Source organism: Azospirillum sp. TSH58, from assembly GCF_003119115.1.
Taxonomy (GTDB): Bacteria; Pseudomonadota; Alphaproteobacteria; order Azospirillales; family Azospirillaceae; genus Azospirillum.
This window is the reverse complement of sequence record NZ_CP022367.1, coordinates 827,672-915,000: the sequence shown is the minus strand read 5'-3', so window position 1 is coordinate 915,000 and position 87,329 is coordinate 827,672. Positions and strand designations below refer to the sequence as shown.

Here is an 87,329-nt window from a genome sequence, read left to right as displayed (position 1 = left end):
CTTGCGGCGTTGTGCGTGCGTCTGGGCTTGCCCCTGCGCGTGGCGCAACCGCTGAGTTTAGGATCAAGCGTCTGAAGGGCATCTGGTGGATGCCTTGGCACTGAGAGGCGATGAAGGACGCAGCACGTTGCGATAAGCCATGGGGAGCCGCGAGCAGGCTTTGATCCGTGGATTTCCGAATGGGGCAACCCACCGCGCAAGCGGTATCCTCACCTGAATTCATAGGGTGGGGAGGCGAACCCGGCGAACTGAAACATCTAAGTAGCCGGAGGAAAGGACATCAACCGAGACTCCGCTAGTAGTGGCGAGCGAACGCGGACCAGGCCAGTCATTCAGTCTACATAACCGGAACCGTCTGGAAAGGCGGGCCAGAGCGGGTGATAGCCCCGTACGGGTAAACCGGACTGAATGCTCGAGTAGGGCGGGGCACGTGAAACCCTGTCCGAACATGGGGGGACCACCCTCCAAGCCTAAGTACTCCTCAGTGACCGATAGTGCACCAGTACCGTGAGGGAAAGGTGAAAAGCACCCCGACGAGGGGAGTGAAACAGTTCCTGAAACCGGATGCCTACAAGCAGTCGGAGCGGCCTTGTGCCGTGACGGCGTACCTTTTGTATAATGGGTCAGCGACTTACAGTAAGCAGCGAGCTTAAGGCGATAGCCGGAGGCGCAGCGAAAGCGAGTCTGAACAGGGCGCTTGAGTTGCTTGCTGTAGACCCGAAACCCGGTGATCTAGCCATGGGCAGGTTGAAGGTGCGGTAACACGCACTGGAGGACCGAACTCACGCCTGTTGAAAAAGTCGGAGATGACCTGTGGCTAGGGGTGAAAGGCCAATCAAACCGGGAAATAGCTGGTTCTCCGCGAAAGCTATTTAGGTAGCGCGTCGGGCGATTGCCCACGGGGGTAGAGCACTGGATGGGCTAGGGGGCCTCGCGGCTTACCAAACCTAACCAAACTCCGAATACCGTGGAGCACAGCCCGGCAGACAGACGGTGGGTGCTAAGGTCCATCGTCGAGAGGGAAACAGCCCAGACCGCCAGCTAAGGTCCCCAAATCACGGCTAAGTGGGAAAGGATGTGGGAAGGCCATGACAACCAGGAGGTTGGCTTAGAAGCAGCCATCCTTTAAAGAAAGCGTAATAGCTCACTGGTCTAGTTAAGCCGGCCTGCGCCGAAAATGTATCGGGGCTCAAGCCGTGTACCGAAGCTGCGGATGTGTCTTTGACACGTGGTAGCGGAGCGTTCCGTAAGCCTGCGAAGGGTGTCCGTGAGGCCGCCTGGAGGTATCGGAAGTGAGAATGCTGACATGAGTAGCGACAAACAGTGTGAGAAACACTGTCGCCGAAAGTCCAAGGGTTCCTGCGCAAGGTTAATCCACGCAGGGTGAGCCGGCCCCTAAGGCGAGGCCGAAAGGCGTAGTCGATGGGAACCACGTTAATATTCGTGGGCCAGCGGGTGTGTGACGAATGGGAAAGCGTGTCGGGCCTTATCGGATTGGCCCGGCTGGGGACCCGTTCCAGGAAACAGCCCCCGCATCAGACCGTACCCCAAACCGACACAGGTGGACTGGTAGAGTATACCCAGGCGCTTGAGAGAATGGTGTTGAAGGAACTCGGCAAATTGCCCTCGTAACTTCGGAAGAAGAGGGCCCCGTTCGTGCGCAAGCGCGGGCGGGGGGCACAGACCAGGGGGTGGCGACTGTTTACTAAAAACACAGGGCTCTGCGAAGCCGTACAAGGCGACGTATAGGGTCTGACGCCTGCCCGGTGCCGGAAGGTTAAGAGGAGGGGTTCACGCTCCGAATTGAAGCCCCGGTAAACGGCGGCCGTAACTATAACGGTCCTAAGGTAGCGAAATTCCTTGTCGGGTAAGTTCCGACCTGCACGAATGGCGTAACGACTTCCCCGCTGTCTCCAACACCAACTCAGCGAAATTGAACTCTCCGTGAAGATGCGGAGTACCCGCGGTCAGACGGAAAGACCCCGTGCACCTTTACTACAGCTTTGCAGTGGTGCTAGGGATCTCATGTGTAGGATAGGTGGGAGGCTAGGAAACCCGGGCGCCAGCTCGGGCGGAGCCAACCTTGAAATACCACCCTTGAGGTCTCTGGCATCTAACCGCGCTCCGTTGATCCGGAGCCGGGACCCTGCATGGCGGGTAGTTTGACTGGGGCGGTCGCCTCCCAAAGTGTAACGGAGGCGCGCGATGGTGGGCTCAGAGCGGTCGGAAATCGCTCGACGAGTGCAATGGCATAAGCCCGCCTGACTGCAAGACAGACAAGTCGAGCAGAGACGAAAGTCGGCCATAGTGATCCGGTGGTTCCATGTGGACGGGCCATCGCTCAACGGATAAAAGGTACGCCGGGGATAACAGGCTGATGACTCCCAAGAGTCCATATCGACGGAGTCGTTTGGCACCTCGATGTCGGCTCATCACATCCTGGGGCTGGAGCAGGTCCCAAGGGTTCGGCTGTTCGCCGATTAAAGTGGTACGTGAGCTGGGTTTAGAACGTCGTGAGACAGTTCGGTCCCTATCTGCCGTGGGTGTCGGAGTTTTGCGAGGATCTGTCCCTAGTACGAGAGGACCGGGATGGACATACCTCTGGTGCACCGGTTGTCACGCCAGTGGCATGGCCGGGTAGCTAAGTATGGACGGGATAACCGCTGAAAGCATCTAAGCGGGAAACCCACCTCTAAACCAGAACTCCCTTGAGAGCCGTGACAGACCATCACGTCGATAGGAGGCATGTGGACGGGCGGCAACGCCTGAAGCTGAGCCTTACTAATCGCTCGATCGGCTTGATCCTTCCCAGCAGGCGGCCCGCGCGCAGCGGCAAGCCCTGGGCGCACGAGCCAACACCGCAAGAATGCAAGAACGTCCTCGATCATTGACACCTCTGCCGTCCCTGTCCGGATGGTTCGCGTGTGCCTTGGTGACTTGGTGGTCATGGCGAGGCTCCCAACACCCGATCCCATTCCGAACTCGGCCGTGAAACGCCTCAGCGCCGATGGTACTGCGTCTTAAGACGTGGGAGAGTAGGTCGCCGCCAGGTCACCACGGCACACGCCACGCCAGCCAGGACGTGGACGCAGCAGGCTTCAAACACACTTGACAATCGTCGCACATCGTCCCTTCCCAAGGAACATCCGCGGGGTGGAGCAGCCCGGTAGCTCGTCAGGCTCATAACCTGAAGGTCGCAGGTTCAAATCCTGCCCCCGCAACCACCGACAGTTGACAGCCCGTCTCCCCGGAGGCGGGCTGTTGGCGTTTCGGACCCGCCTCGGCGCACGCCGCCAGGATCGCCGCCAAGTCGCCATAAAGCTGCGCCTCCAGCCCGGCACCAGACGGGCAGGGGGACAGCTCGACGCGGTCGACCATCGCACGGATCATCTCCATCGCCGCCATCCCCTCATCGCCGTCCCCGAGCACGGACTCGAGCTCCGCAACCTTCCGCCGGTACAGCTCCGGCAGGTTGGCCGGCAGCAGCATCTCCGGCGCCTCCGTCTTCACGGCGTCCATCTCGGTGGCGAGCGCGGCACGCTCGGCCTCCAGGGTGGACAACCGCTCCTTCAGAGAAGGGCTGTACATCCCGTCCTCCACCGCCTTCAGGATGGACGCGATCTTCCGGTCGATGCCGGCGAGGGCGCGCTCCTGGTCCCCCCGCCGGTTTCGCGCCTCGGCTTGCTCGCGCCGTTGCACCGCCGCCATCTCCTCGACAAAGGCTGCGACCACGTCGGCGCCGAGCAGGCGTTCCTTCAGTCCGGCGAGCACACGGCGCTCGATCGCCTGCCGGGTGATGGTGCGGTCGTTCGGGCAGGTGCCGGAATTCCGGTGGCCGGCGCAGCCGTAGCGGTCCTTGCCCATGATGGTGTACCCGGCGCCGCAGATGCCGCACACCAGCACGCCGGACAGAAGGAAGCGCCGGCGATGCACGCGGTTCAGCGCGTTGCCCTGGTCATCCCGACCGATCTCGGTGGCAACCGCTTCCTGTCGCGTCTTGACGCGGTTCCACAGAGCGTCATCGACAATGCGCAGCTCGGGAATCTCGACGGTCTCCCGCTTTTCCTGAGGATTGATGCGGGCCACGCGCTTGCCGGTGCCCGGGTTCTTGATGAACTCGCAGCGGCCCCAACTCAGCACACCAACATAGTTGACGTTGTTGAGGATGCCGGTGCCCCGCGCCACCTGTCCGCGGATGGTGGTGTCGAGCCAAGCGCCGCCAGTAGGCCCGGTCACACCTTCGTCGTTCAACAGGCGGGCAATGGCGCGAGGGCTCATGCCGTCGGCGTACAGCGTAAAAATGCGGCGGACAACGGCAGCTTCGGTTGTGTTGATGCGGCGGTAACCGCCGCCGGGCTTGTCGCCGTCGACGACGTCGTATCCATAGGCCTTGCCGCCGGGAATGCGTCCCTCCTTGGCAAGGCCGAGATGGCTGCGTCGGGTCTTCTGACCGGTCTCCTTGAGCTGCACCTGTGCCATCATGCCCATGATGGCGATGTGGAGGGTGGTGATCTCGCCAAGGTGCGGCGTGTACAGCTTGATATTGTGGAAGTTGAGGTGGTCATAGAGATCGGAGGTGTCCGCCAACCGCCGGCCCAGACGGTGACACCACGACATCGAAGCGGCGGCGCCCGGCATCATCCACCAGCTTCAGAAAGCCCGGGCGGTGCCGGGAGGCGCCGCTGATCGCCGCGTCCGTGTAGGTATCGACAACCTCCCAGCCCTGCTGGACGGTGTAACGCCGGCACAGCTCGATCTGGTCGGCGATCGATTCCTGGCGCTGCTTGTCGGTCGAGTAGCGGGCGTAGATGACGGCCCGACGGCGGGGGTGGTGGACGACAGTCATCGCAGGACCTTCAGGGAAAACGCGATCAGGGCGGCGAGAAGAACAAGGGCGAGGCCGGCAGCGAACGTCATGAAGCCGGCCTGGGACGGCCGCCGGCGCATCTCATGGCGCGCCAAAATGCGGGCCAATCCGAGCAGCTTCTCGAGTGGAGCGGCCCGCTGCTCCTGCTGGGGCGGCTGGACAACGGGCGCCGTCGTTGCGGCGGTGGAGTCGGTGGTGTGGGTCACGGGTGGAAAGTCCATGGTGGGAGCGGCCATGACGATATGGTCCGATGGTGGCAGGAGCGGAAACACAGCGGCAGATCGGCGTCGCCGACGCCAACCCGGACATAGGTGCGGTCAGGAGTCGGGCGGCGCGGCCGTGGCCGGCAGCCCCAGCGAGCCCTGCTTGCCGGGCTTCACCTTGCCACCGGCTTCACGATGGGCGGATGCCGCGAGCGCCGCCGCGAACGGCTCCAGAACCTCCAGCCGGCCCCGCAGGCGGGCGTTCTCGCGGCGCGCTTCGTCCAGCGCCTGCTCCACCTGACGCTTGGCGGTCAGTTCCGAACGCAACTGGTCGAGCTGCAGCGAGGAGCGCAGGTGGGCAGCCCTTTCTTCCGACAGAAGGTGGTTCACGGTCTCCACAGCGGCTTGAGCGTCCGCCACCTGCCGCTGGCGATCCTCCATCTCCGCGGACATGCGGGTCAGCGCCGCGTCCTGCTGGGCGACCTTCACCGCCAGCTGGTTGCGGTCTTCCGTGATCCGGTCGTGCTCCTGTGCCAAATCCTCGTAGCCCTGCTCCTGTTCAGCGATCTCCGCCGTCAGGGCGTGAAGTTCGCTCCGGCAAGCAGCGCTTTCGTTCTGCAGGGCTGCCAGCGCGGCGGCGTGCTGTTCCGCGGCGAGGCGCCTCTCCTCCTGCCGCAGGGCGTCGATCGACGCGATGAAGGCCGTCAAGGCGCCATCGATGGCATGCCGCATCTGCTCGGCCGCGGCGCAGGACTGGACGTCGACCGGCCCTCCCGCGAACGCATTGCCAGACGTGCTGACCGCGCCCTTCTGAATGACGAAGAGGTGAGGGGCGGTCTTCCTGATGTCATGGATGAAGCGCGATACGTCGCGCAGGGAGCCTCCGCCAATCTCGGCGCGAATGCGGCGGTAGGACGGATAGGCGTGGTCCTTCGACACGATCTTGCTGACCGCTTCCGAGACGGACTCGTGCGTGATCAGGGGATAGGTGGGCTGGGAGCAGGACATCCAGAACCTCTGCGGGGACTACGGTTTGGGCGGCCGTGCTGTCGGCCGGCTGAGTATCTGGATGAGTTGCGATGCCAGGAAAGGGCTGCGGCGACGGAATCTTGACGGTTCCGGTCCAAGCCGGCCGATGGTGAGGTGATGCCGCGGTAGCGATACCGGGTAGCGACACCTGATACCGGTGTTACCGTCGCCAACCACGTCGATCCCACCCCTCCGCCTGCGGGCCGCTCAGGTCCACCATTTCACCCAGGCGGTGCAGAAAATTGCCCGGCGCCGGATGCGGCGGGGCGGAACCCTTGTGTGGACGGCCCCTCTGGCGCAAGAGGGAAATCCGCATTGACTGGCCGAGAAGGATGCATCCATGTGTCCGGCCTGTTGTTGCAGCCGCTGGCTGCTGGCCCTGATGAATTCCGCGGATCGCGTCCAAATCAGCTCATCGCGCTCGGTGGCGCTTGGTCCCCGTGGGTTTGGCCGATCCCCGGCCCCGCCGGTTCGTCATCACGTCTCACCACCCTTGCCCATCCGCCTCGCCGAGCCATCCGACGCCGGCGAGGCGAACGCGGTCTACGCCGCGCTCGGCGCCGCGTAGGTCACTCCCCGCGTCATCACCACCCACGCGATGCGCGCGGTCTTGTTGGCCAGAGCCACGGCGGCCAGCTCTGCCGGTTTGCGCTCCAGCAGCTTCGTCGCCCAAATGCGGCTGGCGTTGTCCTGGCGCGCCAGCCGCATGACCGCCGTGGCGCCCACGACCAGCAGGCGGCGGATGTAACCGTCCCCTTGCTTGCTGATCCCCGTCTGCCGGTCCTTCCCGCCGCTGCTGTGGGCTTTCGGCGTCAGGCCGAGCCATGCGGCGAACTGCCGGCCGGATCGGAACAGCGTCCCATCCGGCACCGCCGCGGCGATCGCACTGGCGGTGATCGGCCCGATCCCGGGAATCGTCGCCAACCGGCGACTCACGTCGCTGGCGCGGTGCCACTCCAGAATGCGCGCCTCCAACCGGTCGATCTCTTCGCCGAGCAGGCGGAGCTGATCGACAAGACCGTGCAGCGCCCGGCGCGCCAACTCCGGCAGACGATCCTGCGCCTCGTGCAGCGCCTCGATGGCGGCTTTCGTCCCGCTTGGGCCTTTGGCCGCGATGATGCCGAATTCCGCGAGGTGACCGCGCAAGGCGTTGATCAGCATCGTCCGCTGCCGAACCAGCAGGTCACGGGTCTTGTGCAGCATCAAGGCAGCCTGCTGATCGACGGTCTTGACGGCCACGAAGCGCATCGTCGGTCGGGTCACCGCCTCGCAGATCGCCTCGGCATCGGCGGCATCAGCTTCACCGTATGGCCCAGCGCCGCGATTTCCCGCGCCCAGTGGTGCGCCGTTCCACACGCTTCCATCCCCACCAGGCATGCCGGCAGGCCTTGGAAGAACTTCAGCACTTCGCCCCGTCGTAACTGCCGACGGACCAGAACCTTCCCGTCTCCGTCGATGCCATGAACCTGGAAGACATTTTTCGCCAGATCCAGACCGATCGTCGTCACGCCCATCGCTGGCTCCCATGAGGTGGTGTCTTCGACATCCAACGCTTTTCACCGGCATTCGGGAAAAGGGCCGTCCACCACATCATCTCAGGTCGTCGCTGTGCAGATCGACGATCAAGTTCTCTTCATAATTACTGCCGCCAAACGCCGGACTTGTTGCGCTTGGCTTCGTTCTCAGCGTTGCGGATGCGAGCCGGCGCATCTGGCAAGGCCGTGGCCAAGCCGGACAACACCACCATCTCGGAAAGATCGTAGCCTTTCGCGACGACCTTGCAGGCGAAGTCCTGCCCCACCGGCAAGCACTCCACCGGCCCGGCCTGCTTCAGGTAGCCTTTGAAGCTGGCTTCGGCTCCGGGGTGCAGAACCGGGCGAACACCGTAGAGCTGCAGGTTCTGCCCTGCGACCGTAACATTGGCGGTGTTGATGGCCGCGGCTTCACCGGTGATCGGCGACGGAGGGGGCGGAACAACCGGAGCAACCGGAACAATCGGTGCTGGCGGCACCACTGGGGGGCTGGAGATGCTGGCGCTGCCGCCGGCACCCACAGTGGTCTTGGCCTGAGGTTGCGGGGCGTTGCTGGAAATGACCGGCGTCGGTGGAGGCTGCTGTGCCGCCACTTGCGGAGCGGCGTCCTGGATTTGCGCTCGGCGCTGCTCCTCAACCTTCCGCTTGATGGCGGCGGTCTCGATCTCCTTCCGAGCGGTTTCCAAGCGGGCCTCGGCCGCCCTGTGCTCCAGCCAAGCGTCGATGTAGGAGACAGCCGGCTCGGCAAACACCACGCCCAAGCCGATCAGGATGGCAAGGCCGCTCCCAGCATAGGCGAGGCGGCGCTTGACCGGATCGGCCATTGCGTCGCGAAGGCGCCCCATGGAAGCATGAATAACACCCATCGCATCCGATGCCGCCCGTTTGGCGACCGGTTTGTTGTACGCGATGATCGTCCTGGCGCCGGCGGACGCTCGGAGGATCTCGGCTCCCGCCTTGCCCGCCATGGCGTGTGCCGCAGCCCCAACAACCGGGGCGGCTTCCACAACCGCCGCCTTGGCGCTTACCGCGACGTTTCGGATTTCCCGTTCCGCCGACGACAAGCCGGCGGCGATGGCGTTGGATGAGAAGGCCGATGAAGCGGCCATCGGCTTGGTGGCCGCCGGGATGCCGAGGTCGGTCGCAATGGGGACCTCGAATCCCTTTGGCACGCTGTACGAGTCGATCATGCCACGCTCCCGCGGTTTTGCTTGTTACTCCGCGGGGGTCGCCTGGCTGCGTGATTGGCGTTGCCAGACCAGTTCGTCACGGATCATGAACAGGACCATGATGATCTCGGTCGCCACGCGGCTGGCGATGATGCCGACGAACACCAGGAGCAAGCCGCCGACGATGGAGGCCAGCCCGGCCCAGACCTGCCACTGCATCATAGCGACGCCCGAGCTGATAATGGTGAAAGCGGAAATAACCGAGGCGATCACCCCGATGTAGAACAGGACTTTGATGATGGACGGGGTCAGTAGGCGGTCGAATTTGAACAGACCCATGATCGAGCATCCTTGATGTGAAGTTGGCGAGTCATGTTTGGCGGCTCGGGGACGGGCGATGGTCCAGGCCAAACCCGTTCCGAGCCGATTGTTCGGCAGATGCCGCCCGGTCACCCCGTTGGGGTGCCGCGCTCACCCCCTAGCGCGAGACCACGGTCCAGCGCTGCTGGTCGTCCTGGCAGCTCTTGACCACCTCGGACGTCTGGTTGCCCTGCGGGTCAACGACCGTTTGCTTGAGGTCGCGGCACAAGCGGCCGTCGGCCTGCATGGCGGGATCGCTGACGGGCTCGGTCCACCCCCACATGCCGGACTGCCCAGCCGACTTGATCGGCTCTTGGATGGCCCAGGGGTCGTTGGCAGCCGTCGCCTTGCCGCCGGCTTTGGCGGTCGCGCTCGACTGGACGGAACGGTCCTTCTGCTTCTCGCTGGACGCCTTCGCCGGCGTGGGCTTCTTCGGAGCGGGCGCGTTGGCCAGCTTGATCGGGGCAGACTGGGTGCGGCGGAAGTCCTCCATCGACTTCTCGCCCGTGGTGCTCGTCCAGTAGATGGCATTGCCGGTGGTCGCGTTGCCGGCCTGCTGGTTCGCCAGCACCACGGCCTGCTGGTCTTGGCAGTCGAGCATCGAACCGATCTGGTTGCCGATCAGCGCCCCGACGGCGGCACCGGCAAGACCGGCGACGATTTTGCCGCCCCCCTGCCCGAAGAGAGCGGCGCCGGCAATGCCACCTACGAAAGCGCCGAGGCCGGTGCCGGTCATTCTGCATTCGGCCGAAGACATCTTTGTGGTCTGGCACCCGGACAGAACCAGCGGTACGCACACCACAGCGGCAATCACGCCAAAAGTTTTCGCCTTCATTGTATTCCCTTGATGTGTATCTGTTGCCGAGGATGAGCGCGGAAAATATTGGTCCGCGGCTTGCTTTATTGCTGAATGCTCCAGATGCCAGTTTTGTTTGTTCTGGCGCTGGCTTCACTCTTGACGATGTTGTCCGGGGCGCCCGGTTTTGCCTTGGCCAGCCCGGACAGGACCAGGGTTTCGGCCAAGTCCAGGTTTTTCCGAGGCAGCAGGCAGCTGTAGGTTTCACCCTCCGCACGCCGGCATGAGACGTCGCCGGAGTCCTTCAAAAACGCCTGGGCGGTTTCGATGGCTCGCTGGTGCGGCACGGCCGTGACGTAGGCGAGAGGCAAGGTGTGCCCGGACACATTGAGCGTGGCCGTATCCAGGAGTGCGGCGGCCCCATTGATCATGTCGGGCATGGAGGAGGCCGGCTTGACGTCCTGAGCACGAACCGATGGCGACGCCTTGGACGGGGCGGATTTGGTCGGGCAGAAATACTCCGGCCGCTCATCGGTGATGATGAACAGGGGAGCAAAGCCGCCGGTGCGCTTGATCGCATCCGCCATACCCGCTTCGTCCCCGTTTCCGGCGTACACGGCGAGCGTGAGGCCGTTGGCCTTGGCGCGCTGGATCAGGGCTGGGCTGAGATCGGTATGGGGAATGTGCAGCGCCCGCCGCTTGGCGCCGGCAGCCAGGCCAGCGGCTTCGGCGATGCCGTCCTGGCTCAGGAAGCTGCGATTGGAGACCTGCTCATACGCGCCGTCGGCTGCCTTGCGAAGGCGGCTGGTATCGACCCCGAGCCGATCGCCGATCTCCTGGCCTTTCTCGATGCCGCGCGACAGCTTGCCTCCAGGTTCCTGCGGTCCGACCACAATCCCGAGATGCTCGACCGAGCGGGCCGCGAGGCAACGGGCGGCCGACGGGAACGCGGTTGACCAATATGGTGCCTTCTCAAGCCCGCGCGTCATGGCGATCAGGTTGTCGATCTGCCGGCAGGACACCGGGGCCTTCACCTCGATGTGCAGCCGCACATGGCCGGCGTTGGCGGCCTCGATCGCCTCATCCATCAAGGAGGGAGCGCCGACCGATTTGCCACGGGCGTCAACGGCGCGCAGTTGCTTCCATTCCTCGGCGGTGAGAGCGGAGGCTGGCTTCTTCACGCCTACCACGGCGCGGCCGGTCACAGCGTCGTGGTGAACGGCCCAATACCCGTCCTTGAGTGGCTGCACATCGATTTCCGCAGCGTCGAACCCGGCCGCACCGGCGGCCTGGATGGCGGCGGCAGTATTCTCAGCATGAGGCCGAACCCCACGATGGGCGTGGAACTCGCTGACGCATGCTGAAGGGGCAACTGCCGCCGCCGCTTCCAGCTTGACGGCATCGTCTCCGACGGGAGGGACAGCCACCGTTTCCGTCACGGCCTCTTCGCCGCTCGCGGGCGCGGCCTTGGGCAGTTCCTTCGGCACGTAGCCATAGGTGAGGCCAACAAGCGCATGGCGGCGGATCGCTTCAGCGATCGGATAGGATACGGGCTCGGTCTGGACGATCCATCGCAACGCCCAAGGGACATAGAAGGCGCTGTTCGCAGCGGCTTGGCTCTCAAGATCGGTGTAGACAGGGCTGACCGATACCGGGTTCTTGTAATGGTATCCGCCGACCAACCCGAGCGTCAGAGCGGTGAGGCAAGCCGCCCATGCGATGCCGCGGCGACGGGACAGCAAGAGAGTGCCCAGGAAAATGGACTTCGAAAGGTGGCCGAGGCCTCCGATCAGCGAGAAGACCAGAGCCAAGGGGGGAACGATCAGGCGTTCGGCGGCCTGCCGGCCGAGCTCTTCATGCCGCCCACCCACGTCGAATTCGTGCATGGCCGCGGTGTAGATGCCAAAGCTGTGGTCCGTGGCGGCAGTGATCAGCGGCAGATAGATCCGCTTCATGACGTCTTGCGGCGCCACGACATAGTCAAGGGGCACACGAAGCTCCGCGACGCCCATCTTCTCGACGATGGTGCTCTGAATGGCCGGGTGGCGCATGAACGCCGCCGGGGTAAGCGTGCGAGGAAGAACGTCGCCCAGGTTCGCTTTCATCCCCTTCTCATAGGCGTCGTCGGCGCTCCGACGCACAGCGGTGGCGACCGCGGCGTTGAAGCCGGCCCGGTCCGAAGGAGCCCAGGTGTCGGACACCGGAACGCCCATGGATCGGACCTCTGAGCGCACACGGGACCATCCGCGCGCCGGAACGCTCGTCGGTGTGTATCGCTTCTCGCTCAGCTTTCGAACGTAATCCCGCCAGGCGCGCTCCTGCTCCGCCGGAATGCGATCGATGGCATCGGCGTAGTCATTGACGCCCTTGCTGTATTTCCTGAACGATTCGGAAACCTCGCCGATGACCGGCCGCCAGATTTCGTTGTTGAACTCCTCGAAGGACCCGAAGCACCCGTTTTTCCCAACCGTACAGCCCTGCGTCAGGTGCTTGCGCAACGTGGCGCGAAGAATGCCCTTCGCTTCCGTTTCCAGGTTGGGCAAGGAGGATGCCAGCACAGGGAAAACGGCAATGAAGGCCTTCCCGGCGGGATCGTTCCACGCGTCTTCAGGAAGGTCCAGATTGGCCACCCGCAGGTTTCCACCCAGCATGAAACGTGTGGCGACCACAAGGAACGAAGCGTCCCGGCGCTGCCCGCCGTCGAGACGCTCGATGGCAGACTCCACGATATGCTGCTGAATGGCAAACATCAGTGGGATCCAGACCGCGATCAAGGCCACCAGCGCCGCGGCGAACTTCCCATACGACCACGGGCGCTTAAGGAGAAACCCCCAGCAGAATAAAGCTGCCGCGATGCCCGAGAGCGCCCGTCCCCAGTGTTCGATGTGCTTGATTTCGTCGATGTCCGCCAAGCCACCCGATGCGTCGAGAAGCCGTGCGCTGAAACCCAGCTCGAACAGCAAGTACAGGAACGTGACGGTCAGTAGGAAAACCGTCATTATGCGCTTGTTGGCCATCATAACGTATGCCGGGACTGTCCGATTATTAAGGGGCAGGGGTCTTGATTTCCCATACGGTCACGTCCGCCGGCTTTGCGGTGGGTTCCAGCATGGGAGGCAGCTCAATCTGGTTGGGGCTCTGACGCGGCGCGGCGGGAGCCGATGCGGTGTGCGCCGCCGGCGATCCCGACGCAGGCTTCCGCGGTTCCTGGGACCGCGACGTCGAGGCGGTCGTCCGCCGCGAAGAGGAGGGCTTCGGCGGTTTGGAGGGCTTCTCGATGGACGCCAGGGTGACCGGCCCGGAAACCCATTTGTGGGGCTTGTAACCCCAAACCAGAGCGGCAGGACCTTGTCCCTGTTGCGCCACGAAACCTCCGTCCGACGTCTTCGAGAAGGTCAGCGGTGAACTGCAATCTCCGATACGATGGCTCTCGACGGCGTCGCCCTTGATGACATGCACGCCGTAATGCACCGCGCACTCGTTCGTCGCACCCTTCACGATGACGGTGGTCTCCCGTCCATTCTCAAGGGCGCTCACGTCGTCGATGCGAGTGACGCCATGCAGCGGAATGCCGTAGTAATTGCGACCGGGTTGCAGGTCGAACGTGCCGTCGGAGCGCAACCTGCGGATAGACCCCTCACCTTTGTTGGTCTTGAACGTGGAGAGGGTGTCGTAAGCAAATGGCTCCAGAAAGGGCAGGCCAGCCCCCGACTTGCCCTGCGTGGTCACGCACGCACCCAGCGCGAGCGGTATGGCCAGAGCCAGGGCGGGGCGAAGAAGACGCAGGATCACGCGCGCGAGCTTTCGATCAAGGGTTGTTCCAGCCCTGAGGTTGCAGATCATGGTTATGATGTCAACATTGCTATCGCTAATCCGAAGATGTTTTGATCGCAGACTGTTCAAGGAAATGTGTCAGGAGTATGCATCTCAACCAAAAATTAACCGTAACCCAGATCCACAATTTGATTTTTTCTATTATCAACTTAAATCGGCCAGCCGAACCGCTGACTCACGGTGGGGATTCCCAAAGGTGTATACCGGCGTGCAATTCAGGCCAGGATAAATATGACGGATCAACGGGATAGCGCACCGGCCGGCGTAGAGTGCGGACGCCGATCTACAATTTTCAGTTCTACAGTTGAGCCTGAGAGGCTGAAGGGTGCGAACTGTTGAACGGAGTCTCCGCTTTTGGAGGCTCCCATGAGCAGAACTTTGGATGTGTTGCCGGGTTGGCCGGCGCGGCTCGATGAGCTGTTCGGCCGCATTTCTGGTGAGTTCGCGCGTGCCGAGCCGCGTCGGCAGGCCCGCAAGTACCCGGAAGGGCTGCTCGGTGGCGCCAAGCGCAAGAACGGCTGGCAACTGGCCGAACAGATCGGCGACGCCCGGCCCTGGAGCACGCGGCGGGTGCTCAGCCACGTGCTGTGGGACCAGGATCGCATCCGCGACATATGCCGCGCCTCCGTCGTCGAGCAACTCGGCCGTGACGGTGTGCTCATCGTCGATGAAACGGGCTTCCTCAAGAAGGGCGAGCACTCCGTAGGCGTAGCCCGGCAATACTCCGGCACCGCCGGGCGTATCGACAACTGCCAGGTTGGCGTGTTCCTGGCCTACGCCACCGACCGCGGCCACGCGCTGGTCGACCGTCGGCTCGACCTGCCCGAGGGCTGGCTGGGCGACGCGCATCGGCGCGAGGGCCGCATCCCGGCCGACTACGGCTCGGACAAGAGCCTGCGCGTGCTGCTGGAGCAGCGCGGGATTTCCTACCTGCTGGCGGTGCGCGGCAACGAGGTGATCAACGTCCTGACCGCTGAGCGCGAGTTCCCCCACTTCAAGGCCTCGGCCTTGGCCGACCTCGTGCCGGAGGATGGCTGGAAGCGGCTGAGCGCCGGTGTCGGCGCCAAGGGGCAGCGCTATTCCGACTGGGCCCGGTTGCGCCTGTTCCGCTTGCAGGATCCGCCACCTCATCACCGCCTTCCAGAGGCAGTGTCCACCCGGGCTCACCCTGATCCTCGGTTGGTCGGTGTGGCGGCGAACCCATCAGGCCGTCGCCCGGGCGTATCACAGCTCATGACCGAGCAACTTCAACTGTAGGACTAGGGTCCATTCCGGTCCATAGCCCGCGACCGTGACGATGGCGCGGCGCCGTTCGTCACGGGCGCGTGGTCCACCGGGTGGATCGCCGGCCGCCGGATCAACTGTGCCCCGAGACATCATCCTGCGCAGGAATGTTGGGGTTGCGAGCGTGTTCGATCCCAACTGGAGGCAATTCTCCTTCCGCTGTTTTCATCGGGAGATCACCCTGTTGTCATGGCTGTCTTCCCGGCTGGACGACGCCTTGCGGCATTTTGCGGTGGAGGGATGGACAGCATGGCGGACCAGTCGATAAAATTCGCCTACGAGTACGGGAAATACAAATATTTCGAATTTTCCGGAAACAACAACAAGGTGGATGTCGAGTTTTCCTGGGACTCCCCGAAAACCGACCCATCGGGAAGACCGATACCGAAGAAGGTGGTCGATCTTTTCAACAAGAATGTGCGCGACGCCATTCAGGAGTTGATGAAGACCGAAGAGAAGACGGTTGCCGAAATAAAGAAGCAAATCCAGGCGTGGGATCAAAAGATCGCAAAGCACGAGATCGACGGCCGCAACCTGTTTTTGTTTTTGAACACGATCAACGACACCATGGAGCAGCGGGCCGCCGACCGCTTCGGGGGAATCGTCGGCGGCATCGCGACGGTCATGAAGCTGATCGTGAAGAAGGCCTTTGCCGGCCTGGACGCGGCCGTGCGCAAGATGCTCGAAGACATGAAGTGGAAGGTCTACGCCAAGACGGTGGGAAAGATCGTTCTCGCTCTGACGGCGACGGCCCTCGCCATCACGGCCACGGTGCTGACCGGAGGAGCGGCGCTGCCCCTGGTCGTGGCGGGCGCCAAGATCACGCTCGACGTGGTCAAGGAAGGGAAGGCGGCCTACGACAGTTTCAACGACGGCGCGGACGAGGTGGTCGCCTTGCAAAGCGCGGTGGCGAAACACCGGAGCGGCGCGCAGGAGGCGATGAAGGTGGTCGAGCGGGCTGAGAGCCGGCGCTACCTCATGGCGGAGTCGGTGAACAAGCTGGAGCGGCAGCTTCGCGCGGCGGAGGCCAAATACGAAGACGTCGAGCGCATCCTCAATCAGAAGAAGATCGATGGAATCGCCGTCACCGAGGATGCCTCCATCCTGGCTCTCGTCAAGAAGGTGAAGCAGTACAAGGATCTGATCGACCGCCTCACCCCCCTGCTGAACGCGGCCCGCGCCGACCTGAAGCGCCTGGACGCGATGATCGACGGAGCGCGACGGGCGTTCGACCCGTCCACCTACGACGCGATTCCAAACGCCGACTGGAAGACGATTCTCAAGAAATACGCGGACGAGTACGGCTCGACGGTCAAGACGCTGGGTGACCTGGGCTCCAGCATCGCCACCGTCGTCCAGAAGATGGCCTGATCCCCCGGCCTTCCGGCCCCACCCGCGGGGTCAGCCGCCGGCCTGCCAGTCGTAGCCCTTCATGTGATCGAGGAACGCCCGCATGGCCGCGCTCGGAAGGCGGCGGTTGGGATAATACAGGTACCAGTGCGGCAAGCTGGGGCTCCACTCCGGGAAAAGCTCCACCAGCCGACCGTCCTGGACGTGAGGTTTCGCGTAGTCGTCCAGGACGTGGCCGATGCCCCGGCCGGCCAGGGCGGCCTGAAGCTCGTTGTGCACCGTGCTGACCGTCAGGCGTCCGGTGGGGGTGACCTCCAACGCGTCGGTCCCATGGGCGAACCGCCATGTGACGAGGGTGCCGCCGGGGAACCTCCGCCTTATGCAGTCATGCCCGACGAGGGCATGCGGCGTCTCCGGCCGCCCGTGTCGGGCGATGTAATCGGGTGACGCGACGATCGCATATCTGAGCGACGGCCCAAGCGGGACCGCGATCATGTCCTGCGCCAGCTGCTTGCCGAACCGGACGCCGGCATCGAAACCCTGCTCAACGATGTCGATCACCGCGGCATCGCTGATGATCTCGATCTTCACCTCGGGATAGGCGTCCATGAAGTCGAAGACCAGCGGACACAGGAGATGATCGACGGCGGGCGCCGGCGCGTTGATCCGCAGCGTGCCCGACGGGCTGTCCCTCAGCTCGTCGACCTCGGCGATCGCCAGCTGGATATCGTTCAACGCCGGGGCCAGACGATCGAGGAGGCGCTGCCCGGCCTCCGTCGGCGATACGCTCCTCGTCGTCCGGTTGAGCAGCCGGATGCCAAGGGCCTCCTCCAGGGCGTTCATCGTCTGGCTCAAGGCCGATGACGAGACGCCCCGTTCGAGCGCCGCCGCGCGAAAGCCGCCACAGCGCACAATGGCGGCGAACACATCGAAGCTGTCCAAGCGAATTGGGTTCATTGCGAAGCTGGCCTAATCAAGCCGATCACATTTGCTGAGCTTATCAGCGCAATCTTGCCGTGTCATGGTCGATCTGCGGTTGATCGTCGCGTCCTGATCGCCGTCCGTCACTGGTCACTCCCGGTCCCGCGGCCGGAAGAGGGCGCCCCCTTTGGGAGGAAACACCGATGAATGCCCTCACTCTGAACCGACGCAAAATCATGCTGTCCGCGGTCGTCGGCGCATCGTCCCTGTTCCTTCCCGGTGGTGGGGGCGCGCTTGGGCAGGCGGCGCCGACGCCCGCGACCGGCAACCCCGGCCATTACCGTTTCCAGGTCGGCGAGATCGGCGCGACGGTGTTGAGCGACGGCGTGATCGGCGGTCCGCCCCGCGTCTATGCGAGCGATGCGCCCGAAGCGGAGCTTCAGGAGGTGCTGCGGCGCGCCTTCCTGCCGACGGACCACATGACGTTGAATCTGAACACCCTTCTGATCGAAACCGGCGGACGGCGCATCCTCGTCGAGGCCGGTGCGGGCGCGACGATGGGGCCGAACGGCGGACGGGTTTTTCAGAACCTCGCGGCGATCGGGCTCGGCCCCGCGGACATCGACGCCATCGTGATCTCGCACACCCATCCCGACCATGTCGGCAATCTCAGGACCGCGAACGGCGGCAAGGCGTTTCCCAGGGCCACCGTCTTCGTGCCGAGGGCGGACTGGGAATTCTTCGTCCGCAACGATCCCGATCTGTCCTACATGCCCGTTCCGCAGGATTTTCGTCTGCGCTTCGCCGCCGCCATCAAGAGCAGCCTCGACCCCGTCAAGAGCGACGTGGAGCTTTATGACGCCGGTGCCGAGATCGTGCCGGGCCTCACGACGATCGTCGCCTCCGGCCACACGCCGGGCATGGCGACCTTCCTCGTCCATTCCGGAAACGACCAGTTGCTGCTGACCGCGGACCTCGCCTACCACCCGGTCGTCAATGTCGACAATCCATGGCGTCCCGGTCCCGATCGCGACAAGGACACCGCGCTCGCCTCGCGCCGGCGCATCTTCGACCGGGCGGCCGCCGACCGCATTCCCGTGCTGGGGTTCCATTTTCCGTTTCCGGGCCTCGGCCGGATGCTCAAGACGGACGGCGGCTACGCCTGGGTCCCGGCGAACTGGCAGTTTTGAGCGGAACTGTGGGGGACCGGCCCGCCGGCACCCCCCGAATCCGGCGCCGGCGGACGGTCACGGAGCGGATGGGGGATCGTTGAACGCATCGTGCGTGCCAGAAGCCGCAAGCGGTCAAACGGCCGCGGAGCCGGAGCCAGGCAGCACCGGCTCGGCGGCGAACAGCCGATTCACGCGGCGCCGAAAACGCGGAAGGACCCGTGTCGCCTGACACCGGGCCGTCTTCACCCCGACTTCCGCGTGGATGTCGATGCCTTGGCCCGTCGGGTGCGCACCGTCTTGCTGCTCTTGGCCTCGTCGTCCTCGGAACGATCGCCGGAATCGCCGGTACGACGGTAATGCTCGTAGGACTTGTCGATGTGCTGCTTCATCAACCGTTCGGCTTCTTCCGGCTGACGGCGCTCGATCGCGTCGATGATCGCATCATGCTCGTTCGCGGCGGCATGCATGCGGCCATCCTTGTAGGTGGCGTGCTGGTGCGAGAAGCGGAGCACGTCCGGCCCCATCAGAGCGATCAGCGAGCGGAGCAGGTTGTTGTTGGTCGCCTCCGCGACCTTGAGGTGGAACAGAAGGTCCTCCTCCAAGGTGTAGGCGTTGGCCTCGGCCTGCTCGCGCATCCGCTGCTGGGCCTTGCGTATCTCGTCGATCTGGCCGCTGTGCGCACGCTCGGTCGCCAGCCGGGCGGACAAGGCCTCCAGGGCGCCGCGCACCTCGATCAGCATCTCCGGGCTGGTGTCGTCCGCGTTGAGGATGTTGTTGATGAGGCCGAGCAGGACATGTTCGCTGAGATTTTCCACCACCGTGCCGCTTTGCGGCGAGGTTCGGACGATCCCGAAGAATTCCAGGCGGCGGAGCGCCTCGCGCACCGTGCCGCGGCTGACGTCGAAGCGCTCGGCGAGCACCCGTTCCGCGGGCAGCTTCTGGCCCGCCTTGATGATCCGGCGGGCGATCAGGTCGCTGATCTGCTCGATGATGATGTCGGGCGGGCGTCGGACCTTGATTTTCTGCAGGTGGCGGGAGACGTCGAAATCAGGGTCATCCATGCCGCTCTCCGGTCACTGAACTGGTTCTCTGGTACGCTGTCGCTCCAGTTCTTTAGGCATCCGCAGCGGACAAGTCAACCGCAGGCCTGGGCGGAAAGGGATCGCCACCACCGATCGGCGGCATGGAACATGGGCAGCCTCGCGCTTGTCTCAGCGCAAGGACTGCGGGTCATCGGGTTCGTAAATATCGGGTTCGTAAAAATAGCACGGAACCACGTCGCGCAGCTTCGTGATCGTCCCGGTCACGCCGTCGAGGTGGATGGCCATCCGTGCGGCGGCGCTATCGGGCTCGCGCGCGGCGATGGCCGCGACAATGGCCTCATGCTCGGCGATCGCCGGCCCCATGCCCCCGAAGACCAGAAGGCCGAGGCGGCGGCAGCGGTCGATCTGCGCTTTGACCCTCCCGACCGCCGTCCAGAAGCCCGGATAACCGGCAGCCTCGGAGAGGAGCGCGTGAAACGCCTCGTCCGCCGCGTGGAAACCCTCGATGTCTCCGGCCGTCTCACAGGCGCGCTGACGTTCGATGGACGCGCGCAGCCGCGCGATGTGATCGGGCGTTGCCCGGCGGGCCGCGTAACGCACGACACGGGTTTCGAGGGCTTTGCGCATTTCGCCGGCCTCCGGCAGCGCCCGCAGGGGAATGCGCGCCACCCGCAGCCGTGCCTCATGGCGCTGCGGATGCGGGTGGCGCTCGACCAGCTGTTCGTCGGCCAGCCGGTCGATGGCCTGCCGGACCTTCGGGCGGCTGGCGCCATAGGTCTCGCCAAGGGACCGCTCGCCGATGGTCTCGCCCGGCCGGCGGTGGAGTGAGACGATGGCGTTCCGCAGATCCCGATAGATCGTTTGGGAGTCCGCGTGCCAAGGCCAGGATGCGTCGGCCTCGCGCCCGGCGGGGCACGCCGCCGTTTCGGCCGCCGTTTTGGCCACCGGTTCGGTTGATGCGGCGTGCCGCGACGGGGTCGGCTTCATGTCTGTCGGACCTGTTCCGATGGGGCCGGCTTTCCGCTTCTCCCGGCACACGCGGATGCGGGCCGGGATGCGTCATTGCGAGGTCAGTAGATGGCCATGAAGCCGCCATCGACGAAGATCAACTGGCCGTTGACGAAGTCGGAGGCCTGGGAGGCCAGGAACACCGCCGTGCCGACCAGATCCGTCGGGTTTCCCCAGCGCCGCGCCGGCGTGCGCTTCTTCACCCAGGAGTCGAACTCCTCGTTCTCGATCAGGGGCTTGTTCATCTCGGTCACGATGTAGCCCGGACCGATGGCGTTGATCTGGACGTTGAACTCCGCCCACTCCGCGGTCATCGACTTGGTCAGGAGGCGGATGCCGCCCTTGGCCGCGGCGTAGGGCGCCACGGTGACGCGGGCCTGTTCGCTGGTCAGGGAGCCGATGTTGATGATCTTGCCCGCCCGCCGCGCGACCATGCGGCGGCCCGCCTCGCGGCCGACGAGGAAGGCGCTGGTCAGGTTGGTGTCGATGACCTTGCGGAAATCCGCCACCGGAAAATCGACCAGCGGGCTGCGGATCTGGATGCCGGCGTTGTTCACCAGGATGTCGACGGCGATCCCCTGCGCGTCGAGGTCGGCGAAGGCCTTCGCCACCGCGTCCTCGTCCGTCACGTCGAAGGCCGATTCGTGGACGGTGTAGCCCTTGTCGCGCGCCTTCGCCGCGGCGTCGGCCAGGGCGGTGGGGTTGATGTCGCTGAGGACGATCGCGGCGCCGGCCTCGGCCAGCCCTTCGGCGATGGCGTTGCCCAGGCCCCGCGCCGATCCCGTCACGAGCGCGGTCTTGCCGGTCAGGTCAAACATGGTCGTCATAATGGCGGATCTTTCGATTGGAGGCTGCCGGCCAGAGACTGCCGGCCGGAGACTGCCGGTCAGAGGCTGCTGCGGCGGACGCTCAGGTCGGAGCGCTCGAAGACGGCGGGGAGGAGTTCCGTGCCGAGGCCCGGCCCTTCCATCGGCAGCACATGGCCGTCGACGATGCGCGGGACCTCGGTCACCAGCTCCGTGTACCAGCCCGTGTAGAAGGCCCGGACCGACTCCTGGATCAGCGTGTTCGGGTTGGACAGCGAGGAGTGCACGGCGGCGACATAGGCCACCGGCCCGGTGCAGTCGTGCGGCGCGTAGGGGCGATGGTAGGTGTCGGCGAGCGCGGCGATCTTGCGCCCTTCGGTCAGGCCGCCGGTCCACACCAGATCGGTCATCACCACGCCGATCGCCCCGGCCTCCAGCATGTCCTTGTAGGGGAAGCGCGAGCCCAGCGTCTCCGAGGCGCAGATCGGCACGCTGGTCGAGCCGGCCAGCTCGGCCAGCGCGTTGACCGAGTTCATGCGGATCGGGTCCTCGTACCAGGTCGGCTCGTAGTCCTCGAGGACGCGGGCAATCTTCTTGACGGTCGGGAGGTTCCACAGGCAGTGGAATTCGACCATGATCTGCATCCGGTCGCCGACGGCCTTGCGAATCTTCTCGAAGGGCTCGACCGCGCGCTTCATCTGCTCGGCGGTGATGAAGCGTCCGTCGTTGGCGATGGCCGCGGGGTCGAACGGCCAGATCTTCATGCCGGTGATGCCCTGCTCCAGCAGGCTCTCGGCGAGCCGTCCGGCGTCGGTCATGAAGCCGTTGAGATCCTCGTAGGGACCTTCGCTGGAACCGAGGTTCCAGGTATCGACCGGCTTGATCTTGTTGGACCGCACATAGCCGTAGCCCGCGCAGGTGTTGTAGACCGGCACCCGGTCGTGGCAGAGGCCGCCCAGCATCTGGTGCACCGGCTGGCCGCACACCTTGCCGAGAATGTCCCACAGCGCGAGGTCGATGGCCGACGCGGCGCGGTACTCGGCGCCGGTCGAGGATTGCGCCATCGGCAGATTCACCAGCTCGCGGGCGTGGGCCTCGATGCGCAGCGGGTCCTTGCCGAGCAGGCGCGCCGCCAGGACGTCGTGGATGTGCGCCTCCACCGCGCCCGCCCCATAAAAGGTCTCGCCCAGGCCGACGATTCCGGCGTCGGTGTGGACGCGGACCCAAACGACGTTGGAGAACTCGTCCGTCCTCAACGTTTCCAGCTGCGTGATTTTCATTGGTCACTCGCAAAGGTCTTGCGGATGTCCGCAAGCGGTCGGTTCCACGGAAGGACCCGCCGGAACGGGCGGGCCCGGTGGCAGGGCTTCGTCAGGAGGGGGCGATCACCCGAAGACGATCTGCACCTTCATGTTCCGGCTGCGGTCGTGCGCGGCGTCGAACGCCTCGGCGGCGGATTCGAACGGAAACTGCGCCGTGGCCAGCGGCGACAGATCGACGCCGCCCGTCGTCAGGGCGGCGACGGCCCAGGCGAACTCCTCATGGAAGCGGAAGGAGCTTTTCAGCGTCACCTCCTTGGCCAGCAGCCGGTTGAGCGGGATCGGGGTGAGGCCCGGCGCCAGCATGCCGACCTGGACGACCACGCCGCCGGCCCGCGTGCTGAGGACGCAGGTCTCCACCGCCTTGGCGCTGCCCGACGCCTCGAAGCTCACGTCGAAGCAGCCGCGGTCGGCCTGCCAGCGGCTGGGTGTCTCGCTGTCGGACAGGACGTTGACCGTCTCGTGGGCGCCGACCTTGGCGGCGATCTCCAGGGCGTTGTCGGACAGGTCCGTGATGGTGACGTGCCCGGCGCCCGCCCGGCGCGCGGCGACCGCGATCAGGCAGCCGATCGGCCCCGCGCCGGTGATCAGGACGCGCCGGCCGAGCAGGCTGCCGGCCTGCGCCACCGCGTGAAGGGCGACGGCGAAGGGCTCCGCGAAGACCAGATTGCTGTGCCGCGTGTCCTGCGGGACCGGGAAGCACTGGAAATCGCGCACCACCAGCGTTTCGCGGAAGGCCCCCTGGACATGGGGAAACCGCGAGGCGCTGCCGAAGAAGATCATGTTGGCGCACAGGTTCTCCCGGCCGCCCAGACAGTGCGGGCAGGTATGGCAGGGCTTGCCGGGATTGACGGCGACGCGGTCGCCGACCTTGGTCCGGGTGACGTCCGGGCCGACCTCGACGACCTCGCCGCTGATCTCATGCCCCAGCACCATCGGTTCCCGGACGTTGAAGTCGCCGACGCGCCCTTCGAAGAAGTAATGGAGGTCGGACCCGCAGATCCCGCCGGCGGCGATCTTGACCCGGACCTCGCCGGGACGCAGGGACGGTTCGTCCAGGGCTTCGAGGCGGAGATCCTTTTGTCCGTGCAGAACACAGCCGCGCATCTGATTTCTCCTGATGGGGGTCCGGCGCGTCATCGCGCCTGGAGCCGCGTGGGATATTGGCGAAGGAGGGGCGGATCGGAGGGAGACGGGCCCGTCCGGTCTCGAGGGCGTCCGCTGCCATGGTTCCAGTGAACCAAACAGCAAATTGGTCTATTGGTCTAATAGCTATGGCGCGCATGCCGGCTTGTCAACACGAAGAGTGGGAGGGGCAAACATCTTCCCGCGGCGTGCGCGGCATGGGAGGTCGGCGCGCGGCGCGTCGCATCCAGCGGTCTCGCCAAATTAATCAAGCGATATCAGGGGCTTGATTCGTCATTCGGCTGGTCGGCGGGGAGTCCGGTGGAACGACGTCACCGGCGCTGGCCGTCTTTCCACGGTGTCGGCATGGCGCATGGCGGGCGAAGCCGGTGGCTTGGATGGGGTCGCGCTGCGACCGTTGGCCGCACGCCAACGCAACATTTTGCATGCCCAGCGTTATGCTGTTGACAGGCGTTGGCACGCTGTCTTATCCAGTGAGTCAGAAGACCAGTGTACCAATATCCCAATGGCGCCGGTTTCGCGTCCAGCAAGGCCGCCGGGGTTCGGGAGGCCGCGCGGTGCCGCAACGGAAACCTCCGCGACGAACGGCTTTCGGAACGCGGGGCGGTCCGGGCCGGGCGGCGGAGGCGGCAGGTCAGACAATCGGTTTCACCGACGGCGTTGCTCCGTCACCAAACGATGCCGAGCGAATAATCTCAAGAGGGAGTCATGAGTGCCATGCCCAACGGGACATCACAGCCCGGCGACCGCGACGGCGTCGCGCCACCGCCACACCCACGGCGCGTCGTCATTGCCGACGCCAACTTCGTTCCGCACCGCCCACTGATGGAGGCCCGGCTTCCGGCGGGCACCGTTCTCTCCTGGCATCCGGCGTTCGACGAGGCGGCGGTCGTGGCCGATCTGCCGGGCGCCGACGTCTTCGTCGGCCCCCGCTTCACCGCCGCGATGGGTGCCGCGGCCGACTCCCTGCGCCTCGTCCATGTCGGCGGCGCCGGCTATGACGGCATCGACACCGGGGCTCTTCCCACGGGCGCCGTCTGCGCCAACACCTTCTGCCACGAATCCTCGATCGCCGAATATGTGGCGGCGACCAGCGTCGTCATGCGCCGCCAGTTCCTGCAGCAGGACCGCGCGCTGCGCACCGGGCATTGGGATTCGTCGGTCTATGAATCGCAGCGCTATCAACTGAATTCCCTGGCCGGGGCCACCGTCGGAATCATCGGCTACGGACACATCGGGTCGCGCACCTGGCAGCTCATGCGCGCGTTCGGCGCGTCGGGCGTCACGGTCACGCCTCGTCCGGTCGATGTGGAGCGGGAAGGGCTGACCTGGGCGGCCGGCATCGACGGGCTGGACCGTCTGCTCGCCGCGAGCGACGTCGTCGTGCTGTGCCTGCCGCTGCGGCCGGACACCCGCCACATGATCGACGCCGCGCGGCTGGCGGCGATGAAGCCCGACGCCCTGCTCGTGAACGTCAGCCGCGGCCCCCTGATCGATCCCGAGGCGCTCTACGAGGCGCTGAAGGAGCGGCGCATCGGCGGCGCCGTCATCGACGTCTGGTACCAGTATCCCACCGGCGGCGCTCACGCCCAGCCGTCCTCGCTGCCCTTCGCCTCGCTCGACAACGTCCTGATGACCCCGCACATCTCCGGCGTCACGCGCCAGACCTTCGAAGGCCGGGTGCAGGACATCGCGGCGAACATCGGCCGTCTTGCGGCCGGCGAACCGCTGCGCAACGTGGTGTTCCCCCGCTAGGACCCACCCATCCCCGCCAGACCGGTTCGCCGCCTCCCCCCACCAGCCGGGGGGCGGACGGCCCTCCTGTTCCCCTGCGCCGCACTGTCGGACCCGCTCCCCCGTGGCGCCCCACGACCGCGTGTCACGCGTCGCGTGACATCATCACTCCACCGTTCCGGTGGTTCGTGAAGGAAGCAGCCTATGACCGAGATATCCAGCACCATCGCCCAACCGGACACCGTCTCCCAGGACACAACCCCCGCCGACGCCACCAACGTCAGGCGGGCTGCGCTTGCCGGGCTCATCGGCACGATGCTCGAGAATTTCGACTTCGTGATCTACGGCACCGCGTCCGCCCTGATCTTCAGCAAGCTGTTCTTTCCGACGATCTCGCCGGCGGCGGGAATCATCGCCAGTTTCGGTGCCTATGCGATCGGCTTCCTGGCGCGGCCGTTGGGTGGGCTGTTCTTTTCGCATTACGGCGAGAAGTATGGGCGCAAATGGGTGCTGGTCACGACGCTGTTCCTGATGGGCGGGGCGACCTTCGCCATCGGCTGTTTGCCGACCTATGAGACGGCCGGCATCTGGGCGCCGCTGCTGCTGGTTCTCTGCCGCTTCCTGCAGGGCTTCGGCGCGGGCGCCGAGCAGTCGGGCGGCGCCACGCTGCTGACCGAGACGGCCCCCCTCGGCCAGCGCGGCCGGCTCTCGTCGCTGATCATGGTGGGTGCTGCGTTCGGCACGGCGCTGGGAGCCATCGCCTGGATCGGGGCCCAGCAACTCCCCACCGACATGCTGATGAGTTGGGGCTGGCGCGCGATCTTCTGGAGCAGCATCCTCGTCACCATCGCCGCCTTCGTCATCCGGCTGAAGCTCGCCGAGAGCCCGATCTTCATCGAGCTGAAGAAGAAGGTGGACGTCAAGAACCAGGCCCCGCTCAAGGTCGTCGCCAAGCACGGCAAGAAGAACGTGGTCAAGGTGATCCTGATGAACTGGGGCGTGTCGACGCAGTCCTACATCTACCAGGTCTTCATGATCACCTATCTGGTGAGCGTGGTGGGCGTCGACACCCATTTCATCCCGCCGGTGCAGCTGGCCGCCGCGATCGCCGCGTCCTTCGCCGCCTTCCTGACCGGCATGCTGTCCGACCATTTCGGCCGGCGCCGCATGACCCTCGTGCTGACCGGCCTGCTCACCGTCACGCCGTTCCTCGTCTTCCCCGGCCTCAACACCGGTTCGCCCGTTCTGATCACCGCGATCATCGTCTTCGGCTACATGGTCGCGGCCCAGGGCGTGACCGGCGTGCACATGAGCTTCTTCCCCGAGATCTTCGGCAGCCGCTACCGCTACGCCGGGGTGACGCTGGGCCGTGAGTTCTCGTCCATCATCGGCGGCGGCATCGCGCCGCTGCTGAGCGCCGCGCTGCTGGCCTGGTACGCCAACTCCTGGGTTCCCGTGGCGATCTACATGGCCCTCACCATGCTGGTGTCCTTCCTGGTCACCTATTCGCTGCCCGAGACCCTCAACCGCGACCTGAGCAAGCCGACGGACGCCGAATGGGGCGAGGCTCGGTCTTCCGAAAGCCGCGCCTGACCTCGGCGCGATCCATGAACCGGGGTCGCTCCTCTGAACCGGGAGCGGTCCCGAACGTCCGAACCCCGGCAGGTTCGACCAAGACGGAGAAGCAGCATCATGAATTCCCACCAAAAGCCGTTTCGCGTCGTGGGCGCCTACGCCGCCCAGCCGAACGCCGCGGCGGAGCGCCGGGCCTTTCTGGACGGTGTCCTGGATCTTCCCGGCGTCGATGGCTTGGAAATCTCCTGGGGCGCGCCCGGCTGGGACGAGGATTTCCCGATTCTGGCCGATCTGTTGGAACGCCGGGGAGGGCAGGGGCGGCATGTGTTGACCCTGATCGGCGCCGCCGCTTCCGCCGCGGCGAAGGACCCGAAGGTCGGGCTGGCGTCCACCGATGCGGCCGGGCGTGCCCGGGCCGTGGAACTGGTCGCTGCGGCCCACCGGGCGGTCGCCGACTTCGTTGAGCGCGGGCAGCGCATCCTGGCGGTCGAGGTTCACGCCTTCCCGTCCCTTCCGGCCGCGGCGGCGGGGGAGGGGGGCTGTGCGCTGGAGGCTTCGCTTCGGGAGATCGCGTCCTGGGACTGGGGCGGAGCGACGCTTATCGTCGAACATTGCGACGCCCGACCCACAGACGGACCGTGGCAGAAGGGCCTGCTTCCCCTTGATGTCGAGATCGAGGCGGTGATGGCCGCAGCCGGGGCGGCGCCGACGCCCCTGGGAATGGCCGTGAACTGGGGGCGATCCGCCATTGAGGAGCGCGACGCAACGGCTCCGGAGCGGCACGCGCGCCGCCTGCGCTCGGCCGGGCTGCTGCGCGGAGTGATGTTCTCCGGCGCGACCGGCCGCGAAGGCGCCTACGGTCCGGCCTGGAGCGACGTGCATCCGCCGCTCCGTGAACAGGTTGGAGAGTCCGTGATGGATCGAGGCCATGTCGCGGCAACGCTCGACGCCGCCGGGGCCGGTCTGCTCTATGAAGGCGTCAAGGTTGCCGTCCGGCCCCAGGAGGCCAGCACGGCGGACCGCATCGCTCTGATCCGCGGTACGCTGGACGCGCTCGACGCGGCACGGTCGACCCGATGAGGGCGACTGTCACGGCGACGGTGCGTGCAAAGACCAGATGACGGCCGGCGGCTCCGGCATGGTCAAACCGCGCGGGCCGGTCGTGTGGGGTGGTCGTGTGGGGTGGCGCCGGCGACCCCACCACGCCTCCGGATACAAGCATCGGACCGTCGCGGCGGACAGTGTGCGCAGCACAGCGCGCCGTTGAGCCGCGGGGGGCAGCGTATTCAGCCGGCCACGCGCACAGGCGGGCGGCGGCGTCAGTGCCAAGTCTGGTGGCGGAGGAGAAGGTGCGCGGCTCGGCCCATGCTCGATCCTCTGACGAGGCCAGAGAGCGCGTTGGGCAGCGGCTTTGGGCTGCAGCCATGGGCGCCACCTGCGGATGGTTGCAGGAGCGGCGGAACCGATTGGCTGTTTCTAATGGGAAGTCGTGAGAGTTGGTTGGGGGACTAGGACCCCCAACTACGTTCACCGGCGCGGCGCCGCACGAAGAGAAATCAACAGGTTGCGCGCTTCTCCACCACATATCGCATGGTCTTGTGCGACACACAAGTGTGACAGCCGTATCCTTTGGCATAGTTCGAGCCCGGCCGTCAGGGAAGCCTGTTCGCTCGACCTTGGAGGGCGCTGGATCGCCTCGGCGCAGGCGGCCAATCCTGCTGGTCGGGTTTGCATCATCGGCGGCTGGCGCGCTATCACGTAAGCCGTGGAGAGCGTGTGAGGCGAGCGATGAATGAAGTTGTGCTACCCAACAGCGTGCTGGATGCAGTGTTGGCATCGCAGATCACCGTTGCTTGGGCTGGGGAAGGAAGCGGTGACGTGTCCCGCCTCGGGTGGTGGAGTTGCGGGTTAACGGACCGGGACGGCGGTGGCGACTTTTTCGAGCGCTCAACGCCGGCAACGGCCCAATGGGCCCAACTCGACGCTGTTCGCCGCGCCGCGATGATCGTCGATCAGCGCATCCGTCGCACCCATATGGCCGCCCACGACCACGTCCGGACAATTTATCATTTGGGCTACGCCGTAGACGAAGCGCTGAATGAGCGGCTGCGGATCTTGAAGCAGACCGGTGAAGAGCCGCGCGCAGTGCTCACCTTTCCAGTCAATCTCGACGAAGAATTTGATCAAGGAGCATTTGATCGCTTCGTAGATTCCCTGGGCGATGTGCCGAAGCCGAAGATCACACCGGTTGGACGGGAACTGCCGGGTCGGCCGCCAGATGCGCTTGAGGTGATGATGCGGCATCTGGTTGGCGCCCTGCGCCCGTTGCCGGGTGAGTATCCCATGCCCTTCTACCGGGTCGCGGCATGACCGTGTGGGACGGCGCCTCGGCGGCGGACAAGCCCGCCACCGAGGCGGTGCGGTATCATAACCGTATTCAGAAGCTTGCGCTTGGCATCGAGGAGAGCCGTGCGTACTGGCGCCATGTGCTGCCCGGTGAGGCGCCGGCGGCGCAGAGCGAGCGCGCGTTCGAAGAGCGCTGGTTCGGGGCCAAGTCATTGGCACGGATCCGCGTGCTGATGGCCGATCTTCGGGCCCGCTATGCCGCTTTCCCGACGGCCCTGGAGGTTCTGAAGGCATGGCCTGAGATGGAACCGGAAACCCGCCGGCTCGTCTGCCATTGGCACTTGCAGCTTGCGGATCCGCTCTACCGCCGGTTCTCCGGAGGCTGGCTCGTCGACCGGCGCCTTCTCCCGGGCGCCACCATTGGCTTCCAGCCGGTGCTGCAGTGGGTTCTTGACACGAATCCCAAGGATTGGAGTCCCTCCACCTGCCGGCAAGTGGCGGGCAAGCTGCTTTCCGCAGTGTCCGAGGCCGGCTTGGTCACACCTCCACCGGATCCCCGGCGCATTCCGGTGCCGCGGATTCCTGACAAGGCCCTCGGCTACATCCTGCATCTGCTCCGTGAGTTACAGTTCGAAGGTACCCCTTTTGAGAATCCGTACCTTGGCTCGGTAGGGTTGTCTGGTGTACTGCTTGAACAGCGTCTCAGCGTAGGGCAATGGGGTAAGGTGCACCGGATGGGTGGTCTCACTCAGATCGAATGGAAGTATTCATCGTTGCGGGCCTGGGCGGAGGCCGAACTGTGAGTGGGTCGCTGTTCGAGCGCACACCGCTGGATGTCGCCCTGGAAGCGCTGGAGCGCGATCTCAAGGCAGAGGGCGGGCCGGCGATTAGCGCCATGCGCAACTATAGATTTGCCATTCTGGCTTATCGACCGGGCGATGAGCTGCGCCTGCGCTCCGGCATCAGGCGGCTGAGCGAGAGCCTCGTTTCGGACGGATGGGACGTTTTGTCCATCTCGATGCAGGCGCTGTATCTGGAACGGCTCCGGTCACTTGGCGAGGACGCGCTCGCCAGCATCGCGGCGCGGGAACGTCGGACCTGGGCGAAAAGTCCGGAGCGGGCGTTGAACTACCTCGCCGAACAGATTTCTCCGGTCGTCGAGGGCGAAGGCGGCATCGCTTCCGAGGTGATTGCCCGTATCGAGCGCTTTGCCGCCGACAAGACGCTGGATCCGGACCGCACCGTGGTGTTCATCGGCCGCGCGGGCGCCCTCTACCCGTTCTTCCGCACCTCGTCGCTGCTCAAGCACATCGACGGCAAGACCTTCGACCTGCCCGTGGTGCTGCTCTATCCCGGCGTGAAGGACAACAACGCCCTGTCCTTCATGGGACGTCTCGCCGCCGACCGTGACTACCGGCCACGCATCTATCCCTGACCGTCGGAGCCCAAGGTATGCTCATCAAGGAGCTGTTCACCAACGACGTGACCCGGGATATCCCGCCGGTCGTCTACTTCCACGAACAGGCGCCGGAAAGCTTGGCTGCCGAGGTCGGGGAGTACATCGTCACCGGCGGCTATCCGGAGACAGACCCCCGGCATCGCCGCGTGCCCGACGGCATCCACGAGCAGTTCGTCCGTCTGCTCCGGAACCTGTGCAAGGAACTGCGCAGGCCCGGAGGGCCGGAGCTGCCGGCGTCGTGGATCTCCGGATTCTACGGCTCCGGTAAGTCGAGCTTCGCCAAGCTGCTGGGATTGGCGCTCGACGGCGGCGCGCTGCCGGACGGCCGCCCCCTGGCCGACGCCTTGCTCGCCCGTGACACGTCGCCCCTGCGCGAAGAGCTAGTCGCGGCGTGGGAGGATCTGCGCAGCCGGATCGACCCCATCGCCGTGGTCTTCGACATCGGCGCCGTCGCCCGCGACGGCGAGCACATCCACGCCGCCGTGGTGCGCCAGGTGCAGGAGCGCCTGGGCTATTGTCCGCGAAGCGTGCTGGTGGCCGAGACCGAGCTGAAGCTGGAGGCCGACGGTCGCTGGGAGGCATTCCTGGAGGCGGCTGCGGCGACGCTGGGCGGGTCTTGGGACGACTTCAAGGGCAAAGCCATGGCGGAGGATCACTTCTCGGCCGCCATGCACCGCCTGGACCCGCAGACCTATACCGACCCGATGAGCTGGGCCGATTCGCACGCCGGCCGCACCGCCACCCGCGGTCTGTCGGTGGACGAGGCGACCCGCGCCATCGACGCCATGCTGCGACGGCGTGCGACTGGCAAGACGCTCTTCCTGGTCGTCGACGAGGTGAGCCAGTACGTCCACCAGGACGAGGACCGCATGCTGAAGCTGCAGTCCTTCGTCTCGGCCCTCGGCCAGCGCCTGAAGGGCAGCGTCTGGCTGCTCGCCACCGGCCAGCAGAAGCTGGATGACGATGCCGGTGCCACCCTGGCGAAGCTGAAGGACCGCTTCCCGCCCTCCCTTCGCGTCCATCTCAGCGCCGCCAACATCCGCGACGTCGTGCACCGCCGCCTGCTAGAGAAGAGGTCGGACAAGGCCGGTGAGCTGCGCAGCCAGTTCCAACGACACCGCGCCGATCTGAAGCTGCACGCCTACGGCTGCGCCGACGTGACGGAGGAGGACTTCGTCGAGGTCTATCCGCTGCTGCCCGGCCACGTCGATCTGCTGATGCGGATCACCACGGCGATGCGCGTCCACTCCACCCGCATGCAGGGCGACACCCACGCCATCCGCGGCCTGCTCCAGATGCTGGGCGAGCTGTTCCGCACGCAGAATTTGGCGGAGAGGCCGCTGGGCGCGCTGGTGACGCTCGATGCGGTCTACGACATCCAGTACACGTCGCTCGATGCCAGTCTGCAGCAGACGCTGGCACAGGTGCACAACCTCGATCTTGTCGCCTCCAATCCGCTGGCCGGGCGCATTGTCAAGGCCGTTGCCCTGCTGGAACAGATCCAGGATCAGCTGCCGACCACCGCCGAACTGGTGGCTCAGTGCCTGTACGCCGAGATCGGCCAGGGCAGCCAGGTCCGCCCCGTCCAGGACATGTTGCAGGCGCTGAAGGATGCCAACTGCCTCTCCTACACCGAGCAATACGGCTACAAGCTACAGAGTTCCGCCGGCCAGGAGTGGATGAAGGAACGCGATGATCCGCATATCCCTGACGAGGTGGTGCACGAGGTCGTGCGCGAGAAGCTGGGCGTCCTCATGGGCCGGCCGGACCGGCCGCGCTGGAAGGGGCGCCCCTTCCCCTGGGCGCTGTTCTTCACCGACCGCTTCCGTCCGGACGTGCGACTGACATCAGGGCGCGAAGACACCACGTTTGCCGTCGATTTCCGCTTCCTTACCGACCAGAGCCAGCGCCGGTCCGACGAATGGGTGCGGCAAAGCGACCAACAGCACCTGCGCGATCGCCTGGTCTGGCTTGTCGGCGGCGACCTCAGCGAGTTGCGGAATACCGTACGCGATCTGGTGCGGTCACGCCGCATGCTGGAGACCTACGAACCGCGGCGCGAGGCGCTGAACCGCGAGCGCCTGCGCCTGCTGATCGAGGAGCAGACGCGCCGCGACGGGCTGGAGGGACAGGTTGACCGGGCAGCGGCCCGCGCCTTCCTCGATGGCCGCCTGTATTTCCGCGGGCGCGAGCTGAAGCCGTCGGATTTCGGCAACGGCTTCGACAGCGCCATCGTCAAGGCCGCCGAGCGATTCCTGCCGGAGCTGTACACCTACTTCACCGAACTGTCGGTCGGTGATCGCGAATGGCCGCAGCTGCTGGAACGCGACCTCGGCGGCGCCTCCCGCAAGTTCTACGAGGAGGGGCTGGGCATCCTGGCGCTCGACGCCGGCAAGACCGTGCCGGCCTGCAGTGGCACCATTCCCATGCGCATCCTCCAGCACATCGAGGAAAACAACGGCGCCTCGGGCAGCACCATCATCCAGCATTTCGGCCGCCCGCCCTACGGCTATCCCGTGGACGTGGTCCGCGCCTGCCTGATCGGCCTGCTGCGTGCTGGTAAGATCCGCATCCGGCCGGAGGGCGGCGGCACCCATGTCACCTCCTGCAACGACCCCGGCGTGAAGGAGCTGTTCGCCGGCGACCGTAACCTGCGGCAGGCGGAATACTATCCGGGGCGCGAGGGCGACATCACCCAGCGCGACCTCAACGCCATCGGCAAGTTCTTCGACAGCGCGCTGGGCGTGGAGGTGGACCGCGACCGCGACGCCATCGCCGACGCCGCCTTCAAGCATTTCCCCAACAAGCGCGCCGAGCTGCGCGAGGTGGAGGCACGGTACGAACGCCTGCCCGGCCGTCCCGAGCTGCCCCCGGCGCTGACCGCCCTGACCAGGGCGCTGGAGGATTCCGTCGTCGACCGCCACGTCGAGGCCATCGTCAAGGCGGTGAAGGCCAATCTGGACCGTCTGCGCGACGGGCTGGAGCTGCTGGGCATCGTCCGCTCCGAACTGACCGACGAGGCGGTGGAGGCGGTGCGCGCCCTTGCCGAAGTGCGTGACGTGCAACTCGCCCAACTCCGTACCGCGCCGGATGGCATGGACGACGGGACCGAGGCCGCCGGCAAGGCCCTGGAAGCGCAGCTGGCCCAGGATCGCCCCTGGCGCGAGCGGGCGGGTGCCGAGGCCGCCGCCGGCACCGTGCGCGACCGCTACCGCAAAGTCCGCCGTGCCATCCTCGCCCGCCAGGAGACGGAGGCGGAGGCGGCACGCGAGCGCATCAAGGCGCGCGACGGCTTCGCCAAGCTGTCGCCCGATGCGTCGCATCGCGTGCTGCGCCCGATCGCCGAGGCGCTGTTCGCCACCAGCGAGGACGCCGTTCAGCCGGCCCTTTTCGACATGGCCGCCCAGTTCCCCGACCGCCTGCGGCGCAAAGCGGAGGACGCCGACGCCCGCCTGGACGAGGAGCTGGAGAAGATCCTCGCCAAGCCGGTCAAGCCCGTGCGCCTGAAGGTGCAGGGCCGCGAGCTGGAAACCCGCGACCAGCTCAAGACCTTCCTGCGGGAAATCGAAGACGAACTCGGCCCCCTGGTGGATCAGGGTGTACGGGTTCGGGTGATGTGAGGAATGATGAAGGTTCTTTGGCTTTCAAAAGATAATAGCGCGAATGAGGGCGATTGTTCCGATCAGCGGTCTTTCGGATATTTTGTGTTCTCTAGCAATGGAGCATGTATGGCGGGCCCATATTGGAGCAAAAATCAAGCTCTTGGCGTCCTTGAATTCTTTCGTTTTCGCGAAATTCTTGAAAAATTTCGCGAAGATGCTGCGCTTTGGAAAATTGTCGAAGAGAGGCGTGAGCAGCATTTGACGACAATTGATCACGATCTTGAAGAAAGGGCTATTTCTGCCGGGCAAGTCGATGTCTATGGCTGCGACGCGGAGTTCGATGATGCGCCGATGGAGCTCATTGGTGTATTCGATTTCAGGAACGGAAGTCAGGATGTTATAATTTACTTGGATGCTAACGCAAAGAGTATGCATTTCCCGAATGAAAACGTTCCCCTAATCCCGATTCCTTAACCTAAATACAGATATACAATGCCCCTGACCCCCGACGCGAAGTCCAAGCTCTCCGCGACAATTCGTGGCCTGCGCGCCTATCTGTTGCAGGCGCTGGAGGACAACGCCGCTGCCGTCTACCGGCTTGCCGTGCCCGCCGACAAGGCGGGGCTGGGCGAGGCGGAGGCGGTGCGGCGGGGGCGGCTGGAGGCGTGGCTGGACGAACGCGCGCGCGCCAGCGGGGCGAAGACCCGCGCAGAGCTGGATAAGGCGCGTCCGCGCTTCCTCGGCGACGCGGTGAAGGAGGCGGCGGCGACGCTGCTCAACCGGCTGGTGCTGCTGCGCCTGATGGAGGCGATGGGGCTGCGCAAGGCGCGCATCGTTACCGGCGGGTGGAACAGCCGTGGCTACCGCGAGTTCCGCGAATATGCCGGCCCGCTGCTGGAGGACGGCAGCGAGGGCTACGCCACGCTGCTCGACCTTGTGTTCGACGACCTCGCGGTCGATCTGCCGGGCCTCTATGGCCGCGTCGGGCTGACCGATCTGATCCCCGTTCCGGTGGCCGCCCTGCGCCGGGTGGTGGAGGAACTCGACAAGCCGGAGCTGGACAGCGCCTGGACCGACGACACTACGCTGGGTTGGATCTACCAGTACTGGAACGACCCGGAGCGCGAGCGGCTCGACGCCAAGATCAAGGACGGCGGCAAGATCGAGCTGCACGAGATCGCTTCCAAGACCCAGATGTTCACCGAGCGCTACATGGTCGAGTGGCTGCTCCAGAACTCGCTGGGCGTCACCTGGCTGGCGATGTGCCGGAAGCAGGGATGGACGCCCGACGCCGAGCGCATCTTTCCGGCGCTGGAGGCGCGCCGGGCCGAGTGGCGGGAGAAGCGCGCACGGGGCGAGGTGCCGCTCGACGCCCTCATGCCCATCGATGGCGAACTGGAGGAGCACTGGAAATACTACGTCGCCCAGGAGATCCCGGAGGATGCGGTGACGGCCGCGCCGGAGTCCCTGCGCGCGCTGAAGCTGCTCGACCCCGCCTGCGGCTCCGGCCATTTCCTGGTCATCGCCTGCGACCTGCTGTTCGCGCTCTACCGGGAGGAGGCGCGCCACCGTGGCGAGGCGTGGACCGACGCCGACATCGTCGGCTGGATTGTCGGAAACAACCTGCACGGCATCGACATCGACCCGCGTGCCGTGCAGATCGCCGCCGCCGCACTGTATCTGAAGGCGCGAACCCTGTGCCGCGACGCCCGCCCGCGCACCCTCAACCTCGTCGCCCCCGCCTTCAACCTCGCCGGCCTGCCCGACGACGACCCGGCGCTGCGCCGCCTGATCGACGAGCTTCACGTCGACACCGGCCTGCCGGAACACCTGACCCTGGGCCTCGTCCGTGCCCTGGCCGGCGCCGACCATCTGGGCACGCTGCTGAAGGTGGAGGACGCGGTGAAGGAGGCGTTGCTCGCCCACCAGCTCGCCACCGGCGACCGCGAACCGACGCTGGACGCTTGGGCCGACGGGCAGGTCAAGGACCTGGCCGCCTTCCCGCCGGAAGACGTGATCCTAAAGCGGCTGGAGAGCTTCCTCGCCAAGCACACCGCCGCCGCTGACCTCGGCCTGCGCCTGGACGGCGAACAGCTCGCCGCCGGCGTGCGATTTGTACGCATGGTCAAACCGCGGATGTACCATGTTGTGGTGGCGAATCCGCCTTATCAAGGGACGGGGAAACTACAGTCTGCAAATTATCTGAAGCGGAATTATCGGTTTGGTGCTTCTGACTTGTTTGCTGCATTCATGTTGCGCTCTCTTGAGTTAGCAAATTCATCTGCCTCGGTGGCGATGGTTCTACTTCAAAATTGGATGTTCAGCAGCTCCTATAGAAAGCTACGCATCGATCTCTTGCGTCACCATCGTATTGGCGTAGTTGCTGACATCTACAAGGGTGCGTTTTCCAGCGTGAAACTTGTCCCCATCGCGCTTAACGTTCTAAGAAAGGGAAGAAGTGAAAAATGGTCTGGGCGGTTTGTTCGTCAGCTTCCGCGAAAAACTGTGGTTCGCGATGATGAACAGCCCGTTCGTAATGCCGCATCACTAGTTTATCCTGAGTTGGTCCGAGCGATAAAACAGTCCGCTTTTTCTGCAATACCTGGCATTCCCATGGTGTATGGGTGGACCGACAAATTTATACAGAATTACAAGGCGCTTCGGAAGATTTCGTCTGTGGCTCCGGCCAAAAAGGGGATTGATACGGGAAACAATGCTCGATTCAGCCGGTTCCCATGGGAGGTGGCTTCAACGAATTGGAGTATTGGCGAGCGGTGTGAAACTCCAAATAGGGCCTTCTGGGTTCCGTTCATCCAAGGTGGAAAAGGGCGGTGCTGGTATGAGCCGCTTATCAATGTTGTAGCTTGGGAGTGTCGGGGGCTTGCCATTCGCGTAGCCGCCGAAACTACGACTGGAGCTACAATTCGGTCGTTGGAGTATAGCTTTCGGCGCGGAATAGCATTCACGTCAATTGGGGTTGATTTTCTTGCTAGAATTCATCGATTTGGCGGCATTATTGGCAACATGGGGGCCTCAGTCTACGGAAACGACTTGCCAAATTTGGTTTGCACTCTGAATACTCAGAGTGCACGTAGTGTTCTTGAAGCACTTAACCCTGGGCACCATTTCGAAGCGGGCGACGTAAACCGCCTACCCATCTTCCCCGTCGAATCCGCCGACGAGATCTACGCGCGCCTGGACGAAGCCTTCACCGCGCATGAAGCCGCCCGCGAGAACTCCGTGGAGTTCAAGCGGCCCGGCCGCTCGGCCTGGAACTGGGCGCAGGACTGGGCGCAGCGGGCGGTGGACCGCGCGGCCGGGGAGCCGCTGCCGCCGTGGCAGCCGGACTACGAGGAGGTCAAGCCGGTCGATCATGTCTCCTTCGCCGTCGGCGTGGCGCTCGGCCGCTTCGGCGCGAACGGAGAGGGGATCCTCGACGCCGCCCCGGCCGACGCGCTGCCGCACGGCATCCTGTTCCTGGCGCCGCCGCCGGCCGCGGACTCGCTGACCGATCCTGCCACGGCCGGGCTGCGCGCCGCGTGGAAGGAGCATGGCGGTGCGGTGAAGCCGGCGGCGGAACTGCGCGACTGGCTGCGCGCCGACTTCTTCAAGCACCACAAGGCGCTGTACGAGAACCGGCCGATCTGGCTGCCCTTGTCATCGGCGAAGAAGAGTTTCGTCGCCTGGGTGTCGATCCACCGCTGGGCCGACGACACGCTGGACGTGCTGCGCGCCGACCATCTGATCCCAGCGCGCACCGCGCTCCAGGGCGAGCTGGCCGACATCCAGGCCGCCCGCGCCCGTGCCGAGGGCAAGGCGCGCGCCGCCGCCGAAAAGCGCTATGACGAGCTGCGCAAGTGGCTGGACGAGCTGGACGCCTTCATCGCCGCGGTGGAGCAGCTGGCCGAGCACGGCGCCCCGCCGGTCGACGGCTGCCGCACCCGCGCCGCCGACGCCCGCTTCCGCATGGATCTGGACGACGGCGTGATGGTGAACGCCGCCGCCCTGTGGCCCCTGCTCGCCCCGCAATGGAAGGACCCCGCCGGCTGGTGGAAGGAGCTGTCGGAGGCCAAGGGCAAAAAGAACTACGACTGGTCCCACCTCGCCGCCCGCTACTGGCCCGCCCGCGTCGACGAGGCCTGCCGCAAGGATCCGTCTCTTGCGGTTGCACATGGACACTTCTGGAAGTACCATCCCGCGCGCGCCTACGCCTGGGAACTCCGCCTGCAAGACGAACTCCGCCCCGACTTCACCATCGAGGAAGCGCAAGCCGACGCGGCGCGGGAACGGTTCCTCACCGAGGAGCCGGGTTTGGCGGCAGAGATCCGGGAGAAGGAACGGAAGCGCCGGGAGAGGAAGGGGCGGAAGGACGCAGTAGACGATGATGCCGTTCCCGTATTTTCGGACGGTTACGGCGGGCCAAAAGCTACATAAACGTAACTGGTAGAGAAATTATGCCTCACGACTTCGATTCTTTGTTTGCACTTCCCGTCAAGGGCGATGCATTCCTTTACCGCGCTAAGGGCAAAGTTTTATTGGTTGACGGCGGTGAGGAGCCGGACCGGCTTGCCGCATCCTTAAACATTTTGACTCCTGAGGTAACCCACATCGACGTCGTCGTGTGCACCCATGCCGACGAGGACCACGCGAAGGGGCTGTGCAATCTCCTGAGGAAGAACGAGCCGCGCAACGTAACTGAGTGGGGAGGCACAGTAGGAGAGTTCTGGCTGCCCGGACGCTGGACGGACGTCGTACCGGAAGTTTTGAAGGATCCTAAAGGCTTCGTTGACCTGCTCGTCGCTGAATTGGACCGCATTGCTGCCCATGGTGGAGGACATCCGGACTGGTCAGACGACGGGTCGCCCGCGGATGAGGCGGACGACCGTCTGGACGATCCTGTCAGCGCGTGGTTCGCCCACGTCTCAGGAGCCCGTGAGGGCCATAAAGACGGCGGCGCGGCCGATAATCGCGCCGAAGGGCTGCCGGAGGAGGAAGATAACCGTCAGCGTGAAGCCACATCGGATGGGTCTGATCGTGAGTTATCCTGGGATCCTCCTATTCACCCAAAGTGGTGGAACAAACTCCGCGATGAGGTTGGGGATATCCTGTCCCGCGATAAGGTTGCGGGGAGGGCTTTCAAATCGGCGCGAGAGCGCGTGGTCAGTCGAGTCAAGAAGGGGAAGATTTCGGCTTCGCTTGGGCGGTTATGGGTCGGTTTCATCGACACGCTGGAGATCATTCGGAACATCGCCAAGCAGGCGCTGGAGTTCGATGTCCCAGTTCGCTGGTTCGATTTCGACGAATACGAGAAAAGCAGGAAGCCACGTGGCGGCATTCATGGCCTGCTGCAGCCAATCAACGCCGTTGAACTGGATTGCCCACCGGCCCCTGTAGGGCTCCGGTCATACATGTTGCACCTGTCGAAAAAAAACCGCCAAAGCTTGGTGTTCTATGCACCGGGCAACGCGCTCACCTGCGGAGTGTTGTTCTGCGCCGACTCGCCGCTTGCGGTCGGGCGAGGGCATCGGAACTCCTTCTTTGCGACGCTGGGATGGAAGCCATTGGAGAGAATCATTGCGACCGCTCCACACCATGGCTCCCATTCGAACGACGGCGCGTACTCGAGGGTCAACGCGTGGGCGACCGTTGCACTTTGGGTTCGCAGCGGCGGGAAGAGCAGACACCCTGAGCCCGACGCTGTATTCCGTTCCCTTTCCTCCAACATCCGGGCCTGTACCAACTGTCCTCATCAGCCACACCCGCTGAGGGGAGAGTGCATACTTCTGAACTTCCCTCAAATGCGCATGGCTATTCATCCCGGCAGCTTGGTTTTCCACTACCGGTCTGGAGACACATGCTCCTGCTGAAATCACCGTGCTGGCCGCTGGGCAAATCGCCCGACGGTTGCGCGATCAGGCTTTCCGAACGCTTTCCCCGAACCGGCGGACTTGGAGAACTTGCTTGATCTGCCAGCATGTGGTTCGGAAAGCTGTGGTATTGAGGAACGATGAGCCCCGGCAATTTCGGCGGCCCCAAAGGAATGAAACGTGGTTCCGATGAGCCAGTCCGTCCGTCGCATCTCCGCCGCTCTCGAACACGACGTGCTCAGCTTCACCCGCCGGCATGGGGTGACGCTGTGGCTGGACAGGGACGCGCATTACACCGCGTTCGTGGACGGCCTCGCCGAGCGGTACCGGGCCGGCGAGGTGGCGGTGCCGGTGGTCGCGTTCCGTGGCAGCTTCCTGGATCTGATCTTCGCCTTTGAACGCCATGTGGGGGGCAGCGCCAACGAGGCGCTGCTCGTCCACCTGCCGGGCCAGACGGAAGAGACCATCCTCGACACGCCCCTGCTCGAACTGTGGGAGCTGGGCACGCGCTACCGCAAGGCGCTCGACACGCTGGTGCGTGATGCCGCCGCCGGGCGGGTGCCGCCGTCCGACCTGGAGGAGTTCCTGGCGGCGCCAGGGCTGTCGCTGGCCGGGGCCGACGCCTGGCTGACGGCGCGCACCACGGCGGCGCGCGAGGGACTGGCCGCCTTTCTCGACCAGATCTCGGCGGACGTGGTCGCGGCGGAACTGCTGGTGGCCGACACCATGCTGCGTGCCAAGGTCCGCTCGGCCGAGGATGTGGACGACGTCGCCGCCTTTCTGGAGCGCCACACCGGCATGGACGCGGCGTGGCGCTCCTTCATCGGCGGCGGCACCAGTGGAGACGGCGCACCCGCGCCCGACCGGCTCGATCCGCTGGCCGAGGCGCTGGCGGCGTGGCTGCTGTGCGTGGAGTATGTCCATGATCTGCGCCGCACGCCGCACCTGCCGCAGCTCCAGCCGTTGAAGGCGCTGTCCAAGCCGCTGGTGGAACGCTGCTGCGCCCTGGTCGACAGGCTGCGCCGCGAACAGCCGGAACGCTATGCGGCGCTGGCCGACGAGGTGGAACCGCGGCTGGCCGACGAGGTGACCCGCATCCGGGCGGAGGATTTGGGCCACATCGACACCTTCCGGGTCGAGGAAATGCGTGTGCTGGAGGCCGCCATCGCCGATCTGATCGCCGGGCGGTGGGCCGAGGCGGCGGGCAAGGTGGCGGCGCGCGAGGGCGCCAACGCCTTCTGGCTCACCCGCGATCAGGCGCGCCGCTGGGCGTGGCAACTCGTCGGGCAGGCGGCATCCTTCGGCCGGCGCATCGCCGACGCGCCGCGTCCGCTCGCCAAGGTCGCCGGGCATGAGGAGGCGCTGGAGCTCTATGCCGAAGCCGCCGCTCCCGTCGACCGGGAACACCGCCGCTTCGAACAGGCGCGCTCGCTCTACCTGGAACCCCGCCTGCCCCACTTCGCCGAGTTGAAGGAGGTGGTGGAGGATCTGCGCCGCCGCTATCGCCGCTGGGCCGACGACATCGCGCGCGACTTCAGCGCCCTGTGCCGCGCCCACGGCTTCCTGCCGCCGGCCGATTTGCAGCAGCGCACGCTCTACGAACAGGTCGTCCACCCGCTGACGACCATCGACGGCGACCGGGTGGCGGTGATCGTGGTGGACGCCCTGCGCTACGAGATGGCCGCCGACCTTGCCGAGGAGCTGAGGGGACCGGGGATCACGGTGGACCTGCGCGCCCGCCTCGCCGAGCTGCCGACGCTGACGGCGGTGGGCATGAATGTCCTGGCTCCGGTCGCGGGCGGCGGGCGGCTGACGCCGGTGTTCGCTGGCGGCGAGGTGGCCGGGTTCCGGTCCGGCGAATACACCGTCCGCGGCCCCGCCGACCGCGCCCGCGCCATGGGCGAGCGCAGCGTCGGCCGAGCCGCCCTGCTGCTGCCGCTGGCGGAGGTGTGGGACGCGCCGCCCGATCGGCTGAAGCGCCAGGTGGCGAACGCCCGCCTGATCGTCGTCGCCAGCCGCGAGATCGACGATGCCGGCGAGGCCAACCTGGGCCCGGCAAGCTTCGAAACGACTCTGAGGCAGATCCGCGCCGCCTGCGTGCATCTGCAGGCGGCCGGCGTGCGTTCGGTCGTGGTGACCGCCGACCACGGCTTCCTGCTGCTCGACTCCACGGTCGAGACGCACCCCTTCGGCAGCAGGACCGAACCGAACCGGCGGCATGTCTACGCCGCCGAGCCGCGGGCCGACGGCGGGCTGGTGCCGGTGGCGCTGTCGTCGCTGGGCTATGAGGTGGCGGACGGCTACGTCCTGTTCCGCGAGGACACGGCGCTGTTCCGCACGGGGGCCACCGGTGTGCTGTTCGCCCATGGAGGCAACAGCCCCCAGGAACGGATCATCCCCGTGCTGACCCTCAAGCGTCGGCGCGAGGCCGCCGCGTCGCGCACCGCCTACGAGATCGAGGCCGTCGTGCTGCCCGCGGTGCTCGGTCATGCGCGGGTGCGGCTGCGCCTTCAGCCGGCGGTCGGGCAGGAGCAGGGGCTGGCCTTCGTGTCGCCGTCCCGCATCGGCCTGATGCTGCGCGCGGTCGGGCGCGACGATGTCCGGGTGCTGGTCAAGGAAGCGCAGGGCGCCGCGCTGGACGGCGGGCGCGTCGTGCTGGCGCCGGGCACTTCCGCCGCCGAGGTGTTCTTCGCGCTGGAAGGGCCGCGCGACGAGCGCGTGCAGATGGAGGTCTTCCATCCCGACGGCAGCCAGACGGTCGAAGTCCGGATCCTTGAGGGTTGGTTCGACGTGGCCGGGACCGGACGTCCCGGATTGTCGGAGCCACCGGCGGCTCCCACGGGCGACGACTGGGCCTTGGCCATTGCCGACGAGGGGGCGCGGCAGGTATTCCTGCACATCGCCCGCCACGGCGCCATCACCGAGGAGGAAGCCGTGCGCCTTCTGGGCAGCCCGCGCGCCGCGCGCCGGTTTGCCGCCGCATTCGACGACATGAAGCGGCAGCTTCCCTTCCTGGTGCGGGTCGAGACGACGGAACGGGGCAAGCGCTATGTCAAGGAACGGGAGATCTAGGCCATGACGCTGACGCGCCGCGATGCCGAACATGTGTTCCAGCGCCTGCGCGACGGGCTGGTGCCGGAGCGCGGGCTGGACGCCTTCGCCGTCGGCATCGAGCGGCCTCGCGCCGAGATCGGCCGCCTGCTGGGTATGGCTGGCGACGGCGAGGGGGTGTTCAAGTTTCTGCGTGGCGGCTACGGCTGCGGCAAGACCTTCATGGCGCGTCTCGCCGTCCTCGACGCCCAGGCGAAGGGCTTCGCCACCAGCTTCGTCGTGGTGTCGGACAACGACCTGCACTTCCACAAGTTCGACGACGTCTACCGTAAGGTGCTTCAGGAGCTGTCGACCAGCTCCTGCCCGCGCGGCGCCCTTCCCGACATCATCGACCGCTGGATCGCCAAGGTCGAGGATGCGGTGATCGAAGGCGGTGCCGACGAGACTGCGCCCGACTTCGACGCTCGTGTCGAGGAGCGGCTGGGCGAGGAACTGGCGTCGCTGACCGGGGGCAAGGCGCCGGAGGATCTGGTCCGCGTGCTGCGCGCCGTCTTCCAGCAGAAGCAGCAGGGCAACCTGGCCGAGGCGGGGGCGCTGCTGTCCTGGCTGGCGGGCAGCGGCAATGTCGGGGCGGCGGTCAAGAAGCTGGCGGGCATCAAGGGCGACATCAAGAGCCGTGACGCCATGGACTACCTGCACGGCATCCTGGAGGTGGTGAAGGCCGCCGGCTACAAGGGCCTCGTCATCGTCATCGACGAGGTGGAGACGATCCTGCGCATGCGGCAGGACGTGCGCGGCAAGTCGCTGAACGGCATCCGCCAGATCATCGACGCGGCCTCCGCCTTCCCCGGCCTGTTCTGGGTGTTCACCGGAACACCGGAGTTCTTCGACACCCGGCGCGGTGTCGCCGGGTTGCAGCCGCTGCACGACCGCATCGCCTTCCTCACCCATGGCGGCGTTGCCAGCCTGCGGCAGGCCCAGCTGGAACTGCGGCCCTTCGACAAGGCACGCCTGCGCGACGTTGCATTGCGCCTGCGCGAGCTTTATCCGGCACAGGACCGCGCCGATGTCGAGCGCAAGGCCACGCCGCAGGTCGTCGAGCGTCTCGTTGACGAGGTGAGCGACGGCTTCCGGGGCGACGTGGGCGTGGTGCCGCGGCAATTCCTGCGGCGGCTGGTCACCATGCTTGATCTGATCGACGAGGGGCTCGATGCCGAAGTGGCCGGGGTCGATCAGTCCTCCCTGAACGAGAACGAGCAGCTCCTCATCGAGAACCGCTATCCCTTCGATCCCGAGCCGGGCGACGAGCAGGGCTACGCGCCGGCAGCGCTGGAGTTCTGACGGGTGGCGCCCTCGGCCTTCTCCCGCTTTCCGGTTCGGCTTCAGGAGGCCATCGTTTCCCGGCTCGGCTGGTCCAGTCTCCGGCCTGTCCAGGAGATGGCGGCGCACGCGATCCTCGACGGCGAGAATGCCGTCGTGCTGGCGCCGACCGCCGGCGGCAAGACCGAGGCGTCCGTCTTCCCGGTGGTCGCCCGGCTGATGGAACAGCCGCCGCGCGCCGTCGGGGCTCTCTACATCGCGCCCATCAAGGCATTGCTGAACAACCAGGAGGAGCGCCTCGGTACCTATACCGAGATGGTCGGCATGCGCCGCTTCGTCTGGCACGGCGATGCGCGGACTGCAGCGAAGGCGGCATTCCTGAAGGAGCCGGCCGAACTGCTCATGACCACGCCGGAGTCGCTGGAAGTCATGCTGCTTTCGCAGCGTATCCCAGCAGAGGAGCTGTTCGCCGATCTGCGCGCGGTCATCATCGACGAAGTGCACGCCTTCGCAGGCACGGATCGCGGCGCCCACCTGATGAGCGTGCTGGAGCGCATCACCGCGATGACCGGCGGTGACGTGCAGCGCATCGGGCTCAGCGCCACGGTTGGCAACCCTGAGGAGATCCTGGCTTGGCTGGCGGGCGCCTCCCACCGTCCAGGCCGGGTCGTCGACCCGCCCCGTCAGCCGCGCCGCCGCGAAATCCTCGTGAGTCTGAAGCCGACGGTGCATGAACTGGCGCGTGCCGCGGCAGCCCGCGCCGCCGGCCGCAAGAGCCTGTTCTTCTGCCAAAGCCGCGCACTGTCCGAAACGGTGGCGGAGCGGCTGCGCGGCCAGGGGACGGAGGTGTTCGTCCACCACAGCTCGGTTGCCTTTGCCGAGCGCCAAGCGGCGGAGGAACGCTTTCATCACGGCAGCAACGCGTGCATCGTCTGCACCTCGACTTTGGAGCTTGGCATCGACGTCGGCGATCTCGACCTCGTGTTCCAGGCCAACGCGCCGAGCACCGTGTCCTCCTTCCTGCAGCGGATGGGACGAACCGGGCGTCGGGATGGGCAGGCGGCGAACACCACTTTCTTGTGCGAAACGCCGGAAGCTGTTCTGCAGGCGGCGGCGATCGTCGAACTGGCCCGCGAGGGCTGGGTGGAGCCCGTCGAACGCCAGGATCGCTGCTGGCCGGTCCTGGTGCATCAGCTCTTCGCCCTGACCTTACAGTTCGGTGCCATCAGCGCGGAGCGGTGCTGGCAGTTCCTCTGCCGGATACCGGACTTCACGGGCATCGCCCGCAAGGAGTTCGACGCCCTTATCGGCGTGATGGTGGCCGACGGACATCTCTTTCAGGCGGGAGGGCTTCTCTCGTTCGGGGAGCGGGCAGAGCGCGAGTTCGGCCGCCGCAATTTCTCCGAACTCTATGCCGTGTTCTCCAGCCCCGTGCTCTACCGTGTCCGCACCGCTTCCGGTCGCGACCTCGGTTCGCTGGAGCAGGGCTTCGTCGATCGTTTGGCCGAGGGAATGACGTCCTTTCTGCTAGCTGGACGCGCATGGGTCGTGGAAGCGATACGCCACGCGGACAAGACGATCATCGTCCGAGAGGCGCCAAAGGGGCGCAAGCCGACGTGGGGCGGCTTCATCCCGCAGTATCTCGGTCATGCCCTGTGTCGGCGAATGCGGATGATCCTCACCAACGGAGAGGTTCTGCCCTACGCCGACACCGCTGCCTCGACCGCCATAGAAGGCTACCGCGCTGAGCTCGGTGACTCTCTGCGGCGCGTCGAAATTCCGATAATCGGCGATGAAGCGGGCAGCACCCTCTGGACCTTTGCTGGAGGGCGGGTCAATGCCACGCTCCGACTCGCCCTGCAGACATGTTGGGGGCTGCGCGTCAGCGCCGACAATCTGGCCATCCGCTTTGCGCATTCAGAAGCGAGCGCCGAGGCCGTCCTCTCAGCATTCAGAGCGATGGCCGATGATGAATGGTGGCGACATTCCGACAATCTGGAACGCATGCTTGCGGGCCTACCCAACTACCGCCTGAGCAAGTTTCAGGATGTTCTGCCGCCGCGCTGCGCCGCGGAGATCGTAGAGCGCTATGTGCTTGACATCGACACCACGATTGCCGTGCTCCGCGCTGCCAATCAAGGGCAGTAGGTGATCGCTTCTTCTTTGTGCCGCAAGTTCTGGAGTTGGTTGGCGCCAGCCCTACCCATATGATCGGAAATGAGGTGCAAGCGGACAATTCACTCTCATACCGCTGCATCGCTTAAAGGAACCTGCAATCCTACGCTACCCGGGGCATTACTATGATGGACCTCGACATTGACGTGTCCTATCTTGCGCGCCGTTACGTGTGGGAGAGCGGTGCGGTGGACGATCTCAAGACAATATACGAGGCCGGCTTCGCGGCGAACTTCAGTAAGGAATGGCACGCGAACTACTACCGTGCCGTGGAGGATGTGCATACTCTGTCGGAAGCGGAATGGAAGCACCCCCGTTTCCAGATGCGCCTGTGGGACATGGACGAGGTGGCCAACATCGGCCTGGGCCGCTCGGTGAACGTGTCCAGCGCCGCCTCCGACCCCACGGTGGTCGATGCATTGTGGGAGGTGAAGAATCTCGAGTTGCCGGTCGTCGCAGAGCAGCGGGCGAGACAGCTCGACCTTGCCTTCGAGCAGATCATGCGGCTGGTCCACCCGAAGCACAATGTCCGGCGCCCGTCGGCGCGGCTGGTGCGCATCTTCGCGGTCATGTTCCCCCGTGATGTCCTGTGCCTGCTGGACGACCGGCGGATCCAGGCGCTGCGCCGCTATCTGAAGATGCCGGTCCAGCGGGGCCTGGGCCTGATCGGCAACCACGTCGTGATCCGGGATGAACTCCGCCGCGAAATCGGCGAGAGCACCGATCTGAAGATCGACATCCGGCACAGCATGTTCGCCTGGTATCTGTGGGAACGGGTGATCGAACCCATGGGCGAGGTGGAGCTGCCCGAGGCGCCGCTCGCCGCGACGCCCCAGCCGCCGGAGCGCACGGCCACCGACCGGCCTCACGTCGTCCTGCTGCCGCCCGCCCAGCCGCGCAAGGGCATGTTCTTCGTTGCCGACAATCTGTCGTTGCTGCTGTCGATCCTGCGCGCTGCCGAGGGCGGCATCGGCCGTGACGAGATGATCGCTGCCATCATGGCGGAAGCGCCGCAGCTCAAGGCCAACTCGGCCGGGCAGGTGCTGTCTCAGGCCGTGACCCTGGGCCTGCTGACTGTGGACAGCGGCACCTACCGCCCGACGGAGGCCGGCACGGCTCTGCTGGAGGGTGAGAACCCGGCCAACATCCTGGCCAAGGTCTTCCTGCGCAACATCTACGGCTTTGCCATCCTGCTGGACGAGCTGCGCCGCGCCGAAGGACCGGTGACCAAGTCGGCGATGATCGATGTGGTGCGCGCCTGCCGGCCGAGCTGGACCAGCGAGCGCGCGCCCAACATGCTGATCAAGTGGGCCAGCACGCTCGGCCTCATCCGCGACTCCGAAGCAGGCGGCATTGAGCTGACCGAAGACGGCGACTATTGGGCGAGCGGCCTTCCCGACGATCCGGCGGCGTTGGAGGCGATGCGCGGGCCTGCTGCGACATCCTGGGGCTGCCGGTGAAGCGGCACTATCAGGAGACCGCCGTGCTGCCGGACTGGACCGACCCGACGGGGCTGCTGGGTTTCGTCAACCCGCTCGCCAACCCGCCGGCCTACCAGGAAACCGAGACGCTGCGCTTCCTGATGGCCGCCGACAGCCAGCGCGACCAGCCCTTCTTCCTGTGCCTGGACGAGATGAACCTCGCCCGCGTCGAGCATTATTTCGCCCCCTTCCTGTCGGCGATGGAGGGGCGGTCCACCCGCCTGTCCATCCACGCCGCCGGCGACGTAGTGGAGAATGTGCCGACCACCGTTCCCTGGCCGCGCAACCTGGTGATCGTCGGCACAGTGAACATGGACGAGACGACGCACCCCTTCTCCGACAAGGTGCTCGACCGCGCCTTTACCTTCGAGTTCTGGGACGTCGATTTGCCCGGCTGGCGCAAACGGGCGCTCGCCAAGGGTGCCGCCCCGGAACTGGTCGGCCGCGTCGGCGATGCGCTGGAGGCGCTTTACGCCGCACTCTACCCGGCGCGCCGGCACTTCGGCTACCGCGCCTGCGACGAGGTGCTGGCCTTCTGCCAAGCCTTCGCCGGCCCCGACCCGGCGGTGGCGCTGGACGCGGCCGTACTGGCGAAGGTGCTGCCGAAAATCCGCGGCGACGGCGGCGGCGCCCTACCGAAGGCGCTGGAGGAGGCTCGCGCCGTTTGCTCCGCCCACGCACTGAAGACCTCCGCCGACCGGCTTGCCCGCATGGCCGAGCAGCTGCGGGCGCAGGGCGTCGTCCGCTTTTGGAGCTGATGTGGACATCACGCTTTCCCTGTACCGGAAGAGCAATGGTTGGCAGGACGCGACCCCGCCGGACGAGGACGCCATCGTTGCCTGCACCGAGGGAGACCGGCTGCAGCTGCGGGTGAGGGCGGCGGAGGCGCCAACGGTCCATATGGGGGGCGACGACCTCGCACCGGCCCGGTTAGGCATGGTGGAAGGGCAAGTGGAAGCCGCCTACGAGTTCGTCATCGACAGCTGGGCGGGACGCACGAGCCTGCACGTTGCCGTGGGCGAGCGTCGGCGCCGGCTGATCCTCGATGTGCAGCCACACCCTGGGAAGCTTGGCATCGAAGCCTTCGCAGCCATGCTGAATGAGCTGTCGGAGCGCTCCGCCGCCCTGCCCTGGGGCATGTCGCCGGGGCAGCAGGGTGGGCGCATCGCCGGTCCGACGGCGGCAGCGATCTTCCCGGCGGTGCTGGACGCGCTCATGCCGGAAATGCTGCGCCACCTCCGCCGCTTCCTGCGCGACCCGCCGATCGCGGTGCGGCGGCGCGACCTGGCGCCGCTGTCCATGGCGCGGCGCCCCGACACCCAGACGGTACGCTGGCTCGCCAACCATGCGCGGACCCTGCTGGCTCTGCGCCCAGGTGACCGGGGCACCGGGGAGCAGCTGGCCGTGCTGCCCAGCGTGGAGCAGCCGATCACCGTGACCAACCACGACCACCCGGTCACCCGCCATCTCCACTTCCAGCTCTTGCGGGTGCGCCAGATGGTGGATGCCACGGCGCGCCGGTTCGAGACATTGGCCGGCAGCGGCAACTGGCGCATCGATCCGTTTGTTCGTGGGTATGCCGCGCGGGTTGCTGAGCAATGCCGTCAGCATCGCGCCGCGCTGGCCGACGCATTGTCCGCCCCTGCCTTCCGACAGTCGCCGCCCGAACCGGCACGGGAGGGCGCCTTGCAGGCGCTGGCGGACCTGCCCGCCGCGGCCGCGGTCCAGCGTCTGGCGCACCGGCTGCTCGGCGCCGGCCTGCAGCTCGATGTTGAGTCTGCGCTGGAGGCCAGCGTAAAGCGGACCTACGACCTGTACGAGTCGGTGGTCTTCTACAGGTTGGCCGACGCGGTGCAGGCGGCGCTCGGCCCGGGTTGGACGGCGCGCTGGTCCGAACCGGCTGGCGATGTGCACGAGGAGAAACCTCATGCCGCTGTTGAATGGCAGCGGGATGGGCAGCCGGCCGAGTCCGTGCGGCTGCTGTACCAGCAGACGTTCCGGGCGCATTCCGGCAAGCCCAACATGTGGCGCAGCCTGAGCGGGGAACTCCGTCCCGACTACGTCATCGTGTTCGAGACGGACGGCGACTGCCACGGGTGGGTAATTCTCGACGCCAAATACCGCGCCAGCCGCGCCGCCGTGCATGACGCGCTGCGTGATCTGCACGTCTACCGAGATGCCCTGCGCCATCGCGACCGCAGAGCCCATGCCGCGTTCATCATCGTCCCTGCGCTGGACCAGGACGCCTCCGCCTATGCCACAGCCGATTACGTTGCGGAGCACGCCTTCGGCGCCGTATTGAGCGGTACTGATGGAGATGGCTTGGCGTCCTGCCTGCGCGTTCACTGCAGCTGTGTGATGGGTTCGCAGGAAAGCGCCGTCGAACCATCCATGTGAGAGCGCCTTTGGAGCCGTTGGGCAGACCGCCCGACTGGGACGTTTTAGAACGCCTAACAGAACCATCTTTGGACGAAGCGCCAGCAGATGAGGCTGGCGGCGATGTGGTGAAAGGCGGTGAAGATGTCGGCGCGCCGTTCGTAGCGGACGGCGATGCGGCGGAAGCGGGCGAACCAGGCGAGCGTACGCTCGACCACCCATCGGTGTCGGCCCAGACGCTCGCTGCTCTCGACGCCACGCCGGGCGATCCGCGGAATGATCGCTCGTTGGCGCAGCGCCCTCCGGCAGTGGGCGAAGTCGTAGCCCTTGTCGGCGTGAAGCTTGGCCGGGCGACGCCGTGGCCGGCCCGCACACTGGCGGATCGCCGGCACGGCATCGACCAGCGTCTCCAGCAGCTTGCTGTCGTGCCGGTTGGCCGGCGAGATCTTCAGGGCGAGGGGGATGCCATTGGCTTCGACGAGGATGTGACGCTTGGAGCCCGGCTTGCCGCGATCCGTCGGGTTCGGGCCGGTCTCCTCGCCCCCCTTTTTGCTGGAACGCTGGCGCTGTCCACCGCCGCACGATCCCAGTTGATGGCGTTGGCATAGCCGAGCCGGTCGAGCAGCACGCGATGCAGCCGTTCCCACACCCCAGCCCGATGCCACTCGTGCAGACGCCGCCAGCAGGTCATCCCCGAGCCGCAGCCCATCTCCACCGGCAGAAGCTCCCAAGGGATGCCCGTGCGCAGCACGAACAGGATGCCGGTCAGCGCCGCACGATCGTCCAACCGGGGCCGTCCGCCTTTCGGCTTGGGCGGCTCCGGCGGGATCAGCGGTTCGATGATCGCCCACAAGGCGTCGCAAACAAGAGGGGCTGCCATGCCCCTACCAACCGTTCCCGGCCGGTTTTGTTACGCACTCTTACAGAACGTCTGGCTCAGGCGCCGCCCGACACAGCGGCCTCCGCAAGACCCAGGCCAGGCTGATCGGCGGGCAGCATCTTCCGCGCCGCCGGTCGAGGACTCGACTGCGCGGAAGGCGCAACTGACGTTTTCAAGACTTCCACCTGCTCCTGGAGGCGGGCCATCTCCTCCCGGGTATCCTGAAGCGCCTGATCGAAGTGAGCTCTGGCGGCCACGTCTGCACGGATCTGCTCCAACAGAGACTCGTGACGCTCGGCTGTGAACTGTTCCAATTGACGGCGCATCTCCTGTCGCTCGGTCTGTGCCTCAGCTTCCCGACGCCTACCGTCCTCGACGGCCTCCTCCAACGCCAGGATTTTGGCTTCGCTGTCCGCAAGCTCGATCCGGAGCCGCTCCTGCTCCTCGACGGCAGTGTCAAAATCCGCAAGAAGTTTCTCGTACTCCTTCTCTGCGGTCGCGAGTCGCATGGTGAGGCCGTTCTGCCGTTCCTGACTGGCAGCGAGTGAACGCTGAACGCCCTCCAATGCCAGGGGCTGCCGCTGGGCGCTGGACCGCCTCTCTTCGGACCGGGCCGCTTCGGTCGCAATGAAGAAGGCCTTCAACGCTTGTTCAACGGCTTGACGGAAATGGGCTTCAGCCGTCCGGTTTCGTACTTCGGACCCACTCTCGGGCGGTTCTACATCTGCGGGACTCGTCGTGGGTTCATCGACGACGAAAAGATCAGGTTCCTGTGCCTTCAACGCCCGGATTTCGCGGCCGATGTCCCGGTAAGAGCCGCCGCCGATCTGAGCACGGACGTCGTCGTATGTCGGGGAGATCTTGCGGCTAACCAACGTAATCACGGCAGTTCGGATTACCGCGTAGAGCGTGGGATCGCTCTTCTGGGAAGACATTTACAAACCTCGCAGATGGCGACGCCATGGCGTCAGCGTACCCGTGATCTGCCATTTTTTTCTGGCCGGGGAAGGGGCATTGCGGAATCGCAAACGGTCTCCGCCGAACGCCTGCCTACCCGCTACCCGCTACCCGGATGAACACACGCCTGCCGTCGTCGAGGCCAAAGCGTCGGGTGAGGCAAATTCTGGTTGGGAATGTCGGGACGGCTTTCGCTTCCACGCTCCTGCGGCGGCTCATTCCGTCAGATCGCGCCGAGCCGCTTTCCACTCTCAACGGCGTGATGTACCAGGACGATCCACAGGGGTCGCTGGTGGTGCCCCTCGATGATCGGATGACCACAGCTCGGTTCCGAGCCTGGGTACGGCGCATGTCCCTGGGATTGCCGGGGCCAATGCAGAACAACACCCAAAAAATTGCCCGGCGCCCGATGCGGCGGGGCGGAACCCTCCATAGGCTTCCTTCCGAGCCAGGCTGCCCGGGCGTCGGACCTCCGGCCCTCGCCACGGGCAGCCTCGAGCGATGAAGTGTGCAGTTAGGCGTTGCGGCGGGCCGCAACGCCTCCGGGGCCGGCCAGGGCCGGTTGCCGGATCGACGACGGCGTGGAGGTGCCGATGCCGTGGCGGACCTGGGATACTTTCGCATTGAACAGAGCATGCTCTCCCGCGGCGCCGGCGCGAAGGCCGGGGCCTCGGCGGCTTATCAATCCGGTGGACGGTTCCGCACCGTCATCGCAGCGGCCGCTTACCAAGCTGGGGTCGGTCTGACCATCGGCGCCGACCTGCGGGAGGCGTGGGCGGCGAAGGGGCAGGATCCTGTGTCGGCGGTTGCGGACTTCACGGGCAAGTCGGGCGTTCACCACACCGACATCCGCGTGCCCGCGGGCGCGCCCGCTTGGTGCGCCGACCGTCAAACCTTGTGGACCAGGGTGGAACTCAGCGAACGGCGCCGTGACGCGACGCTGGCGCTGCAATACACGCTGTCGCTCAGCCGGGAGATCCCCATCGCGATGTCGATCCGGTCGGTGGAGCGCTTCGTTGATGAGCACCTCGGATCACGCAACCTGATCGCCGACATTGCGATCCATCTGTATGGGCGCCCCCTGGACCCCAGGGTGCCGGCCGCCGCCGAGAGGCTGGCGAACACGGTCGATCTCGGGTGGCCGGTGATCCCGGTGGCCCGTGTCCCCAGCACTCCCCCGGTGGACGGCCCCCACGCCCTGGAGTTGCCCGATGGGCGCCTCGTCGTCTACCAGCCGCACGCGCACGTTCTGGCGACGACGCGCCCGCTCGTCGACGGCGCCCTCGGCCCGAAGGACCGCGACCTGTCGCGGAAGGCCCTTCTGATCGGAAGCCGCAAGCTGTGGGAGCACCTGTGCAACCAGGCCTTGGCCGAGGCCGGGGCGACCCATCGCGTAAATCAGCGGTCGAAGTGGCATCGCCACCGTCAACAGCAGGACCTCGGCGCCGTCGGGCCGCACCATGAACCGCTTTCCCAGGTGCCGCTCGGTCCGGCCTATCACCCGGTCGTCGAGGGGCGCGCTCTGGATTTTGGAGGAGTGGACGTCATGCCTCATGAATTCAATGCCATCGTGGCGGAACTCGAAAAGTCCAGACGCGCAGCGCCCGACAAAAAATCGGTGCGTCTGGCTCGGGCCATTGTCCGGATCGAGGAACTGGAAGCGCAAGGGGTTCGCTTCAGCCGGGAAACGGGTGGGATGGTGAGGGTCGAAGCTCCTTCCGGTGTGGTCGTTGACTGGCATGACCGCGCCTTGTGGAGCGGGATACACGCGATGGTGCTCGACTACCTGGAGACCCGCGACGCGGAACGGAAAGTGCGTGCGCCCGAACCGGGGACCGTCGGGACCGCCGGTCCTGGGGCAAGTGACAGGATGTCGACGGCGCCGGAACCGACGATGGAGGCGGCGCGGCTGAGGGAGGAACTGGACGCTGCCACGCGGAGCGTTGCGACCATCGCTGCGGCGACCGGGCAGGCGCAGCCGGATGCCGCGGTGTCTCTGGCCGACGGCATCGTCACCGTCGCCCGCGGCGCCATGGCGACCGCGTACGAGAGATCGCGCGGCGCGCTGACGCGTGAGCAGCAGGCGCGTGCGTCGGCGGAGATGCGCGCCGAGGAACTCACCAGGGACTTGGCACGTACGAAGACCGCTCTGGTGCTGGAGCAGGAGAAGCGGCGGGCAACGGAAGCGGACTGTGGTGCCCTGCGCGCGGAAGGGACTTCACTGCGGCAGCAACTGACCGAGGCGAAGCGCAGCGCCGAGTCTGCGACCATCACCGGAGCGGCGGCTGCCCGGCAGGCCGACGAAGACCGGCAAGGGCGTCACCGTGCCGAAGAGGCACTTCGCCTCGTGCGCCAGACAATCGACACCGACGCTGCCGACGAACAGTTGGCGCTTGAGCTGCGCAAGCGGTTGCAGGCTGCCAGCCGACAGTCCGACGCCGTGGAGGAGGCGGCGCGGTCAGCGGGGCTGACGCCGGAGGTCCTGCCCGGCGAACCCGGCGCCCAGCTACGGGCGATTGCGCAGGCGAACCGTGACCGGGAACTGGACGAGGTGGCCACCCTGTTGGACGCGCCGGTCACGTCCCTGAACGTGGTGTAGGAGCTGTGGGGAGCCGGCCCGCCGAAGCGCCCCCAGAGCTGGCGTAGGCGGGCCGGTTTTCCACAGCGGGGCGGTCATCGTGGGTCTTCGGTAGAGTCTGGTCACCACACCTCAACCCGACCGAAGGGTGACCACGATGACCGACGAGATGATGGCGCTTCGCGCGCTGCTGGAGAAGAGCCCTGACGCTGACGTCTTGCGCGAGATGATCGGCTTCGCGGCCGAGCGGCTGATGGAACTGGAGGTGCAAGGCCTGACCGGCGCCGCCCACGGTGAGCGCTCCGCCGAGCGGCTGGTTCAGCGCAACGGCTACCGCGAGCGTGATTGGGAGACCCGAGCCGGCACCGTCGAGCTGCGCATCCCCAAGCTGCGCAAGGGCAGCTACTTCCCCGGCTTCCTGGAGCCGCGCCGCATGGCCGAGAAGGCGCTGACCGCCGTGATCCAGGAAGCCTACGTCCACGGCATCTCGACGCGCTCGGTGGATGATCTGGTGAAGGCGCTCGGCATGAGCGGCATCTCCAAGAGCCAGGTCAGCCGGCTGTGCGAGGAGATCGACGAGCGGGTGAAGACCTTCCTGGAGCGTCCCATCGAAGGCGATTGGCCGTACCTGTGGATCGACGCCACCTACGTGAAGGTTCGCCAGAACGGGCGCATCGTCTCGGTGGCGGTCACCATCGCGGTGGCCGTGAACACCGACGGCCGGCGCGAGGTGCTGGGCATGGACATCGGCGCCTCGGAAGCCGAGACCTTCTGGATCGAGTTCCTGCGCAAGCTCAAGCGCCGCGGCTTGGCCGGGGTGAAGCTGGTGATCTCCGACGCCCACGAAAGCATCAAGGCCGCCGTGTCCAAGGTGTTCCGCGCCACGTGGCAGCGCTGTCGGGTGCACTTCATGCGCAACGCCCTGGCGCATGCCGGGCGGAGCGGCCGGCGCGTGGTGTCGGCCTTCATCGCCACCGCGTTCGCCCAGGATGACGCCGGCGCCGCCAAGGCGCAGTGGCGCCAGGTGGCCGATCAGGTCCGCCCCAAGCTGCCCAAGTTGGCCACCCTGCTCGACGAGGCCGAGGAGGACGTGCTGGCCTTCATGACCTTTCCCAAGGAGCACCGCGCCAAGATCCACAGCACGAACCCGCTGGAGCGGCTGAACGGCGAGATCAAGCGGCGCACCGAGGTGGTGGGCATCTTCCCCAACGAGGCGGCGATCACCCGGCTCATCGGCGCCATCCTGCTCGAACAGAACGACGAATGGGCGGTGCAGCGGGCACGCTACATGACCCTGGAAACCATCGCCCCCTTGCGCGATGATCTCGCCCTCACGTTGCCCGCTGCGACCGCGTGACTGTCCCGGCCAGACACGCCGGAGACCAGATGAGCGCCCCGGCTCCTACACCACGCCTCGGGACACGACCGACGCGCCGGTGCGGGCGCTTGGTGTGCACCTCCGCGGTGCCGCTGCCGAGCGGGTTCCCACGGCTCTGGCGATCCTCACGACGGCGATCGAAGGGCGGAATGCGGAGCTTGCGCGGGAGCGCGCCAGCCGCGAGCAGGCGGAACTGGAAGCGCAGGGGTGGAAGCGCGCATATCAGACACGGTGTGCACCTCCGCGGTGCCGCTGCCGAGCGGGTTCCCACGGCTCTGGCGATCCTCACGACGGCGATCGAAGGGCGGAATGCGGAGCTTGCGCGGGAGCGCGCCAGCCGCGAGCAGGCGGAACTGGAAGCGCAGGGGTGGAAGCGCGCATATCAGACACTGGTTCGCCACGGCCGGCGATTGGTGATGCTCCTTGCCCGGCAGGCCGGGCTGGTCGAACCGGCGAAGGCGGCGTGGCGTCTGCTGATGGATGCCATCAGTCATGGCAAGGAGCCGGGCGATCTTTCCTCTGCGCTCGCCAGCCGGCGCGATGATGCTCCAGCGCGCGGTGAGGCGCTGAACAGGAGCCCGCGGCAGGAGGAAGGCCAGCAGACTGGGCAGCCCGACAAGGTGAACCCCGACGCGGAAGCGGCGCCCATCATGGGCGGCGTGAAGCCACCCCCGGCAATCCAGGAGCCGCTGGAGGCCATGACCGGCGAGAAGCCGCGGCCATCGGGCGTGGTGGCGGGCGCCGTCCGGTTGACCAGCGCCGCGACCGAGGCCGTCAAAGCCTTGGAGGCGCGGCTCAACGCGATGAGCAAGGACGACTTCTTGGAGGCCGCGCGGGCAACCGAACGGACAGCGCGTGAGGCGGGCGAGGAGGGGCGCCGGAACGAACACCGGCACGCCTACTCGGTCATCGCAAGGGTTGCGCGGCAGCGTGGCGTTGCCCTGCAGCCTCTCCAGCCGTCCAAGCCCCGGATCCGCGACGAGTATGCGAGGTGACAGGCAGTGGTTGGGACGCGTCGGCGTTGCGTCCACCCGGTGTGGCGGCTGCCCTGCGGGCCGCCACACCGGGCGGTCGCAACTCAGGACGACCCGTGATGATGACCACTCCAGTGCGGAGCGGCGCAGCCCTGGCCGCGTGCATCGAAGACGACGCGATCATCCGTGTGCTTACAGCGGAACAGAACGCGGCGACCATGAAGTTCGTAGATTGGCTTCAGGAAACCCTACAGCGCTGGGCCTGCGGGCAGCGCGGCGCCGCCGAGCGGCGGACGCTGGACATGATCGTCCAGGCAGCAGAGGCGATGGACTACCGGCTTTCCCTGTCGGTACAGGACATCTTCGACATCGTAGAAGACCTCGACACGGCCCTCGATGCCGGCTTGGTTCTCCTCCGCGGTTTCGACCGCCCGGTCATCCGTGTGCATCTCGTGAGCAAGGGCGCTGCGCAGTAGGTGGGGGCGCCGGAGCGTCCTGGTGCGCCCCTCTATAGGAACCGACCGCGCTTCGGCTCCTGATACGGGCTCCCTGCCTCGACCCATTTGGCACGGCGCCTTCTTTTCGGCAGGGCGCGTTGCTGGTCCCGAACGCGGCTGTACACAGAACCGGGCGGAATGGGCTACCATCTCGACAGAATGGACGCATCCGGCCGAGTTGTCCCGCTCCCCCGTTCATCATCTGCCGATCTTCCAATCCGCTAACCCTTTGGTCTTTCTGTTGATTTCTACGCCAGCGTTCAGAATTCTGCCGATGTGCCTGCCGATCTTTGTTCTGTCGGTAAACCTTTGATCACACGAGGAATTGTTCTGCCACGGCCTGCCAACCTTGCCGATCCTCGCCGCAGCGTCGAGAATGATCACTGTGTTTTTGGAGGAGGCTTGCAGTTCGGCGCAGAGAACGTGCCCGCTGTCCGCCCGTGCTGACCAGCTGTGACCATGAAAGCCAGGGCATTTTGCTCCGTAACGAATTCGTATCCGCGCCCTGCCAAACCCTGAGCGGCTACCCGCAGTGGTGCCCGACGGTACGCTTCCGGGTAGCGCCAAGGCGCTGGTGAATGATCTGGGAAAGCTAGCGCCTGACGCGAGAACGCTGGATGCTCGCTCAAGGTTGAATTCGATGCTTAGCCGGATCAAAACGCACAAGATGAGGCAAATTTACTTTGGGGTCAAACTTGTCCACCACCTGCTTGAGAGTAGACATATTGAACTTTTTGGTATAGCGGCCGCCCTCTCCTAGTTCCGTTGTGAGGCTATGCCCAACTACTTTGGAGATGTGAACGGATTTCGCCTGTGTGTCTTCAAGGAAGATGCGGAACGAGGCACGCAATGCATGGAAGGGGCGCGATTCATCGTAAATGCCGGTCTGGCGACAGTATTCGGTAAACCTCTGTGTGTAATAGTGAGAAAATTTTTTATCCGGGCCGCCACGCTTCAGAGTCGGCCAAAGATGGTTATCCGATTTTCTACGGAAAATGGAGACATAATCGAGAAAGCCGAGCGAGATTATGTACGAGTGGATCGGAACTCGCCGCTCGCCAGCCTCCGTCTTTACGTGATTCCCATTTTCAGAATGAATGTTGATGAACCAGATGCCATCTTCTTCTTGGATGTCCGACGCGCGAAGTTGAGCGATTTCCTCTTGGCGAAGACCATGGTACGTAGCGAGTAGAGGAAGCCAATAGTAAGCGTCGTAGACCAATGCAGTTCCCGGCTTCGCGCGGCGACTCAGATCACAGCCAGTCCAAATCGGCGTGTTAAACAGGGCTTGCAGATCTTCAGTCTCCCACATCCAGCGTTTCACTTCTGAACGACCGTAGCGATGCCCCTGGAAATGGTTCGCTCCCCTATAACCGTAATCCTCGGGCCGCTCCTTCACCCAGGAGAACAGGCCGGACAGCGCCGACATATGCCGTTTGATGGTCTTCATTGCTAGGGTCCGGACCCATAAAGAGCCTTTCCCGAAGGGAATCGTTGTGATTCAAAGCCCTGGAAAGGGGCTTTGTTATGAACGACGGTCAGTTCTGGTTGACGGTGGAGCAGTTCGGACGGCTTGAGCCACACCTTCCGCGCGATACCCGAGGCAAGCCGCGCGTGGATGACCGACGTGTGATCAGCGGGATCGTCCATGTGCTGAAGTCGGGTGGGCGCTGGGCGGACGCACCGCCGGTCTACGGTCCGCGCAAGACGCTCTACAACCGCTTCGTCCGCTGGGCGGCCAAAGGCGTGTGGGAGGACATCTTCCATGCGTTGGCAGCGGCAGGTGGCCCACCAGCCCAGGTGATGATCGACTCCACGGCGGTCCGCGCCCATCGTTCAGCGAGTGGCGGGAAAGGGGGGAGCGCGCCCAGGCCATTGGACGGTCCCGAGGTGGGAGAACCACCAAAATCCACGCCCTGAGCGATCCGCGCGGTCGGCCGCTCGCCTTCCTGTTGACCGGCGGTCAGGTGGCTGACTGCACCGCCGCCGACCGTCTGCTCGACCGGATGCCCGCCACCAATCTCCTGCACGGCGACAAGGGATACGACAGTGCCGCTGTTCGCCGGAAGATCGAAGAGGCGGGAGCCGCGCCCAACATCCCGCCACGCGCCAACAAGCGCTGGAAAAACTGCTTCTCTCCCTACCTTTATCGGAACCGTAACGTCATCGAGCGCATGTTCGGACGCCTCAAGGATTTCCGGCGCATCGCCACCCGATACGACCGCTCCGCCACCAACTTCATGGCCGCCGTCCACATCGTGGCAACCGTCGCCTACTGGTTATGAGTCCGGACCCTAGGCATTCGGGCGGATTCTCCCCGCTCTCGACCAGCGCCTTTACGCGCTTGACAGCATCGCGCATCGGCACCCTCCAATCAGGGGACCGCCCGTGCATGCGCGGAAGATGCTCCAAGGCAACCTTGAAGCTGCGCGCCTCGTCCTCGCCGTAGCCATTGATCGGACGGTCGCCCGCAAACTCAATGAGGAGACGGATCGTCATGGCGTTCTGCAACTTCGTCTGGTTTGTCCAGCGGTCGGATTTGGCCAGCGACGACATCATGTACCGCTCATACTCTGCATGAACCTCCGACAGGAGCTTCCCGCGTTCCTGACAGGTCGGCGCCGCTATGGGGGCTTCAACCTTCTCTGCGGTTCCGGGACGCACGATGGCGGGCGTCAAGGGCATGTCCAGGGTGGGGTCATCGGCTGGGAAGGCGCCGTAATCTCCGCGCTCCCGACGGGCATTGATCCCATGCACTTCTGCCAATGTTCGCAGCACCGAGCGTCGAAGCAGGTTCCGCGCGGAAACGTCAAGCGGAACCCCAGAGGCGTGCTCGCCAAGCAAGCGCTCCACGACGCCATCCGCCAGTTCGAGGTCATTCCTACGGACCGCCTGCGTCATGTAGTGGGACAGACCCGCAAAGTAGGCCGCGCGCCGTGCCGGTGTGGCGAGATCTGGCGGGGGCACGGCGTCCGTTGCCGTAGATGCGCCCGCGGCCGGCGCATCGCCAGACGAGCGTCGGCCAAGAGGATGCTCCTCGATCAGGTCTTCATCTGGAACCGAAGGCATTTCGCTGAGTGCCATCAGATCGGCCAGGGGGGATCCAGCCAAGCCCGTCGGGTTCGACGCGGGAAGCGTTCCGAAGGCCGCGCTGGGCGCCGTCGGGCGCGACGCGCGCTCCATCTCGCCTTCAAGCACCAGCTCGTTGCGCAGGTTGACCATCAGCGTGCGGATGGTGAGACCGGGCGGCGGGACTTCCATGAGCATGACTTCTTCCAACGCGAGATCGAGCGCAAGAGCCCGTCGAATGGCCGTGCGCCGGTCGCCCGTCTTGAGCGACATCTCGTATGTCGTCCGATGATCGCCGCAGGGAAGAGCGCGCGGGCAGCGTCGCCGCCAATACCAGATTCCGGAACGCAGAGAGAGGTGGGCCAGCTTCGCCACGCTCGGTCACTCCAGGCCGGCCGGGGTGCGCGATGTGCGACAGCGTTGCGAGTCAGTTTCGCACACGCCCGGCGTTGCGGGGTGCGCGCAGCCCGTAAGTTCCTGAAAGTGTTGGCCATTTGGAGAAGGTGGTTGGGGGACTAGGATTCGAACCTAGGCTGGCGGAGTCAGAGTCCGCTGTCCTACCGCTAGACGATCCCCCAATGGTGGTCCCGACTGGGATTGAACCAGTGACCCCTACGATGTCAACGTAGTGCTCTCCCGCTGAGCTACAGGACCAAACCGCGAGATACCTAACCAAACCACAAGAAAGTGGCGCGAGTGACGGGACTTGAACCCGCGGCCTCCGGCGTGACAGGCCGGCGCTCTAACCAACTGAGCTACACCCGCGTCGTTGGCGATCTTCTAAAGAACAAAGACCGCCGAAGCAAGCACTAAATTCAACCTCACCCAACTTACTCAAGTCAACCAACCAACCGCCGAAGAAGTTGGTGGAGCCGAGGGGGATCGAACCCCTGACCTCCTCATTGCGAACGAGGCGCTCTCCCATCTGAGCTACGGCCCCATGGTGCTGCCAGAGAGGATTGAACTCTCGACCTCTCCCTTACCAAGGGAGTGCTCTACCACTGAGCTACGGCAGCGTCCGGCGGGAGCGGGTGAATAGCAATCCAGGCGGCCCCCTGTCAAAGGGAAAAATATCGAAGGGGGCATTTCTTTCTTTTCACCCCCGCGAGGGCCACAGGCGGCGCTTGCATCCCGCCGCTTTCACGGGGCATCTGTGCCCCATTCCGACCATGCCCGACCGACAGGTTTTCCCCGTGGATGAGGTTCTGACCGAGGCGCGCCGCCTGATCGCGGCGCGGCATTACCGGCAGGCGGTGCGCCTGCTGCGGGACACGGCGCCGGAGGCCGGCGGGTCCGCCGAGCGCGACCGGCTGACCGGCATGGCCGCACTCGGCCGGCGTGACGCCGCCACCGCCACCGCCGCCCTGCGCCGTGCCCTGGCGCGCGAGCCGGCGCACGCGGAGACCCTCCATCATCTGGCCCAGGCCGTGCTGGCCGGAGGGGACCGCCTGCAGGCCGTGCGCTGGCTGGAGCGGGTCGCGGCGGTCGATCCCGCCTTTCCCGGCCTTCGCGAGGCGCTGGCCGGCGCCTACCGCCGCGATGCCCTCTATGAGGAGGCGCTCCGGGTGACCGGGGAGGCGCTGGCTGCCGGGAACCGGTCCGCGGACATTCTCTATGAGCGGGCGGTCAGCCTCGCCCATCTCGGCGACGCCGCGGGCGCGCTGGCCGTCTTCGACGAGCGGCTGGCCGACGATCCGGAGCATGCCGCCGCGTGGTTCGGCAGCCACGCCGCAGCACTGGGCCTGAACGGGGTCGAGGACGCGCTGCGCCGCCTGCGCCGGGCCGCGGACTGTCCGGGGGCGGCGGGCAAATACTGGGGCTTCCTGTGCGCCTACCTGCTTCTGCTGGGCCGCGACGCGGAGGCGGAGGACCTGTTCGCGGCGAAGCTGGCCGGTCAGCCGAAGCGTCTGCCGCTGGTGGAGGCGGTGACGGCGATCCGGCCGCAGCTCGCGGCCGACGTCCGGCTGTTCGGCGTCGGGGCGGAATTGCTGCGATTCGCGCTGGAGCGCGCGGAGGTGCCCGGTCTGGTGCTGGAGTTTGGCGTGCGCCGCGGCACCTCGCTGAACCAGATCGCCGACGCGGCCGGGCAGGCCGTGCACGGCTTCGATTCGTTCGAGGGGCTGCCGGAGGGCTGGGTGAACGCGCCGCGCGGCGTGCTCAGTACGGGCAAGAGCCTGCCGCCGGTGCGCGGCAACGCGGTGCTGCACGCGGGCTGGTTCGAGGACACGCTGCCGCGCTTCCTGGCGGCCCACGGCGGCGCGGTGCGCTTCGTCAATGTGGACAGCGACATCTACTCGTCGGCGCGGACGGTGCTGACCGCCCTGGCGCCCCGCTTCCGGGCGGGGACGGTGCTGGTCTTCGACGAGTTCATCGGGAACCGGACGTGGCGTGAGGACGAGTACCGCGCCTTCATGGAATATGCGGAGGAGTCCGGCGCGGCCTGGGAGATCATCGCCGTCAGCCCGCACACCAAGCAGGTGGCGATCCGGCTGCTTGCGCTTCCCGCGCCGTGACGGGGCTCCCGCCCCGGCCGACGTTTCCGCGGGGTGCGGAAGGGACGGCCGGGGCGGGGGCGCCGGGTGTTAGGACACGCCGGGTGTTAGGACACGATGCGCCAGCTGCCGTCCGGCTGCTGGCAGGCGGTGCCGTTGGCCCGCTCGGCCTTGCCGCCGACATAGACGGTCTGCTGGTACTCGCGGCAGTAGTTGCCCGAGTTGTCGCGGCCGTCGCGGACCGGGGTGATGGTGCCGCGGTTCCCCGATTCCGGGTTGTTCCACTGGATGGTCGAACCGATCGGCGCCGCGTAGGCCTGGGTGGCGGCGCGCTGGGCGTAGCCTTCGTCCGCGCGGTCGAGCGACTGGCCAAGCTCGCTGCCCAGATAGGCGCCGAGCAGCGTGCCCACACCGGTGGTGATGAGCTTGCCGGTGCCGCCGCCGAACTGCGAACCAATCACGCCGCCGGCCGCCGCGCCGCCGAGCGCGCCGACCGTCTGCTTGGTCCCGAGGCCGCCGCCGCCGCTCTGGCAGGCGGCCAGCGACAGGGCGACAAAGGCGGTAACAGCGATCTTCTTCATAGGGTCTCTGCCTCTTGGTTCCGTATAAGCCATCAACACGTAAGGCTTCGCTTTAATCCGGGGGAGCCTGCGCTTTGGTGCGTATGACTCCCGTTCAACCGCCTCTCCCGTCATAGGCGGTGGCGGATAGAAGCACGGACCCGGTGGCCCTCGCCTGTTATCAAAATGGCGCACAAATGTCCGGCCGGCCCCGCCATGCTCGCCGCCGTTGAGCATAAGAGCGAGGGAACCATCCAATGGCTTCGACCACCACGGGCAAGACCGACGCCAAGATTGTCGTGAGTGCCTATGGGCAGTCCGCCGGAGGCATCTGGCCGCATTTCCGCCTGTTGATCGACGGCGTCGAGGTGGGCCAGGCAACCGTCAACGCCACCAGCCCGACCGCCTACAGCTTCACGGTGCCGGTCACCGCGGCGCAGGCGCACAAGGTGCAGATCCAATACGACAACGACGCCTTGGTGAATGGCCAGGACCGCTCGCTGATCGTCAGCGGGGTCACCATCAACGGCAAGACCCACAAGCCGACCGACGCGAACGTCACCTATGACAAGGGTGCTCTCGACGGCAAGGACGTGGTGACGGGGCAGGCCGGCCTGTGGTGGAACGGCACGCTGGTGGTGGACACCCCGGCCTCCGACTTCCCCGCCCCGGCGGCGCCGGCCGCCGGAACCTCGACCTTCGTGGTGAACGCACAGGGCATCGCGGCGGGCGGCACCAACGCGCATTTCAACCTGATGGTCGACGGCAAGAAGGTGGGGGAGGGCACGGTCGGCACATCGGCCAAGGACTACAGCTTCACCGCCAACGTGGCACCGGACCAGGCGCACAAGGTGCAGATCCAGTATGACAACGACGCCGTGGTGAACGGGCAGGACCGCTCGCTGATCGTCAACAAGGTCACGATCAACGGCAAGTCCGTCTCCGCCACCGACAGCATCGTCACCTACGACAAGGGTGCACTCGACGGGAAGGATGTGGTCAAGGGCCAGTCCGGGATGTGGTGGAACGGCACGCTGGTCGTCGACGCCGACAAGAGCTTCTTCGCGACCGGCACGGCCACGCCGACTCCCACCCCGACCCCGACCCCGACCCCGACGCCCACGCCGTCCCCCGCCCCGACCGGGCCGGCGATCTTCGTGGCGACCAACGGCAAGGACAGCTGGTCGGGCAAGCTGGCCGCCCCCAACGCGGACGGCACCGACGGGCCGAAGGCGACGCTGACCGCCGCCCGCGACGCCATGCGCGCCAACCCGGACATCGACGTGACCTACGTCCGCGGCGGCGACTACTACATGAAGGACATGCTCTGGCTGGACGGCCAGGACAGCGGGGTCCGCTTCGCCGCCTACGGCAGCGAGAAGCCGGTCTTCCACGGCGGCTCGCTGGTCGAGAACTGGGTGTCGCGCGGCAACGGCCTCTACAGCGCGCAGCTTCCCGGCGGGTCTAAGGCGGTGCTCGACCTGTCGATGGACGGCGACCGCCAGACGGTCGCCCGCACGCCGAACGCCGACCCCAGCCATCCCATCGACGGCGGCTGGCTGATCGCCACCAAGGCCGGGGCCAACGCCTACACCCAGTTCGGCTTCAAGGCGGGGGCGATCCCGACCTATTCCAGCACGGACGGGCTGATGGTCAGCGTCTTCACCCAGCACGGCTACGACAACATGACCGTGCCGGTGAAGAGCATCGACTACGCCAGCAACACCATCACGCTGGCCCAGAGCACCTACGACGCGCTCGGCGCCGGCAGCCGCTTCTACCTGTTCAACGGCAAGGACCAGCTCGACACCGCGCGGGAGTGGTTCTTCGACAAGGCCTCCAACCAGGTGCTGTTCAAGCCGGAGGGCGGGGCGGTCGCCGGGCACAAGGTCGTCGCGGCGCAGCTTCCCGTGCTGATCGGGCTGGGCGGTGCGAAGAACGTGACGATCGAGGGGCTGACCCTGACCGACGGCGCGCCGGACGGCCACGCGGTCTACGCCAACAACGCCGCCGGCCTGACCTTCAAGAACAACACCGTCACCAACACCGGCTACGGCATCACGGTGGAGGGCAGCGCCAACAGCACCGTCTCCGGCAACCATTTCGCCGAGACCGGGCGCGAGGCCGTCTACGTCAAGGCGGGGTCCAACTTCACCAAGGTGTCGGACAACCTGATCCAGCACGCCAGCGCCGTCGACCACGGCGGCGACGCGCTGTGGGTGAACGGCAGCAACGACGTCGCCATCACCCACAACCAGATCGAGGACACGCCGGGCAAGGCCATCGCGGTCGGTTCCGTCCAGGCCTCGGGCGACGCCACCTACCGGGCGACGATCACCCACAACAAGATCGTCGGCGCCAACCAGGAGACCAGCGACGGCGGCGGCATCTACCTGATCAACCGCCAGCAGGATCTGGCCGGCCACACGGTGGCCTACAACGAGGTGTCGGGCACCACCGCCTTCGGCAACGTGACCTGGGACGGCAAGGTCTCCCCCACCTTCCTCGACCCGACGAAGCTGGTGAGCTGGGGCATCTATCTGGACGACTGGACCAGCGGCACCACGGTGAAGGGCAACGTCGTCCACGACAACGTCGGCGGCATCTTCCTGCACGGCGGCTGGAACAACACGGTCACCGACAACATCCTGGCCGACAATCTGGGCACCCAGATCGGCCTGCAGCAGAGCGTCGGCTGGGGCGGCTGGAAGGGCACGCCGATGGCGAACAACACCATCACCCAGAACATCGTGGACGCCGGCGACGGGCGCGCCGTCGCCATCGACGGGCCGAAGACGGCGGGGACCTTCACCGGCAACTTCTACGCCGACCTCGACCCCAACGAGGCGCTGTTCCAGGCCTGGCCGCAGGTGATGGCGAGCGGCGCCACGGGCACGCTGGCGCAGTGGCAGGCCGCCGGCTACGACAAGGGGTCCTTCACCTTCGACCCGCAGTTCACCGACGCCGCGCACGACAACTTCGCGCCGGTGGCGGGCTCGGCGGTGTACCAGCACGGGTTCGACCATCTGCCCTTCGACCAGATCGGCCTGCTGGGCTGAGGATCGCGAAAGGCGAAGGGAACCGGGGGCGGGGCGGGAGCGTTATCGCGGCATGGACATCATACGCATCATCCTGGCGCTTCTGCTGCCGCCCGTCGGCGTCTTCCTCCAGGTGGGGTTTGGCGCCCAGTTCTGGATCAACGTGCTGCTGACCCTGCTCGGCTACATCCCGGGCATGATCCACGCGCTGTACGTCATCGTGAAGTACAAGGACCGCTCCCCGGCGTGAGGCCCGATATAGCCCTCTCCCCTCTGGGGAGAGGGTGGCCCGAAGGGCCTCTCGCGCTGGCTTTCAGCCAGCGCTGACGGCGACAGGCGGATGCCTATGGCATCCGCTGAGAGCCGGTGAGGGGGGTGCGCTTATGCCGGACGTTCCGACACGCGCAACCCCCTCACCCTAACCCTCTCCCCGCTTTCGGCGGACCAAAGGTCCGCCTGTCGCGTCAGCGCAAACTGCGTTTGCGCGTGAGCGGAGGGGAGAGGGAATAGATCGCCTCATTATGCCGCGCGGACCTTCGCGAGGAAGCCGCTGACCTCCGTCCGCAGGCGGGCGGCGGAGCGGCTCAGCTCCTGGGCGCTGCCCAGCACACGGCCCGCCGCGGTCCCGCCCTGCGAGGCGGCGCCGCTGACCTGCACGATGGCCCCCGACACCTCCGCCGTGCCCGCCGAGGCCTGCTGGACGTTGCGGGCGATCTCCTGGGTGGCGATGCCCTGCTGCTCCACCGCCTGGGCGATGTCGTCGGCGATCTGGCTGCTTTCCCCGATGACCTGGGCGATCTCCCGGATCGACTGCACGGTGCGCAGGGTCACGTCCTGAACCCCGGCGATCTGGGCGGTGATGTCCTCCGTCGCCTTGGCGGTCTGGTTGGCGAGATTTTTCACCTCGCTCGCCACCACCGCGAAGCCCTTGCCGGCCTCGCCCGCGCGGGCGGCCTCGATGGTCGCGTTCAGCGCCAGCAGGTTGGTCTGCTGGGCGATCGAGTTGATGAGCTGCACCACCTCCCCGATCTTCTGCGAGGTGCTGACCAGACCCTCCGCGGTGGCCTGGGTGTCCTCGGCGTTGCGGACGGCGCGGTTGGCGATGTCGGCGGACTGGCGGACCTGCTGGCCGATGCTGCTGACCGACCCGGCGAGTTCCCCGCAGGCCGTGGCCACCGATTCCACGTTGGCCGTCGCCTGGGTCGCCGCGGCGGCCACGGTGCCGGCCTGATCGTTGGCGCGTTCCATGGTCGCGTTTAGCGTCTGGGCGGCGCCCTCCAGCTCGGCGGCGGCGTGGGAGACCAGCTCGACGATGGAGCCGACGCTGCGCTCGAACTGGTCGGCCAGCCCGTTCATCGCCTCGCGCTTCTCGGCCTCGGCGCGGCGCTCCGTCTCCTCCTTCTCCGACTCCATGCGGCGGGCGCGGACCATGTTGTCCTTGAAGACCTGGACGGCGCGGATGATCTCGCCGACCTCGTCGCGGCTGGTCGCCTGCGGCACCGCGATGGTCAGGTCGCCCTCGGCCAGCTTCAGCGTGGTGTCGGTCAGGCGGCGCAGCGGTCGCACCGTCAGGATCGACCACCAGGCGAGGCCGGCGCCGAGCAGGACGGTCACCGCGCACAGCGAGATCATCAGAACCTGGAAGCTCTCGGACACCGTCCGGGCGTGCTTCGCCACCGCCTGGCTCTCGGCTTCCTGGAGGTCGATGAAGGCGTTGATGCGGGCCAGCCACTCGGTGAAGCCGGGGCGGGCCTGCTCGACCAGGATCTTGACGGCGCGGTCGGTGTCGCCGGCCTGACGGGCCTCGATGACGCCGCGGGCCAGCGGCAGGGTCTTGGCCTCCGTCTGCTTGATGGAGGCGAGGATCTCCCGTTCCTTGGCGGTGATGTGGGTGCCGACGGCGAACATGCGGTCCAGCTGCTCGGCGGAGCGCGCGTAGTCGGCGGCCAGCCGGTCGATGGTGGCAAGCTCGGCCTTCAGCGCCGCGGCGTCGGACAGGAGCGTGACGTCGCGCAGGCTGATCGCCCGGTCATGCACGCTGCCGCGGAAGTTGATGGCGTAGCGCTGCTTGACGTTGTTGACGTCGTTGATGGTGGAAAGGCTGTCGTTGATGCTGTTGACCTTGTAGATGGCGATGGCCGCCAGGGCGACCATCAGCACCAGGATGCTGGAGAAGCTCAGCATCAGCCGAAGGCCGACCTTGGCGTTTCGGAACCAATTCATTGTCCACACTCCCGCCGGTCCGTATCGTCGAAGACTTGTTGGATGCCGCCGGTTGCCGATGGCCCCTTCCGGGATGGCCCGCCCTGCGGCGGAACCGACGATAGCACCAAAGAGTTGATACGGATTTTCCGAGAGATTGGATCAAAAGGAAAATTTTTCAGGACGCGGGAATGGATGGCTGGGTTGTGGGATTTGTCACAGAAAATCGCCCGCCGTCCGGTTACAGTCGCGCGCGTTTGGAGCCCCCCCTTACGAGACCCCGATGGCCGGACCCATGCTCAAGCTGCTGCTCGCCCTGTTGCCGCTCGGCGCATCGCTGCTGATGCTGGCGACCGTTCAGTAAAAGAGCGGGTCACGAGTTGATGACCCGCCGCACCATCTCGTAAATCCCCATTCGCCGCAGCCCCCCCTGAAGCGCGGCGCGCACCGGCGCCGGGATGGCCAGCAGGCGCCGCGGCTCGATCCCCGCCCGGCGCGTCTTCTCGAAAGCCGCGCGGTCGTCGTAGGCGACCCGCCGCACGCTCACCGTCCTGCGGCCGGTGTCGAACAGCATCCAGCTTGCCCGCCGCTCCTCCGTCCGCGGCTCCCCCACCGTGCCGGGATTGAGCAGATAGCAGGAGCCGCCGCGCAGGGCGACCTCGCTGTCGGGATCGTGCTCCCACAGCTCGCCGTTGCGGTATTCGTGGATGCCGAGCCGGTGCGTGTGGCCGTAGGCGCAGACGCGGGCGCCGGAGGGATGGGCGAGCAGGGCCTGGGCGGTGCGCCGCAGCCGGTCCTCGCTGTTCAGCCGGACCAGCTCGCAGCCCCGGTCCACATGAAGCGCCCCGTGGACGGCGACGAGCTGGTCGCCGACGCTGGTCTTCAGCGGCAGGGCGGACAGCCACGCGACGTCCTCCGGCGGCAGGCGCTTGCGCGTCCAGGCGATCGCCCGGATCGCCCGGACGCTGAAGCCGTCGGTGGGGATCTGGCGGGTCACCGCGCGGTCGTGGTTGCCGGCGACGCAGACCGCTCCGGCCGCGCGCAGCAGGGCGATGCAGGGCGACGGGTCGGTGTTGTAGCCCACCACGTCGCCCAGGCAGACGACGCGCCCGACCCCCGCGCCGCTCATGTCGGCCAGCGTGGCCTCCAGCGCCTCGCGGTTGGCGTGGATGTCCGACAGGATGCCGATCTTCATCGCGGCGACGCCCTCATTGGGCCTTCATCGCACCGCCGGGCGCGTCTTGCGGCGCGCGCGACGGCAGGAAGCGGGCGAGCTGGTTGTGCAGGAAGGGCATCGGGTCGTCGAGCGCGATGGCCTTGGCCTCGCAACCCAGCACCCAGGGCAGCCACGCGGCCATCGACAGGCCGCTGTCCCTGGCGGCCAGCCGGTCCTTGGTGATGTGGCACCAGCGCGCCCCGGCCCGCGCCTTGCCCGCCGCCGGGCGCGGCAGGCCGAGGAGGTCGGCGTGGACCAGCGCCGGCAGGTTGACCCCGGCCACCGCCCCCAGATGGTGCCACAGGTTGAAGCGCGGGTTGACCTCCAGCAGATGCAGCGCGCCGTCGGGGGCGCGCTTGAAGTCGAACTTGGCGACGCCGCGCAGGCCCAGCCGTTCGGTCAGCGAGCGGCCCAGCGCCGCCACGTCCGGCGCGTCGGTGATGGTCAGGGCGGTGCTGTGGCCGTAGGCGAGGGGGTAGGTGCGGATCTTGGCCCCCGTGAACTCCCCGGCCACGCCGCCGCCCTCGTCCACATAGACGTGGTAGCTCTCGATCCGCGTCTCCGGGCCGGGGATCATCTCCTGCACCAGCAGGTCCAGCCCGACCGCCGCCAGCCGCGGCCACAGGGCGCGCAGCTCCTCCGCGGAATCGACCTGGATGGCCTTGGCGAAGCCGTCCGCCTCGTCCCACACCCGGCGGCGGGTCAGCGGCTTGACGATCAGGGGAAAGCGCAGGTCCACCACGTCGGGTGCCGCCTCGCGGGTCGGATAAAGGCGGCGGGTCGCCGGGACGGGCAGGTCCAGCCGCTCGGCCAGCGCCTGGAAGCGGCCCTTGTCGACCAGATCCTCCACCAGCTCGGCGTCGGCGATGGCGAAGCGGAACCCCTCCGCGAGACGGTCCCGGTTGCGCGAGACGAGCAGGAGCTGGGTGTCGTCCTGGAAATAGAGGACCGGCTTTTCCGGCTGGTCCTTGGCGAAGGCCATCATCACCTCGACCAGCCCGTCCGGGTTGCGCGCCGGGTCGTCCCACAGGATGGCGTCCCTGGTGAAGCGGGAGTGCAGGGCGGGGGCGCCGGGATGGGTGACCACGGCGCAGCGCAGCCCGGCCAGCCCCAGCGGGCGGACCATGTCCATGTCGCCCATCACGCAGGCCAAGGCGGGGTTGATGGCGGCGGATTTGGCGGCGGACTTCATGGCGGCGGGGGTGTTCTTCATTCTCGGCATCCTCCAACCGCCCGGTCGGCGGCCCTGCGGTTGCGGCGGTGGCTTTGGCGGAGTCAGCGGTTCATCAGGGGAAGCGGGCTGCGGATCAGCCGCCTCATCCGGTCGGCCACACCCGCCTTGACGCGGCGCAGGCGGGTGTCGATCTGGCGGCTCAGCCGGTCGGGGCCGAGCGCGATCCAGTTCATCGGCTGCTCGGTGTTGGACAGCAGCGGCTTGTGCCCCGCCGGAGTGGACATGAAGTCGTAGCAGTCCTCGCCGCGGGCCAGCGTGTCCTCGATGGCCAGGACATGGGCGACCAGACCGGGCTTCAGCCGGTTGTCGGCCTCGTAGGCGAAGCCGCCCTGGTAGTTCATCACCCGCCCGCGATGGACGAAGTTGTAGAGATAGCCGATGATCGCGTCCCCGGCGCTGACCCGGCACAGGCGCACCGTTCCCGCCGGCACGCCGCCGGCGATCAGCCGCTCGTGGAAGGGACGGAAGGCGGGGTTGGAGAAGGCGCCGGACTGGCCGCGGGCGTTCCAGCTCGCCTGATGCAGGATCTCCATGGCGTGGAAATCCTCCAGGGCCTCGCCCGCCGTCGCGGCGACGCGGTAGGTGAGGGGGCCGCGCTCGGCGTAGAGCCGCATGGCCCGGCGCACCGCGGCGCGGGTGTTCTTGCCGAGGCTGGCGAGATAGCCGGCCCCCTGCCGGCGCACGCCGTCCAGATCGACCCATTGGCAGCTGTCGGCCACCCGGACCTGCAGCGTGTGGCCCTGCCGGGCCGCGGCGAGCCGAACCGCCGCCTCCGCTTCCGGCTCCAGCCCCCCCAGCACCAGCTCGTCCCAATTGGTCAGGCGGTGCCCCAGCCAGTCGAAGCAGGCGGCCAGCACCGCGTCCGCGCAGCTCCGGTCCGCGAGGATGCCGTTGTACTCCACGAACAGCCGGTCGAAGGTCCGCTCCCCGGTCTCGTGCAGCAGCCAGCAGCGGGTGCGCAGCAGGCCGAAGCGCCATTGGGTGCGCGGGCAGAGGAGCGCCAGCCCGACGACCCGCCCGTCGCGTCGCGCCACCAGCGCGTGGGGCCGCGTGCCGCGGGGCAGGGAGGCCAGCCAGTTGCCGATCCACTGCCAGCTCAGGAAGAAGGACCCGTCGGCGCGCCGCTCCAGATCAATCCAAATCTTTTCAAATTTTCCGGGATCGTCCAGAGGCTGCAAGGTGATGTCGATGGTTTCGCCGTCGTCCTCAACAAGAGTCCTCATGTCCATGGGCTCGGTCTTCCCCGGGGGATGTTGATGAAGGGGCGGCTTCGAGTGTCTACGTGCAAAAGATGGGATTGGATCGACGTCTCGAAAACTTTGATCTCATCCGATCTTTCCTATTTTTCGGCGTCTGCATCATGTACGGACGACTGTGACGAAAAACGCGGTGGCGGAAGGTGGGTTGCGGCGTTCCGGTGGGGGAACCCGTCCGGGCCATCCGGGGTATCGGGCGGTGATGCGATTGCGAGATGGGGATGTCCGTCTGCCCCAGGACTCTCCTTCCGCCCGATGCGATGGGCCTACAGCGGGCCATTCGTCCCGGCCATTCGTTGAGGTCTTGCGGATGACCGTTGTCCTTTTGGGCTTTCCTCTCCATCTCTTGACTCCATGGGTTAGGCATCGGAAAGGACCGGCCCCGTGACCACGCCCGAAGAAGCCCTGCCGTCGCGGCTGGAACGCGCCTGCGCCGAACGGGGGTTGAAGATGACCGGCCAGCGCCGGATCATCGCGCGCGTCCTGTCGGAAGCCGCCGATCATCCCGATGTGGAGGAGGTCTACCGCCGCGCGGCGGCGATCGACGCCGGGATCAGCCTGGCGACCGTCTACCGGTCCATGCGGCTGTTCGAGGAGATCGGGATCATCCAGCGCCACGATTTCGGCGACGGACGCGCCCGCTACGAGGAGGCGCGCGGCGACCATCACCATCACCTGATCGACATCGAGACCGGCGAGGTGGTGGAGTTCCAGGACCCGGAGCTGGAGGCCGCCGTGACCCGCATCGCCCGCCATCTCGGCTTCGACATGATCGGGCAGCGGCTGGAGATCTTCGGGCGCCGCATCCAGCGCAAAGGTCCGGAGACGGCCTGATGGCGGCGGAGCGGAGACCCGGGCCGGAGCGCGATCCGGCGGAGCGTTTCGCCGCCTGCGAGGCCGCGGTCTGCGGCTGCCGCCCGGTGGTGGAGCGCGCCTACCGCGAACTGGTCGATTGCGGGCGCCCCGACCGCCACGCGCTGGAGGCCGCCACGGTGGTGCTGCGCTGGCATCATCCGGAACTGGACGTGCCGCAGGCGGTCCAGATCGTCGAACGCTGGGTGTTCGCCGGGGACCGGCTGCATTGATGCCGGCTGCATCGATGGCGCATTGATCTTGCGTTGGCCGGCGGAGCGGTTCTAAAGCTCTGTCCCTTCCGCGACACCGCAGGGCCATCCATGGACGCCGACGCCGAAAGCCGCCTGACCGAGCTGGAAACCCGCCTCGCCCATCACGAGCGGATGGCCGAGGAGATGTCCGCCGTCCTGTTCGAGCAGGGGCGGACCATCGACCTCATGACCGCGCAGATGCGCCGCCTGCGCGACCGGGTGGCGGAGCTGGAGTCCGGCGTGCCCCGCGCGCCGCAGGACGAGCCGCCCCCGCCCCATTACTGATCTTCCTTGCGGACGCTTATCGCATCTTCCAGCCGCCGCGCGGGCCGCACCAGCTGAGCTGCGGGCCGGCGGGCGGCTGGCGCGAGCAATCGGCCTGGGCGCAGCCGCAGGCGGGGAACAGGCAGCGGTCGCCGTTCACGTCGGTGGCCTGCACGGCCAGCTCATAGCGCGTGCCCCGCATCAATTGCGCGCCCGCCGCGCTGTTGCGCTCGTAATGCTCGACGACGGCGAGCAGACGCAGCATGCGGGCACGCTGTCCCTTGGTGTCGAGGCTCATCTTCCAATCTCCCGCCATGGCCGTCCGAGTCGTGCTCCGATGGACATGAAACGGCAGAAAAGCTCCAAGGCTCCAGCGTGCAACGGCTTTACCCACCGCTGGCCGGACGCCCGCCGGACGCGGTTCCCCGCTTGGCGGAGGCTTGGCCGCGGGGCCTAGGACGCCGCGGTCCTCGTCGCCTCAGCGGCTATGCCCTGGCTTTCGGCGGGGGCGGGCGGCAGGTCCGCCGTCCAGCGGATGCCGCGGTTGCGGCCCGCGCGCTTGGCCTGATAGAGCGCCTGATCGGCGCGGCGCAGGGCTTCCGCCACGTCGGGCGAATCCTCGGGCCACAGCGCGATGCCGAGGGAACAGCCGACCCGCACCATCTCGCCGTCGATGCCGACGGGTTCGTTCACCGCCTCGATGATGCGGCGGGCCAGCCCGTCCAGGTCCGGCGGCTCGGCGCCCGCGCGCTGCGGCAGCACGGCCGCGAACTCGTCGCCGCCCAGCCGGGCCACCACGTCGTCGCCGCGGAAGCAGGCGGCCAGACGTTCCCCCACCTGGCGCAGCACGAGATCGCCCGCGTCGTGGCCCAGCCGGTCGTTCACCGGCTTGAACCCGTCCAGATCGATGTAGAGGAAGGCGGCGGAGCCGTTTCCGGCGGTCGTGGCCTCCACATACTGCTCGAAATAGCGGCGGTTCGGCAGGCCGGTCAGCCGGTCCTGATAGGCGATGTCCTCCAGCCGGACCAGGGCGGCGTCGCGGTGGGTCAGCCCGTCCACCAGATCGCGCAGCGTCGCCGACAGCGAGGTGATCTCGGCGCTGCCGCCCAGCACCGGCATTTCCGCCCCGCGCTCGCCGCTGCGGATGCGCTCCGCCGCCTGGGCGATGCGGCGCAGCGGCCGCGTGACCCGCCCGGCGGCCATCCAGCCGAGCGTGCTGAACAGCAGGACCATCGCGCCGCCGGCCAGCACCGTCTCGACCATCTGGGCGGTGGCCGGGGCGTAGGCGACCGCCAGCGGCTGGCGGGCCACCACGCTCCAGCCCAGGCCCGGATAACTCAGGTGGCCGTTGCCGAAGGCGTAGCCGGTCAGGTAGCGCTGCCCGTCCGGCCAGCGCTCCACGGTCCAGCCGCCCTCGTTCTTCTGCGCGCTCCGCACCGCCTCGATGTCGAGGGGGGTGCCGAGCAGCTCGCGGGGGCCGAGCAGCACCGTGCGGTCCGCTGCGACGACGATCAGCTCCAGCTCCGCGCGGCCCCGCATGGTGTCCATCAGGGAGCGGCGGATCTCGCGCGTCCATTCCCAGCTCAGATGCGTGGCCAGAACGCCGACGACCTCGCCCCGCTCGTTGTGCACGGGGGTGGAGATGTCGACGAACTTCATGGCCTCGCCCGTCGGGTTCGGCAGCAGATAGGCCAGCATCACCGCGTCGTGCACGTCGCCGACGAATTGCGATTTCTGTCCGTTCTGGAAGACCGGGCGCTTGGAAATGTCCACGCCGTCCAGCAGGCCGCCGGTGGCGGCCAGCACCTTGCCCTTGGTGTCGGTCACGCCCATCCAGGAGACGGTCGGGAAAAACTCCTGGAACTGCTCCAGCAGCCAGCGCAGCCGGACCGGGTCGTCGATGGCGGGGGTGATGCCGAGCTTGGCCAGCATGCCGATCTCGCTGGCGCGCGACCACATGGAGCGGTCCAGCCGGTCGGCCATGTTGTGGGCGGCCTCCGCGAGCGAGTGCCCGATCTCGCTCTCGATCCGCTCGCGGGAGCGCAGGCCGGTCAGTCCCGCCAGCACGACGGAGACGCCAAGGACGAGAACGGCGCCGGTCAGAGCCACCGTCGTCCGCAGACCGCGTTCCCTCGCCATGACGCCCGGCCGCTCCCTTCAACACCCCGCCGCCGTTCCGTCAGGACGACCGCATACAAAGGTTCTATCAACTTCGGCCAGGTTTCAAAAGTGACATTGGCAACGGACGACGCACACCAGTGCATGGATGTGTTGGAAAGGCGGGTCAGCGGGCGGGCCGGGACCCCACCGCGGTGCGGCGGCAGTCGGACAGGATGTTGCCGACGGTGACGCGTTCCCGCTCGTCCATGGTCAGCTCCCAGCGCGCCTTCACGGCGATCCAGCCCGCCACATAGGCGCAGATGTATTCCTCGCGCGGCGGAAGCCAGTCCTCCGGCCCCTTCGAGCCCTTGGCGCGGTTGGCCGCCGCCGAGACGGTGACGAGGGTCAGCGGGTCGCTCAGGTCGTTGGCGTAGGCGGCGCGCTTTTCGCGCGGCCAGTCGTAGCCGCCGCTGGCGTAGGTCTCCTCCAGCGGCACGCGGTGGTCGATGTCCACCTGTTTCGGTTCGGTGAAGGCCTCGCCGGTGTAGGGATCGTTCCACACGCCGGACAGCACCGAACAGCCGTTGGCCGACAGTTTCGCCGGCTTCGCGGAATCGCGGATCAGCACCTGCTCGCGCGTGTTCAGGCATTTGGAGTCGATGGTCAGCCAGTGCGGCCACTCCTCCCGCACATAGCCGCGGCGGCGCTCCTCCGTCACCTGGATGCGGTCGAGCTGGGCGGCGACGGCGGCGTAGTCGATGCTGGCGTCCGGGACCGGGCGGGGGACGGGGCGGGGGCGCTGGGTCTTCTCCTCGCCGAGAATGGAATCCAGCGTGCCGGGCGGGACGAGGTGGAAGCGCTCCGCGCCATAGACCGCGGCCAGCACGAGCAGAACGGCGACCAGCCCGCCCAGCGTCAGGGGACGGCCCCTCCGGCTTCCCCGCGGTGCTCCGCCTCTCCGTCGTGCCATGCCTGTTTCCCTCAGCCTGATGTGCGCCATACGTGGATATGGTGGCGGACGTGTTCTATGGCGCTTTGGGAAACCGGTGCAACGGCTCCGGGTGGGTTCGGGGTCCGTCGACCGTCATGGACCCTGTGAAAAAGAAGCGGCGGAGTCCGGGACCTGCCCCGGACTCCGCCGTCCCTCACCCCATGGCCGGCAGCCGGTCCAGGAACTTGTCGAGCGTGATCGGGTACTCGCGCACCCGCAGGCCGGTTGCGTTGTGGACCGCGTTGGCGATCGCGGCACCCACCCCGCACAGGCCCAGCTCGCCCACCCCCTTGGCCTTCATCGGCGAGGAGATCGGGTCGGTCTCGTCCAGGAAGATCACCTCCTGGTGCGGGATGTCGGCGTGGACCGGCACCTCGTAGCCGGCGAGGTCGTGGTTGACGAAGAAGCCCGTCCGCTTGTCGAGCGCCAGTTCCTCCATCAGCGCCGCCCCGACGCCCATGGTCATGGCGCCGATCACCTGGCTGCGCGCCGACTTCGGGTTCAGGATGCGGCCCGCCGCACAGACCGCCAGCATCCGCCGCACGCGGATCTCGCCGGTCGCGGCGTCCACCGCGGCCTCCACGTAATGGGCGCCGAAGGTCGACTGCTGGTATGTCTTGTCGAGGTCGCCGTACTCGATGCCGTCCTCGGCGGACAGGCCGTCGGCGCCCGCCGCCTCGGCCAGCGGGATTTTGCGGTTGCCGGCGACGACCTGCCCGTCCGCGAACTGCGCGTCGGCGGAGTTGACGCCCAGCTTCTGCGCCACCGCCTCGCGCAGCTTCACGCAGGCGGCGTAGACCCCGGCGGTGGCGTTGTTGGCGCCCCATTGCCCGCCCGAGCCGGCGGACACCGGGAAGCTCGAATCGCCGAGCCGCACCGCCACCTTGTCCAGCCCGACCCCCATCATCTCCGCCGCGGTCTGGGCGATGATGGTGTAGCTGCCGGTGCCGATGTCGGTCATGTCGGTCTCGACCGTCACGATCCCGCGCTGGTCCAGCCGCACCCGCGCCGCCGACTTGGTCAGCAGGTTGTTGCGGAAGGCCGCCGCCATCCCCAGCCCGACCAGCCAGCGCCCGTCGCGCACCTGCCCCGGCTTCGGGTTGCGCTTGGCCCAGCCGAACCGCTCCGCCCCGAGGCGCAGGCATTGCACGAGCTGGCGCTGCGAGAAGGGCCGGTTGGGGTCGGAGGGGTCGGTCTGCGTGTCGTTGCGGATGCGGAACTCCACCGGGTCCATGCCCAGCTTTTCCGCCATCTCGTCCATCGCGACCTCCAGCGCCATCATGCCGGACGCCTCGCCCGGCGCGCGCATGGCGTTGCCCTCGGGCAGGTCGAGCGTGGCGATCCGGTTGCCGATCAGGCGGTTCGCCCCGGCGTAGAGCAGCCGCGTCTGGTCGGTCGCCGTCTCCTCCGAGCCGCCGGGCAGGTTCCCCGACCAGCTTTCATGGGCGATGGCGGTGATCGTGCCGTCCGGCGTCGCGCCGATGCGGATGTGCTGGATGGTGGCGGGCCGGTGCGTGGTGTTGTTCATCATCAGGGGCCGCGACAGCCCGACCTTCACCGGCCGCCCGGCCTCCCGCGCGCCCAGCGCCGCCAGCAGCGCGTCGGCCCGCAGGAACAGCTTCCCGCCGAAGCCGCCGCCGATGAAGGGGGAGATGACGCGCACCTTGTCCTTCGGCATCTTCAGCGTCGCCGACAGGTCGGTGACCATCCAGTCGATCATCTGGTTGGAGGTCCAGACGGTCAGCCGGTCGCCCTCCCAGGCGGCGATGGTCGCGTGCGGCTCCATCATCGCGTGGCTCTCGTCCGGCGTGGTGTAGGTCTCGTCGAGCTTCACCGGAGCCGCCGCGAAGGCGCCCGCGAAATCGCCGACCACCGAATCGCCGTCCTTGGTCTTTTCCGCCTTGTCCTTGACCGCCGCCAGATCATAGGCGCCGTCCGCCGGCGTGTAGTCGATGCGGACCAGCCCCGCCGCGGTGCGGGCCTGCTCGAAGGTCTCCGCCACCACCAGCGCGACGGCCTGCTGGTAATGCTCGATCTCCGGCCCGCCGAGCAGCGTGGCGGTGTTGCGCTTGCTCTTGTCGAGCGGTCCGGCGTTCTCCGCCGTGACGATGGCGACGACGCCGGGGGCCTTCCGCGCCGCCTCCAGGTCCATGGACGCGATGCGCCCCTTGGCGATGCCCGAACCGATGACCCAGCCATAGGCGACGTTCGGCGCCACGTCGTGCCATTCATAGGCGTAGGTGGCCTTTCCCGTGGTCTTCAGCGGCCCGTCGATGCGGTCGGTCGGCTTGCCCACCACCTTGAGCTGGTCGATCGGGTTGGTGGTCGCGGGAGTGTCGAACTTCATGTCTCACCCTTTCGCTTCGGCCAGCACCGAGGCGAGCGTCCGCTCGACCAGGGTCAGCTTGAATGCGTTGTCGTGCGTCGGCTTCGCATCGGCCAGCAGCCCGGCGGTCACCGCCTTGGCGCCGCGCGGCATCTCGGCCTCGGCGGCCTCGACGCGCCACGGCTTGTGCGCCACGCCGCCCACCGCCACCCGGCCGCTGCCGTCGCGCTGCACCACCGCCGCGACGGAGACCAGCGCGAAGGCGTAGGACGCGCGGTCGCGCACCTTGCGGTAGACCTGGGTGCCGCCGACCGGCTTGGGCAGGGTCACCGCGGTGATGAGTTCGCCGGGCACCAGCGCCGTCTCGATGTGCGGGGTGTCGCCGGGCAGCCGGTGGAACTCCGCGATGGGGATGCGGCGCGTCGTTCCGTCGGCGCGCACCGTCTCCACCGTGGCGTCCAGCGCGCGCATGGCGACGGCCATGTCGCTGGGGTGGGTGGCGATGCAGGCGTCGCTCGACCCGACCACGGCGAGCTGCCGGCTGTAGCCGCCGATGGCGGCGCAGCCGCTGCCGGGCTGGCGTTTGTTGCAGGGCTGGGCGGTGTCGTAGAAGTACGGGCAGCGCGTGCGCTGGAGCAGGTTGCCCGCCGTCGTCGCCTTGTTGCGCAGCTGGCCCGACGCCCCGGCGAGCAGCGCCCGCGACAGCACGCCGTAGTCGCGCCGCACCCGCGGGTCGGCGGCCAGCGCCGTGTTGCGCACCAGCGCGCCGATGCGCAGCCCGCCGTCCGACGTCGCTTCCAGCGTGTCGAGCTTCAGCCCGTTGACGTCGATCAGATGGGCCGGGGTCTCGATCTCCAGCTTCATCAGGTCGAGCAGGTTGGTGCCGCCCGCGATGAACTTGGCGCCGGGCTGGCGCTCGACCGCGGCGGCGGCGGCGGCGGGGGAGTCCGCCCGCTCGTAGGTGAAGGGTCTCATGCCTCCCTCCGTGCGACGTCCGAGATCGCATCGACGATGTTGGAATAGGCGCCGCAGCGACAGATGTTGCCGCTCATCCGCTCCCGATACTCATCCACGGTCGCTTGGGGCGCGGCGTTGAGGTCGGCGGTGACGTGGCTGGGCACACCCGCCTTGATCTCGTCCAGCATCGCCACCGCCGAACAGATCTGGCCCGGCGTGCAGTAGCCGCACTGGTAGCCGTCATGCTCCACGAAGGCCGCCTGCATGGGGTGCAGCTTGCCGGGCAGGCCCAGCCCTTCGATGGTGGTGACGCTGCCGCCCTCGTGCATCACGGCGAGCGACAGGCAGGAATTGATCCGCTGCCCGTCCACGATGACCGTGCAGGCGCCGCACTGGCCGTGGTCGCAGCCCTTCTTGGTGCCGGTGAGGTGGAGATGCTCGCGCAGCGCGTCGAGCAGGGTCGTCCGCGTGTCGAGTTCGAGATCGTGGCGCTGTCCGTTCACGGTGACGGTGACCTTGGACAGAACGGGTGTCAGTGCGGGCGCGTCGGCTCCGGTCGCGGGGGGTGGCATGGCGGTCTCTCCAACGGTGGCCGCCCGCGCCGGCGCCCGGAACGGCGCCGCCGTCAGCGCGGCGGTGGCAGCGGTCCCAAGCAGGAGGCCGCGCCGCGTCATGTCGAGGTCGCCGGAATAGTGCATCGGTGAGTTCCTCTTCCCTTCCTGGCTGTGATCCCGGCCCCGCAGGACGGGGTGCGGGCGTGCGGACGGCTCATCCGCTTGTGCGGATGGGGAAAAGCTAGGCCGCGCCGGTCCGGCGATTACCCGCCGGTCTCCGATAAGGCTTATGAAGCGGATCAATGGAACGGAGCGTCCCTGCGGACGGTTGAACGGGGTTTGTCCGGTGCTTCTCCGAACCGCCCGCCCTCATCCACTTGCCTTGATCCGCCACTTGCCTTGATCCGCCACTTGCCTTGATCCGCCACTTGCCTTGATCCGTTTGCGGCGCCCCGACATGATTGGCCGGCGCGGAAGGCTCGTCGCCTCCGCGGTCAAAGGGCCGGCAAAGGAAGGTGCGTGTTGGATCTGCGTCAGTTGCGGTATTTCATCGGCATCGTCGATGAAGGCTCCTTCACGGCCGCGGCTCAGAAGCTGAACGTCGCCCAGCCGGCCCTGAGCCACAACATCCGCAACCTGGAAGCGGGCCTCGGGGTCAAGCTGCTGACCCGCGGCGTGCATGGCGTCAAGCCGACCGCCGCCGGCACCCGGCTGTACGAGCACGCCGAGATCATCCTGCGCCACGTCGCCCAGGCGACGGAGCAGGTGCGGAACTGCTCGGGCACGCCGAGCGGGCTGGTGACCGTCGGCTTCACTTCGTCGGTGGCGCTGGTGGCGGCGGTTCCCCTGGTGCAGGCGGTCCGCGCCGAGCTGCCGCAGGTGTCGCTGCGGGTGGTCGAATCCTTCAGCGGGACGATCCTGGAATGGCTGAACGACGACCGGCTGGATTTCGGCTGCATCTACGACGTGACGCGGTCGCGCACCCTGCTGGCCGAATCGCTGGTGCGCGAGGATCTCTACCTGATCGGGCCGCCGGGCGGCGAGGGCGGCGACATCGCCTTCGACGAGCTGGCCGGCAAGGACCTGATCCTGCCGAGCCGCCCGCACAATCTGCGCGACCGCATCGAACGGGTGGCGCGCGAGACCTGCACGATCGTCACCGTGGCGGTGGAGATCAACGGGCTCCCCCAGATCAAGACGCTGGTCGCCAAGGGGGTGGGCTATTCGGTGCTGCCGATCTCGGCGGTGATGGAGGAATGGCGGGCGGGCCAGGTCTCCGCCCGGCTGATCGTCTCGCCGTCCCTGCGCCGCTCGGTCCATCTCTGCCGCCCCCGCGGCGCCCCGGTGACCGAGGCCGCGGCGGCGGTGCGCGAGACCTTCCTGCGGGTGGTGCGCGATCTGGTCGGCGGCGGCGACTGGCCCGGCACCCTGCTGCTGGACGAGGAAGCGGCGGCGTCCTGACGCTTCGGCCTCATAGCGCTTCGTTATGCGATGCATGCCCCATCTGTATTGGATCGGGGCCGGTCCGGCTGTTTACCATCGCGGCCTCGGACGATCGGCCCTGGCTTGCAGCGGAGGCTTTCCAGAATGACTTCACCTCTGACGGAACTTCTGGTCGTCTCGCTGGAGCAGGCGGTGGCGGCACCGCTCTGCACGTCGCGCCTCGCCGACGCCGGGGCGCGGGTGATCAAGATCGAACGGCCGGAGGGCGACTTCGCCCGCGGCTACGACGCCGTCGTCCACGGGCAGAGCTCCTATTTCGTCTGGCTCAACCGCGGCAAGGAATCGGTCGTCCTCGACATCAAAAAGCCCGAGGACGCCGAGCTGCTGGAGCGGCTGATCGCCCGCGCCGACGTCTTCGTGCAGAATCTGGCACCGGGCGCGGCGGAGCGGGCCGGTTTCGGCTCGGACGCCCTGCGGCGGCGCCATCCCCGGCTGATCACCTGCGACATCTCTGGCTACGGCGACGACGGCCCCTTCCGCGACATGAAGGCCTACGACCTGCTGGTGCAGAGCGAGACCGGGCTGGCCTCGATCACCGGGTCGCCGGACCAGCCGGGGCGCGTCGGCGTGTCGGTCGCCGACATCGCCTGCGGCATGAACGCCTACACCGGCGTCCTCCAGGCGCTGCTGGAGCGCGACCGCACCGGCGAGGGATCGGCGGTGGCGGTGTCCCTGTTCGATTCGCTGGCGGAGTGGATGATGGTGCCGCTGATGCACCACGACCATGGCGGCAAGGCGCCGGGACGGGTCGGCCTGATGCACCCGAGCATCGCCCCCTATTCCGCCTTCGCGCTGGCCGACGGCCGGCAGGTGGTGCTGTCGATCCAGAACGAGCGCGAATGGGCGGCCTTCTGCGCCGACGTGCTGCTGCGGCCGGAGCTGGCGACCGACGAGCGCTTCGCGACCAACAACCGCCGCGTCGCCAACCGCCCGGAGCTGGACGCGCTCGTCGCCGCCATCTTTCGGACCATGGACCACGCCGAGGCGGTGCGCCGCCTGAACCGCGCGCGCACCGCCTTCGGCTCGCTGAACGAGGTGGCGGACCTGTCCACCCACGCGCAGCTGCGCCGCGTGACCGCCGGGACGCCGGGCGGACCGGTCGATGTGGTGGCGCCGCCGGTGCAGGTGCGCGGCCGACCCTACGCCTCCGGCGCCGTTCCGGCGCTGGGCCAGCACACCGACGCCGTCCGGCGTGAAATCTTCGAACCGACGCCGTCCGGCGTCAAATCGTCGAACAATAAGGGGGGAGCATGAGCATGGACCATTTGCGCGACTGGATCGGCCGGTCGGAAAGCGCCGAGGACGTCGCGTCGCCGGTGGCGCTGACCGGTCTGGCGGCGATGCTCGACCATGACAACCCGCCCTGGCCGGCGGGCGAGGTGCCGCCGCTGGGGCATTGGCTGTATTTCCTGCCCAAGGCGCTGCAGCGCGACATCGCCGAGGACGGCCACCCGCACAAGGGCGGCTTCCTGCCGCCGGTGGAGCTGCCCCGCCGCATGTGGGCCGGCGACACGCTGACCTTCCACCGGCCCATCCGCAGCGGCGAGGCGATCACCCGCCGCTCGACCATCGAGGAGGTCACCCCGAAGGAGGGCCGGTCGGGCCGGATGGTCTTCGTGAAGGTCCGGCACGAGATCAGCACCGCCGCCGGCGTCGCCATCACCGAGTTCCACGACATCGTCTACCGCGAGGCCGCCAAGCCCGGCGACGCCCCCGTCCCCGGCGAGCGCCCGGCGGGCGAGGCGGTGTGGCAGCGGCGCATCCAGCCCGATCCGGTGCTGCTGTTCCGCTACTCCGCCCTGACCTTCAACGGCCACCGCATCCATTACGACCGCGACTATTGCCGCGACGTCGAGGGCTATCCGGGGCTGGTGTTCCACGGCCCGCTCAGCGCCACCATGCTGATGGACCTGTTCCTGCGCGAGAATCCGGGGGCGCGGGTGACCGGCTTCCGCTTCCGGGCGAAGCGGCCGCTGTTCGACATCCATCCGCTGACCCTGTGCGGTGCCCCGACCGACACCGGCGCCACGCTGTGGGTGACCGATCACGAGGGCTTCGTCGCCATGTCCGCCGAGTTGCAGGCCGAGCGGTCATGACGGCGGCGATCCGCACCATGAATGGAGGAAAGGTCTGATGTCCCTGCCGTACCAGTCCTTCCTCTTCGTTCCCGCCGACAACGCGAAGCTGCTGGAGAAGGCCCACCAGCGCGGGGCGGACGCCCTCATCCTCGACCTTGAGGACGCCGTCCTGCCGGCCGGCAAGCCGGAGGCCCGCCGCGGTCTCCCGGCACCGATCGACCGGCTGCACGGGCTGGGGGTGCCGGTGCTCGTGCGGATCAACAGCGGCTGGCGCGACGCCGTCGCCGACCTGGAGGCCGCCGTGCGCCCCGGCGTGACCGCCCTGGTGGTGCCCAAGGCCGAGGACGCCGGGGCGCTGCGCGTCCTCTCCGCCATGATCGGGGAGTGGGAGGTGGAGCGCGGCCTGACGCCGGGCGCCATCGGCCTCGTCGCCCTCATCGAAAGCCCGCTCGGGCTGGAACGGCTGGCCGACATCGCCGCCGTGCCGCGCGTGGCGGCCCTGGCGCTCGGCAGCGAGGATTTCGCCCTGACTCTGGGGGTGGAGCCGACCGAGGCGCTGCTCGCCCTGCCGTGCCGCCAGATCGCGCTGGCCGCCGCCGCCCGCGGCCTCGCGGCCATCGGCCTGCCCGGTTCGCTGGCCGAGTTCCGCGACCTCGACGCCTACCGCGCCATGGTGGCGCAGGCGCGGGCCGTCGGGATGACCGGCGCGCTGTGCATCCACCCGGCCCAGCTGGCCGTCGTCCGCGACGTCTTCGCCCCCTCCGCCGCCGACGTGGCCTGGGCCGGGCGGGTGGTCGCGGCGTGGGACGAGGCCCAGGCGGCGGGGCGCGGCGCCGTGTCGGTGGACGGGCGCATGGTCGACCGTCCCGTCGCCGAGCGGGCGAAGGCCATCCTGGCCCGCACCGCCGCAACAACCAAGAACGCAGGGTGACGAGACATGAAGACCAGCATCGGTCAGGGCTTCGACGAGATCCGCGACGCCGTGCGCGCGCTCTGCGCCGAATTCCCCAGCGAGTACCATCGCCGCATCGACGAGGAGCGCGGCTATCCCGAGGAATTCGTTGACGCGCTGACCAAGGCCGGCTGGATGGCCGCCCTGATCCCGGAGGAATACGGCGGCTCGGGCCTCGGCCTGACCGAGGCCTCCGTCATCATGGAGGAGATCAACCGCTCGGGCGGCAACTCCGGCGCCTGCCACGGCCAGATGTACAACATGAACACGCTGATCCGGCACGGCTCGGAGGAGCAGCGCCGCCGCTACCTGCCGAAGATCGCGGCGGGCGAACTGCGCCTCCAGTCGATGGGCGTCACCGAGCCGACCACCGGCACCGACACCACCCGCATCAAGACCCGGGCGGAGAAGAAGGGCGACCGCTACGTCATCAACGGGCAGAAGGTGTGGATCTCCCGCGTCCAGCATTCCGACCTGATGATCCTGCTCGCCCGCACCACGCCGCTCGATCAGGTGCGCAAGAAGTCGGAAGGCATGTCGATCTTCATCGTCGACATCAAGGAGGCGATGGCCAAAGGCATGACCGTCCGGCCCATCCGGAACATGGTCAACCATGAGACCAACGAGCTGTTCTTCGACAATCTGGAAATCCCCGCGGAGAATCTGATCGGCGAGGAAGGCCAGGGCTTCAAGTACATCCTGACCGGCCTCAACGCCGAACGGGTGCTGATCGCGGCGGAATGCATCGGCGACGGCTACTGGTTCATCGACAAGGTCTGCGACTACACCCGCGACCGCCAAGTGTTTGGCCGCCCGATCGCCCAGAACCAGGGCGTACAGTTCCCCATCGCCGAGAGCTTCATCGAGGTGGAGGCCGCCAACCTGATGCGCTTCGAGGCCTGCCGCCTCTACGACGCCGGGGAGCCCTGCGGCGCCCAGGCCAACATGGCGAAGTATCTCGCCGCCAAGGCCTCGTGGGAGGCGGCGAACGCCTGCCTGCAGTTCCATGGCGGTTTCGGCTTCGCCAGCGAGTACGACGTGGAGCGCAAGTTCCGCGAGACCCGGCTGTATCAGGTGGCCCCCGTCTCCACCAACCTGATCCTGGCCTATGTCGCCGAGCATGTCCTGGACCTGCCGAAGTCCTACTGACCGCCCAGCTCTTTCCGGGCCCAACGCCCCATCGGTGCCGGAGGTGGCCTGAATGCCGGCTCCGGGTTTGAGCCGACCCGCCGCCTCAAAGGAAAGGGCGGGTGACGGAGCCCGCAAGGCCCCGTCACCCGCCCTTTTTTCCGGATGCTGTGCGGCCCCGCCTTCTCAGCCGAACCAGGCGGCGACGTTTCCG

Annotated in this window: 66 protein-coding genes, 6 tRNA genes, 2 rRNA genes and 1 pseudogene (1 of these 75 cut by a window edge); 38 read left to right on the top strand and 37 right to left on the bottom strand. The window is 66.8% G+C overall.

Features of this window, described 5'->3' with window-relative positions:
* The first annotated feature begins 61 nt into the window (after positions 1-61).
* The 3 genes from TSH58p_RS25630 (at position 62) to TSH58p_RS25620 (ending at position 3,224) form a co-directional block, all read left to right on the top strand.
* Positions 62-2,806 (top strand): 23S ribosomal RNA (locus TSH58p_RS25630).
* Positions 2,807-2,936: 130 nt separating this feature from the next.
* A 5S ribosomal RNA gene (gene rrf / locus TSH58p_RS25625) occupies positions 2,937-3,052 on the top strand.
* 95 nt (positions 3,053-3,147) lie between these two features.
* Positions 3,148-3,224: transfer RNA gene (locus TSH58p_RS25620), tRNA-Met, on the top strand.
* Here TSH58p_RS25620 and TSH58p_RS25615 read toward each other — a convergent pair.
* The 10 genes and pseudogenes from TSH58p_RS25615 to TSH58p_RS33375 all read right to left on the bottom strand — a co-directional run bounded on the left by TSH58p_RS25615 (position 3,181) and on the right by TSH58p_RS33375 (position 13,799).
* Positions 3,181-4,278 (bottom strand): recombinase family protein, encoded by a 1,098-nt coding sequence (locus TSH58p_RS25615; RefSeq protein WP_247895567.1) that lies wholly within the window; start codon positions 4,276-4,278, stop codon positions 3,181-3,183. The genes TSH58p_RS25620 and TSH58p_RS25615 overlap by 44 nt on opposite strands.
* A gap of 283 nt (positions 4,279-4,561) precedes the next feature.
* Positions 4,562-4,846, bottom strand: a complete 285-nt coding sequence (locus tag TSH58p_RS25610; protein WP_109469558.1) for a recombinase family protein — start codon at positions 4,844-4,846, stop codon at positions 4,562-4,564.
* Entirely contained in the window at positions 4,843-5,073 is a 231-nt protein-coding gene (locus tag TSH58p_RS25605) for a hypothetical protein (RefSeq protein WP_162600089.1), read from the bottom strand. The genes TSH58p_RS25610 and TSH58p_RS25605 overlap by 4 nt, the downstream gene beginning before the upstream one ends.
* Positions 5,074-5,184: 111 nt before the next feature.
* Positions 5,185-6,078 carry a hypothetical protein gene (locus TSH58p_RS25600; protein WP_109469556.1) on the bottom strand — a complete coding sequence of 298 codons (894 nt, stop codon included), beginning with the start codon at positions 6,076-6,078 and terminating at the stop codon, positions 5,185-5,187.
* A 564-nt stretch (positions 6,079-6,642) separates the two neighbouring features.
* Positions 6,643-7,613: pseudogene (locus tag TSH58p_RS25595) on the bottom strand (IS110 family transposase).
* A 125-nt stretch (positions 7,614-7,738) separates the two neighbouring features.
* Positions 7,739-8,821 (bottom strand): hypothetical protein, encoded by a 1,083-nt coding sequence (locus tag TSH58p_RS25590; protein WP_109072032.1) that lies wholly within the window; start codon positions 8,819-8,821, stop codon positions 7,739-7,741.
* A gap of 24 nt (positions 8,822-8,845) precedes the next feature.
* A complete protein-coding gene (locus TSH58p_RS25585; RefSeq protein ID WP_109072031.1) occupies positions 8,846-9,139 on the bottom strand; it encodes a DUF4282 domain-containing protein in 294 nt (97 codons plus the stop codon).
* A 139-nt stretch (positions 9,140-9,278) separates the two neighbouring features.
* On the bottom strand, positions 9,279-9,995 hold the full coding sequence (locus TSH58p_RS25580; RefSeq protein WP_109072030.1) for a glycine zipper 2TM domain-containing protein: 717 nt from the start codon (positions 9,993-9,995) through the stop codon (positions 9,279-9,281).
* 65 nt (positions 9,996-10,060) lie between these two features.
* Complete coding sequence (locus tag TSH58p_RS25575; protein WP_109072029.1) at positions 10,061-12,976, bottom strand: glycerophosphodiester phosphodiesterase family protein; 2,916 nt, start codon at positions 12,974-12,976, stop codon at positions 10,061-10,063.
* Between the two features lie 25 nt (positions 12,977-13,001).
* Entirely contained in the window at positions 13,002-13,799 is a 798-nt protein-coding gene (locus TSH58p_RS33375; RefSeq protein WP_146205937.1) for a hypothetical protein, read from the bottom strand.
* A 357-nt stretch (positions 13,800-14,156) separates the two neighbouring features.
* Here TSH58p_RS33375 and TSH58p_RS25570 point away from each other — a divergent pair, with 357 nt between their 5' ends.
* Both TSH58p_RS25570 and TSH58p_RS25565 read left to right on the top strand, forming a co-directional pair.
* Entirely contained in the window at positions 14,157-15,047 is an 891-nt protein-coding gene (locus tag TSH58p_RS25570; protein ID WP_109072028.1) for a transposase, read from the top strand.
* Between the two features lie 276 nt (positions 15,048-15,323).
* Positions 15,324-16,445: a hypothetical protein gene (locus tag TSH58p_RS25565; protein ID WP_109072033.1), complete on the top strand. Its 1,122-nt coding sequence runs from the start codon at positions 15,324-15,326 to the stop codon at positions 16,443-16,445.
* A 30-nt stretch (positions 16,446-16,475) separates the two neighbouring features.
* Here the strand turns inward: TSH58p_RS25565 and TSH58p_RS25560 are convergent, their stop codons facing one another.
* Positions 16,476-17,381 carry a LysR family transcriptional regulator gene (locus TSH58p_RS25560; RefSeq protein ID WP_109072027.1) on the bottom strand — a complete coding sequence of 302 codons (906 nt, stop codon included), beginning with the start codon at positions 17,379-17,381 and terminating at the stop codon, positions 16,476-16,478.
* 167 nt (positions 17,382-17,548) lie between these two features.
* Between TSH58p_RS25560 and TSH58p_RS25555 the strand changes: the two genes are divergently transcribed.
* Positions 17,549-18,535, top strand: coding sequence for an MBL fold metallo-hydrolase (locus TSH58p_RS25555; RefSeq protein ID WP_109072026.1), 987 nt, complete (start codon positions 17,549-17,551; stop codon positions 18,533-18,535).
* Between the two features lie 224 nt (positions 18,536-18,759).
* Here the strand turns inward: TSH58p_RS25555 and TSH58p_RS33370 are convergent, their stop codons facing one another.
* The 5 genes from TSH58p_RS33370 to TSH58p_RS25530 form a co-directional block, all read right to left on the bottom strand.
* Complete coding sequence (locus tag TSH58p_RS33370; protein WP_158282645.1) at positions 18,760-19,578, bottom strand: FadR/GntR family transcriptional regulator; 819 nt, start codon at positions 19,576-19,578, stop codon at positions 18,760-18,762.
* A gap of 150 nt (positions 19,579-19,728) precedes the next feature.
* Entirely contained in the window at positions 19,729-20,547 is an 819-nt protein-coding gene (locus TSH58p_RS25545; RefSeq protein ID WP_109072025.1) for a GntR family transcriptional regulator, read from the bottom strand.
* Positions 20,548-20,630: 83 nt separating this feature from the next.
* The gene (locus TSH58p_RS25540; protein WP_109072024.1) at positions 20,631-21,395 is read right to left on the bottom strand and encodes an SDR family oxidoreductase; all 765 of its coding nucleotides are present in this window, start codon (positions 21,393-21,395) and stop codon (positions 20,631-20,633) included.
* Positions 21,396-21,454: 59 nt separating this feature from the next.
* Entirely contained in the window at positions 21,455-22,654 is a 1,200-nt protein-coding gene (locus TSH58p_RS25535) for a mandelate racemase/muconate lactonizing enzyme family protein (protein WP_109072023.1), read from the bottom strand.
* Positions 22,655-22,759: 105 nt separating this feature from the next.
* The gene (locus tag TSH58p_RS25530; protein ID WP_109072022.1) at positions 22,760-23,800 is read right to left on the bottom strand and encodes an L-idonate 5-dehydrogenase; all 1,041 of its coding nucleotides are present in this window, start codon (positions 23,798-23,800) and stop codon (positions 22,760-22,762) included.
* Positions 23,801-24,664: 864 nt separating this feature from the next.
* Here TSH58p_RS25530 and TSH58p_RS25525 point away from each other — a divergent pair.
* The 16 genes from TSH58p_RS25525 to TSH58p_RS25455 all read left to right on the top strand — a co-directional run bounded on the left by TSH58p_RS25525 (position 24,665) and on the right by TSH58p_RS25455 (position 50,846).
* Positions 24,665-25,594, top strand: a complete 930-nt coding sequence (locus TSH58p_RS25525) for a 2-hydroxyacid dehydrogenase (protein ID WP_109072021.1) — start codon at positions 24,665-24,667, stop codon at positions 25,592-25,594.
* A gap of 183 nt (positions 25,595-25,777) precedes the next feature.
* On the top strand, positions 25,778-27,166 hold the full coding sequence (locus TSH58p_RS25520; RefSeq protein WP_109072020.1) for an MFS transporter: 1,389 nt from the start codon (positions 25,778-25,780) through the stop codon (positions 27,164-27,166).
* A gap of 99 nt (positions 27,167-27,265) precedes the next feature.
* Positions 27,266-28,228 carry a DUF4862 family protein gene (locus tag TSH58p_RS25515; protein ID WP_109072019.1) on the top strand — a complete coding sequence of 321 codons (963 nt, stop codon included), beginning with the start codon at positions 27,266-27,268 and terminating at the stop codon, positions 28,226-28,228.
* Between the two features lie 708 nt (positions 28,229-28,936).
* On the top strand, positions 28,937-29,518 hold the full coding sequence (brxE, locus tag TSH58p_RS25510) for a BREX-6 system BrxE protein (RefSeq protein ID WP_109072018.1): 582 nt from the start codon (positions 28,937-28,939) through the stop codon (positions 29,516-29,518).
* Positions 29,515-30,297 carry a BrxA family protein gene (locus TSH58p_RS25505; RefSeq protein WP_109072017.1) on the top strand — a complete coding sequence of 261 codons (783 nt, stop codon included), beginning with the start codon at positions 29,515-29,517 and terminating at the stop codon, positions 30,295-30,297. The genes brxE and TSH58p_RS25505 overlap by 4 nt, the downstream gene beginning before the upstream one ends.
* Entirely contained in the window at positions 30,294-30,929 is a 636-nt protein-coding gene (locus tag TSH58p_RS25500) for a BREX protein BrxB domain-containing protein (protein WP_109072016.1), read from the top strand. Before TSH58p_RS25505 ends, TSH58p_RS25500 begins: the two co-directional genes overlap by 4 nt.
* 17 nt (positions 30,930-30,946) lie before the next feature.
* A complete protein-coding gene (gene brxC / locus TSH58p_RS25495; protein WP_109072015.1) occupies positions 30,947-34,573 on the top strand; it encodes a BREX system P-loop protein BrxC in 3,627 nt (1,208 codons plus the stop codon).
* A 3-nt stretch (positions 34,574-34,576) separates the two neighbouring features.
* Positions 34,577-35,029 carry a hypothetical protein gene (locus TSH58p_RS33365; RefSeq protein ID WP_146205936.1) on the top strand — a complete coding sequence of 151 codons (453 nt, stop codon included), beginning with the start codon at positions 34,577-34,579 and terminating at the stop codon, positions 35,027-35,029.
* Between the two features lie 18 nt (positions 35,030-35,047).
* Complete coding sequence (pglX, locus tag TSH58p_RS25490; protein ID WP_109072014.1) at positions 35,048-38,989, top strand: BREX-6 system adenine-specific DNA-methyltransferase PglX; 3,942 nt, start codon at positions 35,048-35,050, stop codon at positions 38,987-38,989.
* Positions 38,990-39,009: 20 nt separating this feature from the next.
* Positions 39,010-40,422 carry an MBL fold metallo-hydrolase gene (locus TSH58p_RS25485; RefSeq protein WP_109072013.1) on the top strand — a complete coding sequence of 471 codons (1,413 nt, stop codon included), beginning with the start codon at positions 39,010-39,012 and terminating at the stop codon, positions 40,420-40,422.
* Between the two features lie 189 nt (positions 40,423-40,611).
* On the top strand, positions 40,612-43,494 hold the full coding sequence (gene pglZ / locus TSH58p_RS25480; RefSeq protein ID WP_109072012.1) for a BREX-6 system phosphatase PglZ: 2,883 nt from the start codon (positions 40,612-40,614) through the stop codon (positions 43,492-43,494).
* Between the two features lie 3 nt (positions 43,495-43,497).
* A complete protein-coding gene (brxD, locus tag TSH58p_RS25475; protein ID WP_109072011.1) occupies positions 43,498-44,814 on the top strand; it encodes a BREX system ATP-binding protein BrxD in 1,317 nt (438 codons plus the stop codon).
* 3 nt (positions 44,815-44,817) lie between these two features.
* Positions 44,818-46,941: a DEAD/DEAH box helicase gene (locus tag TSH58p_RS25470; RefSeq protein WP_109072010.1), complete on the top strand. Its 2,124-nt coding sequence runs from the start codon at positions 44,818-44,820 to the stop codon at positions 46,939-46,941.
* Between the two features lie 152 nt (positions 46,942-47,093).
* Positions 47,094-48,428: a hypothetical protein gene (locus TSH58p_RS25465; protein WP_109072009.1), complete on the top strand. Its 1,335-nt coding sequence runs from the start codon at positions 47,094-47,096 to the stop codon at positions 48,426-48,428.
* Positions 48,425-49,207 (top strand): McrB family protein, encoded by a 783-nt coding sequence (locus tag TSH58p_RS25460; protein ID WP_109072008.1) that lies wholly within the window; start codon positions 48,425-48,427, stop codon positions 49,205-49,207. Before TSH58p_RS25465 ends, TSH58p_RS25460 begins: the two co-directional genes overlap by 4 nt.
* Position 49,208: 1 nt before the next feature.
* Positions 49,209-50,846 (top strand): nuclease domain-containing protein, encoded by a 1,638-nt coding sequence (locus TSH58p_RS25455; protein ID WP_109072007.1) that lies wholly within the window; start codon positions 49,209-49,211, stop codon positions 50,844-50,846.
* A gap of 53 nt (positions 50,847-50,899) precedes the next feature.
* Here TSH58p_RS25455 and TSH58p_RS25450 read toward each other — a convergent pair.
* Both TSH58p_RS25450 and TSH58p_RS25445 read right to left on the bottom strand, forming a co-directional pair.
* Positions 50,900-51,705, bottom strand: a protein-coding gene (locus tag TSH58p_RS25450) for an IS5-like element ISAzba7 family transposase (RefSeq protein WP_109072006.1) whose coding sequence is annotated in 2 segments (ribosomal slippage) — positions 50,900-51,378 and positions 51,378-51,705 — 807 coding nt in all. Because the reading frame shifts where the segments join, the coding sequence is not laid out codon by codon here.
* A 56-nt stretch (positions 51,706-51,761) separates the two neighbouring features.
* The gene (locus TSH58p_RS25445; RefSeq protein WP_146205934.1) at positions 51,762-52,640 is read right to left on the bottom strand and encodes a DNA-binding protein; all 879 of its coding nucleotides are present in this window, start codon (positions 52,638-52,640) and stop codon (positions 51,762-51,764) included.
* A gap of 620 nt (positions 52,641-53,260) precedes the next feature.
* Between TSH58p_RS25445 and TSH58p_RS25440 the strand changes: the two genes are divergently transcribed.
* From TSH58p_RS25440 to TSH58p_RS25425, 4 genes are all read left to right on the top strand, one after another.
* Complete coding sequence (locus tag TSH58p_RS25440; RefSeq protein ID WP_109469555.1) at positions 53,261-55,261, top strand: MobA/MobL family protein; 2,001 nt, start codon at positions 53,261-53,263, stop codon at positions 55,259-55,261.
* 136 nt (positions 55,262-55,397) lie between these two features.
* Positions 55,398-56,597, top strand: coding sequence for an IS256 family transposase (locus tag TSH58p_RS25435; RefSeq protein WP_109469057.1), 1,200 nt, complete (start codon positions 55,398-55,400; stop codon positions 56,595-56,597).
* A gap of 254 nt (positions 56,598-56,851) precedes the next feature.
* Positions 56,852-57,613: a hypothetical protein gene (locus TSH58p_RS25430; protein WP_204165727.1), complete on the top strand. Its 762-nt coding sequence runs from the start codon at positions 56,852-56,854 to the stop codon at positions 57,611-57,613.
* A 98-nt stretch (positions 57,614-57,711) separates the two neighbouring features.
* Positions 57,712-58,068: a hypothetical protein gene (locus TSH58p_RS25425; RefSeq protein WP_109469554.1), complete on the top strand. Its 357-nt coding sequence runs from the start codon at positions 57,712-57,714 to the stop codon at positions 58,066-58,068.
* A gap of 646 nt (positions 58,069-58,714) precedes the next feature.
* On the opposite strand, the gene TSH58p_RS25420 is transcribed toward TSH58p_RS25425, so the two are convergent.
* Positions 58,715-59,539 carry a site-specific integrase gene (locus TSH58p_RS25420; protein WP_109469553.1) on the bottom strand — a complete coding sequence of 275 codons (825 nt, stop codon included), beginning with the start codon at positions 59,537-59,539 and terminating at the stop codon, positions 58,715-58,717.
* A gap of 77 nt (positions 59,540-59,616) precedes the next feature.
* Here TSH58p_RS25420 and TSH58p_RS25415 point away from each other — a divergent pair.
* Positions 59,617-60,374, top strand: a protein-coding gene (locus TSH58p_RS25415; RefSeq protein WP_109469197.1) for an IS5-like element ISAzba5 family transposase whose coding sequence is annotated in 2 segments (ribosomal slippage) — positions 59,617-59,950 and positions 59,950-60,374 — 759 coding nt in all. Because the reading frame shifts where the segments join, the coding sequence is not laid out codon by codon here.
* On the opposite strand, the gene TSH58p_RS33685 is transcribed toward TSH58p_RS25415, so the two are convergent.
* From TSH58p_RS33685 to TSH58p_RS25385, 6 genes are all read right to left on the bottom strand, one after another.
* Positions 60,328-61,533 carry a DUF6538 domain-containing protein gene (locus TSH58p_RS33685; protein ID WP_199230255.1) on the bottom strand — a complete coding sequence of 402 codons (1,206 nt, stop codon included), beginning with the start codon at positions 61,531-61,533 and terminating at the stop codon, positions 60,328-60,330. The two genes, TSH58p_RS25415 and TSH58p_RS33685, sit on opposite strands and share 47 nt — an antisense overlap.
* 129 nt (positions 61,534-61,662) lie before the next feature.
* Positions 61,663-61,736 (bottom strand) — tRNA-Gln (locus tag TSH58p_RS25405).
* Between the two features lies 1 nt (position 61,737).
* Positions 61,738-61,812 (bottom strand) — tRNA-Val (locus TSH58p_RS25400).
* A 34-nt stretch (positions 61,813-61,846) separates the two neighbouring features.
* A tRNA-Asp gene (locus tag TSH58p_RS25395) sits at positions 61,847-61,923 on the bottom strand.
* 99 nt (positions 61,924-62,022) lie between these two features.
* Positions 62,023-62,098 (bottom strand) — tRNA-Ala (locus tag TSH58p_RS25390).
* A gap of 1 nt (position 62,099) precedes the next feature.
* Positions 62,100-62,174: transfer RNA gene (locus TSH58p_RS25385), tRNA-Thr, on the bottom strand.
* 177 nt (positions 62,175-62,351) lie between these two features.
* On the opposite strand from TSH58p_RS25385, the gene TSH58p_RS25380 reads away from it, so the two are divergent.
* Positions 62,352-63,671, top strand: a complete 1,320-nt coding sequence (locus TSH58p_RS25380) for a class I SAM-dependent methyltransferase (RefSeq protein ID WP_247874319.1) — start codon at positions 62,352-62,354, stop codon at positions 63,669-63,671.
* 86 nt (positions 63,672-63,757) lie between these two features.
* On the opposite strand, the gene TSH58p_RS25375 is transcribed toward TSH58p_RS25380, so the two are convergent.
* Positions 63,758-64,231 carry an RT0821/Lpp0805 family surface protein gene (locus TSH58p_RS25375; RefSeq protein ID WP_109469552.1) on the bottom strand — a complete coding sequence of 158 codons (474 nt, stop codon included), beginning with the start codon at positions 64,229-64,231 and terminating at the stop codon, positions 63,758-63,760.
* A 236-nt stretch (positions 64,232-64,467) separates the two neighbouring features.
* Here TSH58p_RS25375 and TSH58p_RS25370 point away from each other — a divergent pair, with 236 nt between their 5' ends.
* On the top strand, positions 64,468-67,269 hold the full coding sequence (locus TSH58p_RS25370) for a carbohydrate-binding domain-containing protein (protein ID WP_109469551.1): 2,802 nt from the start codon (positions 64,468-64,470) through the stop codon (positions 67,267-67,269).
* A gap of 52 nt (positions 67,270-67,321) precedes the next feature.
* Positions 67,322-67,498: a YqaE/Pmp3 family membrane protein gene (locus TSH58p_RS25365; protein ID WP_040134614.1), complete on the top strand. Its 177-nt coding sequence runs from the start codon at positions 67,322-67,324 to the stop codon at positions 67,496-67,498.
* Between the two features lie 269 nt (positions 67,499-67,767).
* On the opposite strand, the gene TSH58p_RS25360 is transcribed toward TSH58p_RS25365, so the two are convergent.
* The 4 genes from TSH58p_RS25360 to TSH58p_RS25345 all read right to left on the bottom strand — a co-directional run bounded on the left by TSH58p_RS25360 (position 67,768) and on the right by TSH58p_RS25345 (position 73,123).
* Positions 67,768-69,471, bottom strand: a complete 1,704-nt coding sequence (locus tag TSH58p_RS25360; protein WP_109469550.1) for a methyl-accepting chemotaxis protein — start codon at positions 69,469-69,471, stop codon at positions 67,768-67,770.
* A gap of 352 nt (positions 69,472-69,823) precedes the next feature.
* Entirely contained in the window at positions 69,824-70,645 is an 822-nt protein-coding gene (locus tag TSH58p_RS25355; RefSeq protein WP_109469549.1) for a metallophosphoesterase, read from the bottom strand.
* 13 nt (positions 70,646-70,658) lie between these two features.
* Positions 70,659-71,879, bottom strand: coding sequence for an ATP-grasp domain-containing protein (locus tag TSH58p_RS25350; protein WP_109469548.1), 1,221 nt, complete (start codon positions 71,877-71,879; stop codon positions 70,659-70,661).
* Positions 71,880-71,941: 62 nt separating this feature from the next.
* Complete coding sequence (locus TSH58p_RS25345) at positions 71,942-73,123, bottom strand: GNAT family N-acetyltransferase (protein WP_247874320.1); 1,182 nt, start codon at positions 73,121-73,123, stop codon at positions 71,942-71,944.
* A gap of 417 nt (positions 73,124-73,540) precedes the next feature.
* On the opposite strand from TSH58p_RS25345, the gene TSH58p_RS25340 reads away from it, so the two are divergent.
* From TSH58p_RS25340 to TSH58p_RS25330, 3 genes are all read left to right on the top strand, one after another.
* Positions 73,541-73,990 carry a Fur family transcriptional regulator gene (locus TSH58p_RS25340; protein WP_014197677.1) on the top strand — a complete coding sequence of 150 codons (450 nt, stop codon included), beginning with the start codon at positions 73,541-73,543 and terminating at the stop codon, positions 73,988-73,990.
* Complete coding sequence (locus TSH58p_RS25335) at positions 73,990-74,241, top strand: hypothetical protein (RefSeq protein ID WP_109469546.1); 252 nt, start codon at positions 73,990-73,992, stop codon at positions 74,239-74,241. The genes TSH58p_RS25340 and TSH58p_RS25335 overlap by 1 nt, the downstream gene beginning before the upstream one ends.
* A gap of 90 nt (positions 74,242-74,331) precedes the next feature.
* Positions 74,332-74,547 carry a SlyX family protein gene (locus TSH58p_RS25330; protein WP_109469545.1) on the top strand — a complete coding sequence of 72 codons (216 nt, stop codon included), beginning with the start codon at positions 74,332-74,334 and terminating at the stop codon, positions 74,545-74,547.
* 16 nt (positions 74,548-74,563) lie between these two features.
* Here TSH58p_RS25330 and TSH58p_RS25325 read toward each other — a convergent pair whose 3' ends face one another.
* The 6 genes from TSH58p_RS25325 to paoA form a co-directional block, all read right to left on the bottom strand.
* Positions 74,564-74,824: a hypothetical protein gene (locus TSH58p_RS25325; RefSeq protein ID WP_109469616.1), complete on the bottom strand. Its 261-nt coding sequence runs from the start codon at positions 74,822-74,824 to the stop codon at positions 74,564-74,566.
* 155 nt (positions 74,825-74,979) lie between these two features.
* Positions 74,980-76,665, bottom strand: a complete 1,686-nt coding sequence (locus tag TSH58p_RS25320; protein WP_109469544.1) for a GGDEF domain-containing protein — start codon at positions 76,663-76,665, stop codon at positions 74,980-74,982.
* A 145-nt stretch (positions 76,666-76,810) separates the two neighbouring features.
* Complete coding sequence (locus tag TSH58p_RS25315) at positions 76,811-77,596, bottom strand: HNH endonuclease family protein (protein ID WP_109469543.1); 786 nt, start codon at positions 77,594-77,596, stop codon at positions 76,811-76,813.
* 175 nt (positions 77,597-77,771) lie between these two features.
* The gene (paoC, locus tag TSH58p_RS25310; RefSeq protein WP_109469542.1) at positions 77,772-79,964 is read right to left on the bottom strand and encodes an aldehyde oxidoreductase molybdenum-binding subunit PaoC; all 2,193 of its coding nucleotides are present in this window, start codon (positions 79,962-79,964) and stop codon (positions 77,772-77,774) included.
* 3 nt (positions 79,965-79,967) lie between these two features.
* Positions 79,968-80,918 (bottom strand): xanthine dehydrogenase family protein subunit M, encoded by a 951-nt coding sequence (locus TSH58p_RS25305; RefSeq protein WP_109469541.1) that lies wholly within the window; start codon positions 80,916-80,918, stop codon positions 79,968-79,970.
* Positions 80,915-81,598 (bottom strand): aldehyde dehydrogenase iron-sulfur subunit PaoA, encoded by a 684-nt coding sequence (gene paoA, locus TSH58p_RS25300; RefSeq protein WP_109469540.1) that lies wholly within the window; start codon positions 81,596-81,598, stop codon positions 80,915-80,917. Before paoA ends, TSH58p_RS25305 begins: the two co-directional genes overlap by 4 nt.
* A gap of 378 nt (positions 81,599-81,976) precedes the next feature.
* Here paoA and TSH58p_RS25295 point away from each other — a divergent pair, with 378 nt between their 5' ends.
* The 5 genes from TSH58p_RS25295 to TSH58p_RS25275 all read left to right on the top strand — a co-directional run bounded on the left by TSH58p_RS25295 (position 81,977) and on the right by TSH58p_RS25275 (position 87,136).
* Positions 81,977-82,915, top strand: coding sequence for a LysR family transcriptional regulator (locus tag TSH58p_RS25295; RefSeq protein WP_109469539.1), 939 nt, complete (start codon positions 81,977-81,979; stop codon positions 82,913-82,915).
* A 126-nt stretch (positions 82,916-83,041) separates the two neighbouring features.
* Positions 83,042-84,211, top strand: a complete 1,170-nt coding sequence (locus TSH58p_RS25290; protein ID WP_109469538.1) for a CaiB/BaiF CoA-transferase family protein — start codon at positions 83,042-83,044, stop codon at positions 84,209-84,211.
* Between the two features lie 2 nt (positions 84,212-84,213).
* Complete coding sequence (locus TSH58p_RS25285) at positions 84,214-85,053, top strand: MaoC family dehydratase N-terminal domain-containing protein (RefSeq protein ID WP_109469537.1); 840 nt, start codon at positions 84,214-84,216, stop codon at positions 85,051-85,053.
* Positions 85,054-85,090: 37 nt separating this feature from the next.
* Positions 85,091-85,966 (top strand): CoA ester lyase, encoded by an 876-nt coding sequence (locus TSH58p_RS25280; RefSeq protein ID WP_109469536.1) that lies wholly within the window; start codon positions 85,091-85,093, stop codon positions 85,964-85,966.
* A gap of 6 nt (positions 85,967-85,972) precedes the next feature.
* The gene (locus tag TSH58p_RS25275) at positions 85,973-87,136 is read left to right on the top strand and encodes an acyl-CoA dehydrogenase family protein (protein ID WP_109469535.1); all 1,164 of its coding nucleotides are present in this window, start codon (positions 85,973-85,975) and stop codon (positions 87,134-87,136) included.
* 165 nt (positions 87,137-87,301) lie between these two features.
* On the opposite strand, the gene TSH58p_RS25270 is transcribed toward TSH58p_RS25275, so the two are convergent.
* A protein-coding gene (locus TSH58p_RS25270) for an Ig-like domain-containing protein (RefSeq protein WP_162600088.1) crosses the window boundary here: on the bottom strand, positions 87,302-87,329 show its 3' end. The gene runs 10,064 nt beyond the window's last position; the window shows 28 of its 10,092 coding nt (coding positions 10,065-10,092); its start codon lies off the right edge, out of view — the gene reads right to left on this strand; it ends in the stop codon at positions 87,302-87,304.

What these genes read in the sequence shown, in the direction of transcription:
- TSH58p_RS25350 (WP_109469548.1), bottom strand. Translation starts at nt 71,879, where the DNA reads ATGAAGAACACCCCCGCCGCCATGAAGTCCGCCGCCAAATCCGCCGCC.
- TSH58p_RS25370 (WP_109469551.1), top strand. Translation starts at nt 64,468, where the DNA reads ATGGCTTCGACCACCACGGGCAAGACCGACGCCAAGATTGTCGTGAGT.
- TSH58p_RS25375 (WP_109469552.1), bottom strand. Translation starts at nt 64,231, where the DNA reads ATGAAGAAGATCGCTGTTACCGCCTTTGTCGCCCTGTCGCTGGCCGCC.
- TSH58p_RS25305 (WP_109469541.1), bottom strand. Translation starts at nt 80,918, where the DNA reads ATGAGACCCTTCACCTACGAGCGGGCGGACTCCCCCGCCGCCGCCGCC.
- TSH58p_RS25525 (WP_109072021.1), top strand. Translation starts at nt 24,665, where the DNA reads ATGGAGGCCCGGCTTCCGGCGGGCACCGTTCTCTCCTGGCATCCGGCG.
- paoC (WP_109469542.1), bottom strand. Translation starts at nt 79,964, where the DNA reads ATGAAGTTCGACACTCCCGCGACCACCAACCCGATCGACCAGCTCAAG.
- pglX (WP_109072014.1), top strand. Translation starts at nt 35,048, where the DNA reads ATGCCCCTGACCCCCGACGCGAAGTCCAAGCTCTCCGCGACAATTCGT.
- TSH58p_RS25520 (WP_109072020.1), top strand. Translation starts at nt 25,778, where the DNA reads ATGACCGAGATATCCAGCACCATCGCCCAACCGGACACCGTCTCCCAG.
- TSH58p_RS33370 (WP_158282645.1), bottom strand. Translation starts at nt 19,578, where the DNA reads ATGGATGACCCTGATTTCGACGTCTCCCGCCACCTGCAGAAAATCAAG.
- TSH58p_RS25355 (WP_109469549.1), bottom strand. Translation starts at nt 70,645, where the DNA reads ATGAAGATCGGCATCCTGTCGGACATCCACGCCAACCGCGAGGCGCTG.
- TSH58p_RS25565 (WP_109072033.1), top strand. Translation starts at nt 15,324, where the DNA reads ATGGCGGACCAGTCGATAAAATTCGCCTACGAGTACGGGAAATACAAA.
- TSH58p_RS25515 (WP_109072019.1), top strand. Translation starts at nt 27,266, where the DNA reads ATGAATTCCCACCAAAAGCCGTTTCGCGTCGTGGGCGCCTACGCCGCC.
- TSH58p_RS25535 (WP_109072023.1), bottom strand. Translation starts at nt 22,654, where the DNA reads ATGAAAATCACGCAGCTGGAAACGTTGAGGACGGACGAGTTCTCCAAC.
- TSH58p_RS25560 (WP_109072027.1), bottom strand. Translation starts at nt 17,381, where the DNA reads ATGAACCCAATTCGCTTGGACAGCTTCGATGTGTTCGCCGCCATTGTG.
- TSH58p_RS25275 (WP_109469535.1), top strand. Translation starts at nt 85,973, where the DNA reads ATGAAGACCAGCATCGGTCAGGGCTTCGACGAGATCCGCGACGCCGTG.
- brxC (WP_109072015.1), top strand. Translation starts at nt 30,947, where the DNA reads ATGCTCATCAAGGAGCTGTTCACCAACGACGTGACCCGGGATATCCCG.
- TSH58p_RS25315 (WP_109469543.1), bottom strand. Translation starts at nt 77,596, where the DNA reads ATGGCACGACGGAGAGGCGGAGCACCGCGGGGAAGCCGGAGGGGCCGT.
- TSH58p_RS25425 (WP_109469554.1), top strand. Translation starts at nt 57,712, where the DNA reads ATGATGACCACTCCAGTGCGGAGCGGCGCAGCCCTGGCCGCGTGCATC.
- TSH58p_RS25345 (WP_247874320.1), bottom strand. Translation starts at nt 73,123, where the DNA reads ATGAGGACTCTTGTTGAGGACGACGGCGAAACCATCGACATCACCTTG.
- TSH58p_RS33375 (WP_146205937.1), bottom strand. Translation starts at nt 13,799, where the DNA reads ATGATCTGCAACCTCAGGGCTGGAACAACCCTTGATCGAAAGCTCGCG.
- TSH58p_RS25445 (WP_146205934.1), bottom strand. Translation starts at nt 52,640, where the DNA reads ATGTCTTCCCAGAAGAGCGATCCCACGCTCTACGCGGTAATCCGAACT.
- TSH58p_RS25290 (WP_109469538.1), top strand. Translation starts at nt 83,042, where the DNA reads ATGACTTCACCTCTGACGGAACTTCTGGTCGTCTCGCTGGAGCAGGCG.
- TSH58p_RS25280 (WP_109469536.1), top strand. Translation starts at nt 85,091, where the DNA reads ATGTCCCTGCCGTACCAGTCCTTCCTCTTCGTTCCCGCCGACAACGCG.
- brxE (WP_109072018.1), top strand. Translation starts at nt 28,937, where the DNA reads ATGAATGAAGTTGTGCTACCCAACAGCGTGCTGGATGCAGTGTTGGCA.
- TSH58p_RS25330 (WP_109469545.1), top strand. Translation starts at nt 74,332, where the DNA reads ATGGACGCCGACGCCGAAAGCCGCCTGACCGAGCTGGAAACCCGCCTC.
- TSH58p_RS25285 (WP_109469537.1), top strand. Translation starts at nt 84,214, where the DNA reads ATGGACCATTTGCGCGACTGGATCGGCCGGTCGGAAAGCGCCGAGGAC.
- TSH58p_RS25365 (WP_040134614.1), top strand. Translation starts at nt 67,322, where the DNA reads ATGGACATCATACGCATCATCCTGGCGCTTCTGCTGCCGCCCGTCGGC.
- TSH58p_RS25585 (WP_109072031.1), bottom strand. Translation starts at nt 9,139, where the DNA reads ATGGGTCTGTTCAAATTCGACCGCCTACTGACCCCGTCCATCATCAAA.
- TSH58p_RS25320 (WP_109469544.1), bottom strand. Translation starts at nt 76,665, where the DNA reads ATGGCGAGGGAACGCGGTCTGCGGACGACGGTGGCTCTGACCGGCGCC.
- TSH58p_RS25610 (WP_109469558.1), bottom strand. Translation starts at nt 4,846, where the DNA reads ATGACTGTCGTCCACCACCCCCGCCGTCGGGCCGTCATCTACGCCCGC.
- pglZ (WP_109072012.1), top strand. Translation starts at nt 40,612, where the DNA reads ATGAGCCAGTCCGTCCGTCGCATCTCCGCCGCTCTCGAACACGACGTG.
- TSH58p_RS25545 (WP_109072025.1), bottom strand. Translation starts at nt 20,547, where the DNA reads ATGAAGCCGACCCCGTCGCGGCACGCCGCATCAACCGAACCGGTGGCC.
- TSH58p_RS25360 (WP_109469550.1), bottom strand. Translation starts at nt 69,471, where the DNA reads ATGAATTGGTTCCGAAACGCCAAGGTCGGCCTTCGGCTGATGCTGAGC.
- TSH58p_RS25540 (WP_109072024.1), bottom strand. Translation starts at nt 21,395, where the DNA reads ATGACGACCATGTTTGACCTGACCGGCAAGACCGCGCTCGTGACGGGA.
- TSH58p_RS25575 (WP_109072029.1), bottom strand. Translation starts at nt 12,976, where the DNA reads ATGATGGCCAACAAGCGCATAATGACGGTTTTCCTACTGACCGTCACG.
- TSH58p_RS25600 (WP_109469556.1), bottom strand. Translation starts at nt 6,078, where the DNA reads ATGTCCTGCTCCCAGCCCACCTATCCCCTGATCACGCACGAGTCCGTC.
- TSH58p_RS25335 (WP_109469546.1), top strand. Translation starts at nt 73,990, where the DNA reads ATGGCGGCGGAGCGGAGACCCGGGCCGGAGCGCGATCCGGCGGAGCGT.
- TSH58p_RS25420 (WP_109469553.1), bottom strand. Translation starts at nt 59,539, where the DNA reads ATGAAGACCATCAAACGGCATATGTCGGCGCTGTCCGGCCTGTTCTCC.
- TSH58p_RS25615 (WP_247895567.1), bottom strand. Translation starts at nt 4,278, where the DNA reads ATGAGCCCTCGCGCCATTGCCCGCCTGTTGAACGACGAAGGTGTGACC.
- TSH58p_RS25580 (WP_109072030.1), bottom strand. Translation starts at nt 9,995, where the DNA reads ATGAAGGCGAAAACTTTTGGCGTGATTGCCGCTGTGGTGTGCGTACCG.
- TSH58p_RS25590 (WP_109072032.1), bottom strand. Translation starts at nt 8,821, where the DNA reads ATGATCGACTCGTACAGCGTGCCAAAGGGATTCGAGGTCCCCATTGCG.
- TSH58p_RS25530 (WP_109072022.1), bottom strand. Translation starts at nt 23,800, where the DNA reads ATGCGCGGCTGTGTTCTGCACGGACAAAAGGATCTCCGCCTCGAAGCC.
- TSH58p_RS25435 (WP_109469057.1), top strand. Translation starts at nt 55,398, where the DNA reads ATGACCGACGAGATGATGGCGCTTCGCGCGCTGCTGGAGAAGAGCCCT.
- TSH58p_RS33365 (WP_146205936.1), top strand. Translation starts at nt 34,577, where the DNA reads ATGATGAAGGTTCTTTGGCTTTCAAAAGATAATAGCGCGAATGAGGGC.
- brxD (WP_109072011.1), top strand. Translation starts at nt 43,498, where the DNA reads ATGACGCTGACGCGCCGCGATGCCGAACATGTGTTCCAGCGCCTGCGC.
- TSH58p_RS25505 (WP_109072017.1), top strand. Translation starts at nt 29,515, where the DNA reads ATGACCGTGTGGGACGGCGCCTCGGCGGCGGACAAGCCCGCCACCGAG.
- TSH58p_RS25465 (WP_109072009.1), top strand. Translation starts at nt 47,094, where the DNA reads ATGATGGACCTCGACATTGACGTGTCCTATCTTGCGCGCCGTTACGTG.
- TSH58p_RS25485 (WP_109072013.1), top strand. Translation starts at nt 39,010, where the DNA reads ATGCCTCACGACTTCGATTCTTTGTTTGCACTTCCCGTCAAGGGCGAT.
- paoA (WP_109469540.1), bottom strand. Translation starts at nt 81,598, where the DNA reads ATGCACTATTCCGGCGACCTCGACATGACGCGGCGCGGCCTCCTGCTT.
- TSH58p_RS25570 (WP_109072028.1), top strand. Translation starts at nt 14,157, where the DNA reads ATGAGCAGAACTTTGGATGTGTTGCCGGGTTGGCCGGCGCGGCTCGAT.
- TSH58p_RS25325 (WP_109469616.1), bottom strand. Translation starts at nt 74,824, where the DNA reads ATGAGCCTCGACACCAAGGGACAGCGTGCCCGCATGCTGCGTCTGCTC.
- TSH58p_RS25555 (WP_109072026.1), top strand. Translation starts at nt 17,549, where the DNA reads ATGAATGCCCTCACTCTGAACCGACGCAAAATCATGCTGTCCGCGGTC.